Origin of the sequence: Stenotrophomonas maltophilia (genome assembly GCF_001676385.1) — a bacterium.
Lineage (GTDB): Bacteria > Pseudomonadota > Gammaproteobacteria > Xanthomonadales > Xanthomonadaceae > Stenotrophomonas > Stenotrophomonas maltophilia_J.
Genome location: NZ_LYVJ01000008.1, coordinates 56,271 through 168,498 on the forward strand (window position 1 = coordinate 56,271; position 112,228 = coordinate 168,498).

General features: G+C 65.6%; 99 protein-coding genes, 13 tRNA genes, 1 other RNA gene and 8 pseudogenes (2 of these 121 only partly in view). 93 read left to right on the forward strand and 28 right to left on the reverse strand.

The features are described 5' to 3' along the window. The 41 genes and pseudogenes from nusG to A9K58_RS11715 all read left to right on the forward strand — a co-directional run. Positions 1-247: the 3' end of a transcription termination/antitermination protein NusG gene (gene nusG, locus A9K58_RS11515; RefSeq protein ID WP_004154362.1), read on the forward strand. 314 nt of this gene lie to the left of the window's left edge; only the last 247 of its 561 coding nucleotides appear in the window; the start codon falls outside the window, past its left edge; it ends in the stop codon at positions 245-247. Positions 248-547: 300 nt separating this feature from the next. Beyond that, on the forward strand, positions 548-976 hold the full coding sequence (gene rplK, locus A9K58_RS11520) for a 50S ribosomal protein L11 (RefSeq protein ID WP_004145248.1): 429 nt from the start codon (positions 548-550) through the stop codon (positions 974-976). A gap of 4 nt (positions 977-980) precedes the next feature. Further along, positions 981-1,679 carry a 50S ribosomal protein L1 gene (rplA, locus tag A9K58_RS11525; RefSeq protein WP_005415407.1) on the forward strand — a complete coding sequence of 233 codons (699 nt, stop codon included), beginning with the start codon at positions 981-983 and terminating at the stop codon, positions 1,677-1,679. Between the two features lie 387 nt (positions 1,680-2,066). Further along, a complete protein-coding gene (gene rplJ / locus A9K58_RS11530; protein WP_065199499.1) occupies positions 2,067-2,597 on the forward strand; it encodes a 50S ribosomal protein L10 in 531 nt (176 codons plus the stop codon). A gap of 63 nt (positions 2,598-2,660) precedes the next feature. Then, positions 2,661-3,029 (forward strand): 50S ribosomal protein L7/L12, encoded by a 369-nt coding sequence (gene rplL, locus A9K58_RS11535; protein WP_065199500.1) that lies wholly within the window; start codon positions 2,661-2,663, stop codon positions 3,027-3,029. A 329-nt stretch (positions 3,030-3,358) separates the two neighbouring features. Further along, a complete protein-coding gene (rpoB, locus tag A9K58_RS11540; protein WP_065199501.1) occupies positions 3,359-7,513 on the forward strand; it encodes a DNA-directed RNA polymerase subunit beta in 4,155 nt (1,384 codons plus the stop codon). Positions 7,514-7,600: 87 nt separating this feature from the next. Next, positions 7,601-11,824, forward strand: coding sequence for a DNA-directed RNA polymerase subunit beta' (gene rpoC, locus A9K58_RS11545; protein WP_065199502.1), 4,224 nt, complete (start codon positions 7,601-7,603; stop codon positions 11,822-11,824). A gap of 333 nt (positions 11,825-12,157) precedes the next feature. Beyond that, entirely contained in the window at positions 12,158-12,532 is a 375-nt protein-coding gene (gene rpsL / locus A9K58_RS11550; RefSeq protein WP_004145320.1) for a 30S ribosomal protein S12, read from the forward strand. Between the two features lie 12 nt (positions 12,533-12,544). Then, positions 12,545-13,018 (forward strand): 30S ribosomal protein S7, encoded by a 474-nt coding sequence (rpsG, locus tag A9K58_RS11555; RefSeq protein WP_053519957.1) that lies wholly within the window; start codon positions 12,545-12,547, stop codon positions 13,016-13,018. A 141-nt stretch (positions 13,019-13,159) separates the two neighbouring features. Next, the gene (gene fusA, locus A9K58_RS11560; RefSeq protein WP_065199503.1) at positions 13,160-15,301 is read left to right on the forward strand and encodes an elongation factor G; all 2,142 of its coding nucleotides are present in this window, start codon (positions 13,160-13,162) and stop codon (positions 15,299-15,301) included. A gap of 52 nt (positions 15,302-15,353) precedes the next feature. Then, positions 15,354-16,544, forward strand: a complete 1,191-nt coding sequence (gene tuf / locus A9K58_RS11565; RefSeq protein ID WP_065199504.1) for an elongation factor Tu — start codon at positions 15,354-15,356, stop codon at positions 16,542-16,544. A gap of 332 nt (positions 16,545-16,876) precedes the next feature. Further along, the gene (rpsJ, locus tag A9K58_RS11570) at positions 16,877-17,188 is read left to right on the forward strand and encodes a 30S ribosomal protein S10 (protein ID WP_005408208.1); all 312 of its coding nucleotides are present in this window, start codon (positions 16,877-16,879) and stop codon (positions 17,186-17,188) included. Between the two features lie 11 nt (positions 17,189-17,199). Continuing rightward, the gene (rplC, locus tag A9K58_RS11575) at positions 17,200-17,850 is read left to right on the forward strand and encodes a 50S ribosomal protein L3 (RefSeq protein WP_065199505.1); all 651 of its coding nucleotides are present in this window, start codon (positions 17,200-17,202) and stop codon (positions 17,848-17,850) included. A gap of 12 nt (positions 17,851-17,862) precedes the next feature. Then, a complete protein-coding gene (gene rplD / locus A9K58_RS11580; protein WP_065199506.1) occupies positions 17,863-18,468 on the forward strand; it encodes a 50S ribosomal protein L4 in 606 nt (201 codons plus the stop codon). Continuing rightward, positions 18,465-18,764 carry a 50S ribosomal protein L23 gene (gene rplW, locus A9K58_RS11585; protein ID WP_004145338.1) on the forward strand — a complete coding sequence of 100 codons (300 nt, stop codon included), beginning with the start codon at positions 18,465-18,467 and terminating at the stop codon, positions 18,762-18,764. Before rplD ends, rplW begins: the two co-directional genes overlap by 4 nt. A 10-nt stretch (positions 18,765-18,774) precedes the next feature. Beyond that, complete coding sequence (rplB, locus tag A9K58_RS11590; protein WP_053519741.1) at positions 18,775-19,602, forward strand: 50S ribosomal protein L2; 828 nt, start codon at positions 18,775-18,777, stop codon at positions 19,600-19,602. Between the two features lie 6 nt (positions 19,603-19,608). Further along, complete coding sequence (rpsS, locus tag A9K58_RS11595; RefSeq protein WP_005415413.1) at positions 19,609-19,878, forward strand: 30S ribosomal protein S19; 270 nt, start codon at positions 19,609-19,611, stop codon at positions 19,876-19,878. Positions 19,879-19,890: 12 nt separating this feature from the next. Continuing rightward, the gene (rplV, locus tag A9K58_RS11600) at positions 19,891-20,226 is read left to right on the forward strand and encodes a 50S ribosomal protein L22 (protein ID WP_080375339.1); all 336 of its coding nucleotides are present in this window, start codon (positions 19,891-19,893) and stop codon (positions 20,224-20,226) included. A gap of 18 nt (positions 20,227-20,244) precedes the next feature. Beyond that, a complete protein-coding gene (gene rpsC, locus A9K58_RS11605; protein WP_065199507.1) occupies positions 20,245-20,979 on the forward strand; it encodes a 30S ribosomal protein S3 in 735 nt (244 codons plus the stop codon). A gap of 5 nt (positions 20,980-20,984) precedes the next feature. Beyond that, positions 20,985-21,398: a 50S ribosomal protein L16 gene (gene rplP, locus A9K58_RS11610; protein WP_053519743.1), complete on the forward strand. Its 414-nt coding sequence runs from the start codon at positions 20,985-20,987 to the stop codon at positions 21,396-21,398. Beyond that, positions 21,398-21,583 (forward strand): 50S ribosomal protein L29, encoded by a 186-nt coding sequence (gene rpmC / locus A9K58_RS11615; RefSeq protein WP_004154487.1) that lies wholly within the window; start codon positions 21,398-21,400, stop codon positions 21,581-21,583. Before rplP ends, rpmC begins: the two co-directional genes overlap by 1 nt. Before the next feature lie 11 nt (positions 21,584-21,594). Further along, entirely contained in the window at positions 21,595-21,864 is a 270-nt protein-coding gene (gene rpsQ, locus A9K58_RS11620; protein WP_053519744.1) for a 30S ribosomal protein S17, read from the forward strand. A gap of 12 nt (positions 21,865-21,876) precedes the next feature. Continuing rightward, positions 21,877-22,245 carry a 50S ribosomal protein L14 gene (rplN, locus tag A9K58_RS11625; RefSeq protein ID WP_010483978.1) on the forward strand — a complete coding sequence of 123 codons (369 nt, stop codon included), beginning with the start codon at positions 21,877-21,879 and terminating at the stop codon, positions 22,243-22,245. Between the two features lie 16 nt (positions 22,246-22,261). Beyond that, positions 22,262-22,579, forward strand: coding sequence for a 50S ribosomal protein L24 (rplX, locus tag A9K58_RS11630; protein ID WP_053519745.1), 318 nt, complete (start codon positions 22,262-22,264; stop codon positions 22,577-22,579). Between the two features lie 11 nt (positions 22,580-22,590). Then, entirely contained in the window at positions 22,591-23,133 is a 543-nt protein-coding gene (gene rplE, locus A9K58_RS11635) for a 50S ribosomal protein L5 (protein ID WP_065199508.1), read from the forward strand. A gap of 18 nt (positions 23,134-23,151) precedes the next feature. Further along, positions 23,152-23,457, forward strand: a complete 306-nt coding sequence (rpsN, locus tag A9K58_RS11640; RefSeq protein WP_065199509.1) for a 30S ribosomal protein S14 — start codon at positions 23,152-23,154, stop codon at positions 23,455-23,457. A gap of 257 nt (positions 23,458-23,714) precedes the next feature. Continuing rightward, on the forward strand, positions 23,715-24,113 hold the full coding sequence (gene rpsH, locus A9K58_RS11645; RefSeq protein ID WP_065199510.1) for a 30S ribosomal protein S8: 399 nt from the start codon (positions 23,715-23,717) through the stop codon (positions 24,111-24,113). Positions 24,114-24,131: 18 nt separating this feature from the next. Next, the gene (gene rplF, locus A9K58_RS11650; protein ID WP_065199511.1) at positions 24,132-24,656 is read left to right on the forward strand and encodes a 50S ribosomal protein L6; all 525 of its coding nucleotides are present in this window, start codon (positions 24,132-24,134) and stop codon (positions 24,654-24,656) included. An 86-nt stretch (positions 24,657-24,742) separates the two neighbouring features. Continuing rightward, positions 24,743-25,096: a 50S ribosomal protein L18 gene (gene rplR / locus A9K58_RS11655; protein WP_065199512.1), complete on the forward strand. Its 354-nt coding sequence runs from the start codon at positions 24,743-24,745 to the stop codon at positions 25,094-25,096. Between the two features lie 161 nt (positions 25,097-25,257). Continuing rightward, positions 25,258-25,800 carry a 30S ribosomal protein S5 gene (rpsE, locus tag A9K58_RS11660; RefSeq protein WP_004154496.1) on the forward strand — a complete coding sequence of 181 codons (543 nt, stop codon included), beginning with the start codon at positions 25,258-25,260 and terminating at the stop codon, positions 25,798-25,800. Then, positions 25,793-25,984 (forward strand): 50S ribosomal protein L30, encoded by a 192-nt coding sequence (gene rpmD, locus A9K58_RS11665; RefSeq protein ID WP_005408214.1) that lies wholly within the window; start codon positions 25,793-25,795, stop codon positions 25,982-25,984. Before rpsE ends, rpmD begins: the two co-directional genes overlap by 8 nt. A gap of 6 nt (positions 25,985-25,990) precedes the next feature. Continuing rightward, positions 25,991-26,434: a 50S ribosomal protein L15 gene (gene rplO / locus A9K58_RS11670; protein ID WP_004154498.1), complete on the forward strand. Its 444-nt coding sequence runs from the start codon at positions 25,991-25,993 to the stop codon at positions 26,432-26,434. Between the two features lie 7 nt (positions 26,435-26,441). After that, positions 26,442-27,809 carry a preprotein translocase subunit SecY gene (secY, locus tag A9K58_RS11675; RefSeq protein WP_065199513.1) on the forward strand — a complete coding sequence of 456 codons (1,368 nt, stop codon included), beginning with the start codon at positions 26,442-26,444 and terminating at the stop codon, positions 27,807-27,809. A gap of 348 nt (positions 27,810-28,157) precedes the next feature. Then, positions 28,158-28,514 carry a 30S ribosomal protein S13 gene (rpsM, locus tag A9K58_RS11680; protein ID WP_004154500.1) on the forward strand — a complete coding sequence of 119 codons (357 nt, stop codon included), beginning with the start codon at positions 28,158-28,160 and terminating at the stop codon, positions 28,512-28,514. 11 nt (positions 28,515-28,525) lie between these two features. Next, positions 28,526-28,914 (forward strand): annotated as a pseudogene (gene rpsK / locus A9K58_RS11685) (30S ribosomal protein S11). A 15-nt stretch (positions 28,915-28,929) separates the two neighbouring features. After that, a complete protein-coding gene (rpsD, locus tag A9K58_RS11690) occupies positions 28,930-29,559 on the forward strand; it encodes a 30S ribosomal protein S4 (RefSeq protein WP_065199515.1) in 630 nt (209 codons plus the stop codon). Positions 29,560-29,614: 55 nt separating this feature from the next. Beyond that, positions 29,615-30,613 carry a DNA-directed RNA polymerase subunit alpha gene (locus tag A9K58_RS11695; RefSeq protein WP_005408216.1) on the forward strand — a complete coding sequence of 333 codons (999 nt, stop codon included), beginning with the start codon at positions 29,615-29,617 and terminating at the stop codon, positions 30,611-30,613. A gap of 193 nt (positions 30,614-30,806) precedes the next feature. Then, positions 30,807-31,190, forward strand: a complete 384-nt coding sequence (rplQ, locus tag A9K58_RS11700) for a 50S ribosomal protein L17 (RefSeq protein ID WP_053519752.1) — start codon at positions 30,807-30,809, stop codon at positions 31,188-31,190. A gap of 252 nt (positions 31,191-31,442) precedes the next feature. After that, a complete protein-coding gene (locus A9K58_RS11705) occupies positions 31,443-31,949 on the forward strand; it encodes a disulfide bond formation protein B (RefSeq protein WP_065199516.1) in 507 nt (168 codons plus the stop codon). Positions 31,950-32,063: 114 nt separating this feature from the next. Further along, positions 32,064-33,454 (forward strand): annotated as a pseudogene (locus A9K58_RS11710) (class II 3-deoxy-7-phosphoheptulonate synthase). 283 nt (positions 33,455-33,737) lie between these two features. Next, the gene (locus tag A9K58_RS11715) at positions 33,738-34,925 is read left to right on the forward strand and encodes a mechanosensitive ion channel family protein (protein WP_196769190.1); all 1,188 of its coding nucleotides are present in this window, start codon (positions 33,738-33,740) and stop codon (positions 34,923-34,925) included. A 49-nt stretch (positions 34,926-34,974) separates the two neighbouring features. Here A9K58_RS11715 and A9K58_RS11720 read toward each other — a convergent pair whose 3' ends face one another. Genes A9K58_RS11720 through typA form a run of 3 tightly spaced genes read right to left on the reverse strand, consistent with a single transcriptional unit; the run spans position 34,975 to position 38,943 of the window. Then, on the reverse strand, positions 34,975-36,597 hold the full coding sequence (locus A9K58_RS11720; protein ID WP_065199635.1) for an amidase: 1,623 nt from the start codon (positions 36,595-36,597) through the stop codon (positions 34,975-34,977). 40 nt (positions 36,598-36,637) lie between these two features. Then, on the reverse strand, positions 36,638-37,105 hold the full coding sequence (locus tag A9K58_RS11725; RefSeq protein ID WP_065199518.1) for a DUF2127 domain-containing protein: 468 nt from the start codon (positions 37,103-37,105) through the stop codon (positions 36,638-36,640). 8 nt (positions 37,106-37,113) lie between these two features. Further along, positions 37,114-38,943, reverse strand: coding sequence for a translational GTPase TypA (typA, locus tag A9K58_RS11730; RefSeq protein ID WP_065199519.1), 1,830 nt, complete (start codon positions 38,941-38,943; stop codon positions 37,114-37,116). Between the two features lie 268 nt (positions 38,944-39,211). Between typA and A9K58_RS11735 the strand changes: the two genes are divergently transcribed. The 6 genes and pseudogenes from A9K58_RS11735 (at position 39,212) to A9K58_RS11760 (ending at position 45,795) form a co-directional block, all read left to right on the forward strand. After that, positions 39,212-39,703 (forward strand): peptidylprolyl isomerase, encoded by a 492-nt coding sequence (locus tag A9K58_RS11735; protein ID WP_065199520.1) that lies wholly within the window; start codon positions 39,212-39,214, stop codon positions 39,701-39,703. A 118-nt stretch (positions 39,704-39,821) separates the two neighbouring features. After that, positions 39,822-40,806 (forward strand): annotated as a pseudogene (locus A9K58_RS11740) (malate dehydrogenase). Positions 40,807-40,929: 123 nt separating this feature from the next. Further along, positions 40,930-41,544: an RluA family pseudouridine synthase gene (locus tag A9K58_RS11745; protein WP_065199521.1), complete on the forward strand. Its 615-nt coding sequence runs from the start codon at positions 40,930-40,932 to the stop codon at positions 41,542-41,544. A 577-nt stretch (positions 41,545-42,121) separates the two neighbouring features. Continuing rightward, positions 42,122-44,001, forward strand: a pseudogene (gene prpE / locus A9K58_RS11750) (propionate--CoA ligase). 188 nt (positions 44,002-44,189) lie between these two features. Then, positions 44,190-44,693: a hypothetical protein gene (locus A9K58_RS11755; protein WP_065199522.1), complete on the forward strand. Its 504-nt coding sequence runs from the start codon at positions 44,190-44,192 to the stop codon at positions 44,691-44,693. Between the two features lie 46 nt (positions 44,694-44,739). Then, a complete protein-coding gene (locus A9K58_RS11760) occupies positions 44,740-45,795 on the forward strand; it encodes a suppressor of fused domain protein (protein WP_065199523.1) in 1,056 nt (351 codons plus the stop codon). A gap of 116 nt (positions 45,796-45,911) precedes the next feature. On the opposite strand, the gene A9K58_RS11765 is transcribed toward A9K58_RS11760, so the two are convergent. From A9K58_RS11765 to A9K58_RS11785, 5 genes are all read right to left on the reverse strand, one after another. Continuing rightward, entirely contained in the window at positions 45,912-46,523 is a 612-nt protein-coding gene (locus tag A9K58_RS11765) for a glutathione S-transferase N-terminal domain-containing protein (protein ID WP_065199524.1), read from the reverse strand. Positions 46,524-46,606: 83 nt separating this feature from the next. Beyond that, positions 46,607-47,065, reverse strand: coding sequence for a cell wall hydrolase (locus A9K58_RS11770; RefSeq protein WP_065199525.1), 459 nt, complete (start codon positions 47,063-47,065; stop codon positions 46,607-46,609). A 295-nt stretch (positions 47,066-47,360) separates the two neighbouring features. Beyond that, positions 47,361-49,391, reverse strand: a complete 2,031-nt coding sequence (locus tag A9K58_RS11775) for an NADPH-dependent 2,4-dienoyl-CoA reductase (protein WP_065199526.1) — start codon at positions 49,389-49,391, stop codon at positions 47,361-47,363. A 102-nt stretch (positions 49,392-49,493) separates the two neighbouring features. Then, positions 49,494-50,147: a membrane protein YczE gene (gene yczE / locus A9K58_RS11780; protein WP_065199527.1), complete on the reverse strand. Its 654-nt coding sequence runs from the start codon at positions 50,145-50,147 to the stop codon at positions 49,494-49,496. 178 nt (positions 50,148-50,325) lie between these two features. Then, positions 50,326-51,345: a zinc-binding alcohol dehydrogenase family protein gene (locus A9K58_RS11785; protein ID WP_065199528.1), complete on the reverse strand. Its 1,020-nt coding sequence runs from the start codon at positions 51,343-51,345 to the stop codon at positions 50,326-50,328. A gap of 358 nt (positions 51,346-51,703) precedes the next feature. Between A9K58_RS11785 and A9K58_RS11790 the strand changes: the two genes are divergently transcribed. From A9K58_RS11790 to A9K58_RS11805, 4 genes are all read left to right on the forward strand, one after another. Further along, positions 51,704-52,795, forward strand: a complete 1,092-nt coding sequence (locus A9K58_RS11790) for an OmpA family protein (protein ID WP_065199529.1) — start codon at positions 51,704-51,706, stop codon at positions 52,793-52,795. Positions 52,796-53,009: 214 nt separating this feature from the next. Next, positions 53,010-53,516, forward strand: coding sequence for a hypothetical protein (locus A9K58_RS11795; protein ID WP_065199530.1), 507 nt, complete (start codon positions 53,010-53,012; stop codon positions 53,514-53,516). A gap of 19 nt (positions 53,517-53,535) precedes the next feature. Next, positions 53,536-54,345 (forward strand): pseudouridine synthase, encoded by an 810-nt coding sequence (locus A9K58_RS11800; RefSeq protein ID WP_065199531.1) that lies wholly within the window; start codon positions 53,536-53,538, stop codon positions 54,343-54,345. 84 nt (positions 54,346-54,429) lie between these two features. Then, positions 54,430-54,765 carry a hypothetical protein gene (locus A9K58_RS11805; protein ID WP_065199532.1) on the forward strand — a complete coding sequence of 112 codons (336 nt, stop codon included), beginning with the start codon at positions 54,430-54,432 and terminating at the stop codon, positions 54,763-54,765. An 88-nt stretch (positions 54,766-54,853) separates the two neighbouring features. Here A9K58_RS11805 and kbl read toward each other — a convergent pair whose 3' ends face one another. Continuing rightward, a complete protein-coding gene (kbl, locus tag A9K58_RS11810) occupies positions 54,854-56,062 on the reverse strand; it encodes a glycine C-acetyltransferase (protein ID WP_065199533.1) in 1,209 nt (402 codons plus the stop codon). Positions 56,063-56,268: 206 nt separating this feature from the next. Between kbl and A9K58_RS11815 the strand changes: the two genes are divergently transcribed. Then, the gene (locus A9K58_RS11815) at positions 56,269-56,964 is read left to right on the forward strand and encodes a TorF family putative porin (RefSeq protein WP_065199534.1); all 696 of its coding nucleotides are present in this window, start codon (positions 56,269-56,271) and stop codon (positions 56,962-56,964) included. Positions 56,965-57,149: 185 nt separating this feature from the next. On the opposite strand, the gene tdh is transcribed toward A9K58_RS11815, so the two are convergent. Further along, positions 57,150-58,172 carry an L-threonine 3-dehydrogenase gene (tdh, locus tag A9K58_RS11820; protein WP_065199636.1) on the reverse strand — a complete coding sequence of 341 codons (1,023 nt, stop codon included), beginning with the start codon at positions 58,170-58,172 and terminating at the stop codon, positions 57,150-57,152. 432 nt (positions 58,173-58,604) lie between these two features. Between tdh and A9K58_RS11825 the strand changes: the two are divergent. From A9K58_RS11825 to A9K58_RS11855, 7 genes and pseudogenes are all read left to right on the forward strand, one after another. Continuing rightward, positions 58,605-60,769 (forward strand): annotated as a pseudogene (locus A9K58_RS11825) (S46 family peptidase). Positions 60,770-61,019: 250 nt separating this feature from the next. Then, the gene (locus A9K58_RS11830) at positions 61,020-61,664 is read left to right on the forward strand and encodes a histidine phosphatase family protein (RefSeq protein ID WP_065199535.1); all 645 of its coding nucleotides are present in this window, start codon (positions 61,020-61,022) and stop codon (positions 61,662-61,664) included. 40 nt (positions 61,665-61,704) lie between these two features. After that, positions 61,705-62,976, forward strand: a complete 1,272-nt coding sequence (folC, locus tag A9K58_RS11835) for a bifunctional tetrahydrofolate synthase/dihydrofolate synthase (protein WP_065199536.1) — start codon at positions 61,705-61,707, stop codon at positions 62,974-62,976. An 81-nt stretch (positions 62,977-63,057) separates the two neighbouring features. Then, on the forward strand, positions 63,058-64,092 hold the full coding sequence (locus A9K58_RS11840; RefSeq protein WP_065199537.1) for an SPOR domain-containing protein: 1,035 nt from the start codon (positions 63,058-63,060) through the stop codon (positions 64,090-64,092). Between the two features lie 46 nt (positions 64,093-64,138). Then, the gene (locus A9K58_RS11845) at positions 64,139-64,918 is read left to right on the forward strand and encodes a CvpA family protein (RefSeq protein WP_065199538.1); all 780 of its coding nucleotides are present in this window, start codon (positions 64,139-64,141) and stop codon (positions 64,916-64,918) included. Between the two features lie 30 nt (positions 64,919-64,948). Continuing rightward, positions 64,949-66,415, forward strand: a complete 1,467-nt coding sequence (purF, locus tag A9K58_RS11850) for an amidophosphoribosyltransferase (RefSeq protein ID WP_065199539.1) — start codon at positions 64,949-64,951, stop codon at positions 66,413-66,415. An 11-nt stretch (positions 66,416-66,426) separates the two neighbouring features. After that, positions 66,427-67,248, forward strand: a complete 822-nt coding sequence (locus A9K58_RS11855; RefSeq protein ID WP_065199540.1) for a ferritin-like domain-containing protein — start codon at positions 66,427-66,429, stop codon at positions 67,246-67,248. A 68-nt stretch (positions 67,249-67,316) separates the two neighbouring features. On the opposite strand, the gene A9K58_RS11860 is transcribed toward A9K58_RS11855, so the two are convergent. After that, positions 67,317-68,774, reverse strand: a complete 1,458-nt coding sequence (locus tag A9K58_RS11860; protein ID WP_065199541.1) for a phospholipase effector Tle1 domain-containing protein — start codon at positions 68,772-68,774, stop codon at positions 67,317-67,319. A 225-nt stretch (positions 68,775-68,999) separates the two neighbouring features. Between A9K58_RS11860 and A9K58_RS11865 the strand changes: the two genes are divergently transcribed. Continuing rightward, a complete protein-coding gene (locus A9K58_RS11865; protein ID WP_065199542.1) occupies positions 69,000-70,253 on the forward strand; it encodes a zinc-dependent metalloprotease in 1,254 nt (417 codons plus the stop codon). A 53-nt stretch (positions 70,254-70,306) separates the two neighbouring features. On the opposite strand, the gene lpxH is transcribed toward A9K58_RS11865, so the two are convergent. From lpxH to A9K58_RS11910, 9 genes and pseudogenes are all read right to left on the reverse strand, one after another. Beyond that, entirely contained in the window at positions 70,307-71,053 is a 747-nt protein-coding gene (lpxH, locus tag A9K58_RS11870; RefSeq protein WP_065199543.1) for a UDP-2,3-diacylglucosamine diphosphatase, read from the reverse strand. Positions 71,054-71,145: 92 nt separating this feature from the next. Further along, on the reverse strand, positions 71,146-71,685 hold the full coding sequence (locus tag A9K58_RS11875) for a phosphatase PAP2 family protein (protein WP_065199544.1): 540 nt from the start codon (positions 71,683-71,685) through the stop codon (positions 71,146-71,148). Then, positions 71,666-72,811, reverse strand: a complete 1,146-nt coding sequence (locus A9K58_RS11880; protein WP_065199545.1) for a glycosyltransferase family 4 protein — start codon at positions 72,809-72,811, stop codon at positions 71,666-71,668. Before A9K58_RS11880 ends, A9K58_RS11875 begins: the two co-directional genes overlap by 20 nt. Positions 72,812-72,980: 169 nt before the next feature. Next, positions 72,981-75,901, reverse strand: a pseudogene (locus A9K58_RS11885) (TonB-dependent receptor domain-containing protein). 318 nt (positions 75,902-76,219) lie between these two features. Then, complete coding sequence (gene ppx / locus A9K58_RS11890) at positions 76,220-77,746, reverse strand: exopolyphosphatase (protein WP_065199546.1); 1,527 nt, start codon at positions 77,744-77,746, stop codon at positions 76,220-76,222. A 199-nt stretch (positions 77,747-77,945) separates the two neighbouring features. Further along, entirely contained in the window at positions 77,946-80,033 is a 2,088-nt protein-coding gene (gene ppk1, locus A9K58_RS11895) for a polyphosphate kinase 1 (protein ID WP_065199547.1), read from the reverse strand. A gap of 3 nt (positions 80,034-80,036) precedes the next feature. After that, complete coding sequence (phoR, locus tag A9K58_RS11900) at positions 80,037-81,368, reverse strand: phosphate regulon sensor histidine kinase PhoR (protein ID WP_065199548.1); 1,332 nt, start codon at positions 81,366-81,368, stop codon at positions 80,037-80,039. Positions 81,369-81,474: 106 nt separating this feature from the next. Further along, positions 81,475-82,164 carry a phosphate regulon transcriptional regulator PhoB gene (gene phoB / locus A9K58_RS11905; RefSeq protein WP_065199549.1) on the reverse strand — a complete coding sequence of 230 codons (690 nt, stop codon included), beginning with the start codon at positions 82,162-82,164 and terminating at the stop codon, positions 81,475-81,477. 116 nt (positions 82,165-82,280) lie between these two features. Beyond that, positions 82,281-83,927, reverse strand: a complete 1,647-nt coding sequence (locus A9K58_RS11910) for a M48 family metalloprotease (protein WP_065199550.1) — start codon at positions 83,925-83,927, stop codon at positions 82,281-82,283. Positions 83,928-84,069: 142 nt separating this feature from the next. On the opposite strand from A9K58_RS11910, the gene grxC reads away from it, so the two are divergent. The 6 genes from grxC (at position 84,070) to A9K58_RS11940 (ending at position 88,477) form a co-directional block, all read left to right on the forward strand. Next, positions 84,070-84,360 (forward strand): glutaredoxin 3, encoded by a 291-nt coding sequence (gene grxC / locus A9K58_RS11915; protein ID WP_004154541.1) that lies wholly within the window; start codon positions 84,070-84,072, stop codon positions 84,358-84,360. Beyond that, complete coding sequence (locus tag A9K58_RS11920; protein WP_065199551.1) at positions 84,357-84,749, forward strand: carboxymuconolactone decarboxylase family protein; 393 nt, start codon at positions 84,357-84,359, stop codon at positions 84,747-84,749. Before grxC ends, A9K58_RS11920 begins: the two co-directional genes overlap by 4 nt. A 352-nt stretch (positions 84,750-85,101) precedes the next feature. After that, positions 85,102-86,106, forward strand: a complete 1,005-nt coding sequence (locus A9K58_RS11925; RefSeq protein WP_065199552.1) for an isocitrate dehydrogenase — start codon at positions 85,102-85,104, stop codon at positions 86,104-86,106. A 132-nt stretch (positions 86,107-86,238) separates the two neighbouring features. After that, positions 86,239-86,646, forward strand: a complete 408-nt coding sequence (locus A9K58_RS11930) for a hypothetical protein (RefSeq protein ID WP_065199553.1) — start codon at positions 86,239-86,241, stop codon at positions 86,644-86,646. Positions 86,647-86,771: 125 nt separating this feature from the next. After that, positions 86,772-87,515: a cysteine hydrolase family protein gene (locus tag A9K58_RS11935; RefSeq protein ID WP_065199554.1), complete on the forward strand. Its 744-nt coding sequence runs from the start codon at positions 86,772-86,774 to the stop codon at positions 87,513-87,515. A gap of 53 nt (positions 87,516-87,568) precedes the next feature. Continuing rightward, positions 87,569-88,477 carry a LysR family transcriptional regulator gene (locus A9K58_RS11940; protein WP_065199555.1) on the forward strand — a complete coding sequence of 303 codons (909 nt, stop codon included), beginning with the start codon at positions 87,569-87,571 and terminating at the stop codon, positions 88,475-88,477. A 77-nt stretch (positions 88,478-88,554) separates the two neighbouring features. Here A9K58_RS11940 and A9K58_RS11945 read toward each other — a convergent pair whose 3' ends face one another. Further along, positions 88,555-89,313 carry a Bax inhibitor-1/YccA family protein gene (locus A9K58_RS11945; RefSeq protein WP_065199556.1) on the reverse strand — a complete coding sequence of 253 codons (759 nt, stop codon included), beginning with the start codon at positions 89,311-89,313 and terminating at the stop codon, positions 88,555-88,557. A gap of 180 nt (positions 89,314-89,493) precedes the next feature. On the opposite strand from A9K58_RS11945, the gene A9K58_RS11950 reads away from it, so the two are divergent. The 17 genes and pseudogenes from A9K58_RS11950 (at position 89,494) to A9K58_RS12025 (ending at position 100,324) form a co-directional block, all read left to right on the forward strand. Then, a tRNA-Pro gene (locus tag A9K58_RS11950) sits at positions 89,494-89,570 on the forward strand. Between the two features lie 39 nt (positions 89,571-89,609). Continuing rightward, positions 89,610-89,686: transfer RNA gene (locus tag A9K58_RS11955), tRNA-Arg, on the forward strand. A 172-nt stretch (positions 89,687-89,858) separates the two neighbouring features. Next, positions 89,859-89,935: transfer RNA gene (locus tag A9K58_RS11960), tRNA-His, on the forward strand. Positions 89,936-90,013: 78 nt separating this feature from the next. After that, positions 90,014-90,089 (forward strand) — tRNA-Lys (locus tag A9K58_RS11965). Between the two features lie 196 nt (positions 90,090-90,285). Beyond that, a tRNA-Lys gene (locus A9K58_RS11970) sits at positions 90,286-90,361 on the forward strand. 400 nt (positions 90,362-90,761) lie between these two features. Then, a tRNA-Leu gene (locus A9K58_RS11975) sits at positions 90,762-90,845 on the forward strand. A 193-nt stretch (positions 90,846-91,038) separates the two neighbouring features. Further along, complete coding sequence (tig, locus tag A9K58_RS11980; RefSeq protein ID WP_065199557.1) at positions 91,039-92,334, forward strand: trigger factor; 1,296 nt, start codon at positions 91,039-91,041, stop codon at positions 92,332-92,334. Positions 92,335-92,410: 76 nt separating this feature from the next. Further along, positions 92,411-93,037 carry an ATP-dependent Clp endopeptidase proteolytic subunit ClpP gene (clpP, locus tag A9K58_RS11985; protein ID WP_065199558.1) on the forward strand — a complete coding sequence of 209 codons (627 nt, stop codon included), beginning with the start codon at positions 92,411-92,413 and terminating at the stop codon, positions 93,035-93,037. A 126-nt stretch (positions 93,038-93,163) separates the two neighbouring features. Further along, complete coding sequence (gene clpX / locus A9K58_RS11990) at positions 93,164-94,453, forward strand: ATP-dependent Clp protease ATP-binding subunit ClpX (RefSeq protein ID WP_053520352.1); 1,290 nt, start codon at positions 93,164-93,166, stop codon at positions 94,451-94,453. Positions 94,454-94,595: 142 nt separating this feature from the next. Beyond that, positions 94,596-97,046, forward strand: a complete 2,451-nt coding sequence (gene lon, locus A9K58_RS11995; protein WP_065199559.1) for an endopeptidase La — start codon at positions 94,596-94,598, stop codon at positions 97,044-97,046. Positions 97,047-97,263: 217 nt separating this feature from the next. Then, a pseudogene (locus A9K58_RS19140) lies at positions 97,264-97,535 on the forward strand (HU family DNA-binding protein). An 11-nt stretch (positions 97,536-97,546) separates the two neighbouring features. Further along, positions 97,547-97,621, forward strand: a tRNA-Val gene (locus tag A9K58_RS12000). Positions 97,622-97,647: 26 nt separating this feature from the next. Continuing rightward, positions 97,648-97,724 (forward strand) — tRNA-Asp (locus A9K58_RS12005). An 83-nt stretch (positions 97,725-97,807) separates the two neighbouring features. Further along, positions 97,808-97,884: transfer RNA gene (locus A9K58_RS12010), tRNA-Asp, on the forward strand. Positions 97,885-97,972: 88 nt separating this feature from the next. Beyond that, positions 97,973-98,049, forward strand: a tRNA-Asp gene (locus A9K58_RS12015). Positions 98,050-98,155: 106 nt separating this feature from the next. Then, positions 98,156-98,232 (forward strand) — tRNA-Asp (locus A9K58_RS12020). 137 nt (positions 98,233-98,369) lie between these two features. Further along, positions 98,370-100,324, forward strand: a pseudogene (locus A9K58_RS12025) (peptidyl-prolyl cis-trans isomerase). Between the two features lie 158 nt (positions 100,325-100,482). On the opposite strand, the gene A9K58_RS12030 reads toward A9K58_RS12025, so the two are convergent. Together A9K58_RS12030 and gloB are read right to left on the reverse strand one after the other, a co-directional pair. Continuing rightward, positions 100,483-101,682 (reverse strand): lytic transglycosylase domain-containing protein, encoded by a 1,200-nt coding sequence (locus tag A9K58_RS12030; RefSeq protein ID WP_065199560.1) that lies wholly within the window; start codon positions 101,680-101,682, stop codon positions 100,483-100,485. Beyond that, positions 101,679-102,443 (reverse strand): hydroxyacylglutathione hydrolase, encoded by a 765-nt coding sequence (gloB, locus tag A9K58_RS12035; protein ID WP_065199561.1) that lies wholly within the window; start codon positions 102,441-102,443, stop codon positions 101,679-101,681. The genes A9K58_RS12030 and gloB overlap by 4 nt, the downstream gene beginning before the upstream one ends. Before the next feature lie 11 nt (positions 102,444-102,454). Here gloB and A9K58_RS12040 point away from each other — a divergent pair, with 11 nt between their 5' ends. From A9K58_RS12040 to dnaQ, 3 genes are read left to right on the forward strand one after another with little or no spacing between them, the layout of a single operon-like run. Further along, on the forward strand, positions 102,455-103,099 hold the full coding sequence (locus tag A9K58_RS12040; RefSeq protein WP_065199562.1) for a class I SAM-dependent methyltransferase: 645 nt from the start codon (positions 102,455-102,457) through the stop codon (positions 103,097-103,099). A gap of 13 nt (positions 103,100-103,112) precedes the next feature. After that, positions 103,113-103,565, forward strand: coding sequence for a ribonuclease HI (gene rnhA / locus A9K58_RS12045; protein WP_065199563.1), 453 nt, complete (start codon positions 103,113-103,115; stop codon positions 103,563-103,565). Positions 103,566-103,569: 4 nt separating this feature from the next. Beyond that, the gene (dnaQ, locus tag A9K58_RS12050; protein ID WP_065199564.1) at positions 103,570-104,298 is read left to right on the forward strand and encodes a DNA polymerase III subunit epsilon; all 729 of its coding nucleotides are present in this window, start codon (positions 103,570-103,572) and stop codon (positions 104,296-104,298) included. Positions 104,299-104,360: 62 nt separating this feature from the next. Here the strand turns inward: dnaQ and A9K58_RS12055 are convergent, their stop codons facing one another. After that, positions 104,361-105,065, reverse strand: a complete 705-nt coding sequence (locus A9K58_RS12055) for a PP2C family protein-serine/threonine phosphatase (protein ID WP_065199637.1) — start codon at positions 105,063-105,065, stop codon at positions 104,361-104,363. A gap of 165 nt (positions 105,066-105,230) precedes the next feature. Between A9K58_RS12055 and A9K58_RS12060 the strand changes: the two genes are divergently transcribed. Together A9K58_RS12060 and A9K58_RS12065 are read left to right on the forward strand one after the other, a co-directional pair. Beyond that, positions 105,231-105,321: transfer RNA gene (locus A9K58_RS12060), tRNA-Ser, on the forward strand. Between the two features lie 288 nt (positions 105,322-105,609). Continuing rightward, complete coding sequence (locus A9K58_RS12065) at positions 105,610-106,014, forward strand: DUF6165 family protein (RefSeq protein WP_065199565.1); 405 nt, start codon at positions 105,610-105,612, stop codon at positions 106,012-106,014. A gap of 17 nt (positions 106,015-106,031) precedes the next feature. Here A9K58_RS12065 and A9K58_RS12070 read toward each other — a convergent pair whose 3' ends face one another. Continuing rightward, the gene (locus A9K58_RS12070) at positions 106,032-107,078 is read right to left on the reverse strand and encodes a glycosyltransferase family 9 protein (RefSeq protein WP_065199566.1); all 1,047 of its coding nucleotides are present in this window, start codon (positions 107,076-107,078) and stop codon (positions 106,032-106,034) included. A gap of 20 nt (positions 107,079-107,098) precedes the next feature. Between A9K58_RS12070 and A9K58_RS12075 the strand changes: the two genes are divergently transcribed. Both A9K58_RS12075 and A9K58_RS12080 read left to right on the forward strand, forming a co-directional pair. After that, positions 107,099-107,848, forward strand: a complete 750-nt coding sequence (locus A9K58_RS12075; RefSeq protein ID WP_065199567.1) for a 3-deoxy-D-manno-octulosonic acid kinase — start codon at positions 107,099-107,101, stop codon at positions 107,846-107,848. Next, positions 107,848-108,603, forward strand: a complete 756-nt coding sequence (locus A9K58_RS12080) for an MBL fold metallo-hydrolase (protein WP_065199568.1) — start codon at positions 107,848-107,850, stop codon at positions 108,601-108,603. The genes A9K58_RS12075 and A9K58_RS12080 overlap by 1 nt, the downstream gene beginning before the upstream one ends. A gap of 220 nt (positions 108,604-108,823) precedes the next feature. Here the strand turns inward: A9K58_RS12080 and ffs are convergent. Continuing rightward, positions 108,824-108,920, reverse strand: an RNA gene (gene ffs / locus A9K58_RS12085) — signal recognition particle sRNA small type. Between the two features lie 301 nt (positions 108,921-109,221). Between ffs and A9K58_RS12090 the strand changes: the two genes are divergently transcribed. Beyond that, positions 109,222-109,539: a DMT family transporter gene (locus tag A9K58_RS12090; RefSeq protein WP_065199569.1), complete on the forward strand. Its 318-nt coding sequence runs from the start codon at positions 109,222-109,224 to the stop codon at positions 109,537-109,539. Positions 109,540-109,621: 82 nt separating this feature from the next. Next, on the forward strand, positions 109,622-110,053 hold the full coding sequence (locus A9K58_RS12095) for a DUF3592 domain-containing protein (RefSeq protein ID WP_065199570.1): 432 nt from the start codon (positions 109,622-109,624) through the stop codon (positions 110,051-110,053). A 168-nt stretch (positions 110,054-110,221) separates the two neighbouring features. On the opposite strand, the gene A9K58_RS12100 is transcribed toward A9K58_RS12095, so the two are convergent. Continuing rightward, positions 110,222-110,728: a hypothetical protein gene (locus A9K58_RS12100; RefSeq protein ID WP_065199571.1), complete on the reverse strand. Its 507-nt coding sequence runs from the start codon at positions 110,726-110,728 to the stop codon at positions 110,222-110,224. 215 nt (positions 110,729-110,943) lie between these two features. Beyond that, positions 110,944-111,036, reverse strand: a tRNA-Ser gene (locus tag A9K58_RS12105). Positions 111,037-111,178: 142 nt separating this feature from the next. On the opposite strand from A9K58_RS12105, the gene dnaX reads away from it, so the two are divergent. Then, positions 111,179-112,228, forward strand: partial view of a DNA polymerase III subunit gamma/tau gene (gene dnaX, locus A9K58_RS12110; protein WP_065199572.1) — the 5' portion only. Its footprint extends 942 nt past the window's final position; 1,050 of the gene's 1,992 nt are visible here — the first part of the coding sequence; its start codon is at positions 111,179-111,181; the stop codon falls past the right edge of the window.

The window sequence follows — 112,228 nt, forward strand, 5'->3', positions numbered from 1 at the left end:
GCCGATCGCCGATTCCGAGGCCGAAGCTATCCTGAACCGCGTTCAGGAAGGTGTCGAAAAGCCGCGTCCGAAGGTGCTGTTCGAGCCGGGCCAGATGGTCCGCGTCACCGACGGCCCGTTCAACGATTTCAACGGTGTCGTCGAAGAGGTCAACTACGAGAAGAGCCGCCTGCGCGTCTCGGTGCTGATCTTCGGTCGTGCCACGCCGGTCGAACTCGAGTTCGGCCAGGTCGAAAAGGCCGTCTGATCTGTCCTGTAGAGTCGAGCCACACGCCCGACTCCAGGCTCAGGATGGCGGTTCAGTCGAGCATGGCTGGGCTCTACAAAGGAAACCGGGCTTGGCCCGGTTTCCTTCGTTTATATGCCTCTTCAGGCATGTGAAGAAAAAACCTGTTATAGTGCGCGGCTCCCCGCTGGGAAGCCAGCAGGATGAGGCCGCCGCGAGGTGGCCTTCAGCATGATTTCAAAACGCGATGCCGGGACGCGTGATTCCCGGTCCGATGGGGAGCCTGTTGTCGAAAGGCGCTAGCACCCGGAGAGCATTCACATGGCAAAGAAAGTTGTCGGTTACATCAAGCTGCAGGTGAAGGCCGGTCAGGCCAACCCCTCGCCGCCGGTCGGTCCTGCGCTGGGTCAGCGTGGCCTGAACATCATGGAATTCTGCAAGGCGTTCAACGCTGCCACGCAGAAGCTCGAGCCGGGCCTGCCGGTTCCGGTGATCATCACGGCCTACTCGGACCGTACGTTCACCTTCATCACCAAGAGCACCCCGGCCACCACCCTGCTGAAGAAGGCCGCTGGCATCTCGTCGGGCTCCAAGCGCCCGAACACCGAGAAGGTCGGCAAGGTCACCCGTAAGCAGCTGGAAGAGATCGCCAAGGCGAAGGAACCGGATCTGACTGCCGCCGACCTGGACGCCGCCGTGCGTACCATCGCTGGCTCTGCCCGTTCCATGGGCCTCGTGGTGGAGGGTTAATAAGATGGCACAGACCAAGCGTGAGAAGGCCATCAAGGCCGCCGTCGTTCCGGGCAAGGCGTACGCCTTCGAGGACGCGATCAACATCCTGAAGACCGCCACCAAGGCCAAGTTCGTCGAGTCGATCGACGTTGCCGTGCGCCTGGGCGTTGATGCGAAGAAGTCCGACCAGCAGGTCCGTGGCTCCACCGTGCTGCCGGCCGGTACCGGCAAGTCGGTCCGCGTCGCCGTGTTCGCTCCGGCGGGTGCCAAGGCTGACGAAGCCCTGGCCGCTGGCGCCGACGCCGTTGGCATGGACGACCTGGCCGAGAAGATGCAGGCCGGTGACCTGAACTACGACGTCGTCATCGCGACCCCGGACGCCATGCGCGTCGTCGGCAAGCTGGGCACCGTGCTGGGTCCGCGCGGCCTGATGCCGAACCCGAAGGTCGGCACCGTTTCCCCGAACCCGGGCGAAGCCGTGAAGAACGCCAAGTCGGGCCAGGTCCGTTACCGCACCGACAAGGCCGGCATCATCCACTGCACCATCGGCAAGGCCGACTTCGCCGAAGACGCGCTGAAGTCGAACCTGACCGCGCTGCTGCTGGACCTGATCAAGGCCAAGCCGGCCACCTCGAAGGGCACCTACCTGCAGAAGGTCTCGGTCAGCTCGACGATGGGCCCGGGCGTCACCGTCGACCAGTCGTCGCTGACCCTGAAGTAATTGTTTGAAGCGGTCACGGCGCCCCGGGTGCCGTGACCGTGACATTTGAAGGCGTCGCTGGCAGTGCATCGCCCGCGGTAGCCGTCAAAGACCGCAGGCGCGGTCGTGGCAATACCGGCGACGGGCACGGAAGCTCGATCTGGCAGGGAGTCGCCGCCGGAGCAGTCATGAACGCTTAATCGATTCCCCGGAATCACCCTGCGTAGATGGTGCCCTTCTGGAGTTTTTCTGGTTCACGCACGTCTGGGTTTCCCAGGTTGGCCCACTCCAGGTCTAGAACGGCCCACCCCCCGGAACATCATCCCGGTGTTCCCGGCGTCCAGGACGGATGCCGCACAGGACCGCACACGGCAGGAGCCGTAAGCGGAGTTCAATAGGAGGAGTGCAATGGCTCTCAATCTGTCCCAGAAGCAAGAAGTAGTCGCCGAGCTGGCAGACGTCGCCGCCAAGGCCCACTCCTTGATCGCAGCCGAATACGCTGGCACCACGGTCGCCCAGATGACCGCGATGCGCAAGCAGGCTCGTGAAACCGGTGTTTTCTTGAAGGTTGTCAAGAACACCCTGGCTTCGCGCGCCGTTGAAGGCACCGAGTTCGCAGTTGCCCAGGACCAGATGGTTGGTCCGCTGCTGTATGCGTTCTCGCTCGAGGAGCCCGGCGCTGCCGGTCGCCTGATCAAGGAAGCCGCCAAGGGCAACGACAAGCTGAAGGCTAAGGTCGTCGCCATCGGTGGCGAAGTGTTCCCGGCAAGCCACGTCGAAGTGCTGGCCTCGTTGCCGACCCGCGATCAGGCCCTGGCCATGCTGGCCCGCGTCCTGACCGAGCCGGTCACGATGTTCGCCCGCGCCGTCAAGGCCGTTGGCGAGAAGCAGGGTGGTGGCGAAACCGCCGCTGCCGAACCGGCCGCCGAGACCGCCTGAGTTACGACTTACCGTGGTTCCTGACGGAACCCCAACCCAGAAAATCATCCAAAGGTATTTATCATGTCCCTTACCAACGAACAGATCGTCGACGCCATCGCCGAGAAGTCCCTGATGGAAGTGATGGAGCTGGTCAAGGCCATCGAAGAGAAGTTCGGCGTCTCCGCCGCCGCTCCGGTTGCCGTGGCTGCTGCCGCTGGCCCGGCCGCTGCTGTTGAAGAGCAGACCGAGTTCACCGTCACCCTGAAGACCGCCGGCGACAAGAAGGTCGAAGTCATCAAGGCCGTCCGCGCCATCACCGGCCTGGGCCTGAAGGAAGCGAAGGACCTGGCCGAAGCCGGTGGCGTCCTGAAGGAAGGCGCTTCGAAGGAAGACGCCGAGAAGATGAAGAAGGACCTGGAAGCTGCTGGCGCGACTGTCGAAGTCAAGTAAGCACTTCCCTTGCATCGTCATCGATTCGCGGCGATGCAGCCAAGGCTGGGGGCGTAAGCCCCCGGCCTTTGGTCGTTGTAGCGGTAATGTGGATCCACGGTGTGCGTGGATGCACACGCGGTAAAGAAAGCCCAACACGGGCTGCGGTCAGACCCCGGCAGGCAAGGCGCATCGCGCGGCGGCGGGGGAGTGGATGCAGACGAGTTGGCAGTTGGAAGTAGCGGGAGAAGGCGTGCTGGTGCCGGCAATACCAGCGACTTCCAACTGACAATTTCAAGTTCCCTTCAGGGTCGTGGACGCACGGCCCGCACAACAAGGTGGAAGACCTCATGACGTCCTATTCGTTCACCGAAAAAAAGCGTATCCGCAAGGATTTCGGCAAGCAGCGCTCGATCCTCGAAGTGCCGTTCCTGCTCGCCATCCAGGTGGATTCCTATCGTGAATTCCTGCAGGAAAACGTCGATCCGGCCAAGCGCTCGGACCACGGCCTGCACGCTGCGTTGAAGTCGGTCTTCCCGATCGCCAGCTACAGCGGCAATGCCGCCCTGGAATACGTCGGCTACAAGCTGGGCGAGCCGGTCTTCGACGAGCGTGAGTGCCGCCAGCGTGGCATGAGCTACGGCGCCCCGCTGCGCGTGACCGTGCGCCTGGTGATCTACGACCGCGAGTCGTCGACCAAGGCCATCAAGTACGTGAAGGAGCAGGAGGTCTATCTGGGCGAAATCCCGCTGATGACCGAGAACGGCACCTTCATCGTCAACGGCACCGAGCGCGTCATCGTCTCCCAGCTGCACCGCTCGCCGGGCGTGTTCTTCGACCACGACCGCGGCAAGACCCACAGCTCGGGCAAGCTGCTGTACAGCGCCCGCATCATTCCCTACCGCGGCTCCTGGCTGGACTTCGAGTTCGATCCGAAGGACGCGCTGTTCACCCGTATCGACCGTCGCCGCAAGCTGCCGGTGTCGATCCTGCTGCGCGCGCTTGGCTACAGCAACGAAGAGATGCTGGCCGAGTTCTTCGAGATCAACACCTTCCACATCAACCCGGATGAAGGCGTCCAGCTGGAGCTGGTGCCGGAACGCCTGCGTGGCGAAACCCTGGGCTTCGACCTCGCCGACGGCGACAAGGTCATCGTGGAAGCCGGCAAGCGCATCACCGCACGCCACATCAAGCAGCTGGAAGCCTCGGGCATCGCTGCCCTGGCCGTGCCGGACGACTACCTGGTCGGCCGCATCCTGTCGCACGACGTGGTCGACGCCTCGACCGGCGAACTGCTGGCCCAGGCCAACGACGAGATCAGCGACGAACAGCTGCAGAACTTCCGCAAGGCCGGCGTTGACGCGGTCGGTACCCTGTGGGTGAACGACCTGGATCGTGGCCCGTACCTGTCCAACACCCTGCGCATCGACCCGACCAAGACCCAGCTGGAAGCCCTGGTCGAAATCTACCGCATGATGCGCCCGGGCGAGCCGCCGACCAAGGATGCCGCGCAGAACCTGTTCCACAACCTGTTCTTCACCTTCGAGCGCTACGACCTGTCCGCGGTCGGCCGCATGAAGTTCAACCGTCGCGTGGGCCGCAAGGAAACCACCGGCGAAGCCGTGCTGTACGACAGCAAGTACTTCGGCGAGCGCAACGACGAAGAGTCCAAGCGCCTGGTGGCCGCCCATGGCCAGAGCTCGGACATCCTGGACGTGATCAAGGTCCTGACCGAGATCCGCAACGGCCGCGGCGTGGTCGACGATATCGACCACCTGGGCAACCGCCGCGTGCGTTCGGTCGGCGAAATGGCCGAGAACGTGTTCCGCGTGGGCCTGGTGCGCGTCGAGCGCGCGGTCAAGGAGCGCCTGTCGATGGCCGAGTCCGAGGGCCTGACCCCGCAGGAGCTGATCAACGCCAAGCCGGTCGCCGCTGCCATCAAGGAATTCTTCGGTTCCTCGCAGCTGTCGCAGTTCATGGACCAGAACAACCCGCTGTCGGAAGTGACGCACAAGCGTCGCGTCTCGGCGCTGGGCCCGGGCGGCCTGACCCGTGAGCGCGCCGGCTTCGAAGTGCGCGACGTGCACCCGACCCACTACGGCCGCGTCTGCACCATCGAAACCCCGGAAGGCCCGAACATCGGCCTGATCAACTCGCTGGCCGTGTACGCCCGCACCAACCAGTACGGCTTCCTCGAGACCCCGTACCGCAAGGTCGTGGACGGCAAGGTCTCCGACGAGATCGAATTCCTGTCGGCGATCGAAGAAAACGAGTACGTCATTGCGCAGGCCAACGCGCTGACCGACGCCAAGGGCACCCTGACCGAGCAGTTCGTTCCGTGCCGCTTCCAGGGCGAATCGCTGCTGAAGCCGCCGGCGGAAGTGCACTTCATGGACGTCTCGCCGATGCAGACCGTGTCGATCGCGGCCGCGCTGGTTCCGTTCCTGGAGCACGATGACGCCAACCGTGCACTGATGGGCGCCAACATGCAGCGCCAGGCCGTGCCGACCCTGCGTGCGCAGAAGCCGCTGGTCGGTACCGGTATCGAGCGCGCCGTGGCGCGTGACTCCGGCGTGACCGTGAACGCCCGCCGTGGTGGTGAGATCGTGCAGATCGACGCCGCCCGCATCGTGGTCAAGGTCAACGAGGAAGAGATCGTTGGCGCCACCGATGCAGGCGTGGACATCTACAACCTGGTCAAGTACACCCGTTCGAACCAGAACACCTGCATCAACCAGCGCCCGCTGGTCCAGGTGGGTGACGTCATCGCCCGTGGCGACGTGCTGGCCGATGGCCCGTCCACCGACATCGGCGAACTGGCCCTGGGCCAGAACATGCTGATCGCGTTCATGCCGTGGAACGGCTACAACTTCGAAGACTCCATCCTGCTCTCCGAGCGCGTGGTGGAAGAGGATCGCTACACCACGATCCACATCGAAGAGCTGACCTGCGTCGCGCGCGACACCAAGCTGGGACCGGAGGAAATCTCCGCCGACATCCCGAACGTCTCCGAGCAGGCGCTGAACCGCCTGGACGAGAGCGGCGTGGTGTACATCGGTGCGGAAGTCCGCGCCGGCGACATCCTGGTCGGCAAGGTCACCCCGAAGGGCGAAAGCCAGCTGACCCCGGAAGAGAAGCTGCTGCGCGCGATCTTCGGCGAGAAGGCTTCGGACGTTAAGGACAGCTCGCTGCGCGTTCCGCCGGGCATGGACGGCACCGTCATCGACGTGCAGGTCTTCACCCGCGACGGCATCGAGAAGGACAAGCGTGCCCGCCAGATCGAAGAGTCTGAAATCAAGCGCGTCAAGAAGGACTTCGACGACCAGTTCCGCATCCTGGAAGCGGCCATCTACATGCGCCTGCGCTCGCAGATCGTGGGCAAGGTGGTCAACGGTGGTGCCGGCCTGAAGAAGGGTGACGTGATCACCGACGCGTTCCTGGATGGCCTGAAGAAGGCTGACTGGTTCGCCCTGCGCATGAAGGACGAGGACGCTTCGGAGGCCATCGAGCGCGCCCAGAAGCAGATCCAGGCGCACGAGAAGGAGTTCGAGCGTCGCTTCGCCGACAAGCGCGGCAAGATCACCGCCGGTGACGATCTCGCCCCGGGTGTGCTGAAGATGGTCAAGGTATTCCTGGCCGTGAAGCGCCGCATCCAGCCGGGCGACAAGATGGCAGGCCGCCACGGCAACAAGGGCGTGGTGTCCAACGTGGTGCCGGTCGAGGACATGCCGTACATGGCCTCGGGCGAAACCGTGGACATCGTGTTGAACCCGCTGGGCGTGCCGTCGCGCATGAACATCGGCCAGATCCTGGAAGTGCACCTGGGCTGGGCAGCCAAGGGCCTGGGCCGCAAGATCCAGGCAATGCTGGAAGCCCAGGCTGCGGTCGCCGACCTGCGCAAGTTCCTGGACGACATCTACAACCACGACGACACCAACGTGGCCAACCGTGTCGACCTGTCGCAGTTCAGCGACGAGGAACTGCTGCGCTTGGCCCGCAACCTGACCGACGGCGTGCCGATGGCCACCCCGGTGTTCGACGGCGCCACCGAAGCGGAAATCAAGCGCATGCTGGAACTGGCCGACCTGCCGAGCAGTGGCCAGACCCAGCTGTACGACGGCCGCACCGGTGAAGCGTTCGATCGCCACACCACCGTCGGTTACATGCACTACCTGAAGCTGAACCACCTGGTCGACGACAAGATGCACGCCCGTTCGACCGGCCCGTACTCGCTCGTCACCCAGCAGCCGCTGGGCGGCAAGGCGCAGTTCGGCGGCCAGCGCTTCGGTGAAATGGAAGTCTGGGCGCTGGAAGCCTACGGCGCGGCCTACACCCTGCAGGAAATGCTGACGGTGAAGTCCGATGACGTGCAGGGCCGCAACCAGATGTACAAGAACATCGTCGACGGTGAGCACGAGATGGTCGCGGGCATGCCGGAATCCTTCAACGTGCTCGTGAAGGAAATCCGCTCGCTGGCCATCAACATGGAACTGGAAGACAACTGATCCATGCCGGCGCGGCGGCCCGCCGCCGCGCCGCTGGCAGTGACCTGAAAGCCCATCGACACAGCATTCCTCCTTCTGGAGAACACCATGAAAGACCTGCTCAACCTCTTCAACCAGCAGCGCCAGACGCTGGACTTCGACGCGATCAAGATCGCGCTGGCCTCGCCGGACCTGATCCGTTCGTGGTCCTTCGGCGAAGTGAAGAAGCCGGAAACCATCAACTACCGTACCTTCAAGCCGGAACGCGACGGCCTGTTCTGCGCCGCGATCTTCGGCCCGGTGAAGGACTACGAGTGCCTGTGCGGCAAGTACAAGCGCATGAAGCACCGCGGCGTGGTCTGCGAGAAGTGCGGCACCGAAGTGACCCTGGCCAAGGTGCGCCGCGAGCGCATGGGCCACATCGACCTGGCCTCGCCGGTCGCGCACATCTGGTTCCTGAAGTCGCTGCCGTCGCGCATCGGCCTGATGCTGGACATGACCCTGCGTGACATCGAGCGCGTGCTGTACTTCGAAGCGTACGTGGTGACCGAGCCGGGCCTGACGGCCCTGGAGCGCCGCCAGCTGCTGACCGAAGAGCAGTACCTGCAGGCCCGCCAGGAACACGGTGACGACTTCGACGCTGCCATGGGCGCCGAAGCGGTCTACGAGCTGCTGCGCACGATCGACCTGCAGTCGGAAATGACCCGCCTGCGCGAGGAAATCGCCGCCACCGGTTCGGAAACCAAGCTCAAGCGCCTCACCAAGCGCATCAAGCTGATCGAAGCCTTCCTGGAATCGGGCAACCGTCCGGAGTGGATGGTCATGACCGTGCTGCCGGTGCTGCCGCCGGACCTGCGTCCGCTGGTCCCGCTGGACGGCGGCCGTTTCGCGACCTCCGATCTGAACGACCTGTACCGCCGCGTCATCAACCGCAACAACCGCCTGCGCCGCCTGCTCGAACTGAGCGCGCCGGACATCATCGTGCGCAATGAAAAGCGCATGCTGCAGGAATCGGTCGATGCGCTGCTGGACAACGGCCGTCGCGGCCGTGCCATCACCGGCACCAACAAGCGCCCGCTGAAGTCGCTGGCCGACATGATCAAGGGCAAGCAGGGCCGCTTCCGCCAGAACCTGCTCGGCAAGCGCGTCGACTACTCGGGCCGTTCGGTCATCGTGGTCGGCCCGTACCTGCGCCTGCACCAGTGCGGCCTGCCGAAGAAGATGGCGCTGGAGCTGTTCAAGCCGTTCGTCTTCGCCAAGCTGCAGCGCCGTGGCCTGGCCACCACCATCAAGGCCGCCAAGAAGCTGGTCGAGCGCGAAGAAGCCGAAGTCTGGGACATCCTGGAAGAGGTCATCCGCGAGCATCCGGTGATGCTGAACCGTGCGCCGACCCTGCACCGCCTGGGCATCCAGGCGTTCGAGCCGGTGCTGATCGAAGGCAAGGCCATCCAGCTGCACCCGCTGGTCTGCACCGCGTTCAACGCCGACTTCGACGGTGACCAGATGGCCGTCCACGTGCCGCTCTCGCTGGAAGCCCAGCTGGAAGCGCGTGCGCTGATGATGTCGACCAACAACATCCTGTCGCCGGCCAACGGCGAGCCGATCATCGTGCCGTCGCAGGACGTGGTGCTGGGTCTGTACTACATGACCCGCTCGCTGGAAAACAAGAAGGGCGAGGGCATGGCCTTCGCCAACATCGCCGAGGTCAAGCGCGCCTACGACAACCGCGTGGTGGAACTGCACGCCAAGGTCAAGGTCCGCATCACCGAGGTGGTGACCGACGAGGACGGCAACAAGCAGAACAGGACCTCGATCGTGGATACCACGATCGGTCGCGCCCTGCTGGCTGAAATCCTGCCGGAGGGCCTGCCGTTCGCGCTGGCCAATGTCGAGCTGACCAAGAAGAACATCAGCCGCCTGATCAACTCCAGCTACCGCCAGCTCGGCCTGAAGGACACGGTCGTGTTCGCCGACAAGCTGATGTACACCGGCTTCGCCTACGCGACCCGCGCCGGCGTCTCGATCGGCATCGACGACATGCTGATCCCGGACGAGAAGAAGGGCATCCTCACCGAGGCCGAGGCCGAAGTGCTGGAAATCCAGGAACAGTACCAGTCGGGCCTGGTCACCGCCGGCGAGCGCTACAACAAGGTGGTCGACATCTGGTCGCGCACCAATGAGCGCATCGCCAAGGCGATGATGGACACCATCGGTACCGAGAAGGTGGTCAATGCCAAGGGTGAGACCATCGACCAGAAGTCGATGAACTCGCTGTACATCATGGCCGACTCCGGTGCGCGAGGCAGCCAGGCGCAGATCCGCCAGCTGGCTGGCATGCGTGGCCTGATGGCTCGCCCGGACGGCTCGATCATCGAGACGCCCATCAAGGCGAACTTCCGCGAAGGCCTGAACGTGCAGGAGTACTTCAACTCCACCCACGGTGCCCGCAAGGGCCTGGCCGATACCGCGCTGAAGACCGCGAACTCCGGTTACCTGACCCGTCGCCTGGTCGACGTCGCGCAGGACGTGGTGATCACCGAGGTCGACTGCGGGACCACCGACGGCCTGACCATGACCCCGATCGTGGAAGGCGGCGACGTGGTCGAGCCGTTGAAGGATCGCGTGCTGGGCCGCGTCGTGGCCGAGGACGTGTTCCTGCCGGGCAACGACGAAGACCCGATCGTGACCCGCAACACCCTGCTGGATGAACAGTGGGTTGCCAGGCTGGAAGATGCCGGCGTGCAGACCATCAAGGTCCGCTCGACCATCTCCTGCGAATCGGCGTTCGGCGTCTGCTCGCGCTGCTACGGCCGCGATCTGGCCCGTGGCCACCTGGTCAACATCGGTGAAGCGGTCGGCGTGATCGCCGCGCAGTCGATCGGTGAGCCGGGTACCCAGCTGACCATGCGTACGTTCCACATCGGTGGCGCGGCGTCGCGAGCGGCTGCGGTCGACAACATCACCGTCAAGACCACCGGTTCGGTCAAGTTCAACAACCTGAAGTCGGTCGAGCACGCAAATGGCTCGCTGGTGGCAGTGTCGCGCTCGGGCGAAATCTCGGTGCTCGATGCGCACGGTCGCGAGCGTGAGCGTTACAAGCTGCCTTACGGTGCCAACATCACCTCCAAGGACGGTGATGCGGTCAAGGCTGGCCAGACCGTGGCCAACTGGGATCCGCACAACCACCCGATCGTTTCGGAAGTGGCCGGTTTCGTGCGCTTCGTGGACTTCATCGACGGCATCACCGTCATCGAGAAGACCGATGAACTGACCGGCCTGGCGTCGCGTGAAATCACCGACCCGAAGCGTCGTGGCTCGCAGGGCAAGGATCTGCGTCCGCTGGTCCGCATCGTCGATGCCAAGGGCAACGACCTGTCGATCCCGGGCACCGACCTGCCGGCGCAGTACCTGCTGCCGCCGCGTTCGATCGTCAACCTGCAGGACGGCGCCCCGGTGGGCGTGGGCGACGTCGTCGCCAAGATCCCGCAGGAAGCGTCGAAGACCCGCGACATCACCGGTGGTCTGCCGCGCGTGGCCGACCTGTTCGAAGCGCGCAAGCCGAAGGATCCGGCGGTGCTGGCCGAGCGTTCGGGCATCATCAGCTTCGGCAAGGACACCAAGGGCAAGCAGCGCCTGATCATCAAGGACACCGACGGTTCGGAGCACGAAGAGCTGATCCCGAAGTACCGCCAGGTCATCGTGTTCGAAGGCGAGCATGTCACCAAGGGTGAAACCATCGTGGACGGCGAGCCGAGCCCGCAGGACATCCTGCGCCTGCTGGGCGTGGAGCCGCTGGCCGCCTACCTGGTGAAGGAAATCCAGGACGTGTACCGCCTGCAGGGCGTGAAGATCAACGACAAGCACATCGAGGTGATCACCCGCCAGATGCTGCGCAAGGTCGAGATCACCGACCAGGGCAGCAGCAAGTTCCTGAACGGCGAGCAGGTGGAGCGCCAGCGCGTGATCGAGGAGAATGCGCGCCTGTCGGCCCGCAACGAGCTCCCGGCCCGGTTCGATCCGGTGCTGCTGGGCATCACCAAGGCCTCGCTGGCGACCGAGTCGTTCATTTCGGCCGCGTCGTTCCAGGAGACGACCCGCGTGCTGACCGAAGCGGCCGTCCGCGGCACCTCGGACAACCTGCGTGGCCTGAAGGAAAACGTGATCGTCGGCCGCCTGATTCCGGCCGGTACCGGCCTGGCGTATCACAGCCAGCGCCGCCGTGGCGCCACCGGTCTCACCGAGTCGGAGATGCAGACCCTGGCCGGCACCCCGGCTGCGGTCGAGGCTCCGGCCGTTGAAGCCGAGACTGAACAGGCCTCGGGCGAAGAATGAGGTATCCGGTCCGGCCGCAGGGCCGGACCACCTTTGTTGCAGCACCCTGGCCATGCTCGGGTGACGTTTGAAGGGTAGGGTGGCGCAGGCCGCCCTGCCTGGCTGTAACGGCAGGCCGCTTCGCACACGGAAACGCCCGCCGAACCTGAACGGGGTACATGGAGGCCCCCCAGTAACGTCCCGGGATCAGGGACGGGCTTGACAAGGCGCGTTTGACTGCGTTCTTGGCAGGTTGCTACAATCGTCTGTCTCAGCAGGCCAGAATTCCGGCCTGCTTTAACATTTCCGCATCTCTGGTCGGATTTTCCGGCCACCAATCAGAAGAACCTACTGATGGCGACGATCAACCAGCTGGTCCGCAAGCCGCGGCAAGCGACCACCTACAAGAGTGCCTCGCCGGCGCTCGACAAGTGCCCGCAGCGCCGTGGCGTCTGCACCCGTGTCTACACCACCACTCCGAAGAAGCCGAACTCGGCTCTGCGCAAGGTTGCCAAGGTTCGCCTGACCAACCAGGAAGAAGTGATTTCCTACATCGGCGGTGAAGGCCACAACCTGCAGGAGCACTCCGTGGTCCTGATCCGCGGCGGTCGCGTCAAGGACCTGCCGGGTGTGCGTTACCACACTGTTCGTGGCTCGCTCGACGCCGCCGGCGTTGCCAAGCGTCGCCAGGCCCGTTCCAAGTACGGCGCCAAGCGTCCGAAGGCATAAGGAGAGAGCACAATGTCGCGTAAGGGTAATACTCCGCAGCGTTCCGTCCTGCCCGATCCGAAGCACGGAAGCGAAACCATCGCCCGCTTCATCAACATGGTCATGCAGAGCGGCAAGAAGTCCGTCGCCGAGAAGATCGTGTACGGCGCCATGGACGTGATCACCGAGAAGAACAGCAGCGCCAACGCCATCGAACTGGTGCAGAAGGCGCTGGACAACGTCGCTCCGGCGGTCGAGGTCAAGTCGCGTCGCGTCGGCGGTGCCACCTACCAGGTGCCGGTCGAAGTCCGTGCCTCGCGCAAGATGGCCCTGGCCATGCGCTGGCTGATCGACTCCGCGCGCAAGCGTGGCGAGAACACCATGCCGAAGAAGCTGGCGGCTGAACTGATCGATGCCTCGGAAAACCGTGGCGGCGCCATCAAGAAGCGCGAAGAAACCCACCGCATGGCCGAAGCCAACAAGGCATTCGCCCACTACCGCTGGTGAGTTTGACGGCCTTGTAAAACAGGCAGGGCAGCACCACTTCGGTGCGTGCTGCCTCGCGGTCCCAGAAGGACTGCGCCAACCCGAAGGCCGCCGAAAGGCGGCGTTCGGCCATCCGAAATCCAAGAAATCTGAGAGGCTCCCGTGGCCCGTTCCACTCCCATCGAGCGTTACCGTAACTTCGGCATCATGGCTCACATCGATGCCGGCAAGACCACCACGTCCGAGCGCATCCTGTTCTACACCGGCAAGAGCCACAAGATCGGTGAAGTGCACGATGGCGCCGCCACCATGGACTGGATGGAGCAGGAGCAGGAGCGTGGCATCACGATCCAGTCCGCTGCGACCACCGCGTTCTGGAAGGGCATGGACAAGTCCCTGCCGGAGCACCGCTTCAACATCATCGACACCCCCGGGCACGTCGACTTCACCATCGAAGTGGAGCGCTCGCTGCGCGTGCTCGACGGTGCCGTCTTCGTCCTGTGTGCCGTGGGTGGCGTGCAGCCGCAGTCGGAAACCGTGTGGCGCCAGGCCAACAAGTACCACGTGCCGCGCATCGCGTTCGTCAACAAGATGGACCGCACCGGTGCCAACTTCCAGAAGGTCGTCGGCCAGCTGAAGGCCAAGCTGGGCGCGGTCGCCGTGCCGATGCAGCTGCCGATCGGCGCTGAAGACAACTTCAAGGGCGTTGTCGACCTGCTGAAGATGAAGGCCATCCACTGGGATGAAGCCTCGCAGGGCATGAAGTTCGAGTACAGCGACATCCCGGCCGAACTGCAGGCGGCTGCGGAAGAGGCTCGCCAGTTCATGGTCGAGACCGCTGCCGAAGCCAACGAAGAGTTGATGGAAAAGTACCTGGGCGGCGAAGAGCTGGCCGAGTCCGAGATCATCAACGCGCTGCGTACCCGCACCCTGGCCACCGAGATCGTGCCGATGTACTGCGGCTCGGCCTTCAAGAACAAGGGCGTGCAGGCGATGCTGGACGGCGTGATCCAGCTGCTGCCGTCGCCGGTCGACGTGCCGGACGTGAAGGGCGTGGACGTTGACGACGACACCGTCGAAATGACCCGCAAGTCGGACGACAAGGCGCCGTTCTCGTCGCTGGCCTTCAAGATCATCACCGACCCGTTCGTCGGCGCGCTGACCTTCTTCCGTGTCTACTCGGGCACCCTGAACGGTGGCGACACCGTGCTGAACTCGGTGAAGGGCAAGAAGGAGCGCATCGGCCGCATCCTGCAGATGCACTCGAACAACCGCGAGGAAATCAAGGAAGTTCTGGCCGGTGACATCGCTGCCGCCGTGGGCCTGAAGGACACCACCACCGGTGACACCCTGTGCGCCGTGGATGCCCCGATCATCCTGGAGCGCATGACGTTCCCGGAGCCGGTGATCTCGATGGCCGTCGAGCCGAAGACCAAGTCGGACCAGGAAAAGATGGGCCTGGCGCTGGGCCGCCTGGCGCAGGAAGATCCGTCGTTCCGCGTCAAGACCGACGAAGAATCCGGCCAGACCATCATCTCGGGCATGGGCGAGCTGCACCTGGACATCATCGTCGACCGCCTGAAGCGCGAGTTCAACGTTGAAGCCAACGTCGGCGCGCCGCAGGTGGCCTACCGCGAAACCATCACCCTGGCCGACGTCAAGTCGGACTACAAGCACGCCAAGCAGTCCGGTGGTAAGGGCCAGTACGGTCACGTCGTGATCGAGCTGTCGCCGATCACCGCTGAAGACCGTGCCGATCCGAAGATCGCTCCGATGATCAAGGACGACTTCCTGTTCATCAACGACATCACCGGCGGTGTGATCCCGAAGGAATTCATTCCGTCGGTTGAAAAGGGCCTGCGCGAAACCATCACCAGCGGCCCGCTGGCTGGCTTCCCGGTCGTGGACGTCAAGGTGAAGCTGGTGTTCGGTTCGTACCACGACGTCGACTCCTCGGAAATGGCGTTCAAGCTGGCTTCGTCGATGGCCTTCAAGCAGGGCTTCGCCAAGGCCAAGCCGGTGCTGCTGGAGCCGATCATGAAGGTCGAGATCGTGACCCCGGAGGATTACCAGGGTGACGTGATGGGCGACGTCAGCCGTCGTCGCGGCGTGCTGCAGGGTTCCGACACCACCGGTGACGGTTCGGCCAGCATCATCAACGCGATGATCCCGCTGGGTGAAATGTTCGGCTACGCCACTGCGCTGCGTTCGCAGACCCAGGGCCGCGCCACCTTCACCATGGAATTCGATCACTACGAGCCGGCTCCGACCAACATCGCCGAAGCCGTCATGAAGAAGGGCTGAGCCTCGCTCAGCCTCTCTTGAAACCACTTACGAACAATCAAGGTAAAGAAAAATGGCAAAGGGTAAGTTCGAGCGCACCAAGCCGCACGTCAACGTCGGCACCATCGGTCACGTCGACCACGGCAAGACCACGCTGACCGCCGCACTGACCAAGATCGGTGCCGAGCGCTTCGGTGGCGAGTTCAAGGACTACTCCTCGATCGACGCCGCGCCGGAAGAAAAGGCTCGTGGTATCACGATCTCGACCGCGCACGTCGAATACGAATCCCCGATCCGTCACTACGCCCACGTTGACTGCCCGGGCCACGCTGACTACGTCAAGAACATGATCACCGGTGCCGCCCAGATGGACGGTGCGATCCTGGTGTGCTCGGCCGCTGACGGCCCGATGCCGCAGACCCGCGAGCACATCCTGCTGTCGCGCCAGGTCGGCGTGCCGTACATCGTGGTGTTCCTGAACAAGGCCGACATGGTCGACGACGCCGAGCTGCTCGAGCTGGTCGAGATGGAAGTGCGCGAGCTGCTGAGCAAGTACGAGTTCCCGGGCGACGACACCCCGATCATCGCCGGTTCGGCCCGCCTGGCGCTGGAAGGCGACCAGAGCGACATCGGCGTGCCGGCCATCCTGAAGCTGGTCGACGCGCTGGACAGCTGGATTCCGGAGCCGGAGCGTGCGATCGACAAGCCGTTCCTGATGCCGGTGGAAGACGTGTTCTCGATCTCGGGCCGCGGCACCGTGGTGACCGGTCGTATCGAGCGTGGCGTGATCAAGGTCGGTGACGAAATCGAAATCGTCGGTATCCGTCCGACCCAGAAGACCACCGTCACCGGCGTGGAAATGTTCCGCAAGCTGCTGGACCAGGGCCAGGCAGGTGACAACGCCGGTCTGCTGCTGCGCGGCACCAAGCGTGATGACGTCGAGCGCGGCCAGGTTCTGGCCAAGCCGGGCACCATCACCCCGCACACCGAGTTCGAAGGCGAAGTGTACGTGCTGTCGAAGGACGAAGGCGGCCGCCACACCCCGTTCTTCAACGGCTACCGCCCGCAGTTCTACTTCCGCACCACCGACATCACCGGCGCTGCCAAGCTGCCGGAAGGCGTCGAAATGGTGATGCCGGGTGACAACGTCAAGATGACCGTCACCCTGATCAACCCGGTGGCGATGGACGAAGGCCTGCGCTTCGCCATCCGCGAAGGTGGCCGTACCGTCGGCGCCGGCGTGGTCTCGAAGATCATCAAGTAATCTGGTAGTATCTGCGCCCCGATGTTGCCTGGGTAGGGCATCGGGGCGTATCAAATGGGAAAGCAGGCACAGGACGTGCCTTGTGTTCCCCGGACCAGGAAGGGTCAATGCCATTCAGGCGGCGTCAACAGGTGACTGTTGACAGCTGCCTTGTGTGCCATTATGCTTCTTCGTCTGGGCAGGCCGGGAAACTGGTCTGCCTACGTTTTTGAGGTCTACGGATTGACCTTGGCGGCCTGCGGGAGTGCGGGCCGTCCGTATTCAGGAATTTCATGGGGCAAAGCAACCCAGAGGCTTTGTCTGTCGCTCTTTTAACGAAGGAACCTACCGCCATGGCGGACCAAAAGATCCGGATCCGGCTGAAAGCGTTCGATCATCGTCTGATCGACCGTTCGGCCAGCGAGATCGTTGAAACGGCAAAGCGGACCGGCGCGCAAGTGCGTGGCCCAATCCCGCTGCCGACCAAGATCGAGCGCTACACCGTTCTCGTCTCCCCGCACGTCGACAAGGACGCGCGTGACCAGTACGAGACCCGCACGCACAAGCGCGTGCTCGATATCGTTGACCCGAATGACAAGACCGTGGACGCGCTGATGAAGCTCGAACTGGCTGCCGGCGTCGACGTTCAGATCAAGCTGACCTGAGGACTACGACCATGACGAAGAAGTATTCGTTGGGCTTCGTGGGCCGCAAGGCCGGCATGAGCCGCGTGTTCACCGAAGATGGTCGTTCCATCCCGGTGACCCTGATCGAAGCCACCCCGAACCGCATCGCGCAGATCAAGACCGTCGAGACCGACGGCTACAGCGCCGTGCAGGTGACCGTCGGCGCGCGTCGCGCTGCCCTGGTCAACAAGCCGGAAGCCGGCCACTTCGCCAAGGCGAAGGTGGAAGCGGGTCGTGGCCTGTGGGAATTCCGCGTTGAGGACGCGCAGCTCGGCGATTTCGCCGTCGGCGGCGAAATCAAGGCGGACATCTTCGAAGTCGGCCAGATCGTCGACGTCCAGGGTGTCACCAAGGGTAAGGGCTTCCAGGGCACCATCAAGCGCCACAACTTCCGTATGGGCGATGCAACCCACGGTAACTCGCTGTCGCATCGCGCGCCGGGTTCGCTGGGCCAGCGCCAGACCCCGGGTCGCGTTTTCCCGGGCAAGAAGATGTCGGGCCACATGGGCGCGGTGCAGCAGAGCACCCAGAACCTGGAAGTGGTCAAGGTCGACGTCGAGCGCGGTCTGATCGCGGTTCGCGGCGCCGTTCCGGGCGCGGCGGGTGGCGATGTGATCGTCCGTCCGGCGAGCAAGGCATAAGGAGAGATGACGATGGAACTCGTTATCACGGGTAGCAACAACAAGGTCTCGGTCTCCGACGCCGTGTTCGGTCGCGATTTCAGCGAAGATCTGGTCCACCAGGTCGTCGTTGCTTACCGCAACGCCGGTCGCGCCGGCACCAAGGCGCAGAAGACTCGCTCCGAAGTGGCTGGTACCACCAAGAAGTCGAAGAAGCAGAAGGGCGGCGGCGCGCGTCATGGCGCACTGACGGCTCCGATCTTCGTCGGCGGCGGTGTCACCTTCGCGGCCAAGCCGCGCAGCTTCGAGCAGAAGGTCAATCGTAAGCAGTACCGTGCCGCCATGTGCGCGATCCTGTCCGAGCTGAACCGCCAGGGTCGCCTGACCATCGTGGAGGCCTTCGACGTCGAAGCCACCAGCACGAAGGGTCTGGTTGCCAAGCTGGCCGGCCTGGAAGTGGGCAAGCGCCCGCTGATCGTCACCGAAGAGGCCTCCGAGCACCTGTACCTGTCCGCCCGCAATCTGCCGTACGTGCAGGTGCGTGACGTCCAGGGCCTGGACCCGGTGTCGCTGGTCGGTGCCGACACGGTCGTCATCACCGCTGACGCGGTCAAGAAGGTCGAGGAGTGGCTGGCATGAACAGCAACGAAAAAATCTTCAGCGTGCTGCGTGCCCCGCGTGTCTCGGAAAAGACCGCGCGCCTGCAGGAACTCTCCAACCAGTATGTCTTCGAAGTTTCGAACGAAGCCACCAAGGCCGATGTAAAGGCCGCGGTCGAGCAGCTGTTCGACGTCAAGGTCGAAGCCGTCAACGTGGTCAACGTCAAGGGCAAGAACAAGTCCTTCCGTAACCGTGCTGGCCGCCGCGGCGATTGGCGCAAGGCGTACGTTCGCCTGGCCGATGGCCAGTCGATCGATGTAACGGCCAAGGCCTGAGGTACATCCCATGCCATTGATGAAATTCAAGCCCACTTCTCCCGGCCGCCGTTCGGCCGTGCGCGTGGTCACGCCCGACCTGCACAAGGGTGCTCCGCACGCTGCCCTGGTCGAGTCGCAGAGCCGCTCGGGTGGTCGTAACCACCACGGCCGCATCACCACCCGTCACGTGGGTGGTGGCCACAAGCAGCACTACCGCATCATCGACTTCAAGCGCAACAAGCTGGGCATCCCGGCGCGCGTGGAACGCATCGAATACGATCCGAACCGCACCGCCCACATCGCCCTGCTGTGCTACGTCGACGGTGAGCGCCGCTACATCATCGCCCCGAAGGGCCTGAAGGCCGGTGATCAGGTGATCGCTGGTTCGGACGCCCCGATCAAGGCCGGCAACACCCTGCCGCTGCGCAACATCCCGGTCGGTACCACCATCCACTGCATCGAGCTGAAGCCGGGCAAGGGCGCCCAGATCGCTCGCGCCGCCGGTGCGGCCGTGCAGCTGGTGGCTCGTGAAGGCATCTACGCCACCCTGCGCCTGCGCTCGGGTGAAATGCGCAAGGTTCCGGTCGAGTGCTGCGCCACCATCGGCGAAGTCGGCAACGACGAGCACAGCCTGGAAAAGCTGGGCAAGGCCGGTGCCAAGCGCTGGCGCGGCGTCCGCCCGACCGTTCGTGGTGCTGCCATGAACCCGGTTGACCACCCGCACGGTGGTGGTGAGGCGAAGGCCGGCCAGGGTAATCCGCATCCGGTCACCCCGTGGGGTGTCCCGACCAAGGGTTACAAGACGCGCCATAACAAGCGCACTCAGCAGTTCATCGTCCGCGATCGTAGGGGCTAATCGACCATGGCACGTTCACTCAAGAAGGGCCCGTTCGTCGATCACCACCTCGTCAAGAAGGTGGAGGCCGCTGCGGGCAGCAAGAAGCCGATCAAGACCTGGTCGCGCCGTTCGATGATCCTGCCTGACATGGTAGGCATCACCATTGCCGTGCATAACGGCAAGAACCACATCCCGGTTCTCGTCAACGAGAACATGGTCGGCCACAAGCTCGGCGAATTTGCCATCACCCGGACCTTCAAGGGTCACGGTGGTGACAAGAAGTCGGGCAAGTAAGGAGAGATGACAATGGAAGCGAAAGCCATCCTGCGCACTGCGCGCATCTCCCCGCAGAAGGCTCGCCTGGTTGCTGACCAGGTGCGCGGTCTGCCGGCCGAACGTGCGGTCAACCTGCTGAAGTTCTCGGACAAGAAGGCTGCCCACCTGATCAAGAAGGTGGTGGAGTCGGCAATTGCCAACGCCGAGAACAACCAGGGCGCCGACGTCGACGAGCTGAAGGTTCAGACCATCATGGTTGATGAGGGTCCGACCCTGAAGCGTTTCATGGCGCGGGCGAAAGGCCGCGGTACCCGCATCCTCAAGCGCACCAGCCACATCACTGTGGTTGTGGGCGCCGGCAAGTAAGCGGATAAGGAAAAGACCATGGGTCATAAAGTTCATCCGATTGGTATCCGTCTCGGTATTTCCAAGGACTGGAACTCCAAGTGGTACGCCAACAAGGCCGAGTTCGCTGGTTACCTGGCAGCCGACCTGAAAGTGCGCGAAATGCTGCGCAAGAAGCTGGCGCAGGCCGGCATCAGCAAGATCCTGATCGAGCGTCCGGCCAAGACCGCCCGCGTGACGATCCACACCGCCCGTCCGGGCGTGGTGATCGGCAAGCGCGGTGAGGACATCGAGAAGCTGCGCAAGGAAGTGAGCGACATGATGGGCGTCCCGGCGCACATCAACGTCACCGAAGTGCGCAAGCCGGAGCTGGACGCACAGCTGGTTGCCGAGTCGATCGCCCAGCAGCTGGAGCGTCGCATCATGTTCCGCCGCGCCATGAAGCGTGCGGTCGGCAATGCGATGCGCCTGGGTGCCCTGGGCATCAAGGTCAACGTCGGCGGCCGCCTCAACGGTGCGGAAATCGCCCGTTCGGAGTGGTACCGCGAAGGCCGCGTGCCGCTGCACACCCTGCGTGCCGACATCGACTATGGCTTCGCTGAAGCCAAGACGACCTACGGCATCATCGGCATCAAGGTCTGGATCTACAAGGGCGAAGTCTTCGATTTCTCCCAGGTTGGCCAGGAAAAGCAGGACGACGCCCCGTCGCGCAACGATCGTCACGATCGCGGCGACCGTGGTGACCGTCAGCGCCCGGCCCGTGAAGCGAGGTAACGACAATGTTGCAACCCAAGCGAACCAAGTACCGCAAGGTACACAAGGGCCGTAACGAAGGCCTGAGCTGGAGCGCAAACGCTGTCAGCTTCGGCGAATACGGCCTGAAGGCAACCGCACACGGTCAGCTGACCGCGCGCCAGATCGAAGCGGCCCGCCGCTCGATCAGCCGCTATGTCAAGCGCGGTGGCAAGATGTGGATCCGCGTGTTCCCCGACAAGCCCATCACCAAGAAGCCCATCGAAGTCCGAATGGGTTCCGGTAAGGGTAACGTGGAATACTGGGTGGCCCAGATCCAGCCCGGCCGCATGATCTATGAAATCGAGGGTGTTTCCGAGGAAGTGGCTCGCGAGGCGTTCCGCCTGGCCGCCGCCAAGCTCTCGGTCACCACCACTTTCGTGACCCGTACGGTGCGCTGATGGATATCAAAACTCTCCGTGAAAAGTCGGCTGACGAACTGAAGGCCCACCTGATCGACCTGCGTAAGGAACAGTTCTCTGTCCGTATGCAGCAGGTCACCGGCCAGCTGCCGAAGACCCACGACATCCGCCGGGTCCGTCGCGAGATTGCTCGCGTCAAGACCCTGCTCGGCAGCACGAAGTAAGGATGGCCGCTATGAGCGACAATACTGAAAACAAGACGCTGCGCACGGTCGAAGGCCGTGTCGTCAGCAACAAGATGGACAAGACGGTTACCGTCCTGGTTGAGCGTCAGGTCAAGCACGCGCTGTACGGCAAGTACATCAAGCGCTCGACCAAGCTGCACGCCCACGATGCCGACAACGCCTGCAAGGAAGGCGATGTCGTCCGCGTGACCGAGATTGCTCCGATGTCCAAGACCAAGAACTGGCGCGTGGTGGAAGTCATCACGCGTGCGGCTGAATAAGGAGTCTGAATCATGATCCAGATGCAGAGCTACCTTGACGTCGCGGACAATTCGGGTGCCAAGCAGGTGATGTGCTTCAAGGTGCTGGGTGGTTCCAAGCGCCGTTACGCCGGCATCGGCGACATCATCAAGGTCACCGTGAAGGATGCGATTCCGCGCGGCAAGGTCAAGAAGGGTGAAGTGTATGACGCCGTCGTGGTGCGTACCCGCAAGGGTGTGCGTCGCGCCGACGGCTCGCTGATCCGCTTCGACGGCAACGCTGCCGTCCTGCTGAACAACAAGCAGGAGCCGATCGGTACCCGTATCTTCGGGCCGGTGACCCGTGAACTTCGTTCGGAGAAGTTCATGAAGATCGTCTCGCTCGCTCCCGAAGTGCTGTGAGCGACAGGAGATAATCATGGCTAACCGTATCAAGAAGGGCGACCAGGTCGTCGTCAATACCGGCAAGGACAAGGGCAAGCAGGGCGAAGTCGTCCGCGTCGACGGTGACCGCGTGGTCGTCGCCAACGTGAACATCGTCAAGCGCCACACCAAGCCGAACCCGCAGGCAGGCGTTGCCGGCGGCGTGGTCGAGCGTGAAGCTTCGATCCATATCTCCAACGTGAACGTGCTGAACCCGGCTTCGGGCAAGGGCGAACGCGTTGGCTTCAAGGTGCTGGAGGATGGACGCAAACTGCGTGTGTTCCGCTCCAGCGGTGAGGCGCTCGACGCCTGAGGAATGTGAAGATGACTTCCCGTCTCGAAAAGTTCTACAAGGACGAAGTGGTGCCGGCGCTGATGAAGCAGTTCGGCTACACCAATCCGATGGAAGTGCCGAAGCTCGTCAAGGTCACCCTGAACATGGGTGTCGGCGAAGCGGCCACCAACAAGAAGATCCTGGAAAACGCCGTCGCGGACATGACCAAGATTTCCGGCCAGAAGCCGGTTGTCACCAAGTCGCGTATCTCGGTTGCGTCGTTCAAGATCCGTGATGGTTGGCCGATTGGCTGCAAGACCACGCTGCGTCGCCACAAGATGTACGAGTTCCTGGATCGCCTGATCAACATCTCGCTGCCGCGCGTGCGCGACTTCCGTGGTGTTTCCGGTCGTTCCTTCGACGGTCGCGGCAACTTCAACATGGGTGTGAAGGAACAGATCATCTTCCCGGAAATCGACTTCGACGCCGTCGACGCGATCCGTGGCATGGATATCGCCATCACCACCACTGCGAAGACCGACGCGGAAGCGAAGGCGCTGCTGGCAGCGTTCAAGTTCCCGTTCCGTAACTGATCCGTCGAGGAAACCGAAATGGCAAAGACCTCCATGGTCAACCGCGACATCAAGCGGGAAAAGCTGGCCAAGAAGTACGCGGACAAGCGTGCGGCTCTGAAGAAGATCGTGTCCTCGGTGGACGCGAGCTACGAAGAGAAGATCGAAGCCGCGGCCAAGCTGTCCAAGCTGCCGCGCGATTCGTCGCCCTCCCGCCAGCGCAACCGTTGCGAGCTGTCCGGCCGTCCGCGTGGCGTCTACGGCAAGTTCGGCCTCGGCCGCAACAAGCTGCGTGAAGCCACCATGCGTGGCGACGTCCCGGGCCTGCGCAAGGCCAGCTGGTAATCCCAGCCGGCCCTGCGATCGGGTGCCCTTCGGGGCTCCTGAACAGGGGAGGGGAGGCATTCAGCTTTCCCTCTGCGAAAAAACCCGAAGAGCCCGACGCAAGTCGGGCTCTTTTGGCGTATACTCCCGCGTCTTGCCCTGTGCAGACGGGGTTGTAGGGGCAGGCCGCTGGCCTGCCGCATCAAGGGACCTGGCCCGTTTCCAGGAGACAACAGATTTTCGCGAAAGCGGATATCGGTGCACTCAAAGGTACTCATATGAGCATGACTGATCCCATCGCCGACCTGCTGGTCCGCATCAAGAATGCGGCTGCGGTTGGCAAGCAGACGGTGAAGGCCCCGTCGTCCAAGATCAAGGTTGCGATCGCCCAGGTCCTGAAGGACGAGGGCTACATCAGCGACCTGCGCGTGACCCAGCTGGAAAACAACAAGGCCGAGCTGGAAATCGTGCTGAAGTATTTCGAAGGCAAGCCGGTCATCGCGACCCTGAAGCGCTTCTCGCGTTCGGGCCTGCGCCAGTACCGCGGCAAGAGCGAGCTGCCGAAGGTCATGAATGGCCTGGGCATCTCCATCATTTCCACCTCCAAGGGCATCATGACTGATGCGCAGGCGCGCCAGCTGGGCGTCGGCGGCGAAGTCCTGTGCTTCGTGGCCTAAGGCGAAAGGAGTAGAACTATGTCCCGCGTAGCCAAGAAGCCGATCAGCCTGGGCAAGGTTGAACTGAACGTCCAGTCGGACAGCGTCACCGCCAAGGGCCCGAAGGGCACCCTGTCGCTGGCCAAGCCGGCCGGCATTGCCATCAACGTCGACAACGGCGTTGCCACCCTGAGCACCGAGAACGCCGAGCTGGTCGCACTGACCGGCACCGTGCGTGCGATCCTGTCCAACATGGTCAAGGGCGTGTCCGAAGGCTTCGAGCGCAAGCTGGAGCTGGTCGGCGTGGGTTACCGCGCTGCCATGCAGGGCAAGGACCTGAGCCTGTCGCTGGGCTTCTCGCACCCGGTCGTGTTCGTGGCGCCGGAAGGCATCACCCTGTCGACCCCGACCCAGACCGAGATCCTGGTCCAGGGCGCTGACAAGCAGGTCGTCGGTGAAGTTGCCGCCAAGATCCGTGCGTTCCGCAAGCCGGAACCGTACAAGGGCAAGGGCGTGAAGTACTCCGACGAAGTCATCATCCGTAAGGAAGCCAAGAAGGCATAAGCGCGAGTCCCCCGCAAGAACCCGCGCATCCATGTGCGGGCTTCCCAGGGAAACGCCCAACCTTCAGCTTTCAAGGAAAAAACATCATGAACAAGAACATCGCCCGCCTGCGTCGCGCCAAGTCGACCCGCGCCCACATCCGTGAGCTCGGCGTTGCCCGCCTGTCGGTGCTGCGCACCGGCCAGCACCTGTACGCGCAGGTCTTCACCGCCGACGGCTCCAAGGTCCTGGCCGCTGCCAACACCACCCAGGCCGACGTCAAGGAAGGCCTGAAGAACGGCAAGAACGCCGACGCCGCTGCCAAGGTCGGCCGCATCGTTGCCGAGCGCGCCAAGGCTGCCGGCATCGAGAAGGTTGCCTTCGATCGTTCGGGCTACCGCTACCACGGCCGCATCAAGGCCCTGGCAGAAGCGGCCCGCGAAGCCGGCCTGCAGTTCTAAGGAACCAGGGCAGGGGGCCGATGGTCTCCTGCCCGCCTGCTCGCCAGCCTGAGCGAGGCTGGACGGCGCCGCTCTTCTGTAGCGGCCAACCGGAACGACGCGTCACTCCACAACCATAAGCGGCCTCGAGCCGTACATACCCAAACAACCAAGGAATCAACATGGCAGAAGAGCGTCAGCAGCGGGGTCGCGATCGCGACCGTAACCGCGAAGAGAAGATCGACGACGGCATGATCGAAAAGCTGGTCGCGGTCAACCGCGTCAGCAAGACCGTCAAGGGTGGCCGCCAGTTCACCTTCACCGCCCTGACCGTCGTCGGCGACGGCGAAGGCAAGGTCGGTTTCGGCTATGGCAAGGCCCGCGAAGTGCCGGTCGCCATCCAGAAGTCGATGGAACAGGCCCGCAAGAACCTGGTCAGCGTTGACCTGAACAACGGTACCCTGTGGCACACCATCAAGGATGGTCACGGCGCTGCCCGCGTGTTCATGCAGCCGGCTTCGGAAGGTACCGGTGTCATCGCCGGTGGTGCCATGCGCGCCGTGCTGGAAGCCGTTGGCGTGAAGAACGTGCTGGCCAAGGCCACCGGTTCGCGCAACCCGATCAACCTGGTGCGTGCCACCGTGAAGGGCCTGGCTGCTGCGCAGTCGCCGGCCCGTATCGCGGCCAAGCGCGGCAAGAAGGTGGAGGAACTCAACCATGGCTAATGAGTCCAACAAGACTGTCAAGGTCCGCCTGGTGCGTGGCCTGCGTGGCACCCAGTCGCGTCACCGCCTGTCGGTGCGTGCCCTGGGCCTGAACAAGCTCAACGATGTGCGTGAACTGAAGGACAGCCCGCAGGTGCGCGGCCTGATCAACAAGGTTCAGTACCTCGTCCAGGTTGAGGAGTAATCGACCATGACTCTGCGTCTCAATGAACTGAGCCCGGCACCGGGCGCCCGCACCGAACGCACCCGCGTCGGCCGCGGTATCGGCTCGGGCCTGGGCAAGACTGCCGGCCGCGGCCACAAGGGTTCGTTCGCCCGCAAGGGTGGCGGCAAGATCAAGGCTGGCTTCGAAGGCGGCCAGACCCCCATGCAGCGTCGTCTGCCGAAGATCGGCTTCCGTTCGCCGATCGCCAAGGACACCGCTGAAGTGCTGCTGTACGCGCTGGACAAGCTGCCGGCCGGTGAGATCGACTTCGCCGCCCTGCGTGCTGCCAAGCTGGTCCCGAGCACTGCCAAGAAGGCCAAGGTCGTCGTCAAGGGCGAAGTGACCAAGGCGTTCACCCTGAAGGGTATTGCTGCCACGGCGGGTGCCAAGGCTGCGATCGAAGCTGCCGGCGGCAGCGTAACGGAGTAAGAAAATCATGGCGCAAGCTGGCATCGGTAACCTCGCGGGCGGAATGGGCAAGTTCACCGAACTTCGCCAACGTTTGCTGTTCGTCGTCGGGGCTTTGATCGTCTATCGCATCGGCTGCTACGTGCCGGTGCCGGGCGTCAATCCCGATGCCATGCTTGCCATGATGCAACAGCAGGGCGGCGGCATCGTGGACATGTTCAACATGTTCTCGGGCGGCGCCCTGCACCGTCTCAGCATCTTCGCGCTGAACGTGATGCCGTACATCTCGGCATCGATCGTGATGCAGCTGGCCGTGCACATCTTCCCCGCGCTGAAGGCGATGCAGAAGGAGGGTGAGTCCGGCCGCCGCAAGATCACCCAGTATTCGCGCATCGGCGCCGTGCTGCTGGCAGTGGTGCAGGGCGGCTCGATCGCGCTGGCCCTGCAGAACCAGGTCTCGCCGTCGGGCGCTCCGGTCGTGTACGCGCCGGGCATGGGCTTCGTGCTCACCGCCGTGGTCGCGCTGACTGCCGGCACCATGTTCCTGATGTGGGTCGGTGAGCAGGTCACCGAGCGTGGCATCGGCAACGGCGTGTCGCTGATCATCTTCGCCGGTATCGTGGCCGGCCTGCCGGGTGCGGTCATCCATACCTTCGATGCCTACCGCGACGGCAACATCCAGTTCATCCAGCTGCTGCTGATCGCCATCGTCGTGCTCGCCTTCACCTTCTTCGTGGTGTTCGTGGAGCGTGGCCAGCGCCGGATCACGGTCAACTACGCGCGCCGCCAGGGCGGTCGCAATGCGTACATGAACCAGACCTCGTTCCTGCCGCTGAAGCTCAACATGGCCGGCGTCATTCCGGCGATCTTCGCCTCGAGCCTGCTGGCCTTCCCGGCCACCCTGGCCATGTGGTCCGGCCAGGCCGCCAACCAGAGCAGCTTCGGCCAGGCGCTGCAGAAGGTCGCCAATGCGCTGGGCCCGGGCGAGCCGCTGCACATGATCGTGTTCGCCGCGCTGATCACCGGCTTTGCGTTCTTCTATACCGCGCTGGTGTTCAACTCGCAGGAAACCGCCGACAACCTGAAGAAGTCGGGCGCGCTGATTCCGGGCATCCGTCCGGGCAAGGCCACCGCCGACTACATCGATGGCGTGCTGACCCGCCTGACCGCGGCCGGCTCGGCCTACCTGGTGATCGTCTGCCTGCTGCCGGAACTGATGCGCACGCAGCTGAACGCCTCGTTCTACTTCGGCGGCACCTCGCTGTTGATCGTGGTGGTGGTGGTGATGGACTTCATTGCCCAGGTGCAGGCGCACCTGATGTCCCACCAGTACGAGAGCCTGCTGAAGAAGGCCAACCTGAAGGGTGGCAACCGCGGCGGTTTTGCCCGCGGCTGATCAGCCTGTTATACTTTCGTCTTCCTGACGTGATGGTCCCTCCGCTTCGCGGACACCGGCCACACAAACGAAGGGCGGCCCCCGCAGCGGTTCCGGGTGGGGGTGTGATGAGGTGGTCCCGCGCTGGAGTAGCGCGGGCGGCCCCGGGGGGTAACCCCAGGTCCAACCCCATCCGGCGCCGGAGCCTGGGCACACTCCCCAGGCCGGGTCCATGAAACCTCTGGTTTCACGGGCTTCCATGTAAACCGGAACCTTGTTAGTATCACTAGTTCACTTTTTTGATCCATCCTGCCGGATTGGCGTGCCCGAGGCGCGCTGTCGGCCATCACTCAGCTGGAGAACCGCGTCATGGCGCGTATTGCAGGCGTCAACCTGCCAGCCCAGAAGCATGTCTGGGTCGGGTTGCAAAGCATCTACGGCATCGGCCGTACCCGTTCGAAGAAGGTCTGCGAAGTCGCAGGCGTTGCTTCGACCACCAAGATCCGCGATCTGTCGGAGCCGGAAATCGAGCGCCTGCGCGCCGAAGTCGGCAAGTACATCGTGGAAGGCGATCTGCGCCGTGAGATCGGCATCGCGATCAAGCGCCTGATGGACCTGGGCTGCTACCGCGGCCTGCGTCACCGTCGTGGTCTCCCGCTGCGTGGCCAGCGCACCCGTACCAACGCCCGCACCCGCAAGGGTCCGCGCAAGGCGATCAAGAAGTAAGGGACTGAGAAATGGCTAAGCCCGCTGCTAAGACCAAGAAGAAGATCAAGCGCGTCGTCACCGACGGCGTCGCCCACGTCCACGCTTCGTTCAACAACACCATCGTCACCATCACCGACCGCCAGGGCAACGCTCTGTCGTGGGCAACCTCCGGTGGCGCTGGCTTCCGCGGTTCGCGCAAGTCGACCCCGTTCGCTGCCCAGGTGGCGGCTGAAAAGGCCGGTCGTGCTGCGCTGACTACGGCGTGAAGTCGCTGGAAGTCCGCATCAAGGGCCCGGGTCCGGGCCGTGAGTCGGCCGTGCGTTCGTTGAACAACGTCGGCTACAAGATCACCAACATCATCGACGTGACGCCCATCCCGCACAACGGGTGCCGTCCGCCGAAGAAGCGTCGCGTCTAAAGGGAGCGATAAGAAATGGCTCGTTATATCGGTCCTACCTGCAAGCTCGCCCGCCGCGAAGGCGCCGACCTGTCCCTGAAGAGCCCGGCGCGTGCGCTGGACTCCAAGTGCAAGCTGGAGCAGAAGCCCGGCCAGCACGGCGCCACTGCCCGCAAGGGCAAGCTGTCCGACTACGCCACCCAGCTGCGTGAAAAGCAGAAGGTCAAGCGTATCTACGGCCTGCTGGAGCGTCAGTTCCGCAACTACTACAAGAAGGCCTCGACCAAGAAGGGCAACACCGGCGAGAACCTGCTGCAGCTGCTGGAAACCCGCCTGGACAACGTCGTCTACCGCATGGGCTTCGCCGTGACCCGTCCGGCTGCGCGCCAGCTGGTGTCGCACCGCGGCGTCACCGTGAACGGCAAGTCGGTCAACCTGGCTTCTTACCAGGTCAAGGCCGGCGACACCGTCGCTCTGTCCGAGAAGGCTGCCAAGCAGCTGCGCGTCCAGGAAGCCCTGACCGTCGCCGCCCAGCATGACCTGAGCCCGTCGTGGGTTGAAGTGGATTCCGGCAAGTTCACCGGTATCTTCAAGGCTGTTCCGGATCGTTCGGATCTGCCTGCGGACATCAACGAAGCGCTGATCGTCGAGCTGTATTCGAAGTAATTCACATTGGAGAGCCCCCGGCGACGGCCGGGGGTTCACTAGGAGAACCCGCAACATGACGGTTACCGCCAACCAGGTTCTGCGTCCTCGCGGTCCGCAGATCGAACGCCTTACCGACACCCGTGCAAAGGTCGTTATCGAACCTTTGGAGCGGGGTTACGGGCATACGCTGGGCAACGCCCTGCGTCGCGTGCTGCTGTCGTCCATCCCGGGCTTCGCCATCACGGAAGTCGAAATCGACGGCGTGTTGCATGAGTACACCACGGTCGAAGGCCTGCAGGAGGACGTGCTTGAAGTCCTGCTCAACCTGAAGGACGTGGCCATCCGTATGCACTCCGGCGACAGCGCCACCCTGTCCCTGTCCAAGCAGGGCCCGGGCGTTGTCACCGCTGCCGACATCAAGGTCGACCACAATGTGGAGATCCTGAACGGCGACCATGTGATCTGCCACCTGACCAAGGACACGGCGATCAACATGCGTCTGAAGATCGAACGTGGTTTCGGCTACCAGCCGGCTGCCGCGCGTCGTCGTCCGGACGAAGAGACCCGTGCCATCGGCCGCCTGGTCCTGGATGCCTCGTTCTCGCCGGTCCGCCGTGTCGCCTACGCCGTGGAAGCGGCGCGTGTCGAACAGCGTACCGACCTGGACAAGCTGGTCATCGATATCGAGACCAACGGCACCATCGATGCCGAGGAAGCCGTGCGCACCGCCGCCGACATCCTCAGCGACCAGCTGTCGGTGTTCGGTGACTTCACCCACCGCGACCGCGGTGCGGCCAAGCCGGCCAACAACGGCGTGGATCCGGTGCTGCTGCGCCCGATCGACGATCTGGAGCTGACCGTGCGTTCGGCCAACTGCCTGAAGGCCGAGAGCATCTACTACATCGGCGATCTGATCCAGAAGACCGAAGTGGAACTGCTGAAGACCCCGAACCTGGGCAAGAAGTCGCTCACCGAGATCAAGGAAGTGCTGGCTCAGCGCGGCCTGTCGCTCGGCATGAAGCTGGAGAACTGGCCGCCGGCCGGCGTCGCCAGCCACGGCATGCTGGGCTGATATCGGTAATGCCTGGAGGCTCCACCGTTCGCGGTGGGGCCTTCAACCGGTTTACGAAACATGCCACGACGAACCGCAGGTTCGCGGGCAGGTCGTCCAGGACGGGCGGCCAGGACCATCCGCAGTCCGCGCAGCAACGCCAGGATGGCGACAACGATCCACACAGCCTCATCATTAACCAAGGAATATCACCATGCGTCACCAGAAGTCCGGCCGTAAGTTCAGCCGCACCAGCGCCCACCGCGAAGCGATGTTCAAGAACATGGCGGCCTCGCTGTTCAAGCACGAGCTGATCAAGACCACCCTGCCGAAGGCCAAGGAACTGCGCCGCGTCGCCGAGCCGCTGATCACCCTGGCCAAGGTCGACTCCGTCGCCAACCGTCGTCTGGCCTTCGCTCGCCTGCGCGACAACGAAGCCGTGGGCAACCTGTTCACCATCCTGGGCCCGCGCTACGCGAACCGTCCGGGCGGCTACCTGCGGCTGCTGAAGTGCGGCTTCCGTGCCGGCGACAACGCGCCGATGGCCTACGTCGAGCTGGTGGACCGTCCGGCCGTGGCCGAGGAAGTGGCCGAGTAATCGGGCCGTTCCAGCGCGACACAGCGGAAGCCCGGCTCCTGCCGGGCTTTTGCGTTTCCAGGGATCAGATCCGGGGTCGGATCCCGTGGCGCAGGTACGGGCTCTGACCCCATGCTTCATGAGCCGCGGGTCAGAGTCCTTTGCGTGCGCAACGGGATCTGACCACACCGTTCCGACAGGCGTCACCTGCGGCGGTTCGAATGGCACGCACTCTCGGTTACGCTTGGCGCCTGATCCATTCGAGCGTTCACGATGAATCCACTGCGCTGGCCCTTCCGCGCCCAGTTCTTCCTGGGCTTCCTGATCTGCGCGGGCCTGCTCGGCTACGCCATCTTCCTGCAGCTGAAGATGGGCCTGGAGCCGTGCCCGTTGTGCATCTTCCAGCGCCTGGCCTTCGCCGCGCTGGGCCTGCTGTTCCTGATCGGTGCACTGCATGGGCCGTCCAACCGGCCGGGCCGGGCGACCTACGGCGTGCTCGCCTTCATTGCCGCCGCAGTCGGTACGGGCATCGCCGCACGCCACGTCTATGTGCAGATGCTGCCGCCGGAAATGGGCGCAACCTGTGGCCCGCCGCTGAGCTTCCTGCGCGAGACCATGGGGCCGCTGGAAGTGTTCCGCACGGTGCTGACCGGTACCGGCAACTGCGGCAACATCGATTGGACCTTCCTGGGGCTGACCATGCCGATGTGGTCGGGCGTCTGGTTCGTGCTGCTGGCGCTGTGGGCGCTGGTGGTGTCGCTGCGCCGGATCAAGCGCTGAGCCGGCACCGGCGTCGGTTCCTGCGCCGCGGAGGGCATCCGGACCGGCAATCCGGCCCTTTGCTCCGGGAGCCGGCTCTGCGACCATGGGGATTCCCCACCCCGGAAGTCCGCAATGAGCCTGTCCGCCGTTCCGCCCGTCTCCGATCCCGCCGCGACCGCCGCTGGCGCTGCCTGGTCGCCGGAGAGCTGGCGTGGCAAGACCGCGCTGCAGATGCCGACCTATCCCGATCCGGTTGCGCTGGACGCTGCCCTGCACGAACTGAAGCGGCTGCCGCCACTGGTCACCTCGTGGGAGATCCTGGCGCTGAAGCAGCAGCTGGCCGAAGCGCAGGAAGGCAAGCGCTTCCTGCTGCAGGGTGGTGATTGCGCCGAGAACTTCAGCGACTGCGAATCGAGCACCATCTCCAACCGGTTGAAGGTGCTGCTGCAGATGAGCCTGGTGCTGGTGCACGGCCTGCGCCAGCCGGTGATCCGCGTTGGACGCTTTGCCGGCCAGTACGCCAAGCCGCGTTCGGCCGATACCGAGACCCGTGATGGGGCAACCCTGCCCAGCTACCGCGGCGATGTGATCAATGCGCGGCCTTCACCGAGGCCGCGCGCCTGCCGGACCCGAAGCGGATGCTGCAGGCGCACGCACATTCGGCGATGACCATGAACTTCGTGCGGGCGCTGATCGACGGCGGCTTCGCCGATCTGCACCATCCCGAGTATTGGAACCTGGAGTGGGTTTCGCATTCACCGCTGGCGGCGGAGTACCAGAAGATGGTCGCCTCGATCGGCGATGCGGTGCATTTCATGGAAACCCTGGCCGGGGCCCGTGTGCACAACCTCAACCGCATTGATTTCTACACGTCGCACGAAGCACTGCTGCTGCCCTACGAGCAGGCGCTGACCCGCCAGGTGCCACGCCAGCAGGGCTGGTTGAACCTGAGCACGCATTACCCGTGGATCGGCATGCGCACCGCCGCGCTTGACGGTGCGCATGTGGAGTACCTGCGTGGCGTGCGCAATCCGATCGCGATCAAGGTTGGCCCATCGGTCACGCCGGATCAGTTGCTTCGCCTGATCGATGTGCTCAATCCGCATGACGAGCCGGGCCGGTTGAGTTTCATCCACCGCATGGGCGCTGCGCAGATTGCCGAAAAGCTGCCGCCGCTGCTGGATGCGGTGAAGCGCGATGGGCGCCGGGTGCTGTGGGTGTGCGATGCGATGCATGGCAATACCGAAAGCACAGCCAACGGGTTCAAGACGCGTCGTTTCGACAATGTCCGCCGCGAGGTGGAGTTGTCCTTCGACCTGCATGCGGCGGCCGGAACGCGACTGGGGGGCGTGCATCTGGAGCTGACCGGCGAGGATGTGACCGAGTGCACCGGGGGCGCGCGCGAACTGACCGAGCGCGACCTGGAGCGGGCGTATCGTTCGACGGTGGATCCGCGCTTGAACTACGAGCAGTCGCTGGAGATCGCGATGGCGATCGTGCGCAAGCAGGAACAGGTGCGGTAAGGCTTTTCGGCAGGGCGTGCAGCCCTGCACCTGCGGACGCAACGGCGACGGCCGAAGCGACGGCAACTGCATGCATCCCGCGGGAGGGCGGGGCGGTGTTGGGGGCAGATCCGTTTTCCCGCGGAAAACGGATCTGACCCCAATGGCCGTTCCGGCAGATCGCGGAAATCCACAGGAAACCCGCTTCTGCTTCGGCTGTTGCTGTTGCTCGCAGCGGTGCAGGGCTGCAAGCCCTGCCGATCAACACCCTCCTTACAAACGACTGACGTGACACTCATGCGCCATGCGCGAGGCTGTGTGTTCGCGTCCTCACGTAGAGGTGGCAAGGGTGCATTGGGAGCACATGCAGGCCTATGCATGGCCGTTGGGTCTTGCCGTGGTGGCAGGTGGTATCGGTGCGTGGCTGATCCTGTGGATCTACCGTCGCCTGAAAGGGCGTGATCGCCGGCGCGCCCGCATCGGCCGCGTGCTTGGGCTCCCGTTGGCAACGGCATGGCCGCTGCTGCTGCTGATCCCTGCGTTGCAGGCTACGCCGCTGCAGGATCCACTGCTCGGCAACCTGCAGCGCGTGCTGCACATCAGCCTGGTGGCCTGCTTCGTCTGGTTGCTGGTGCGGGGCGTGGGCGCCATCGAGCGGGCGATCCTGCGCAGCCATCCCATCGATGTGGCCGACAACCTGGAAGCGCGCCAGATCCAGACCCAGACTCGTGTGCTCAGCAGGGTGGTCATGGGGGGCGTCATCGTGCTGGGCGCGTCGCTGGTGCTGCTGCAGTTCGACATGGTGGCCAGGATCGGCTCGGCCCTGCTGGCTTCGGCGGGGCTGATCGGGCTGGTTGCGGGCATCGCTGCCAAGCCGGTGTTCGGCAACCTGATCGCCGGCCTCCAGATCGCGCTGACGCAGCCGATCCGGCTGGACGACGTGGTGATCGTCGAAGGCGAGTGGGGCCGCATCGAGGAGATCGGCAGCAGCTACGTCGTGGTGCGCGTCTGGGACGAGCGCCGGATGGTGGTGCCGCTGACCTGGTTCATCGAAAACCCGTTCCAGAACTGGACGCGGCGCAGTGCCGACCTGCTCGGCACGGCATTCCTGTGGCTGGACTACCGCGCGCCGATCGCCGCCATCCGCAGCGAGCTGGAGCGCATCTGCCGTGGCGAAGCGCTATGGGACGGCCGGGTCTGCGTGACACAGGTGACCGAGACCAGCGAGCGCGCGATCCAGGTGCGGTTGCTGGTCAGCGCGCGCAGCTCGGGGGATGCTTTTGACCTGCGCTGCCTGGTGCGCGAGCGCATGCTCGATTTCCTGGCGCGCGAGCATCCGTACTCGCTGCCGCAGGTGCGTGCGCGGCTGCAGCAGGAAGACGAGCAGGACATGCCACGGGCGCCTCGCGCGCGTGCCGCCGACGTGCGTTCACCCGGTGCCGAAGATGGCGAGGCGGCGATCATTCCGGATGATCCGGAACCCGGACGGTAGCGCCGGTCGGCGACCCTGGACCTGCCGGCCAGCGGCCGGCACTACCGGGTCAAGGCTCGCCGGTATCGATCAGTGCGTCGGTACCGAAGCGGGGCGGCCGCCGTGCACGGGTGCGTTGTTCATAGGCGTAGGCCATCTCGATCAGTTTCGGCTCGCTCCAGGCGGTCCCCATGAACAACAAGCCGACCGGCAGACCGTCGATCTGGCCCATCGGCACGGTGAGGCTGGGATAGCCGGCCACGGCGGCGGCACTGTAGCTTTCGCCGGGGAAATCATCGCCCTGGCTGCGGATCGGCCAGGCCACGCCGGTGGTCGGTGCAACCAGCGCATCAAGGTCATGGGTGGCGAGGGCGGCGTCGATTCCCTCCGGGCCGGCCAGCCGGCGCGCGTCGCTGCGCGCGCGGATGTAGGCCGGATCTGCCAGGCTGCTGGTTGCATTGGCTTCCAGCAGCAGCTCCTGGCCAAACAGGCCCAGTTCCTGCTTGCCGTGCGCCTGGTTGAAGGCGATCAGTTCGGCCAGGCTGCGCAGCGGCGCACGGTGGGTGCTGAAGTAGCGCTCCAGCCCCGCCTTGAATTCGTACAGCAGCACCGTGCGCTCGGCCTCGGCCCAGGCGCCCTGGTTGGGCAATTCCACCGGCACCACGACGGCGCCCGCGCGACGCAGCTCCGCGGACGCCTGTTCGATCAGCGGCGGCATGCCGCGGTATTTCAGCAGGGGCGTCTGCAGCAGCCCGACCCGCTTGCCGCGCAGGCCCTGCGGGTCCAGGCGCGCGGTGTAGTCATAGACCGCACGGCCCGGCATGGTCGCAGTGGCCGGGTCAGCATCATCGCGTCCGGCGATCGCGGTGAGCACGGTGGCGGCATCCGCCACGCTGCGCGCCATCGGCCCGGCGGTGTCCTGGCTGAACGAAATCGGGATGATGCCGGCACGGCTGACCAGGCCGACGGTCGGCTTCAGGCCGACCACGCCGTTGATCGCCGCTGGGCAGACGATGCTGCCGTCGGTCTCGGTGCCGATCGCCACGCTGGCCAGGTTGGCCGCCACCGCCACCGCGCTGCCACTGCTGGAGCCGCAGGGCGAGTGGCTGAGGCGGTAGGGGTTGCGGGTCTGGCCCCCGCGCGCGCTCCAGCCCGAGATCGAGTCCTTGCCGCGGAAGTTGGCCCACTCGCTGAGGTTGGTCTTGCCCAGCACGACGGCGCCGGCCTCGCGCAGGCGGCGGACCAGATAGGCGTCGTCCGGGCGGAAGCCCTGCAGGGCCAGCGAGCCGGCGCTGGTGCTCATCGGAGCGGCGTTGATGTTGTCCTTCAGCAGCAGCGGGATGCCATGCAGCGGGCCGCGCAGGTGGCCATCCCGGCGCTCTCGGTCGCGTGCTGCAGCTTCCCGCAGTGCATCGGCGTTGAGTTCGATGACAGCGCGCAGGCGGGGGCCGGCACGATCAAGCGTGGCGATACGGTGCAGGTAGGCCTGGGTCAGGGTGGTACTGTCCAGCTGGCCTGCGGCCATCTGTGCCTGCAGGTCGGCGATATCGGCTTCGGCGTAGGGAAACGGCACGTTGCGGCTCGCGGGTTCTGCCGCATGCGCGTGGGGCGTGGCCGGGCTGCAGCCAGCCGAGAGCAGCGCAGGCAGCGCCGCCATCAGGCAGGTCAGCAGAGGCGGCAAGGTCGGACGCATGGGCGGCTTGGTCGGCTCCAATGCCCAGTGTAGCCGGTGCTCAATGGTGGCGCTTGCGCAGGTCGCGGCCGAGGACGTAGACCACGATCAGGTTGATCGCCAGGATCGTCCAGGATGGCCAGCCCGGATGACGGATGATTGCGAAGATGTCGAAGGGCAGGTACAGGGCGGCCGTCAGGCAACCCAGCCACGACGCCCACGCTTTGGCCCGCCACAGGCCCCAGGCTTCGACCAGGTGCAGGAGGCCATAGGCGATCATCCCCGCCGCGGCCAGGTGCACCGCGTCGGGGCTGATCATGTGCAGCAGCGAGGGCAGGGTGCCGTGATCCGGATCCAGGCTGAAGCGCCGGATCAGGGCATTGATGCCATCACGCAGCGGCTGCGGGCCAAGTACTTCCAGGCCGGTTGCCGCCAGCAGCGCCAGCATCGCCTTGCTCGCTTCGAGCAGGGCGATGACATGGAGGCCCGGATGCCGGTGAGGATCCGGGTTGTAGCCGTTCTGGCTCACGGTTCGGCTCAGCCGGCGCGCGAGGCCCGCTTGCGGTCGCTTTCGGTCAGCTGCTTCTTGCGCAGGCGGATTTCCTTCGGGGTCACTTCCACCAGTTCATCATCCTCGATGAAATCCAGTGCCTGCTCCAGCGAGAACTTCAGGGCCGGAGTCAGCTTGATCGCATCGTCCTTGCCCGAAGCGCGCATGTTGGTCAGCGGCTTGGTCTTGATCGCGTTGACCGTCAGGTCGTTGTCCTTGGAGTGGATGCCGATCAGCTGGCCTTCGTAGACGTTGTCGCCTTCAGCGGCAAACAGGCGGCCACGCTCTTCCAGCGGGCCCAGTGCGTAGGCCGGGGTGGCGCCCGGAGCGTTGGCGATCATCACGCCATTGTTGCGCTTGGCGATCGCGCCCTGCTCCTTCGGGCCGTAGTGGTCGAATACGTGGAACAGCAGGCCCGAGCCCTGGGTGAGGGTCTTGAACTCGTTCTGGAAGCCGATCAGGCCGCGGGCCGGGATCTTGAAGTCCAGGCGGACCCGGCCCTTGCCGTCCGGCTCCATGTTCTCCAGCAGCGCCTTGCGGGTGCCCAGCTTCTCCATCACGCCGCCCTGGTGCTGCTCTTCGATGTCGATCACCAGCTGCTCGATCGGTTCCATCAGCTGGCCATCGATCTCCTTGATGATCACTTCCGGGCGCGACACGGCCAGTTCGTAGCCTTCACGACGCATGTTCTCGATCAGCACCGACAGGTGCAGTTCGCCACGGCCGGAGACCAGGAACTTGTCGGCGTCTTCGAGCTGCTCCACCTTCAGGGCCACGTTGTGGACCATTTCGCGTTCCAGGCGCTCCTTCAGCTGGCGGCTGGTCAGGAACTTGCCGCCGGACAGGTCCTTGTTGCCGGCGAACGGCGAGTTGTTGACCTGGAAGGTCATCGAGATGGTCGGCTCGTCGACGGTCAGGACCGGCAGCTGTTCCGGGTGGTCCAGCGCGCAGACGGTGTCGGAGATGGTCAGCTCCTGGATGCCGGAGATGGCCACGATGTCACCCGCCTGGGCCTCTTCGACCTCGATGCGCTCCAGGCCCATGAAACCGAGCACCTGCAGTACCTTGCCCTGGCGCTTCTTGCCTTCACGGTCGATGATCGTGACCGCCTGGTTCTTCTTGATCTTGCCGCGCTGGATGCGGCCGATGCCGATCACGCCGACGAAATTGTTGTAGTCCAGCTGGCTGATGCGCATCTGGAACGGGCCATCGGCCTCGACCTGCGGCGCCGGCACGTACTTCATGATCGCTTCGTACAGCGGGGTCATGTCGCCGTCGCGCACGGTGTCTTCCAGGCCGGCGTAGCCGTTCAGGCCGGAGGCATAGACGATCGGGAAGTCCAGCTGCTCGTTGGTGGCACCCAGCTTGTCGAACAGGTCGAACACCTGGTCGATCACCCACTCCGGACGGGCGCCCGGGCGGTCAACCTTGTTGACCACCACGATCGGCTTGAAGCCCATGGCGAACGCCTTCTGGGTCACGAAGCGGGTCTGCGGCATCGGGCCGTCCATCGCGTCGACCAGGATCAGCACCGAATCGACCATCGACAGCACGCGCTCGACTTCGCCGCCGAAGTCGGCGTGGCCGGGGGTGTCGACGATGTTGATGCGGTTGCCCTGCCAGGTGATGGCGGTGTTCTTGGCCAGGATGGTGATGCCGCGTTCCTTTTCCTGGTCGTTGCTGTCCATCACGCGCTCGGCGAGGACGGTGCGCTCGGACAGGGTGCCGGACTGCTTCAGCAGCTGGTCGACCAGGGTGGTCTTGCCATGGTCGACGTGGGCGACGATGGCGATGTTGCGAAGATTTTCGATGGACATACGAAAGGGGGCCAGTCGGCGCCGGATTTGGAAAAAGAAGTCCAACATTATACGTCGAACTTGACGATTCGCGAAAAGGAGGATTTCACGCGGCCACCAGGCCCATTCAGCTGGCCGTGCTCCGCCGTGGTCGAGGTCGCCAGGCCGGGCGCAGGCTTCCCCTCCCGCGGCTGAAGCCCGGTTCTCCACCGATGGTCGAAGCCGCCGCCGCCGCAAGGCGGGTGTAAACTAGGTGGCTAGACGCATTCCCTCTGCATCAAGGATCTTCATGTCCCTCACCGCCACTTTCGACACCACCCAGGGCCCGATCAAGGTCGAGCTGTTCGCCGACAAGGCGCCGCTGACCGTGGCCAACTTCGTGAACCTGGTCAAGCACGGCTTCTATGACGGGCTGATCTTCCACCGGGTGATCGCCGACTTCATGATCCAGGGCGGCTGCCCGCAGGGGCGCGGCACCGGCGGGCCGGGCTACAAGTTCGAAGACGAGAAGAATGGCGTGAAGCACGAAGTCGGCTCGCTGTCGATGGCCAACGCCGGCCCGAACACCAACGGCAGCCAGTTCTTCATCACCCACATCAAGACCGACTGGCTGGATGGCCGCCATACCGTTTTCGGCAAGGTCCTGGAAGGCCAGGCCATCGTCGATTCGGTCAAGCAGGGTGACGTGATCCATTCGATCACCCTGGAAGGCGATGTCGACGCCGCGCTGGCCGCACAGGCCGACCGCGTCGCCGAGTGGAACAAGATCCTCGCCGCCTGATTCCCCTTCGAAACGGCCACCCACAGGTGGCCGTTTCCCTGTTCCCCGCCGCCTGCCCGGCCTGCTTGGCCACGCCCGCGGCGTCCCACCAAACGCTTGCAAGCAAGAGGAAACCCCCATGAAAGCACCCGTTCGTGTTGCCGTGACCGGCGCCGCCGGCCAGATCGGTTATGCCCTGCTGTTCCGCATCGCCTCTGGCGAAATGCTGGGCAAGGACCAGCCGGTCATCCTGCAGCTGCTGGAGCTGCCGGTCGACAAGGCCCAGGCGGCCCTGAAGGGCGTGATGATGGAGCTGGAAGACTGCGCCTTCCCGCTGCTGGCCGGCATGGTCGGCACCGACATGCCGAAGTCGCCTTCAAGGACGCGGACATCGCCCTGCTGGTCGGCGCGCGTCCGCGTGGCCCGGGCATGGAGCGCAAGGACCTGCTGCTGGAAAACGCCAAGATCTTCACCGCCCAGGGCGCGGCACTGAACAAGGTCGCCAGCCGTGACGTGAAGGTGCTGGTGGTGGGCAACCCGGCCAACACCAACGCCTACATCGCCATGAAGTCGGCCCCGGACCTGAAGCCGGAGAACTTCACCGCCATGCTGCGCCTGGACCACAACCGCGCGCTGAGCCAGCTGTCGGCCAAGCTTGGCAAGCCGGTCGGTGGCATGGAGAAGCTGTCGTGTGGGGCAACCACAGCCCGACCATGTACCCGGACTACCGTTTCGCCACCGCCAACGGTGCGTCGATCGCCGATGCGATCAACGACCAGGAGTGGAATGCCAACACCTTCATCCCGACCGTTGGCAAGCGCGGCGCGGCGATCATTGAAGCCCGCGGCTCGTCCTCGGCGGCTTCGGCAGCGAACGCCGCCATCGACCACGTGCGTGACTGGGTGCTGGGCAGCAACGGCAAGTGGGTCACCATGGGCGTGCCGTCCGACGGTTCCTACGGCATTCCGGAAGGCGTGATCTTCGGCTTCCCGGTGACCACCGAGAACGGCAAGTACACCCTGGTCAAGGACCTGCCGATCGACGACTTCAGCCAGAAGTACATCGACAAGACCCTGGCCGAGCTGGAAGAAGAGCGCGCCGGCGTCGCCCACCTGCTGGGCTGATGCAGGCGGTACCGGCTCCGGTCGGTACGTTTTCCATCAAGGCAGGTACCGACCGTTGGCCGGTACGCAGAAAACGGGGAAGCTTCGGCTTCCCCGTTTTTGTTGGGACGGACACGGAGCCGCATGATCCATCTGCACTACATCGACGACGCGCTGCTGGTGGCCGAGAAGCCCGCCGGCCTGCTGTCCGTGCCCGGCCGCAGTGCCGAGAACCAGGACTGCGTGGTCGCGCGCCTGCAGGCGCTGTACCCGGACGCGCTGACCGTGCACCGCCTGGACCAGGTAACCTCCGGCCTGCTGCTGCACGCGCGCGGGAAGGCAATGCAGGCGGCGTTATCGATGCAGTTCGAGCAGCGCCAGGTCGGAAAGCGGTATGAGGCGGTGGTGCAGGGACTGTTGGCAGGCGATGCCGGTGAAGTGGACCTGCCGTTGATCGTTGACTGGCCGAACCGCCCGAAGCAGCGGGTCGACCACGAGCGCGGCAAACCGGCGCTGACCCGCTGGCGCGTGCTGGCCCGCGAGGATGAAGCGCAGCGCACCCGCGTGGCGCTGGAGCCGGTCACCGGCCGTAGCCATCAGCTGCGCCTGCACATGGCCAGCCTCGGCCATCCCATTGTCGGTGACGTGCTGTATGGCGCCGCACCGGCGCAGCGCGTGCACCTGCATGCGCGCAGCCTGCAGTTCACCCACCCGGTGACGGGCGAGGCGCTCGCGTTCGAGTCAGCGACTCCGTTCTAGGGGTTCGGCAGGGCTTGCAGCCCTGCACCTGCAGAATCAACGTCAAAAGGTGGCTTACTGGGGGATGACGGGCGGGTCCGGTTGCGGGGGCGCCGTGAATCCGTCCATGGAGGCTCGGTCGCCGCATCCATGCGGCTCACGCCCCCGCAACCGGACCCACCCCGCCTCTGACAGTTTGCTGCGGTCTGTTGGACATGCCGATGGGGTCAGATCCGTTTTCCTCCAGAAAACGGATCTGACCCCAGATTGATTTCGATATCTGACAGAAGTGTCGACCAAGGTCGACACCTACCGACAGCCGCAGGAATCTGTCAGAGGTGGGGCGGTGTCGGAGTGCGGGGTGTCCGCGGCATGGATGCCGCGGCCAAGCCTACAGGGACGTACTTGCGGCGTCCCCGCACTCCGACACCGCCCCGCCACCCCACGGATAGCCCGTCTTTGACGTTGCTCTGGCTCGTAGCAGGTGCAGGGCTGCAAGCCCTGCAGAACAAAACCCACCCCCTACCAAGGTAGGGCGGCCCGCGCGCCAGCGCCGGACTATCCTCGAACCCATGACTTTGTCTGGGAGGGCTGCGTCATGAACTACGAGGAAACCTACCGTCGCTCGATCGACGAGCCGGAGGCGTTCTGGGGCGAGGAAGCCAAGCGCATCCATTGGCACAAACCACCCCGGCAGGTGCTCGACTACAGCAACCCGCCGTTCCGGCGCTGGTTCGTCGGCGGTGAAACCAATCTCTGCTACAACGCCGTCGACCGTCATCTGGCCGAGCGTGCCGACCAGCTCGCGCTGGTCGCGATCTCCACCGAAACCAACAGTACCCGCGAGATCACCTATCGCCAGCTGTATCGCGAAGTGAACGACTTCGCCGCCGTGCTCAAGCACCTCGGCGTCGGTCACGGCGACCGCGTGGTGATCTACATGCCGAACATGGCCGAGGCCGTGTTCGCGATGCTCGCCTGCGCGCGCATCGGTGCGGTGCACTCGGTGGTGTTTGGTGGTTTCGCCGCGCACAACCTGGCGCTGCGCATCGACGACGCCAGGCCGAAGCTGCTGATCGCGGCCGATGCCGGCATGCGCGGTGGCAAGCTGATCCCATACAAGCCAATGGTCGATGCAGCCTGCGCCGAAGCCACGTCGCCACCGCCGCACGTGCTGATCGTGTCGCGCGGGCTGGATGCCGCCGAACCTCGCGTGCCGGGACGTGATGTGGAATACGCCACGTTGCGCGCGCAGATCGGCGAGGTCGATGTGCCAGTGCAGTGGCTGGAAGCGAGCGAACCGAGCTATCTGCTGTATACCTCCGGCACCACCGGCAAGCCGAAGGGCGTGCAGCGCGATGTGGGCGGCTACGCGGTGGCGATGGCACAGTCGATGGAGACTGTGTTCGACTGCAAGCCGGGCCAGGTGATGTTCTCCACCTCCGATGTCGGCTGGGCCGTGGGCCATTCCTACAATGTGTACGGCCCGTTGATCGGCGGCTGCACGTCACTGCTGTACGAAGGGTTGCCGACGAATCCGGACCCGGGCATCTGGTGGGCGCTGTGCGAGCAGTACAACGTGCGCACCATGTTCTCCTCGCCCACCGCCATCCGCGTGCTGAAGAAGCACGATGTGGATTTCATCCATCGCCACGACCTGCGCGCGCTGAAGTACCTGTTCCTGGCCGGTGAGCCATTGGATGAACCGACCGCGCACTGGATCAGCGAAGCGCTTGGCAAGCCGATCATCGACAACTACTGGCAGACCGAAACCGGCTGGCCGGCGCTGACCCTGCTGCCGGGCCTGGAGATGAAGCCGGTGCGCTTCGGCTCGCCGGGCTTCCCCAACCTCGGTTACCGGATGAAGGTGATCGATGAGAACACCGGAGAGGAGGTCGCACCGGGACAGAAGGGCGTGCTGGTGGTGTCGCCGCCGTTGCCGCCGGGCTGCATGAGCACGGTGTGGAACGACGACAACCGTTTCCTGCAGAGCTACTTCAGCCACTTCAAGGAACTGCTGTACAGCTCGCTGGACTGGGCGATCCGCGACAACGATGGCTACACCTTCATCCTCGGTCGCACCGATGACGTGATCAACGTGGCGGGCATCGGCTGGGCACGCGCGAGATCGAGGAGGCCATTTCCAGTCATCCGCGTGTAGCCGAGGCGGCCGTGATCGGGGTCAAGGACGAGCTGAAGGGGCAGGTGCCGCTGGTGTTCGTCACCCTCAAGCAGGGTCTGGAGGGTGAGGATCCGGCGCCGGTGGTGGCCGAGATGATGGCCACGGTGACCACCTCGCTCGGGGCGGTCGCGCGCCCGGCACATGTGCACGTGGTCAATGCGCTGCCCAAGACCCGCTCAGGCAAGCTGCTGCGGCGCTCGTTGCAGGCGCTGGCCGAGCAGCGCGACCCGGGCGACCTGTCGACGCTGGATGACCCCGGTGCGCTGGAGGAGATCCGGCGCGCGCTGGGACGCTGACCTGCTCCTGTAGTGCCGGGCCCATGCCCGGCTCCGCTCGTCCGCGCAGCCGAGTGTGGGGCCGGCGCTACGGAGGACCAGCGGTGCTGCACCGCAGCTTCCACCGTGCGACCGGTGCGCTAAGCTCGGCCCGGGGGAGCGCGCCCTTCGGGCGCGCTGCATGGCGCTTCAAGCAAGGGGGGGATGCAATGGCATTGCTGCACGCCAAGACGGCCGCTGGCCGCCAGGAGATAGAGGACCGTGCCCGGCGATTGCCGGCCGCGTTGCGCTCGATCCTGCTGATGGTGGATGGCCACCGCGACGACACCGAACTGCGGGGACTGCTGGCGGGCCTGCGCGCCCCCCCGGACGCACTGGAGCAGCTGGCCGCGCAGGGCCTGATCGAAGTGGTGGGCGGCAGCGTCGAGGCGGCTCCGGCGCGCGGCATCAGCACTGGCCGCGAACAGGATCCGGCGTTGTACCAGCAGTTGTACGATGCAATGAGCGAAGCGGTGCGTCGCCACCTTGGCCTGAAGGGCTACTTCATGCAGCTGAAGATCGAACGCTGTGCTGATGCCGTGGCGCTCGAGCGGCTGTGCCCCGAGTTGCTGGCAGCGGTGGGCAAGGCACGCAGCCCGGCACTGGCGCAGCGCTGGTGGCAGGAAACCCAGGCGGCCCTGGTGAAGGGCAACGGCGAGGTCGTGCAGGCCTGATCCACCGCGTAAAGTGATCGGTTCACTTCCCCACAAGGAGTCCCGCGTGCAGGACGACCACGATGACACCGACACCCCCGGCTGGGATGCGATCAACGCCGCGCTGGCGCCGCTGTATGCCGGGCAGGAACCCCGCCATTACGGCACGGCGCTGCCGTACACGCTTGGTGGCCAGGATCCACTGGATGGCATCAGCGTGTACTGGGCGGACACGCCGGTACCGCACTGGCATTACATCACCTATGGGTTTTCCGAGCTCTATGACAAGCAGAGCAGTGATGCCGCAAGCAGCGGCTACGGTTTCGAGCTGACCTTCCGCCTCGCGGCCGGGAACGGTGAGAGCGCCGACAGCACGCCGCCGGTGTGGCCGATGAACCTGCTGCAGAATCTGGCGCGCTATGTATTCGGCAGCGGCAACGTGTTCGAGGATGGCCACCACCTCAATGCCAACGGACCGATTGCGCTGGAGACCGATACGCGGCTGTGCCACCTGGCCTTCGTCGCCGACCCGCAGTTGCCCGAACGCGAAACCGCCAATGGCCGCCTGCAGTTCCTGCAGCTGGTCGGGTTGACCGATGAGGAGATGGAGGCGGTCAAGCGCTGGTCCGCGCGCGGCGTGCTGCAGGCCCTGCAGCCGGTCATGCCGCTGTGGATCAGTGACCTGCATCGCGACAACCTGCTGCGTGATCCGGCCTTGGCCGCGCAGGTGCAGGCGGGCAGCGAGCGCGAAGGTTCCAGCACCGGCATGTTGTTCGTCGAGACCCTGGACTGGCGCCAGGACATGGACCGGACCACGCTGGTGCTTGGGGCCGGCCAGGTCGCCAGTGTGGTCGAGCTGCTGCCGCTGCGCCTGCACCACGGCAGATCGCTGGAACTGGCCAGCCGGGAGCGGCAATGGGAGTTCACGCCGGCGGCGGGCGAAGAGGCGCGCGACGTGGGTGTGGACAGCGCGCGTTGGGCGCTGGACGCTGCCGCGTTGCAGGCATTGTCGAGCGTGCGTGCCGAACGCGGGATCTACCCGCTGGGCGATGGCTTGCACATCGAAGTGGTGCCGACCTTCCTGCGCGACGCCAAGGGCGAAGTGATCCGCCAGATCGGCTGACCACACCTGTCGGACCGGTCAGAGCCGCCCGCTGCGCAGACGGATCCGACCCCGTTTCCGGAACCGATGGGGTCGGACACGTTCGCCACGCGAACGGCTCCGACCCCGGGTCAGGGTCAGGCCAGGCCTTCGGCCTTCAGCGCGGCCTGCACGCCGGCATCGGCGTCCATGCGGGCCTTGTAGGCGGCCAGGTTGTCCAGGCCGGACAGGTCGACCTTGGTACCGTGGGCCCAGCGCAGGGTGATATAGAAGTACGGATCGGCAAAGCTGCGGAAACCGGCCAGCCAGGGCTTGTCGGCCAGCTGCCTGTCGGCGGTCTCGAACAGGCCACGCAGGCGCTTGCGCGCGGCAGCGCGGATTGCGTCGTACTGGCTTTCTTCGGCGATGAATTTGCCCGGCGCGAACAGCGGCGAGAATGCGGGATGCAGATCGGAATTGACGAACGCCAGCCAGCGGGTGGCTTCGGCGCGCTGGCGCGGGCTGCCATCACCGGCGAGGCCGGCCTGCGGGAAGCTGTCAGCGATATAGCCCATGATCGCCGCATTCTGCAGCAGCACGAAGTCGCCATCGACCAATGCGGGAACGGCGCCAGCCGGATTGACCTTGAGGAATTCCGGACCCTTCAGGGTGTCCTTGTCCAGCAGTTCAACCTCGAACGGCTGCCCGGTCCATTGCAGGGCGATGTGGTCGGCGGTGGAACAGGCACCGGGCTTGCTGTACAGCTTCATGGAAACTCCAGGTGAGGCGGGCGGAAAACGCCCACTATCCCAGAGCCTGGCGGCGGGCAGCAACGCTGCCGCCAGCACGATCGTTACGACTGGCGCGGCTTGAGATTCTGCACCTTGTAGAAGGTGTGGTCGCCGATCGTGGCTACCTGGTAAGCGTTGCGCCAGCTCGGGCTGGCGATCGACAGCGCGGCGAAGTGACTGGCACCGGGCACGATCTCGCGGCGTTCGCCGGCCGGCAGTGCCCAGTTGCGCTCGGCGTCGAAGGCCACGTTCATCGCCTCGCGCCAGGCGGCATCGTTGCCCAGCTGGGTGCCGGGGGAGACGATGGTGGGCGCGAACTGCTTGCGCGCGGTGACCACCTGGCACATGGAGTCGCCCCACAGGCCGCTGTCAAGGCGACGCAGGGCGACCTCGGCGACGGCCTGCTGGCCGCGCAGGGTCTGGTCGCGGGCTTCCAGGTACACGGTGGTGCTCAAGCACAACGAATCAGCGGCCGGCTGCGGCAGCAACTGCGACAGCCAGAGGATCCAGGCCAGTTTCATATCACTCCTTGCTCCGTATGGGCCGCACCTGCGGGGTCCTGCCGCGGAGGCGGCAGGAGCGCAGTACGACTTGGCGTCATGGGGAGGCGGCCATCGGGGCCGCCCCGTGGGCAGCCCCAAGGAAACGATCAGTACTGATCGAGGGGCCGCACCGGCTCACCGGAAACTGGCTGGTGAGCAGAAAGTTGGCGCAAGGTAGGGGGGCATGGCCGAACGCATCATGAACCGCGCGGCTTGACATTCAGGTTCAACAGGGGCGACGAAAATCACATTCCGGCCCCCATTCATGCGCTCATCAGAGCGCTGCAGCGACCCGGCTCCCCTGGTCGATGGCGCGTTTTGCATCGAGTTCGGCCGCCACATCGGCACCACCGATCAGCCGTGCGTTGATGCCGGCCGCCTGGAGTTCGGCATGCAGCGCGCGATTCGGTTCCTGCCCCGCGCAGATCACCACATGGTCGACCGGCAGCAGCTGTTCGCTGCCGTTCACGCGGATGCGCAGGCCTTCGTCGTCCACGCCGAGGTACTCGACGCCGCCGAGCATGCGCACGCCCTTGGCCTTCAGCGTGGCGCGATGGATCCAGCCGGTGGTCTTGCCCAGCCGCGCGCCGGGCTTGCCCGGGCTGCGCTGCAGCAGCCACAGGCGGCGCGGCGAGGCCTCGGTCTGCGGCCGGGCCAGCGAGCCCCGGGCCTCGAACGTGCCGTCCACGCCCCATTCGGCCATCCAGCGCTGCGGATCAAGTGCGGGTGACCCGCCCTCGTGGCTGAGGAACTCGCCGACGTCGAAGCCGATCCCGCCGGCGCCGATGATCGCCGCATTGGCACCCACTTCGACCCGGCCCAGCAGCACGTCCAGGTAGCTGACCACCTTGGCGTGGTCGGCACCCGGGAAGTCGACCTTGCGCGGGGTGATGCCGGTGGCCAGCACCACTTCGTCGAAGCCGGCCAGGTGGCTGGCATCGGCGCGGGTGCCCAGGCGCAGCTGCACGCCGGTTTCCTGCAGCGTGTGGCGGAAGTAGCGCAGGGTCTCGTGGAACTCTTCCTTGCCGGGGATGCGCTTGGCCACGTTGAACTGGCCACCGATCTCGTCGCTGGCGTCGAACAGGGTGACCTGGTGCCCGCGCTGGGCCGCGACGGTGGCGCAGGCCAGGCCGGCCGGGCCGGCACCGACCACGGCGACCTTCTTCGGCGCGGCGGTGGGGTGATAGACCAGCTCGGTCTCGTGTGCGGCGCGTGGATTGACCAGGCAGCTGGCCAGCTTGTTCTCGAACACGTGATCCAGGCACGCCTGGTTGCAGGCGATGCAGGTGTTGATCGCATCGGCCCGGCCGGCCCGTGCCTTGTTCGGCCACTGCGGGTCGGCCAGCAATGGGCGTGCCAGCGACACCATGTCGGCACCGCCGCCCGCAAGGATGCGCTCGGCGACATCGGGCATGTTGATGCGGTTGGTCGCCACCAGCGGCAGCTTCACATGCGGCTTGAGCTTGGCAGTGACGCCGGCAAAGGCTGCACGCGGCACCGAGGTGGCAATGGTCGGAATGCGCGCCTCATGCCAGCCGATACCGGAATTGATGATCGTCGCGCCGGCGGCCTCGATGGCCTGCGCCTGTTGCACGATCTCTTCCCAGTTGCTGCCGTCTTCCACCAGGTCGACCAGCGACAGGCGGTAGATGATGATGAAATCCGGTCCGCAGGCCTCGCGGATGCGTCGCACGATCTCGACCGCGAAGCGCATGCGCTGGCGCGCGTCGCCGCCCCAGGCGTCGGTACGCTTGTTGGTGCGCGGGGCGATGAACTCATTGATGAGGTAGCCCTCCGAGCCCATCACTTCCACGCCGTCGTAGCCGGCTTGGCGGGCCAGTTTCGCACTGCGTGCGTAGTCGGCGATATGGCGTTCGACGCCACTGGCCGACAGCGCGCGCGGGGTGAACGGGTTGATCGGCGCCTTCAGCTTCGACGGTGCCACCGACAGCGGGTGGTAGGCATAGCGGCCGGCATGCAGCAGCTGCAGGCAGATCTTCGCGCCGTGCTGGTGCGCGGCGGCGGTGAGCTGGCGGTGCGGCCGCACTTCCCACGGCCACGACAGCTTGCCGCCGAACGGCTTCAGCCAACCGACCACATTCGGCGCGAAGCCGCCGGTGACGATCAGGCCGACGCCGCCTTCGGCGCGCTCGGCGAAGTAGGCCGCCAGCCGCGGGAAATCACGGGCGCGATCCTCCAGGCCCGTGTGCATCGAGCCCATCAGCACCCGGTTGCGCAGCTGGGTGAAACCCAGGTCCAGTGGGCTGAACAGGTGGGGGTAGGCGCTTTCGTTGGCTGGCGACATGATCGATACGCTTGCGTACGGAAGCGCGAAGCGTGCCGTGAAACGGCGGCCGGAGCAAGCGCCGCTTCGCTGGATGGCGCCGGGCCGTGCCCGGCGACGCGATCACCCCCGGGCGCGCTGGGCGCTCTCCGGGCGTCGCCCAGCGCTATCGGGCGCGTGCGGCTGCGCTGCCTTGCCGATCCCGAACCAGCCCAGCGTGATCCCGCACAGCGGCCCGATCAGCAGGGCGAAGGCCAGGGTGCCGAGGCCCACGTTGCCACCCAGCCACCAGCCCAGCAGCAGCACACTGCCCTCGATCAGGCTGCGTACCTTCCAGATCGGCCACCCGGTACGCGCATGCAGGCCGGTCATCAGGCCGTCGCGTGGGCCGGGGCCGAGGCGGGCGCCGATGTACAGGCCGGTGGCCAGCGCCACCAGGAGCAGGCCGGCCGTGAACATCGCCAACTGCCACGGAAGGCCGGAAGCCGGCGGCAGCAGCCACAGGCCGAACTGCGCGGAGGGCCCGATCAGCAGCACGTTGAGCACCGTGCCGACTCCTGGCTTCTGCCGCAGCGGCCACCACAACAGCAGCACCAATGCACCAATCACATTGGTGGCCAGCCCGAACGACAGCGGTGTCTGTGCCGCAATGCCCTGGGACAGCACGTCCCAAGGAGCGATGCCGATCGCTGCGCGGATCATCAACGAGGCGCCGAAGCCGTACAGGAACAGGCCGGTGATCAGTTGCAGGAGGCGCAGGGGCAGGGCGGAGGGCATGGCGGTCTCGGGGGAGGGGATCTGTTTCCACCGTAGCCATGATTCGTTTCTGCCAATAGATACAGATACCCGCCAATCCGCCCGCACAGGCGGAATGCGTAGAGCCGAGCCCATGCTCGGCTGCTTTGCTCCACCAGCCGAGCGTGGGCTCGGCTCTGCATCTACATCAGCAGGGCGCTCACTCGTCCCAGCCCGCAAGGGCCAGCTTGCCCAGCGTGCGTCCGCTGGCCAGGCGCTGATGCGCGATGTCCAGATTCGCTGCGTTGATCGTGCCCAGTGTTTCGCTGAGGGTACCGCGCAGCTGGCCGGCATCGATCATGCTGGCGGCGCGGCTGAGGATGCGGTGTTGCTCGATGCGGTCCGCGGTGGCGAACCGAGACCGCGCGAACATGAATTCCCAGTGGATGCCGATGCACTTGGCCTTGTACGGATCACCGATGCGCAGCGCACCGCGAGGCTCGACGATCAGGCCGACGTGGCCCTGCGGCGCCAGCACCTGGCCCAGCTCATCCCAGTAGTGATCGGTGTCGGCGAGATTGAGTGCGACCTGTACTGTCTCGATGCCCAGCGCCCGTAGCTGCGGCATCAGCGGCTGGCGGTGATCGACGACGTGCTGCGCGCCCATCGTCCGGCACCAGTCCGCCGATGCCTCGCGTGATGCGGTGGCGATCACCTCGAAGCCGGCATGCCGGGCCAGCTGGACTGCGATCGATCCGACGCCGCCCGCACCGCCGATCACCAGCAGGTGCTGGCCCGCGTGGCGCCGATCATCCAGCTGCAAGGGCATGCGCTCGAACAACAGCTCCCAGGCGGTGAGGGTGGTCAGCGGCAGCGCAGCGGCTTCAGCGAAGTCGAGGGTGGTCGGCTTGCGCGCGACCAGACGCTCGTCGACCAGCTGGTATTGCGCATTGCAGCCCGGGCGCGTCACATCGCCGGCGTAGTAGACCTCATCGCCCGAGGCGAACAGGCTGGCCTCATCGCCGATGGCTTCAACCACCCCCGCAGCATCCCAGCCAAGTACGCGCGGCACATCAAGCGTGGCCGCAGCAGTCGCGGCACGCTGCTTGCCATCGACGGGGTTGACCGAGACCGCTTCGACCCGGACCAGCAGGTCACGGCCCTGCGGCGGCAGCGGCGGCGGCAGGTGGATGTCCTGCAGGGCAGGGGCGGACTCACGACTCAGGGCGACGGCTTTCATTACGGCTCCGGCTGGGTTCGTGTTTCCATCATAAGGTTCCTCACCTTTGCGGAAATGCGCTGAACCATGCCGGGCGGCCGCCGGTGCAGAATGTCGTTTCCGACGCCTAAACCCCGCCAAACCCTTGCAGGGTGCAGGTCTTGCGGATTTTCATCATCCTGTATAGGGTTTCAACGTCGGACCGGTGGCCGGTCGGGCGCAACACTTCACATGTTACGGGACTGTTAACATGGCCTTCACCCGCCTGAGCATAATGTTCGCGGCGGTGGCGTGCTGAATCGGCTGTCTGAACATCGACGCAGTAGTGCTGGCCCATGCCTCTACCGGTTTCATACCCCCGAAATAGGAGCTGTACTCAATGAACAAGAAGATCCTTACTGCCGCGCTGCTCGGTGGTCTGGCTTTCGCCCAGGCTGCTTCCGCGCAGGAGTTCGATGACCGCTGGTACCTGACCGGTTCGGCCGGCTTCAACTTCCAGGACAGCGACCGTCTGACCAACGACGCTCCGTTCGTGACCCTGGGCCTGGGCAAGTTCATCAGCCCGAACTGGTCGCTGGACGGTGAGCTGAACTACCAGAACCCGAACTTCGACGGCAACCAGGACCTGAACTGGTCGCAGTACGGTGTCTCGCTGGATCTGCGCCGCCACTTCATCAAGGAAGGCCGCGGCTGGAACCCGTACCTGCTGGCCGGCCTGGGCTACCAGAAGTCGGAGGAAGAGTACCCCGCACTGGACAACAACGGTCCGCGTGAGCGCAAGGACGGCAACTTCGCCGCCAAGGTCGGCGTCGGCCTGCAGACCACCTTCGAGAAGCGCGTTGCCGTGCGCGCCGAAGTGGCTTACCGCGCTGACTTCGACGACCAGAGCGTTGCCGCTCCGAAGGAAGACTGGTTCGGTGACGTGCTGGCTTCGGTCGGTGTCGTGATCCCGCTGGGCCCGGCTCCGGTCGCGGCTGCTCCGGCTCAGGCTCCGGTTGCTCCGAGCTGCGCCGACCTGGACGACGATGGTGACGGCGTCAACAACTGCGACGACAAGTGCCCGAACTCGCAGCCGGGCCAGACCATCGGTCCGGACGGTTGCCCGGTGCCGGTCTCCATCGACCTGAAGGGCGTCAACTTCGACTTCGACAAGTCGAACCTGCGTCCGGACGCCGTGGCGATCCTGAGCGAAGCGACCGAGATCCTGAAGCGCTACCCGGATCTGCGTGTTGAAGTCGCCGGTCACACCGACTCGAAGGGTACCGACGCCTACAACCAGAAGCTGTCGGAGCGTCGTGCCACCGCGGTGTACAACTACCTGACCCAGAACGGCGTTGATGCTTCGCGTCTGGTTGGCCCGATCGGCTACGGCGAGAGCCGCCCGATTGCTCCGAACACCAACCCGGATGGTTCGGACAACCCGGAAGGCCGCGCCAAGAACCGTCGTACCGAGCTGAACGTCCAGAACTAAGTTCTGGCGATCTCCCGCAAGACACAGCAGGACCCGGCTTCGGCCGGGTCTTGTTGTTTGTGCGGGAGGAAACGGCGAAGCTGCGGCGAGGATGACCGTTTGTCGGCTTTTTGTCCGTGAAACAATGGGTTGCCGTATTCATTGAAGGTGGCGCTTGAAAGCTGACGCGGCATTGCTAAACTCGCCGCGTCACTTCCTTTCGTGGATGCCCTTCATGCTGCGCTCTGCATCGGCCGCCGTCCTGGCGCTGGCCCTGGTTCCCGCCGCCCACGCCGCCGTCGATTGCTCGGCCAACACCAGCGCTTCGCCGCTGCCGTTGCCGGCCACGACCATCGCGCCGGTGGCCGATGAGCTGTACATCCGCGGCAACCAGCTGGGCATGCCTGCAGGCGTCCTCAGCACCAATTACGACCCTTCGCAATCGCTGGACCAGGTGCTGCAGCGGCTGCGCATCGATGGCTGCCAGAACATCGCCAAGGCCATTCCGAGCGCGCCGGCGGTGAAACCGAATGATCCGGCGGCCTACAAGCCGCAGACCGAATTCGACAACACGCCCTGGCGCTTCGACATGAGCCAGAACGGCAAGCGCATGACGGCCGAAGAGTTCGACGCCTGGATGAAGGCGCGCGGCGTACGCGTGGTCAAGGCCCGTCCGGCACCGGCCGCCACCCCGGCTGCGGCCGAAGCACCGGCCGAAACCAGGCCGGTCGACAAGAAGTAACCCTGCGGGGAGCAGTGGCTTGCGCACGCGCCGCCCACCTGCCGTCCCCGCCGCCCGCTCCCACGCATCGCGTGGGCGTGCGAACTCCGCTGCCGCATCCTCCGGCGTCCGCCATGGTCTGGCGCGCGTGCTGTCCAAGGCGGGCGTCTGCTCGCGCAGCGAGGCCGCGCGCTGGATCGCCGAAGGCCGTGTGCGCGTTTCCGGCCGTGTCATCCGTGACCCCGAGTTTCCGATTGCCCAGCCGGCGCCGCCGATCGAAGTCGATGGCCAACCGATGGGCGCGCCGCAGCGCCTGTACCTGATGCTCAACAAGCCGCGTGGAGTGGTGACCACCACCCAGGACGAGCGTGGCCGTGACACCGTGTATCGCTGTTTTGACGGCGCCGGCCTGCCCTGGATCGCCCCGGTCGGGCGGCTGGACAAGGCCAGTGAAGGGTTGTTGCTGTTCAGCAACGATCCGCAGTGGGCCGCACGCCTGACCGATCCGGACACCGGGCCACAGAAGACCTATCACGTGCAGGTCGATCACCTGCCCGATGACGCCACGCTGGTGGCATTGCAGGCCGGGGTGGAGGACGAGGGGGAATTCCTCGTCGCCCAGGCCGTGCGCGTGCTGCGCAGTGGCGACAAGACCGCGTGGCTGGAAGTGGTCCTCGATGAGGGCCGCAACCGCCACATCCGCCGCCTGTTGGCGGCCTTCGACCTGCAGGTGCTGCGCCTGGTCCGGGTCGCGATCGGCGGGCTGCTGCTCGGCGATCTCGGCAAGGGGCAGTGGCGGGTGCTGGAGGTCAGTGACCAGCAGCGGCTGGGGGCCGCTGCACCGGGCTGATCATCGCCCGCAGCCGGCGATTGCCGGCCACCGTGCCAGGCGTAAGGGGCGCCTGGTGTTGAATTTCCCGAACGGAGCCTGCCCATGTATCACCCGACCCTCAACCAAACCCTGCGCTGTGCAGGCCTGCTGCTGCCGATAATGCTGCTGACCGCCTGTGGCGGACACAAGAAGGCGGCCAAGGCGGAAACACCCGCCGAGACCCCGGTGGTCGAAGTGAAGGCCCCGGAGCTGGATGGCCGTGGCAGTTACCGCTTCCTGATGAGCAATGGCGACAGGAAGATGACCGCCGACGAATTTGATGCCTGGATGAAGGCCAACGGCATCCGCGTCGCCAAGGGCAATGGCCAGGCCGCTGCCGGCAAAGCGGTGGTGGTGGCCAGCAAGGACGAGCCGAAGGGCAAGAAGAAAAAGAAGTGACGTCTGTGGGTGCCGACCTTGGTCGGCACGCTTTGGCCGGTGGGGTCAGGGCCCCTTTCCGCAGGAAAGGGAACCGACCCCGGCGTGATCAGCCCTTGATCACGCCCAGCTCGATACCGATGCGGGTGAACGCATCGATCGCACGATCCAGATGCTCGCGGCTGTGTGCGGCGCTCATCTGCGTGCGGATGCGCGCCTGCCCCTTCGGCACCACGGGGAAGAAGAAGCCGATCGCGTAGATGCCTTCTTCCAGCAGGCGCTCGGCGAACTTCTGCGCCAGCGGGGCGTCGTACAGCATCACCGGGCTGATCGGATGCACGCCCGGCTTCACGTCGAAACCGGCTGCGATCATCTTCTCGCGGAAGTAGGCAGTGTTGCCGGCCAGCTTTTCACGCAGGTCGCCGGCCGCCGCCAGCATCTCGAACGCCTTGATGCCTGCGGCCACGACGTGCGGCGGCAGCGAGTTGGAGAACAGGTAGGGGCGTGAGCGCTGGCGCAGCAGTTCGATCACCTCGGCGCTGGCGCAGGTGAAGCCGCCCAGGGCGCCGCCCATGGCCTTGCCCAGGGTGCCGGTGATGATGTCGATCCTGTCCAGGACGCCCTTGACCTCGGCCGAGCCGCGGCCGGTGGCACCGAGGAAGCCGGTGGCGTGGCATTCGTCGATGTGGACCAGCGCGTTGTACTTCCTTGCCAGTGCGGTGATCTCATCCAGCGGGGCAATGAAGCCGTCCATCGAGAACACGCCGTCGGTGGTGATCAGCTTGGTCCTGCAACCGGCGGCATCGGCGGCCTGCAGCTGCGCTTCCAGGTCGGCCATGTCGCAGTTGGCATAACGGAAGCGCTTGGCCTTGCACAGGCGCACGCCGTCGATGATCGAAGCATGGTTGAGCGCATCGGAAATGATCGCGTCGTTCTCGCCGAGCAGGGGCTCGAACAGGCCACCGTTGGCATCGAAGCAGGCCGCGTACAGGATGGTGTCCTGCTTGCCGAAGAAGTCGGCGATCTGCTTCTCCAGCTGCTTGTGCAGATCCTGGGTGCCGCAGATGAAGCGCACCGAGGCCATGCCGAAGCCGTGGGTGTCCAGCGCGTCCTTGGCGGCCTGGATCAGGTCCGGATGGTCGGCCAGGCCCAGATAGTTGTTGGCACAGAAGTTCAGCACCTTGCGGCCGTCGTCGAGGGTGATCTCGGCCGACTGCGGGCTGGTGATGATCCGCTCGGACTTGAACAGGCCCTGGGCGCGGATGGCGTCCAGTTCCTCGGCGTAGTGGCGGGTCAGGGCGGAGGAGGCGTCGGTCATGGCGTGGGCACGGCTCTGCACGGGAAACCGCTGATTCTACCGGGCAATGCTGCTTGCCGACTGGCCAGGACCGGGCACCGCCAGGGGCGGCACATGTTGCATCGCAATAGCAAACGGATTAAAAATCCGTGAACCGGGGCTGTCCCGTTCCGGCCGATACGCCCGCTTCCCGCCTTCCACGCCACCGCCCCCCACCGGAGACGCTCATGAAGCACGCCCGTGCCTGCCTCGCCATTGCCGCTGCCCTGACCCTGGCCGCCCCGTTCGCCGCCAGCGCCCAGGACGCAGAGTCGCCTTACAGCTGGAACGTCACTGCCGTGTCGGATTATCTGTTCCGTGGTGTGTCGCAGACCGATGAGGATCCGACCCTGCAGGCCGGTTTCACCTACACCAGCCCGGTTGGCCTGTATGCCGGCGTGTGGGGTTCGGGCGTCGACTTCGGTCCGGGTGATCCGAGCACCGAAGTGGATTACCAGATCGGCTACGGCGTGGACGTCACGCCCCGCGTCAATTTCGATGCGCTGCTGAACCGCTACACCTACCTCGGTGCCAGCGAGCTGAACTACAACGAGCTGATCACCACCACCACGCTGGATGAAACCTACAAGCTGACGGTGGCCTACACCAACGACGTCTGGAACAGCAGCACCGATGGCTGGTACTTCGGCCTGGGCGGCAGCTGGGGCCTGCCGAAGGACTTCACCCTGAATGCCAACGTCGGCCGCAGCACCTTCGAGGACGGTATCGCCAAGGACTACACCGACTGGAACGTAGGCGTCGAACGCCAGTTCGGCCTGTTCAACGTCGGCCTCGGCTACTACGGCACCGACGGCAACGGCCGCGACAACTCCGGCAAGCTGGCCCACAGCCGCGTGCTGCTGACCGTGGCCGTCGGCAAGTAACGCCGCAGGCGTTACGGTAGGTGCCAAGCTTGCCTGGCACGCATTGCGAAAAAGGCGCCCATCGGGCGCCTTTTTCAGTTCCGCGGTGTTCTTGATCCCATCTGGGGAAGAGCCCCCTTGTTGTTCAAGGGGGCGCGCCAAAGGCGCGGGGATAAGGAAACATGCGGGGGAATTGACCCTTCGGGTCAATTCCAGCTGAGGACGACCTTGCCGGCCTTGCCTTGTTCCATCAGGTCGAAGCCCTTCTGGAAGTCGTCGATCGGCAACTGGTGGGTCATCACCTTGCCGAGCGGGAAACCGGACAGCACCAGCTGGGTCATCTTGTACCAGGTCTCGTACATCTTGCGGCCGTAGATGCCCTGCACGGTCAGGCCCTTGAAGATGATCTTGTCCCAGTCGCAGCCGGCGCCCTTGGGCATGATGCCGAGCATGGCGATCTTGCCGCCGTGGTACATGCAGTCGAGCATGTCGTTGAACGCACGCGGGTTGCCGCTCATTTCCAGGCCTACGTCGAAGCCTTCCATGTGCAGTTCCTTCATCACGTCCTTCAGCGACTGGTTGGCTACGTTGACCACGCGGGTGGCGCCCATGTCGGCGGCCAGCTTCAGGCGGAAGTCGTTGACGTCGGTCACCACCACGTTGCGCGCACCGATGTGCTTGCAGATGCCGGCGGCGATGATGCCGATCGGGCCGGCACCGGTGATCAGCACGTCCTCGCCGATCACGTCGAATTCCAGCGCGCAGTGCGCGGCGTTGCCGTAGGGGTCGAAGAACGCGGCCAGCTCCGACGGGATCTGGTCAGGGATCGGCCACAGGTTGCTGGCCGGCATCACCATGTATTCGGCGAAGGCGCCGTTGACGTTGACGCCGATGCCGACGGTGTTAGGGCACAGGTGCGGGCGGCCGCCACGGCAGTTGCGGCAATGGCCGCAGACGATATGGCCTTCGGCCGAGACGCGCTGGCCGATCTCATAGCCGGTCACTGCCGAGCCGAGCGCGGCGATGCGGCCGACGAACTCGTGGCCAATGGTCAGGCCCGGCTTGATGGTGCGCTGGCTCCACTCGTCCCACAGGTAGATGTGCAGGTCGGTACCGCAGATCGCGGTCTTCTCCAGCTTGATCAGGACCTCGTTCGGGCCCGGGGTCGGAACCGGAACTTCTTCCAGCCAGATGCCCTTGGCCGCTTCGCGCTTGACCAGGGCCTTCATCGTTTGCTGCGCCATCGGGGTGGAACTCATCAGGGGGAAAGCGCGGATTATAGGACGCCGCGTGGATTTCCAATGTTGCGCTGCGGGTGCAGTGGCGGAACGAAAGGCGTGCGCCGACGGGCGTTTCGAACGTGCTGCAAACAGCAGCGCCGCTTCGCTCGCCGGGCATGGCTCGGCGCTACCGTCCGAGGCCAGGGGACTGTGGGGAGGCGAGAGGCCAGGCCGATGCAGGACCGTGAGCGCCATGGATGGCGCGACCGAGCCCCCATGGATGGGTTTACGGCGTGTCCTGCATCGGCCTGGCCTCTCCCCTCTGACCGATCGCAATGGAAACGCTGAACGGTGGAAGCACCTGATTGCATGACTTCCGGGGTTCGGGCCGGGGCAGGGCGGCGGGCTACAATCGAGGGTTCCACTACCAGGGGCCGCTCCATGCGCTCGAACCTGCTTGCATTCTCCATCGTCGCCAGCCTCGGGCTGGCCCAGGCCGCCCATGCCGCTGAAGGCATGTGGGTGCCACAGCAGCTGCCGGAAATCGCCGGCCCGCTGCAGAAGGCCGGCCTGAAGCTGTCGCCGGAGCAGCTGTCCAATCTCACCGGCGACCCGATGGGCGCCGTCGTCGCCCTCGGCGGCTGCACCGCCAGCTTCGTTTCGCCGCAGGGCCTGGTGGTCACCAACCACCACTGCGCGTATGGCGCCATCCAGCTGAATTCGACCGCGGAGAAGAACCTGATCAAGGACGGCTTCAACGCCCCGAAGCCCAGCGATGAACTGAGCGCCGGGCCGAATGCCCGCGTCTTCGTGCTCGACCAGATCACCGACGTCACCGCCCAGGCCAAGGCCGCCATCGCCGCAGCTGGCAACGACCCACTGGCGCGCAGCCGCGCGCTGGACGCCTTCGACAAGGCCCAGGTCGCCGCCTGTGAAGCCGAGGAAGGCTTCCGCTGCCGCCTGTACACCTTCTCCGGCGGCAATACCTACCGCCTGTTCCGCAACATGGAAATCAAGGACGTGCGCCTGGTCTACGCGCCCCCGGGCAGCGTCGGCAAGTACGGTGGCGACGTCGACAACTGGATGTGGCCGCGCCACACCGGCGACTTCTCGTTCTACCGCGCCTACGTCGGCAAGGATGGCAAGCCGGCTGCATTCTCGGCCGACAACGTGCCGTACCAGCCCAGGCATTTCCTGAAATTCACCGACCAGCCGCTGGGCGCGGGTGACTTCGTGATGGTGGCCGGCTACCCGGGCCGCACCAACCGCTACGCACTGGCCGGCGAATTCAATGAAACCGCCAGCTGGACCTATCCAACCATCGCCAGGCACTACAACGCGGTGCTGAAGATGATCGACGAGGCCGGCAAGGCCGACGCCGACATCAAGGTAAAGTACGCCGCCACTGCCGCCAGCATGAACAACGTGGCCAAGAACTACGCCGGCCAGCTGGAGGGCTTCAAGCGCATCGACGCGGCGGGCCAGAAGCAGGCTGAAGAAGCCGCCGTACTGGCCTGGCTGAAGAAGCAGGGCGCCGCTGGCAAGCCGGCGCTGGCCGCGCACGCACAGCTGGTCAAGCATCTGGACGCCAGCAAGGCCACCCGCGAGCGCGACCTGTTCGTCGGCCAGTTCAACAACACCGCAACGGTCGGTGCGGCCATCGCCCTGTACCGCCTGTCGATCGAGCGCACCAAGCCGGATGCCGAGCGCGAGGTGGGCTACCAGGACCGCGACCTGCCGACCATCGAAGGCAGCGTGCGGCAGATGGAGCGTCGCTACGTGCCCAGGATGGACCAGCAGTTCCAGGCCTACTGGCTGGACCAGTACGTGGCCCTGCCGGCCGCGCAGCGCAACAATGAAGTGCTCAACACCTGGCTGGGCGGCAGCGATGCCAATGCGGTCAAGGCGCTGGTGAGCAAGCTGTCGGGCACCGAGCTGGGCAGCCTGGATGCGCGCCTGAAGTGGTTCAAGGCGGACCGCGCGGCATTCGAAGCCAGCACCGACCCGGCCATCCAGTACGCAGTGGCGATCATGCCGTCGCTGCTGAAGCAGGAAGAGCAGAAGAAGATCCGCGAAGGCGAATCGCTGACGGCTCGCCCGCTGTACCTGCAGGCACTGGCCGACTACAAGAAGAGCCAGGGCGAATTCGTGTATCCGGATGCCAACCTGTCGCTGCGCATCACCTTCGGCAACGTGATGGGCTATGAGCCCAAGGACGGCGTGGCCTACACCCCGTTCACCACGCTGGAGGGCATCGTCGCCAAGGACACCGGCGTCGATCCGTTCGACGCGCCCAAGGCCCTGCTCGATGCAGTCAAGGCCAAGCGTTACGGTGGCCTGGAGGACAAGCGCATTGGTTCGGTGCCGGTGAACTTCCTGTCCAACCTGGACATCACCGGCGGCAACTCGGGTTCGCCGGTACTGGACGCCAACGGCAAGCTGGTCGGGCTGGCATTCGATGGCAACTGGGAATCGGTCAGCTCCAACTGGGTGTTCGATCCGGTGATGACCCGCATATCGCGGTCGACAGCCGCTACATGCAGTGGGTCATGCAGGAAGTGGCGCCGGCCCCGGAGCTGCTGAAGGAACTGAATCTGGCCAACTGAGGGTCGCTGTCCCGGGCGGTTCATCCACGCATGGCGTGGTCTACTGCTTGTAGCGGACACGGTGGTGCCGGCCGCTGGCCGGCAACCTTGACCCAATGGCCGGAAAACCTGAAACCCCGCGACGCAGGTCGCGGGGTTTTTTCATGGCCGCCCGGCCGGGTGCGCCGAACAGGTATCATCCCTGTTCCGCGGACTTCACAGGATGTGAACGAAACGCGGAGACCTCCTCCCCCCAGGACCCCTTGCACGCATGCGCATCCTGCTTGCCCGTCACGGCGAAACGCCGTGGAACGCCGAAGGCCGCTACCAGGGCCAGATCGACATCCCGCTTTCGCCGATTGGCGAAGCCCAGGCCCAGGCCCTTGGCGCCCGCCTGGCTTCGGTGGACATTACCCGTGCCGTTGCTTCGCCGCTGTCGCGCGCGCAGCGCACCGCGCAGCTGGCGCTCGGCGCCGCCCGTGCCGGGATGCTGCTGACCGAACCGGAGTTGCAGGAGATCGCCCACGGAGAGTGGGAAGGACTGCTGGCCAGCGAGATCCATGAGAAGGATCCGTCGCGCCTGCAGGCCTGGCGCGAGGAGCCGGATACCGTACTGATGCCCGGCGGCGAATCGCTGCGCCTGGTGCTGGAGCGCAGCTGGCGGGGTTTGGCGCGCGCCGCCGAGGGCCTCGGCGAGCACGACACCCTGCTGGTGGTCGCCCACGATGCGGTCAACCGCGTGATCCTGTGCAGGGTGCTGGGCCTGCCACTGTCGCGGCTGTGGACCTTCCGGCAGGCACCGACCACGCTCAACCTGCTCGAAGGCGGCGACCTGGACAGCCTGGAAGTGGTGCGCCTGAACGACTGCGCCCACCACACGCCGTTCTTCGGCGAAGCCAAGCACCGCGCGCTCTGAACCATTCCTTCGCATCAACTGCTTCTGCTGGAACCCCGCCGTGACGAACACCCCGACCACTCTGGCCGACTGGCTGGACTACATCGAACGCCAGCACCCGGCGACCATCGACATGGGCCTGGAGCGCGTGCGCACCGTGGCCACGGCGATGGGCCTGGGTGCCCCGGCCAGGCGCACCATCGTGGTCGGTGGCACCAACGGCAAGGGTTCCACGGTGGCGTTCATCGAGGCCATCGCACGCGCCGCCGGCTGGAAGGTGGGCGCCTATACCTCACCGCACCTGCTGCGCTACAACGAGCGCGTGCGCATTGATGGCCAGGAGGCGGACGATGCCGCGCTGGTGGCGGCGTTCAACGCCGTCGAGGCCGCGCGTGGCGGGATCACCCTGACCTATTTCGAGTACGGCACGCTGGCCGCGCTGCAGCTGTTCGCCGGCGCCGGGCTGGACCTGGCGGTGCTGGAAGTGGGCCTGGGCGGCCGCCTGGATGCAGTCAACATCGTCGACGCGGACGTGGCGGTGATCACCACCGTGGACGTCGACCACGCCGAGTGGCTGGGCGAGGACCGCGAAGCAATCGGTGCCGAGAAGGCCGGCATCATCCGCGGCTGGAAGCCGGTGATCCTGGGCGAGACCGATCCGCCCTCGAGCGTGCTGCGCCGTGCCTACCTGGTCGGTGCGAACGCGATCCGTGGCGGCAGCGACTATTTCTACGAGCCGATCGATGCCCAGCGCTGGCGCTGGCGGGATGTCGGCCTGCGCATGGAACTGCCGACCCCGGCCCTGGCCGGCCCGATCCAGCTGGCCAACGCCGGTGCCGCCATTGCCGCGCTGCGCGCACTGGACAGGCCGGTTCCCCGCGCGGCGTGGGCGGCCGGTATCGCGGCCGCCCGTATCGCCGGCCGCCTGCAGGCGTTCGAGCGCAACGGTGTGCAGATCCGCGTCGATGTCGGCCATAACCCGCAGGCGGCCGCCCAGCTGGCGCGCTCGCTGAAGGCCGAGGTGTCTCCGGGCCGCACGCTGGCGGTGTACGCCGCGTTGCAGGACAAGGACGCAGTGGGGGTGGTGCAGGCACTGCAGGACGTGGTGGGCGAGTGGACCCTGGCCGGGCTGGACGGCCCGCGCGGGCAGAGCGCCGCCCAGCTGCAGGCGCGCCTGGCCGGCACTGCTGCCGCTACGGCGCAGCTGGCCGACGGCGTCGAGCAGGCGCTGACGCAGGTGCTGGCGCAGGCCGAGCGGGGCGACCGGGTGCTGGTGTTCGGCTCCTTCCATACCGCGGCCGCGGCCCTGCGCTGGCTGCAGGATGGCCCCTGATCCGCGTTCAGCCAATGCCGACGCCGGCCGGTCCGGCACCCGTATAATCGACGGCAATCTCCGGACAGTTGCCTGCCTCACGTGGATACGCCCCTGAAACAGCGTCTGATTGGTGCCATCGTGCTGGTGGCACTGGCCGTGATTTTCCTGCCGATGCTGGTCAAGGGCCCCGCCCCGGACAGTGGTGTCGCCGACGTGCCGATCGCGGCCCCGCAGGCTCCGGCCAACGGCCAGTTCGAAACCCGTGAACTGCCGCTGGTCGCGCCGGCCGGTGGTGCCACCGGCCTGCAGGCCGGCCAGGTCAAGCCGGTGCAGGACGCCGCTGCGCCGGCCACGCCCCCGGCGGTGGATACCTCCCCGGCAGTAGCCGCCGGCAATTACGCAGTCACGTTCGGCGCCTATGGCAGCAAGGCCGATGCCGATGCAGTGATCGCCTACCTGCAGCGATCGCAGCTGCCGGGCTTTGCCGAGGCCACCACCCTCAACGGTCGCCAGGCATGGCGCGTGCGCGTGGGACCCTATGCCGATCGGGCCCTGGCCGAGGCGGCGCGGCTGCAGGCGGTGAAGATCCGTTCTGACGTGAAGGCCGAAGTGATCACCCTGGACGCGGCCACGGGCGGCGCTGCCCCGGTTGCCGCCGCGCCAACGCCGGCGGTGCCGGGCGCGAGTACTGCGTCTGCGGCCACCGCACCGTCGGCCAATGGCAATCCGGTGCGCAGTGAAAGCCTGCCGCCGAGCGCGCCAACGGCCGCTGCGGCGCCGGCAACCAAGCCGGAACCGCCGAAGCCGGCGCCCAGGCCCGAGGCTCCGAAGCCTCAGCCGAGGCCGGATGCGACCGCCAGCAAGCCGGCGACGGCCCCGGCGGCCCCGGCGGCCAGCGGCGTCGGCTTTGCGGTGCAGCTGGGCGCATTCGGCCAGGCCAGTGATGCCGCTGCCCTGCGCGACAAGGTCCGCGCGGCCGGATTCAGCGCCTTCGTCGAGCAGGTGCGTACCGACAAGGGCACTCTGCATCGTGTCCGCGTCGGGCCGGTCGCCAACCGTGCCGATGCCGAGCAGTTGAAGGCGCAGGTCGCGGCCAAGGTCGGCGTGGCCGGCATGGTCCGCCCCCACCCATGACCCACGCGCAGGCCCGTTGCCAGCGCTGCCCAAGGAGCAGGGCACCATGATCGACGTGGTATTGCTGATTGTGATCGCTGCCTCGACCCTGCTGGGGATGCTGCGCGGCTTCGTGGGGATCGTCATCGGCACCCTGTCGTGGTTGCTGGCGGCATGGGCGTCTTTCGCCTTTGGCAACGATGCTGCCCGTTGGTGGGCGGCCCCGGCGGCCCCCGGCGGCGAGCACTTTGTCGGCGGCTACCTGGGCGTTGGCATCGGCGTGATGATCGTGGTCGCCGTGATCGGCATGATCATCAAGGCGATGGTCCATCGCAGCATGCTGACCAGCCTGGACCGCCTGCTGGGCGGAGTGCTGGGCGTTGTGCGCGGTGGCCTGATCGCGGCGATCCTGCTGCTGCTGGCAGGCTTCACCCCGCTGACCGCCGAGCCTTCCTGGCAGCGTTCGGCGGTCCGTCCGGTGCTGAACCCGGCCGTGGCCTGGATGAACAGCAAACTGCCGCACTGGCGGATGCCCGGCGCCGACATGCTGCCCAAGGCCTTGCCGACAGACGCACTGTCCCCATCTTTGCTGGGAGACCTGGGAAAGAGCGCCGGTGCCGGGTTGGGCAAGCCGCGTGAGGCAGGCGATAATGGGATCCTCAACCAGGTAGTGGCAGGCAGCGGATGGCTGCGGCCTGCGAAAGCGGAACAGGGCGACGCCTACGATCCGGCCGAAGTTCGCCCGGATGCCCCTGCACTACCAGGCAGTATCGAGCCGGGTGACCCGGCCAATGTCGACCGCAGCCGCGGCGACCCTCGCGGCCAGGTACGGCCACCTTCCTTGTAACTGGGCACAGCCCAGCGGAGACCTCGCACCATGTGTGGCATCGTCGGAATCGTCGGCAACCAGAACGTCGCCGGGCAGTTGTATGACGGCTTGACCGTTCTCCAGCACCGCGGCCAGGACGCGGCGGGTATCGCCACCGCCAGTGGCAGCCGCCTGCGCGTGCAGAAGGCCACCGGGCTGGTCCGCGACGTATTCGATGCCCGCACCATGTCCACCCTGGAAGGCAGCGTCGGCATCGCGCACGTGCGTTACCCGACCGCCGGTTCGGAAGGCATGGACGAGGCCCAGCCGTTCTACGTGAATTCGCCCTACGGCATCGCATTGGCCCACAACGGCAACCTGATCAACACCGAGGCGCTGCGCCAGCAGGTGTTCGAGCAGGACCGCCGCAACGTCAACACCGACTCAGACAGCGAAGTGCTGCTGAACGTCTTTGCCTTCGAACTGGACGCGCAACGCCAGCTCAGCCCGGAGGCCGCGATCCGCGCGGTGGCCGGCGTGCATCGCCGTTGCAAGGGGGGCTATGCCGTGGTCAGCGTGGTGCTGGGGCTTGGCCTGGTCGCGTTCCGCGATCCGCACGGCATCCGCCCGCTGGTGCTGGGCAAGCGCACTCATGTGGAGGGTGACGAGTACATCGTCGCCTCCGAGTCCGCGGCGCTGGATGTGCTGGGTTTCCAGCGCGTGCGCGACGTGCAGCCTGGCGAAGCGCTGGTGATCACCGCGCGTGGCGAACTGTTCTCGGAGATCTGCGCCGAGCCGGCCGAGCACACCCCGTGCATCTTCGAATATGTGTACTTCGCGCGCCCCGATTCGATGATCGACAACGTCTCGGTGCACAAGGCGCGCATGCGCATGGGCATCAAGCTCGGCGAGAAGATCCTGCGCCTGCGCCCGGACCATGACATCGACACCATCATTCCGATCCCGGATACCTCGCGCGACGCCGCGCTGGAGATCTCCAACGTGCTCGGGGTGAAGTACCGCGAAGGCTTCATCAAGAACCGCTACATCGGTCGCACCTTCATCATGCCGGGCCAGGGCGAGCGGGTGAAGTCGGTGCGCCGCAAGCTCAATCCGATCCACCTGGAGTTCCGTAACCGGGTGGTGCTGCTGGTGGACGACTCGATCGTGCGCGGCACGACCAGCCAGCAGATCGTGCAGATGGCCCGCGATGCGGGCGCGCGCAAGGTGTACCTGGCCAGTGCCGCGCCGCCGGTGCGTTTCCCGAACATCTACGGCATCGACATGCCGGCGGCCGAAGAACTGGTCGCGCATAACCGCACCGTGGAAGAGATCGAAGCCCATCTGGGCTGCGACTGGCTGATCTACCAGGATCTGGAGGACATGGAAGCCGCGGTGAGCGAGGGCAATCCGGCGCTGCGCAGCTTCGATTCGTCCTGCTTCAACGGCCACTACCCGACCGGCATCGAGCCGGGCTACTTCGAGCGCATCCAGCAGCTGCGTTCGGATGACGCCAAGCACAAGCGCCGCGCCTGAGGTCCACCGGGGTGGATGTGCCTGACGTTGGTGGCGACCTGCTGCGCGCAGCGCAGCAGTGCCTGGCCGAGGCCGATCCGTTGCGCAAGGTTGCGCTGACCCAGGCCCATGCCGCTGCCTTCCGCGCGGGTCGCCTGAAGGTTGCGGCCGACGCGCCACCGCCGCAGCCGATCCGCATGCCGGGGCGGCCGGCACGACTGGCGCTTGTGCATCCGCGCGACGTCCCGCGGCGTGGACTGGGCGGCGAGGAAGGACGCGCCGCTTTCATCCACGCCATCGCCCATATCGAGCTCAACGCGATCGACCTGGCCTGGGATGCGGTGTACCGCTTCCGCGGGTTGCCGCCAGCCTTCCACGCCGATTGGGTCAGCTGTGCCGACGACGAATCCCGGCACTTCATGCTGCTGCGGGCGCGACTGCAGGCGCACGGCCATGATTACGCCGATTTCCCCGCGCACAACGGCCTGTGGGAGATGTGCGAGAGAACCGCGCATGATGGCTTGGCACGGATGGCGCTGGTTCCACGCGTGCTGGAAGCCCGCGGCCTGGATGTGACCCCGGGCATGATCGAGAAGCTGCGCAATGTCGGCGATGATGAGACCGCCGACGTGCTGGACGTGATCCTGCGCGAGGAAGTGGCGCATGTGGCCGCCGGCTCGCGCTGGTACCGCTGGTACTGTGACCGTGCCGGCGTAGAGCCGCGCGCGCGGTTCAAGGAGCTGCTGGTGGAGTACGCCGGAGGCTATCTGCACGGCCCGTTCAACATTGAAGCGCGCCTGCTGGCCGGCTTCGATGCGGATGAGCTCGCCAGCCTGGTCGAGCAGGCCGGCTGAGAAAAAGGGGACGGAGGGGATTAAGTCGTTTGTGCCACAAGCGACTTAATCCCCTCCGTCCCCTTTTTTCATGCGTTCGGGAGCACCACGCGCCTGCCATCCGCCGTTGGCCGGTTGATGTAGAACAGCCCGGGGCCTGGTCGATACGGCAGCTCGCTGACGCCGGCGTCGGCGGCATAGGTCAGCGCGGTGTCGCCCAGCGCGTCGAAATTCCAATGCGCCGACTGCATCAGGTAGCGCCGCCGCAACAGCGCCTCCTGCGACTGGGTCAGCGCCTGTCCCGCCACCAGCCGCCGGGCGATCGGCTGCAGGGCCGATGGCAGTTCCCAGCCCGGTACATCGGCGGCATGGGCGCGCCAGCGCACGCCGGCGTTGATCGCATGCTGCTGCATCACCTGCAGCGGGATCAACTGGTAACGCCAGTCGATGTGCCGCCGCAGTACCACGGCGGCCGTCACGTACAGCACCGGCGACAGCAGCACGCTGCGGCTGCCGGCACGGCGCTGCTGTTGCCATTGATGCCAGACGTCCACCCAGATTTCCTTTTCATCCGCGCCCAGCTGCTGCCGCCAGCGCTCGGCATCGGCCCGAGTTTCAGCGTAGGCGGTGGTGGCCTGGAGCATCGCCAGCGGTGGCACCCCGTAGTCGGCGATGGCCGGGCGGCGCAGCTGCTGCCGCCGCGGGCGGCTGAGCAGCTTGGGACCTTCCTCCAACTGGTTGTAGCCGCCGCCGATGTTGGCGTGCACGCCGGGCAGTGCGATTTCGGTGAACGGCGGCGCCACGCTGGTCAGCGGATAGTGCTCGCGGTGCTCGTCGCGCGCGACCAGCTGCACGACGTGCCCGGCGATGCCACGGCGCATGGCCAGCTGTGGCTGCTCATCGGCGCGCCCGCCACTGATCGAGACCACGGTGTCGAACAGGCCGATGAAGCGCACCAGCGGCAGGGCAGGGGCAAAGTCCGCCGTGCAGGCCAGGCCGGATGCCAGCAGCAGCTGTCGCCATCGCGTGCTGTCCCAGCCCTGCAGCTGGTTGGCGATATCCCTTGCGGCCGCAGCGCCGCGCGAATAGCCGAACAGATCCAGCTGCACGCTGCGCAGCGGTTGCCGCCAGCGCGTGGCCAGTTCGGCCAGCGCGGCCGGCAGCAGTACCTGCAGCGCGCGTTGCACCTTCGCGTGCACACCGCTGGCACCGATGCCGAAGGCCAGTCCGATCAGATCATCATCGGCACCGTCACGGGTGCCCACGCCTTCCACGTAGATCGACAGTGCGGGCGTGGCCATCGTATCGCGGCGGCTGTCTGCATACGCCTGCTGCAGGCGCGCGATGTTGGTCAGGCCATTGTCATAGCTGCTGGTCAACCGGCTCTGGTAGGTCGAATCATCATCGGCGCGCAGCAGGGCCGGGCGCGGCTGCGGCGGTTGCGGGCGACCGCGGGCCAGGTTGTGTGCGTTGTTGCGGGTGCCGTCGAAGAACAGGCCGATCCGCAGCAAGCCGACATCTTCGTCCGTGTCCTGCGGTGGTGCCATGTGCATTCCCCGTCGTTGCCGCGTCAGGATGACGCGAAAGCGGTGTGTTGGCGAAGTGTAATGACGCTTTTTACCTGACTGAACGTAGCTGCGGTCGATCACAAATCCCAACTTTCATTCTGATCGCCTATTGAATTCACACGACCTGCGCAGGCCATATTGCCAAACCCGGCAAACCGGGTCGTGCTGCATCAACGCTGTTCACATCATTCAAGGAGCGACGCAATGTTGTCCAGATCGATTGGCAAAGCGGCAGGTGGCCTGGTGTTGGGTTTGTCGGTGGCAACCGCCGCGCAGGCGGCACCGTTGTTTGAACCTGTGACGATCATCAGCCGCGCCTCTGCAGGCAGTGAGCCGGCGTTGGGCAGGCTGCTGGCGGCACCGTCCACTGCGGCAGTGCAGGAAGTGCGTGTCGATGCGGCAGCCACTGCACAGCCGCAGCTGGAATTCGAGCTGCTCGGCCGGCGGGTGCAGGCAGTGCGCAGCAGGGTCGAGGCGCTGCCTGATGGTGGCAGCATCTGGTACGGCCAGTTCCGCTCGCCCTCGGACAGGCTGACCGCCACCACCTCCAGTGGCCAGGATGATCCGGCCAATTCGTTGATCCTGGTGCGGTCGGGCAACACCCTCACCGGTTCGATCCGCAAGGACGGCAAGCTCTACCGGCTACGCCCGCTCGGCAACCGCCACGTGCTGGTCGAGGTGGACGAATCACGGATGCCGGCCGACCATCCTGCCGACTACAACCAGCTGCCGAAGATCCCGGTGGCGGGAGACGATCGCATCGGAACCGCCCAGGCGTCTTCCGGCACGCCCGCTACCATCCGAGTACTGGTGGTCGCAACCAATGCCGCGGTGACGGCCTACGGCGGCAACATGCAGTCGCTGGTGCAGCTGGCGGTGGCCGAGTCCAACCAGGGCTACACCAACAGCAATGTTGGCCTGACGCTGCAGCTGGCCGGTTACGAGACCACCAGCTACAGCGAATCGGGCAATTTCAGTACCGATCTGTCGCGTTTCCGGGGCACCAGCGACGGCTACATGGACAGCATCCACACCAGCCGCAACAGCACCGCAGCCGATGTCGGCGTGCTCCTGATCAACAACAGCGGCTACTGTGGCCTGGCTTCGGGCATCGGCTCAACGGCCTCCACGGCGTTCGCGGCGGTCTACTGGGACTGCGCGACCGGGTACTACTCCTTCGCCCACGAGATCGGCCACCTGCAGAGTGCGCGGCATGACATCGCCACCGACTCGAGCACCTCGCCCTATGCGTACGGCCATGGCTACCGTTATGAACCGGCCAGCGGCACTGGATGGCGCACGATCATGGCCTACAACTGCACCCGCAGTTGCCCGCGCCTGAACTACTGGTCCAATCCCAACATCAGCTACAACGGCATCCCGATGGGGAATGCCAGTACCGCTGACAACCAGCGCGTGCTGGTCAACACCAAGCACACGATCGCCGCGTTCCGTTGATCCCGCGGCATCCGCGGCCGCGATGCGCGGCCGCGGATCTCAACCCGGCATCATCACGCGCGGGGAAGCGTTTCCAGCGACCAGCCGTTGGCGTCGACTCGCAGCACGGACCCCTGTTCGTACCAGTCGCCCAGCACGATGCGGGTACAGCCGCGGCCACCGGCCTGCAGGGTGTGGATCGCCGGGCGGTGGGTATGGCCGTGGATCATGGTATCCACGCCGTGGCGCACGAAGGTCGCATCGACTTCGGCCGGGGCCACGTCGGTGACGGTCTCGAACTGGGCCCGGTCGCCCTGTTTCATTTCCGACTGGCGGGCCTGGCTGGCTTCGCGCGCCTTCTGCGCGAACGCGATGCGTGCGGCCAGCGGCTGCGACAGGAACTGCGCCTGGAACGCCGGGTCGCGTGTCTGCGCGCGGAACTGCTGGTAGGGAATGTCGTCGGTGCACAACAGGTCGCCGTGCTGCAGCAGCACCGGGCGGCCATACAGTTCGATCACGCAGGGGTCAGGCAGGATGCGCAGCCCGGCGCGGCGCGCATAGTCTTCACCGAGGAGGAAGTCGCGGTTGCCGCGGATGAAGTACACCGGCACGCCGCTGCCGGACAGTACCTTCAGCGCATCGGCCACTGCATCGGCGGCGGGCGACGGGGTATCGTCACCGATCCAGGCCTCGAACAGGTCGCCGAGGATGTACAGCGCATCGGCGCCGGGCGCCTGCTCGCGCAGGAAGCGCAGGAACAGGTCGGTGATCTCCGGACGGCTGGGGTCCAGGTGCAGGTCTGAAATGAACAGCGTGGTCATGGCCGCATTCTAGGCCATCAACGATGGCGGTAGCGCCGTCGGCATGATGGGGTCAGATCCCTTTCCCGAAGGAAAGGATCTTGGCCCCGGGGCTACACCGGCAGCGGCAGCCAGGCCAGGCTCGCCGACGCCAGCAGGGCGGCGATGCCGGTGGCGGCCAGTACATCGCTGGGATAATGCAGGCCGAGCACGACACGCGACAGCGCGACGCCCAGCGTGAAAGGCACCAGCAGCGGTGCCAGCCACGGATAGTAGGCCAGCGCCACGATGGTGAACGACACCGCGTGCAACGTGTGGCCGGAGGGGAAGCTGAACTCGTCCAGCGGTGCGACCCAGGCGCGGATGCGCAGATCGGCTGCATACGGCCGCGGCCGCCGGGTCCAGCGCTTGAGGCCCTTGTACAGCAGCAGGGCCGCAAGGCCGGTAGCCGCCATGTGCACCGAGGCGCGCAGGCCATCAAAGCCGTCGAGCACGACCAGGGCACCCATCAGTACGTACCAGAGCACGCCATCACCCAGCCGGCTGATGGCCGCGAACACGCGGCGCACGCGACGGCGGCGGCAGTAGTGATTCGCGCGGCGGCACAACCGGGCTTCGCGCCCGGACAGCAGTTCAAGCGGCGTGGTGCGCATGGCCGCTCCTCCGCGACTGCGCCAGTTCGGCCAGCAGCGCATCGAACTCAGCCACCACCTGCTGTGGATGCAGGCGCTTCATTGCTCGAGCGGCATTGCTGCCCAGTGCGCGGCGCTGCGCGTCATCGGCGGCCAGCTGCACGGCCGCTTCGATGAACTGCTCGTCGCTGTCCACCGCCGCGCCGTTCTCGCCATTGCGGAGGTACTCGCGGGCCGCGCCGTAATCGAAGGCGACGGTGGCCACGCCGCTGGCCATGCTTTCCAGGGTCACGTTGCCGAAGGTCTCGCTGCGGCTGGGGAACAGGAACAGGTCGCCGCTGGCGAAGTGCCGGGCAAGCGCATCGCCGCGCTGGATGCCGCAGAAAATGAAATCGGGATTTTCGTGGGCCAGCTTGTCACGAGCCGGGCCATCGCCGACCCAGACGAAGCGTGCCTTCGGCCGGATCTGCTGCAACCGGCGGAACGCCTTCACTGCCAGCCCAAGGTTCTTTTCCGCAGCGATGCGGCCAACGTAGATCGCCACCAGTCCGTTGCCATCCACGCCCCATTCCTCGCGCAGCACCGGATCGCGCCGGCCCGGGTCGAACTGCTGGCTGTCAACGGCCCGCGCCAGCAGGCGCACGCGTTCGAATCCCTGGTCGCCAAGGAACTGCTGCAGCTCGCGGGTTGGCACCAGGGTTGCATCGGCCTGGTTGTGGAAGCGGCGCATCCAGCGCATCGCGGCCGCCTGCAGCCAGGCCACGCCGTAGTCGGGCAGGTATTCGTCGAAGCGGGTGTGGAAGCCGCTTGCCACCGGGATGCCAAGGCGGTGCGCGGTGCGTAGCGCCGACCAGCCCAGCGGGCCTTCGGTAGCGACGTAAACCGCATCCGGGCGCTGCTGTTGCCAGTGGCGGCCGAGCCGGATCGGAGCGGGCAGGCCGAAGCGCAGGCCGGGATAACGTGGCAACGCGGCGCCCGGAACCAGCAGGGTCCCTTGGCCCGGATCCAGTCCTTCGCTGGCCTGGCGTGGCCGGATGAGGTCGACGTCATGGCCGCACGCACGCAGTCCCTGTTCCAACCCCTGCACAGTGAGGGCGACGCCGTTCACTTCCGGCGGATAGGTCTCGGTGACGATGGCATAGCGCATGGCGGGCCTCCCGGTTTCCGGCATGCTCGGGTTTGGCGATGTAGCCGATATGACCGCTTTGCGACCGTCACATGACGGTGGCGGCGGCCGCCCCATGGGCGCTGCGGCCAGGAAAAACCACGGCCCCGAAGGGCCGTGGTGGGGGTGCCTCAAATCACAGCGTGATGGATCAGAAGCGCTGCTGGTACTTCATGTAGACGAAGCGGCCGATGTCGTAGCCACCGTAGTACGAGAAGGCCGAGTTCGGCTTGCTGTACATGACCGGGCCGTACTTCTCGAACACGTTGTTGGCACCGACCGAGACGGTTGCATCCCACGGCAGCGAGTAACGGACCTGCACGTCGTGGAAGGTGACCGCGCCGCGCTCGTTGTAGTTGCGCGATCCCTTGTACCACGGTGCATATACGCCCGGATCCGAGCACTCGTCCGGGTACAGCGCGATGTTCGAGCAGGTTTCCTTCACGCCCGAATAGTAACGCGCGGTCCAGCTCGCGCCGAAGTTGCCCCGCTCGTAGCCCAGCACCAGGTTGGAACGGACACGGAAGGCGCTGCCGATGCCGTTGGTGACGATCGGGACGATCGAGCTGTCGTTGGAAGTGCGGTAGGTCGCACTGGACACATAGGTGGTGGCCGAGTTCACGTTGAACTTGCCGAACCGGGTGTCCAGACGGTAGCTCACATCCAGGTCGTAGCCTTCGGTTTCCATGAAGCCCGCATTGCGGTTGCCGAACTTCAGGTTGGTCACGATGCCGGTCACCGGGTCACGCTGGAAGCGCGAGCAGCGCGCCTCGATGCCCGACTCGTAGCAGTCCTGCAGGATCTGGGTCGGCGTATCAGCGATGATCGTGTTGTCGATGCGGATCTTCCACCAGTCCAGCGAGGCGTTGAACCCCTGGATGAAGCTCGGGCTCCAGACCAGGCCCAGGGTCTTGCTGGTCGAGGTTTCCGGCGTCAGCAGCGGATTCGATCCGGAGGTGAACGGCACCGGAGTCGCGTCGGTTGCCGTGTTCACCGGGGTGCCGCCCTGGCGCAGCTGGCGGAAGGTATCCGCATTGGCGATGTCACGCGCGCAACGTGCACGGACTTCCGCGCTGGAGGCCGAGGAACCGAAACGGGTATCGCACGGATCGCTGAACTGCGCGAAGGTCTCCGAACCACCACCGAACAGGTCGCTGATGGTCGGTGCGCGGAAGCCCTCGGCCCAGGTGCCACGCACCATCAGCGAGTCGATCGGCTTCCACTTGAAGCCGAACTTGCTGTTGAGCGTGTTGCCGAAGGTGTTGTAGTCCGAGAAGCGGGTGGCGCCATTGAAGCTCAGTTCCTTCGCGCCCGGGAGGTCGGCCAGCACGGGAACGTTCACTTCCAGGTAGGCTTCGTTGACGGTGTAGTCGCCGCCGGTCGGGCCAGCGGCCAGGTTGGTGGTAGCGCCGGTCCGGGCCAGGGCATCCGGGGTGTACTTGCCTTCTTCCTTGCGGCTTTCCACGCCGAAGGCGAAGCCGAGGTCGCCGGCCGGCAGGGTCACGATGCTGCCGGCGATGTTGGCGAAGAAGTTCTTGGAAGTCGTGCGGCCCTTGGTGACCTCTTCCGGGAACAGCCACGCCTGCAGTTCTTCGTTGCCGTACAGGCCATCGGCAGCCGTCGTGCCATAGGGGACCAGCGGGTTCCACGGCTTGCAGACGTCGTAGGAGATCGGGGCAGCGGCGGTGCCGCACTGTACCTTCCCGGTGGCGGCGTTGTAGAAGGACGGGCCTACGCCGGCCGCGACGCGTGCCTTGTGCAGGTTGCCGGTTGCCACCGACTCCAGTTCATTGCGGTTGTACTGGTAGCCCACTTCCCAGTCGAAGTAGCGTTCGCCGATCTCGAACGAACCATCGAACGACGCCACCGCGCGGTAGGTCTTCAGCTCGCTGGTGGTCACGCGCGGCACTTCCCAGGTACGGCGGTTCCAGGCCACGGCGGTCGGGTTGGCATAACCGTGCTGGCGGCCGAATGGGTTGAAGTAGCTGTCGATCGACATCGAGCCGACACCGGCGGTGCTCGACTGCAGCGGGTAGCCCGCGATCTGGCGGGTGGACTCACGCTGGTTGTAGCCCAGCTCGGTGCGGAAGTTGACGTTGTCGGTGATCTTGAACCGGCCGTCGAAGTAGACCGAGTCGCGCTTGACCGGGTACATCACGTGCATCTGGTCGTTGGCGTTGCTCACGTCACCGGTGAAGGGCGTGGTATTGGTGAGGTGGTAGTTGGCCGGGTTGGTCGGGTCCGTGCCGCGGTTGAGGGAGTAGCCGCAGCCAGCAGTGGCGGTACAGCCCGGGCCGCGCAGGCCCGTGAACTGGCCGTACTGGCTGATCGTGGTCCAGTTGCTGGTGTCGTTCGGATGGCGATCGGTCATGCCGTACTGGCTGAAGCCGCGATCACGCGCCCACACGCCCTTCTCTTCGGCATGCTCGGCCGACAGGGTCAGCGACACGCGCTCGTTGCTCCAGCCGGCGACCACATCGAAGCGGTCGCGTGCACCGTCGCCCTGGCTGTACTGGCCGTGGTAGACGTTGGCGGTCACACCGGTGACATTGGAACGGGTGATGATGTTCACCACGCCGGCCATGGCGTCGGAGCCGTAGATCGCAGAGGCGCCGTCCTTCAGCACCTCGATGCGCTCCACGGCAGACACCGGCAGCGAGGAGATGTCCTGGTAGCCGGACGTGCTGATGCCCAGGCGCTTGCCGTTGACCAGCACCAGCGTGCGCTGCGTGCCCAGGTTGCGCATGTCGATGTACGTACCGCCTGCGTTTTCACCCGCGGTCAGCGCATTGGCGCGGCTGATGGCCGGGCTGCCCATCGCGGTGACGTTCTGCAGGATGTCCGCAACCGAGCTGAAGCCCTGCTTTTCAATGTCATTGCGGCTGATCGCGAACACCGGCTGGGCGGTTTCCACTCTACCTGGCGGATGCGCGAGCCGGTGATCTCGATGCGGTCGAGGTTGGTGGGAGTGGTGCTGCTGCCGTCCTGGGCAAACGCGGGCAGCGCGGCCAGCGCTGCGGTGGTAGCAAGGGCGTAGCGGATGGCCTGCCCCAGGTTGGTGCGTGAAGTCATGGCGAGCTCTCTCTCTCTCGGGTCGTGCAGAAGACGCCAAAGGGGGCGTCGAACGGGCCAGCAGGGTCAATGACCGAGCCAGCGACCCGATAGTAGTCTCGTTGGTTAATTCCCTGTAAAGAGCTCGTATCAATTCATGTCACAAGGCATCGCGAATCTTCACAAAATGTGAACAGAAGCAGAGGCTTACGGTTCGGTCGCGATCAAGTTGGCGGCTTTTTATGCTGCAATGCAGCACGAAAAGCCGCCAAACTGCGCAAAGTGGCCACGCGAAATGCGTCACGTTGAGGCTGCATTGCGCAGCGCGGAGGCGCGTATTCAGGCCACGAACGGCCGGAACTGGATACCCAGCCCGGCGATGCCGTCGGTCTCGCCGATCAGGTCGGCACGCAGCAACGGCCGGGCGTCGATGAAGGCCTGCGGGACGATCAGCGACAGGCGGTTGTCATCGGCGGTCAGTTCCAGTGCCGGTAACGGGGCGTCCTCATGGGCACGATTGAGCAGCACGGCCAGGCGCAGCAGGGCGGCCAGCCGGCGCGCGGTCAGCAACAGGCGCTCGGGCAGGGCGTCGAAGGCCGTCTTGGGCACGTTGCGGCGGTGGCTGCGTACCAGCGCGGCCAGCATCTGCTGCTCCTGCCGCGAAAAGCCGGAGATGTCCGAATGCTCCAGCACGTAGCTGCCATGCACGTGGTAACCGCTGTGCGCGATCATCAGGCCCAGTTCGTGCAGGCGCGCGGCCCAGCCGAGCATGCGCGCGTCGTCGGCATCGAGCTTCCATTGCTCCTGCACCTGTTCCAGCAGCGACAGCGCTGTCTCCTGCACGCGGTCAGCCTGTACGGTATCAATGCCGTAGCGCTGGGTCAGCGCGGCCACCGATTCGTCACGCGGATCGTTCTCGCCGGCGCGGCCGAGGATGTCGTAGAGGATGCCTTCACGCATCGCCGCCTTGCTGACCAGCAGCTTCTGCAGGCCCAGCGCCTGGAACGCGGCCTCCAGCACCAGGATGCCGCCGGCGATGATCGGGCGGCGGTCACTGGACAGGCCCGGCAACTGGATATCGTCGATCTTCTTCGCCTTCAGCAGTTCGTCGCGCAACTGGGGCAGGGCCTCGGCAGTGATCGCGCCCTTGCTCAGTTTCATCGTCGCGCAGATCTCACTGATCGCCTTGTGCGTGCCCGACGAACCCAGCGCCTCCTGCCAGCCCAGCGCGCGGTACTTGCTGGCGAAGGGCTGGAACTCGCGACCGATCTCGGCCAGTGCGTCCTTCCAGCGCTTCTTGCTCAGCTTGCCGCCCGGGAAGAAGCGGCGGGTACTGGCGATGCACCCGGCCTGCAGGCTCTCGCGCTCCAGTGTCTGCATGCCCATGCCGATGATGAATTCGGTCGAGCCGCCCCCGATGTCGATCACCAGGCGCCGCTGGCCGGGCTTGGGCGGCTGCGCATGGGCAACGCCGAGGTAGATCAGGCGGGCTTCTTCGCGGCCGCTGACCACCTCGATGGCATGGCCGAGCGCGGTTTCGGCCGGGACCAGGAACGACTGAGGGGAACGCAGCTGGCGCACGGTGTTGGTGGCCAGCGCGCGTACCCGGTGCGCCGGTACGTTGCGGATACGCTGGCCGAAGCGTGCCAGGCACTCCAGCGCGCGTTGCCGGGCTGCGGAGGAGAGGCCGCCCTTTCCATCCAGGCCATCGGCCATCCGCACCGTTTCGCGCAGCCGGTCGATCACCCGCAGCTGGCCGAGCGTATAGCGCGCGATGACCATGTGGAAACTGTTGGAGCCAAGGTCGATGGCGGCCAGCAGGTCGCCATCCTGCAATGCGGGCGGAGTCGTGGTGGTATGCGGCATGGGCGAATGTTAGCCGAAGGGGCGGTGTGCTCGTCACCGCGCGGCCTTCAGATTTTGGAAGGGGCGTGCAGCAGGATTGCAGGGGGTCAGATCCCCTTCCCGCAGGAAAGGGATCTGACCCCGGGCGATCCGACCGTTGGTCGGCACTGATCGACTCCCGATCAACGGTCGCGATCCACCGGGGCAGCAGGTCGTTGGCTTACAGCCCCTGCATCAACGCCATCTGCGCCGAATGCGGGGCTTCATCGTGGGCGGGCGCGCGCTTGTGGTACCCGCCTTCGGCATCCAGTTCCCAGGCGTTGAGATTGTCGTCCAGGTAGTTCTGCAGCACTTCGCGGTACACCCGCCTGGCCAGCTCCGGGTCCAGGATCGGGAAACAGGTCTCGACCCGGCGCAGCAGGTTGCGTTCCAGCCAGTCGGCGCTGGCGCAGTACATCTCCGGTGCGCCGTCGTTGCCGAACCAGTACACCCGGCTGTGCTCGAGGAAGCGGCCGACGATGGAGCGCACGCGGATGTTGTCCGAGATGCCGGGCACGCCCGGGCGCAGGGTGCAGGCACCGCGGATGATCAGGTCGATCTGCACGCCGGCCTGCGAAGCGGCATACAGCGCGCGAACCACCTGCGGTTCGTTCAACGCATTCATCTTGGCGATGATCCGCGCCGGGCGGCCCGCGGTGGCGATGCGTGTCTCGCGTTCGATACGGCCGAGGATGCCGGTGTGCAGGGTGAACGGCGACTGCAGCAGGCGCTTGAGCTTCATTTTCGAGGCCAGCCCGGACAGCTGCTGGAACAGCAGGTGCACATCGTTGCCGATATCCGGGTCGGCGGTGATCAGGCTGATGTCGGTGTACGCGCGCGCGGTGCCGCTGTGATAGTTGCCGGTACCCAGGTGCACATAGCGGCGCAGCTTGCGGCCCTCGCGGCGGACGATCAGCAGCATCTTGGCGTGGGTCTTGTAGCCCACCACGCCGTACACCACCTGCACGCCGGCTTCCTGCAGGCGATCGGCCAGGCCAAGGTTGGCCTCCTCGTCGAAGCGCGCGCGCAGTTCCACCACCACGGTCACGTCCTTGCCGTTGCGCGCAGCCTGGATCAGGGCGTCGACGATCAGGGAATCCTTGCCGGTGCGGTACAGGGTCTGCTTGATCGCCAGTACCTGCGGGTCGGTCGCGGCCTGCCGGATCAGGTCCAGCACGGCGGTGAACGCGTCGAACGGATGATGCAGCAACAGGTCCTTGCGCGCGACGATGTCGAAGATGCCGTCGCTGTCGCGCAGCGTGCGCGGGTTCATCGGCGGGTACTTCAGGTCCGGCCGCCCGATCAGGTCGTACAGCTGGATGATGCGGTTGAGGTTGACCGGGCCATCGATGCGGTACACCGCGTTTTCGGTCAGGCCGAAGTTCTGCAGCAGGGTGCGCACGATCTCGCGCGGCATGTCGTGGGCGATCTCCAGCCGCACCGCCGGGCGGTAGCCACGGTCGACCAGTTCGTCGCGCAGGGCCAGTGCCAGGTTTTCCACTTCCTCCTCGTCCACCACCAGCTCGGAGTTGCGGGTGACGCGGAACTGGTAGGCCCCCTGGACTTCCATGCCCGGGAACAGCTCGTCGACGAAGGTCGACAGCACCGATGACAGGAACACGAAGTTCTGCGCGCCGCCGAGTTTTTCCGGCAGCTGGATGATGCGGGGCAGCGAGCGCGGCGCGCGCACGATGGCGAGGTGGCCGGCGCGGCCGAAGGCGTCGGTGCCCTTCAGCACCACCACGATGTTCAGCGACTTGTTGAGGATCTTCGGGAACGGGTGCGCCGGATCCAGGCCCAGGGGCGACAGCACCGGCATGATCTCGTTGCGGAAATAGGCGCGCAGCCAGCGCTTCTGGCGATCATTCCAGGAATGGCGGCCGAGTACCCCGATGCCGGCCTCCATCAACGCCGGGCGCAGCGTCTCGTTCCAGCAGCGGTACTGCTGGTCCACCAGCTCGGCGGCGCGTTCGTGGATGGCATTGAGGATGGCCTGTGGCCCCATGCCGTCGGGCGCCGGGGGCAGGCCGAACTCCTGCGCATGGCGCACGGCGGCGGCGCGGATTTCGAAGAATTCATCCAGGTTGGTGCAGGAGATGCACATGAAGCGCAGCCGCTCCAGCAGCGGTACCTGCGGGTCCATGGCCTGGGCCAGCACGCGGAAGTTGAAATCCAGCTGTGACAGCTCGCGGTTGATGTACAGCGCCGGATCGCGCAGTGGATCATTATCCGGGCTCACGGGGAGGGGAAGGGATCCGAGGCTGCTCATGGTTTATTCCTCGACGGAAACAAGGGGGGCGGAATCACGCGGGCGCACGTGGTCGGCATCGAAATGGCAGGAGAACACCGAGCCCTTGCCAACTTCGCTTTCGATCTCCAGCCGCGCGTGGTGCAGGCCGAGGATGTGCTTGACGATGGACAGTCCCAGGCCGGTCCCGCCGCTCTCGCGCGAACGGCTGCTGGAAACACGGTAGAAACGTTCGGTCAGGCGCGGCAGGTGGGCGGCCGGGATGCCGTATCCGGAATCGCGCACGGCCAGCACCGCGCCGTCGCCTTCGCGGCGGAATTCCACCGCGATGCGGCCTCCAGCCGGCGTATAGCGCACCGCATTGGTGACCAGGTTGGAAAATGCGCTGTGCAGCTCCTTGGTCGAACCCTGCAGGTCGACGCCGGCCAGATCGTCGATGCTGATCTGGTGGCGGCCCTGGCTGTGTGCCTCCGCCTCCCGGCGCAGGGTGGCCAGCATCGGCTGCATCGCCACGGCCTCTTCCTCGCTGTGCTCCTGCGATTCCAGCCGCGACAGGGTCAGCAGGTCTTCCACCAGCTGCGCCATGCGCTGGCTCTGCTTGCGCATTTCTTCCAGCATGGGGCCGGTCCCCGGGAAGTCTTCCGGGTCCATCATGTCCAGGTAGCCGTGGACCACGGTGAGTGGCGTACGCAATTCGTGTGAAACGTTGGCCACGAAGTCGCGGCGTACCTGCTCCAGGCGCAGCAGCTTGCTGACGTCCCGGGCGATCAGCAGCCAGTAGTCCGATGAATACGGAATCAGGCGCAGGTTCAGGCGGATCGCCGGATCGACCGGCGAGGGCACATCAAGGATCGGTTCGGCATTGCGGCCACCGGCCAGCCAGTGGGCCAGCGGCATGGGCTGCAGGCGCTCGACCAGGGCCTCGCCGAGGTCGCCGGGGTGGTGCAGGCCGAGCAGGGCCGTGGCAGCTTCGTTGAACCACTGCACGCGCTGGCTGTTGCGATCGAGCACCACCACGGCATCGGGCAGCGCGGCGGCGGCGGCGCGGTAGCTGCGCAGCATGTCCAGCAGGCGGCGCTTGCGCACGCGCATTTCCACCTGGTTGCGGTAGAGCAGGCGGTCCAGCTCGTTCCAGACGCCGCTGCCTTCCTCGGCGGTGTCCCAGCGCTGGCGCGCGGTCAGCCGGCGCAATACGCGGCGCAGGCGCCAGTAATGCCAGGCCAGGGTCGCCAGTGCGCCCACCGCGATGCACATCCACAGGTGGCCCGTGAACCATCCCACCAGTCCGGAGAACAGCAGCACCGCGGCGACGGTGGCCAGGGTCTTCAACCAGGCAGAGCGGATGTGGCGGGGCATTGCAGTCTCGTCGGTGAGGTGCGGCGGTTCACAGGAATGAACCGAGGGTTATAGCAGAGTTGCCGGCACCGGCACCCGCAGGTGCGCGGCGCCGGCACGACGAGGCTCAGGTCGCAGTGGAAAAGCGGTAACCGGCGCCGCGCACGGTCTGCACCATGTTCTCGGCGTTGAACGGTTCCAGGGTCTTGCGCAGGCGGCGGATATGCACGTCGATGGTGCGTTCCTCCACGTACACGCTGCCGCCCCATACATGGTCGAGCAACTGGGCACGGGTATAGACGCGCTCGGGGTGGGTCATGAAGAAGTGCAGCAGGCGGTACTCGGTCGGGCCGATCGGTACCGGCTGGTCGCTGGCGAACACGCGATGGGCGGCGCCATCGATGCGGATGGGCCCCACCGCCACGCTGCCGTCCTCGTCATCTTCGCGCGCGCGGCGCATGACCGCGCGGATGCGCGCCAGCAGTTCACGTGCCGAGAACGGCTTCACCACGTAGTCGTCCACGCCCGCTTCAAGGCCACCGACGCGGTCGTTCTCCTCACCGCGAGCGGTCAGCATGATGATCGGCACCTCGCGGGTCAGCGTCTCCTTGCGCCAACGGCGCGCCAGGTCCAGGCCGCTGGTGCCGGGCAGCATCCAGTCCAGCAGGATCAGGTCGGGGACGCGGTCGGCGATCGCGGTCTGGGCCTCGCGGGCGTCGCCGGCGTGGACCGGCTCGTAGTCGCCCTTGCGCAGGGCGAAGGCGACCATTTCACGGATCGCGGGCTCGTCGTCGACGATCAGGATGCGTTTCTGCACGAGAACACCGTAGGGCTTGGTTACTGGAGTGGTGCCAGTAGACTACGGTTTGATGACATGTTTGTGACTGCCTGGCCGGAACCATCCTTGGTTGCCATCGGCGGGTCATCCGGCGCTCAGCGGCGGTCCAGGTCAGGGTCCTGAACGCCCTGGCGGCGCAGTTCCAGCACGGTCGGGGTGATCGCCTCGATGCGCGCATCCACCCGTGCCCTGCCGATGTAGTCCAGCGCCGGGTTGCGCTTGAGCGCCTGCAGCTGCAGCAGCGCCTGTTCGGGCCGGCCACTGAGGAAGGCGGCTTCGGCATAGGCCTCACTGGCCCGCACGCTGTCGCCCGCCAGTTCGCTGGCGCGGGCGTAACGCTGCTGGAAGACCGGATCATTACCACTTTGCGACAGCAACGGCCGCAGCATGGCCTGTGCGCGCTGGCCGGCCTCGCGGGTGCCCTGTTCGTTCAGGATCTCGGCATAGGTCAGGGCGACCGGGCGGCTGTTGGGGTGCTCACGCAGCAACTGTTCAAAACGGCTGTTGGCCTGCGCGGCCTGGCCTGCGCGTGATTCGGCCTCACCCAGCCCCAGCGCCAGCCACAGGTTGCCCGGGCGGGTCTGCAGCAGCGCGGCCAGGGTCTGCCGCGCCTGTGCGGCACCGCTGCGGCCACCGCGCATCACCGCCAGCGCCTGGCCATAGCGCTGGGCGTCATTGAGCCCATCCTTCTGGCGCTTGGCCAGGTCGGCGTACTCGCGCTCCAGCTCAGCGGTGGAATCGGCGCTGAGCACGCGCAGGCGCTCACGTGCCCAGTCGAAATCGCCGCTGGCGCCGCGGTTGAGCTGGCCGATCGGCAGCCGCAGCACGCTGCCGGGCAGCAGCGGGTTGTTGCCGCGCAACAGCGGCTCGCCCAGGCTCGGGTCGGCCGGGTCCACCCGTTCCTTGCGCTCGCCGCTGGGGGTGCTGGTGGTCAGCAGCACCGTATCCTTCTTCATCTGCTCGGCGCGGGCCTTGGCCTCGCTGATGCGGGTGATGTTGACCGGGTGGGTGCGCAGGAAGTCGGGCACGCTGTAGCCACCCTCGTTGCCGCGCATCGCCGCCGACATCCGCTCGAAGAAGCCGGCCATGGCGTCCACGTCGTAACCGCTGCGCGCCAGGGTGCGGATGCCGAGGCGGTCGGCTTCGGACTCGTTGGAGCGGGTGTAGTTGATCTGGCGCTGCTGCATCAGGCCCATGCCGGAACTGATCGCGGCCATGGTCGCATTGCCGGACGAGGTGCTGTTGCTGGCCTGGGCGGCTACCACCGCTGCGAGCATGCCCAGCAGGATCGGGATCTGGTCACGCTGGGCGCGCTCGACGCCGCGCAGCACGTGCTGCTGGGTGACGTGGGCAATTTCGTGCGACAGCACCGCAGCGACCTCGTCCTCGCGCTCGGCGGTCAGCACCAGGCCGGCGTTGACCCCGATGTAGCCGCCCAGCGTGGCGAACGCGTTGATCTGGCGATCCTTCATCACGAAGAACGTGTACGGCTGCCGCGGCTGGTCGCTGTTGGAACCCAGGCGGGTGCCCATGGTCTGCAGCCAGTCGTTGACCAGCGGATCGTCCAGCAGGTAGCCGTAGTTGCGCAGCTCGCGCAGCATCATCGCGCCGTACTCGGCCTGGCGGGCAGGGGTCAGCAGCTCGCCGGCCGAGGAGCCGATGTCGGGCAGTTTTTCCTGGGCGCGGGCCAGTGGCATGGCCAGGGACAGGGTCACGGCGGTCGTCAGCAGCAGGGCTCGCAAGCGGAAGGTCCTTGGGTGGGGCGCGCCAAGCGTGGCAGGGCAGGGGGCAACCATTCGTTAACCCACAGTGTTGCGGTGGTGGCGTGGAAATTCCAGCGCACCGGTACCATATGTAGACCGTCGATCCCTCGTGGAGTTTCCCGTGACAGCCCAGACCGCCGGCGGTGCCCCCGCCATCACCATCTATTCCACCGCCGTCTGCCCGTACTGCGTGGCCGCAAAGAACTTCCTGAAGAGCAAGGGCCAGCAGTGGACCGAAGTCCGCATCGACCTGGACCCGGCCGAGCGCGAGAAGATGATGGCACTGACCCGCCGCACCAGCGTGCCGCAGATTTTCGTCGGCGACGTCCACGTCGGCGGCTACGACGACATGATGGCGCTGCACCGTGAAGGCAAGCTCGAGCCGCTGCTGGCCGGGCAGGGCCAGGCATGAGCGCGGCCGACGACGGCAGCAAGGACCGCATCGCCGAGTTCACCGCGTTCCGCAAGCGCATGAACGAGCGCATCCTGGGCGAACCGAATCAGGTGGTGCGCCGCTTCTTCGCGCTGGACACGCAGACCTACCAGGCCGGTGCGCTGGACGTGAAGACCAAGGAACTGCTGGGCCTGGTGGCCTCGATGGTGCTGCGCTGCGACGACTGCATCAGCTACCACGTGGCCCAGTGCAAGGACGCTGGCGTCACCCGCGAGGAGTTCTTCGAGACCTTCTCGGTCGGCCTGGTGGTCGGCGGCTCGATCGTGATCCCGCACCTGCGCCGCGCGGTCGACTTCCTCGACCAGCTCGAAGGCGGCGCCGCCGCGCCAGCCGCGCACGAGCACTGAGCCTGTCGGGAACCGGCCCATTGCGGACCCTGGTAGTGCCGGCCGCTGGCCGGCATCGCCTGAACCCGGCATCGCCGGGGTTGCCGGCCAGGGACCGGCACTACCGCACCCGCAAGGGGCCTCCCCGCGATCCAACAGCCCAGGAGCCCCCTTGTTGTTCAAGGGGGCGCACCGACAGGCGCGGGGATAAGGTGGGATGCGCGGGCAATTCTGCCTGAGCCGGGGACTGGGACCATGGTCTATTTGGGACCTCGGCCCCGGCTAAGGCATAATTGCCGGTGAAACTTCCTTTGCGCCGGCGTTTCCGGGCACGTCCGGACGGCGTTTTTCCCCCTGTTCGGAACATCGATCAATGACGCAGAAAATTACGGTCATCCGCGGCGACGGCATTGGCCCGGAAATCATGGACGCCACCCTGTTCGTGCTCGACCAGCTCAACGCTGGCCTGGAGTATGAAGAGGCCGACGCCGGCCTGGTGGCGCTGGAGAAGCACGGCGACCTGATGCCGGCGGTGACCCTGGAATCGATCGCGCGCAACAAGGTCGCGCTGAAGAGCCCGCTCACCACCCCGGTCGGTGGTGGCTTCACCTCGATCAACGTCAGCCTGCGCCGCCACTTCGACCTGTACGCCAACGTGCGTCCGGCCCACACCTTCCCGAACACCAAGTCGCGTTTCGACAACGTCGACCTGATCACCGTTCGTGAGAACACCGAAGGTGCCTACCTGGCCGAAGGCCAGGAAGTGTCGGCCGACGGCGAAACCGCCTTCTCCGGCACCCGCATCACCCGCAAGGGTTCCGAGCGCATCGTGCGCTACGCCTTCGAGCTGGCAAAGAGCACCGGCCGCAAGAAGGTCACCGCCGTGCACAAGGCCAACATCATCAAGTCGACCTCGGGCCTGTTCCTGAACGTCGCCCGTGAAGTGGCCGCGCAGTACCCGGAGATCGAGTTCCAGGAAATGATCGTCGACAACTGCTGCATGCAGCTGGTGATGCGTCCGGAACAGTTCGATGTGATCGTCACCACCAACTTGTTCGGCGACATCATCTCCGACCTGTGCGCCGGCCTGGTCGGCGGCCTGGGCCTGGCCCCGGGCGCCAACATCGGCAAGGATGCGGCGATCTTCGAAGCCGTGCACGGCACCGCGCCGGACATCGCCGGCCAGGGCAAGGCCAATCCGTGCGCGCTGCTGCTGGCGGCCGCGCAGATGCTGGACCATATCGGCCAGCCGGAAAATGCCGAGCGCCTGCGCAAGGCCATCGTGGCCACCATGGAAGCCAAGGACTCGCTGACCGGCGACCTCGGCGGCACCGGTACCACCATGAGCTTCGCCAAGGCCATCGCCAGCCGCCTGTAAGCGACTGGCATTCCGGCTGGAGATCGCCTCGGGCGACGTCCAGTCGGGGCCGCGGAGCGTTGAAGACGGGCCGTCCTTGTACGGCCCGTCTACGTTTTCAATCGCGGGATTTGACCAACAGGATGTTTCCAGATGCCTGAGGCGGCCGTGTGGGTCGTGGCGGCCGTTGCGGTCTATGCCATCGGCGTGGCGATCTACGCCACCTTCTACTGGCCGTGGTCCCGTGCCCAGCGTGCGCTGCGCCGCTTGAGCAGGCATGGGGTGCCCCTCCGCAGCCTGCGGGAGAGCGAGGCGCGCATCCTGCGGTTGGTCGAATTTCCGGCAGGATTGCCTGTGTATCTGCTCGAAGGCAGCTGCGCGGCGTTCGTGATCAGGAGCAGGATCTCTCCGGCCCAGCATGTGCAGACGCTGGCCGGCATCCCAGTGAAGTATCCGGCGGGCCTTGCACGTGCCGTGCGTGTGGGCAGCAATACCGCCGAAGTGGTGCTGGGTCGTGACCACGCGATGATCGTGCGACTCAATGGGGTCAAGCTGGCCTAGTAGAGCTCGACTCTACATGAGCCATCTGTGCATAAATCGCACAGATCATGTACCGATACGTGGCTGGTTTGTGCGCCATCCGCTCCGCATCCTGTGCCCACTTTCCACTGCACAGGAGTCGCTCCATGAACCTCACCGCCTTCGGCCTGGCCAGCCTGATCGGCATGGCCGCCACCACCCCGGTCGCTGCTGCCGAACCGGCCCATCCCACCATCCGCCACATGGCTGGCGCGCCTGTTGTCACTTCGCTGGATGCGGCGAAGACCGCCGTGCTGGTGATCGACTTCCAGAACGAGTACTTCGATGCCGAGGCCGCACCGGGCTTTGCCGGTGGCCGCATGGTGATCCCCGAGGGCGTGGCCGCGCTGCACCAGGCCCAGCGGGTGGTGCGGTTCGCTGATACCCACGGCATCCGCGTGATCCATGTGCAGCACGTGCTGCCTGCCGGTGCACCGCTGTTCGCGCAGGGCAGCGTCAATGCGGCCTTCCATCGCGACCTGCAGCCGCGCCAAGGGGAGACCGTGGTGCAGAAGGACAACGTCAGCGTATTCGCCGGCGCGTCTGCCGCCGTGCTCGACCAGGTGCTGAAGAGCGCTGGCATCGACACCCTGATCGTCACCGGCCTGCAGACCCATGCCTGCGTGGCAGGTGCCGCGCGCGATGCTGCTGCCGCACCGCGCGGTTACCGGGTGATCGTGGCGTCCGATGCCAGTGCCAGCCGCGACCTTGATCTGGCCGGCGGCCGTCGCATCGATCATCGCGCGCTGCACGAGGCTTCGCTGGCGCAGATCGAAGACGCTTTCGGTGATGTCATGAATACCGACGCGATCCTGGCGTTGCCGGTGCGCAGGGCAGGCGACGGCGCTTGATAAGCTGGCGGGGCCCGCGCGCCGCGGGTCCCGCCATGTGGAGCCACCCGCCGATGGATCATTTCGCCGCCCTGCGTGCGTTGCGCGCCATCGTCGACGCGGGCAGCTTCACTGCTGCTGCGGAACGACTGGGGACGACCCATTCGGCGATGTCGCGCCAGTTGCGGCAGCTCGAGGAGCACCTGCAGGTGCGCCTGCTTGATCGCAACAGTCGCCGTCTTTCATTGACCGAAGCCGGACGCGACTATTACCGCGACGCCACGTCGCTGCTGGATCGGCTGCAGGAGGCGGATGACCGCGCGCGTGCCGCGCAGGCACAGCCCAGCGGCACCGTGCGGATCAGCGTGCCGCAGGTGGTGGCCAGCCAGGAGCTGCCGCAGTGGCTGCCCACGTTCCTCGAGCGCTGCCCGCTGGTATCGCTGGACCTGTCCGCCGACGATCAACAGGTCGACCTGGTCGGAGGCGGCTTCGACCTGGTCCTGCGCATTGCGTCGTCATTGCCGGACAGCCGGTTGGTCGCGCGCGAGCTGGCCCAATGCCCGCGCATCCTGGTGGCGGCACCGGCCTACCTGGCCCGGCATGGCCTGCCGCGGCAGGCGTCGGACCTGCAGCATCACAACCTGATCGGTTTCAGTCCCGGCCCGGGGATGGTGTCCTGGCGGCTGCAGGGGCCGCGCGGCGCAACCGCAAGCGTCGACGCCGGGCAGCGCCTGCGCGTGGACGCCACTCCGGCGCTGTACGCCGCTGCGTTGGCCGGCATGGGTATCGGCCTGTTCACTGCGCTCACCGTGCAGGAGGACTTGCGTACCGGCCGCCTGATCCGCGTGCTGCCGGCCTGGCATGCCGGCCAGCGTCGCTATTTCGCGTTGTATCCGCATGCGCGCGCGTTGGCTCCCAAAGTGCGCGCGTTGGTCGAGCACCTTGCCGCGCACTACGCTGCACAGGCCGGCGTCGCCGGCTAGCCGGGCAATGCCGCCACGCGTCACAAGAGAAAAGGGCGCCCCGAAGGCGCCCTTTGTCGTTTATGGCCCTGCCCGGTTCAGCGCTGCTGAATCTTCGACAACAGGCGCAGGAACTCCACGTACAACCAGACCAGGGTCACCATCAGGCCGAAGGCGCCATACCACTCCATGTACTTCGGCGCACGCTGGGCCACGCCGGTTTCGATGAAGTCAAAGTCCAGCACCAGGTTCAGTGCGGCCACGACCACCACGAACAGGCTGAAGGCGATGCCCAGCCAGCTGGCATCGTGGATCACCGGCACGTTGATGTTGAAGAAGCCAAGCACGAACGAGGCCAGGTAGAGCAGGGCGATGCCACCGGTCGCTGCGACTACGCCAAGCTTGAAGTTCTCGGTGGCCTTGATCACGCCGCTGCGGTACGCCACCAGCAGCGCGGCCAGCGTGCCGAAGGTCAGCAGCACGGCCTGGAACACGATGCCCGGGTACTTCATGTTGAACAGTGCCGAGACGGCGCCCAGGAACAGGCCTTCGACCAGCGCGTACATCGGTGCGGTAACCGGCGACCATTCCTTCTTGAAGATGGTGATCAGCGCCAGCACCAGGCCGCCGATCGCACCGCCCATGGCGAACAGGCTTGCGCTGCCGGAAATCTGGCCGTACTCGTCCACCGACTGGTTCCAGGCGAAGGCCGCGGTCAACACGGTCAACAGCAGCAGGATGCCGGTCTTGTTGGCGGTGCCGTTGAGGGTCATCACCTGGTCGGGGCTGGTCACCACCGAGCCGCTGGCGAGGTCGAGGAAGGTCGACTCGGAAAGAGCCGGGTTGCCGCTGCGCATGCGTGTTCTCCGTGCGAATGAGGGTCGGGACGGCCATCCGGCCGATGGATGCGAGCATAGCCGATGACCACGTACGGTGCTGTGGCGGGCTTCAGGTTCCAGTCGTCCGCGTTGACAGTTCGCGACCGGCTTGGCGACAATGGCCAACTCCCCGGGCTTGGCCCGAGGGGATTGCAGCACCGGGGTATAGCGCAGTCTGGTAGCGCGCCTGCTTTGGGAGCAGGATGTCGGGGGTTCGAATCCCTCTACCCCGACCAATCCCACGCCACGTCGGATTGGACACCGTTCCGGTTCGGGCGCCCGTAGCTCAACTGGATAGAGCACCGGCCTTCTAAGCCGGCGGTTACAGGTTCGATTCCTGTCGGGCGCGCCATTGGCGGACACCGGAATCGCATCGACGATGTGAAGAAGTGCTTGCAAAAGTGCAGGGACTCCACCAGAATATCGGACTCGCTTCGGCGGATCGGAACTTCGGTGACAGTCCCCTGGCAATGATCTGCAGTTCCAGTGCCAGCCGTGCTGGTGCCGGAACGAAAGTTTCAGTGGTGGCTGTAGCTCAGTTGGTTAGAGTACCGGATTGTGATTCCGGTGGTCGGGGGTTCGAATCCCCTCAGCCACCCCACTGATTCAACCGCGCCGGCGCAACCGGAACGGTATTGCAATAAACAGAATGCACGCTACAATGTGCGTCTGAGTTTCAGGGCCGTTAGCTCAGTTGGTAGAGCAGTTGACTCTTAATCAATAGGTCCAAGGTTCGAATCCTTGACGGCCCACCAAGACAGAAGCCACCTGGTACGCCAGGTGGCTTTTTTCTTATGGGCGTGACTCCTTCGCTCCGATGGATCGCGCGCTGCAACCCCCCCTCGGCGTGGATCTGCAACGGCAGCGGGATCGAAGTGCCGGTTTCAACGATGTTGAATAAAGTGCTTGCATCCGCCGAGCGGATCGGGTCATAATTCGCGCCCCGATTTCGGGCTGTTAGCTCAGTTGGTAGAGCAGTTGACTCTTAATCAATAGGTCCAAGGTTCGAATCCTTGACAGCCCACCAGACGAAAGCCACTTGGTTCGCCAAGTGGCTTTTTTCTTGCTTGTGCGCCGGGTCGCATTTCATCCGCGCAGGGCGTGGATCCACTGATGCGGTGTTGAAATCAGGGGGGCATGCGCTCATCAGTGCTGTCAACGCTGTGCGCTGCTTCTCGCCACGCTGCGCGCAGTCGCGCAGCCGGCGGAGGATGGGACCGCCCCTGAAGCTGTATCCGCGTCGCACCGACGACGGTGGCGTAGACCTCCGCAAGATGGATGTGGCGGCCGGCCAAGGCGCTGACGCAGGTCGCACGACCGTCGGGGCGGCCTTTGGCGCGGGCACTGTGCGCGGCGGCCATATTCAGTTTTGTGCAGGCTTCCGCTTCCTGCCCCCGCCTGCGACAATGGGCGCCTGCGCCGGCCACGCGAAAGTGGCGGAATTGGTAGACGCCCTGGATTTAGGTTCCAGTGCCCAAGGCGTGCGGGTTCGAGTCCCGCCTTTCGCACCAGTGCCGGCCTGTCCCCCCGCCCTGATTGGGGCCATCCACGCGCTCTTGACCGGCACGCGCTGGCAGTGCAGGCCGAATTGGGCGAAACTAAAGGGCTGCGGCAAGCAGGCGCGTCCGAGACGCCGCGTCCTTAACAACCGTTTCATCCCAATCATCGAGCCGGGGGCCTGGGCCACCGGTGGCAGGAGTCAACATGCAAGCTTCGATCGAATCCACCGGCAACCTGGAACGCCGCCTGAGCTTCTCGCTGCCGGAAGACCGTCTGCAGAGCCACATTGCCGGCCGCCTGGGCGAAATCGCCCGTACCACCCGCATCAAGGGCTTCCGTCCGGGCAAGGTGCCGGCCAAGGTGATCGAGCAGCGCTTCGGCGCGCAGGTCCGTGGCGAGGCGCTGGACGGCCTGCTGCGCGAAACCTTCGACGCGGCCGTGCGCCAGCACGACCTGCGCGTCGTCGGCAGCCCGCGCATCGACAAGGGCGACGAGGGTGAGTTCTCCTTCGTGGCCACCGTGGAAGTGGTGCCGGACTTCGGCGACATTGACGTCAGCAAGCTGACCGTCGTGCGCCACACTGCCGAAATCACCGACGCCGACATCGACCAGATGATCGAAAACCTGCAGAACCAGCGCCGCACCTGGGCCCCGGTCAGCCGCGGTGCGCAGGACGGTGACCTGGTGGCGGTGGAAACCTGGTCGCAGGCCGGCGAAGAGCGCCTGCCGGCCGAGGGCACCGAGAAGGGTTCGATCGTGCTGGGCCAGGGCATGATGTTCGAGGCCATCGAAAAGGGCCTGGTGGGCCTGGCCAAAGGTGAAGAGAAGACGCTGGACGTCGACTTCCCGGCCGATTGGCGCGTGCCGGTACTGGCCGGCAAGACCGTGCAGGTCACCGTCAAGGTCGCCGAAGTGTCCGAGCCGGTCGTGCCGGTGGTCGACGAAGCCTTCATCAAGAGCTTCGGCGTGAAGGGCGGCGACCTGGAACAGTTCCGCAGCGACATCCGTGCCAACCTGGAGCGCGAGCTCAAGGGGGCGCTGATGAATCGCCTGCGCCGCGAAGTCGGCGAGCAGCTGATCGCGGCCTACTCGTCGGTGGAAATGCCGCCGCGCCTGGTCGAGAACGAAGCCCGCGCCATGCTGGCCCAGCAGATCGAGCAGCTGCGCCGCAACGGCCAGAACGTCGGTGAGGTCCCGGCCGACGCCCACGAAGGCTTCAAGGAGGCCGCCGCCAAGCGCGTGCTGGTCGGCCTGCTGGTCGGCGAAGTGGCCCGCGTCAACGACCTGCGCCTGGACCCCAAGCGCCTGAACGAAACGATGCGCCTGATTGCTTCGACCTACGAAGAGCCGGAGCAGGTCATTGAGATGTACCGCAACGACCCCCAGCTGATGTCTGGCCTGCAGAACCGCGTGATGGAAGAGCAGGTGATCGACTGGATCGCCGAGCGTGCCCAGCACACCGAAGAGAAGCTGTCGTTCCAGGACGCGATCCGCCAGTAACGCCGGGCGGATCACCGCATGCCCCGCGCCGCCAGCGGCGCGGGGTTGTTTCCCCCCAAGATAGGTACCTCACGTAATGGACAACCGAACCAAAGCCCTGAACCTGGTTCCGATGGTGGTCGAGCAGACCAGCCGCGGCGAGCGTGCCTACGACATCTATTCGCGCCTGTTGAAGGAGCGCCTGATCTTCCTCGTGGGCCCGATCGACGATCACATGGCCAACGTGGTGGTGGCGCAGTTGCTGTTCCTGGAATCGGAAAACCCGGAAAAGGACATCAACATCTACATCAACTCGCCGGGTGGCGTAGTCACCGCCGGCATGGCGATCTACGACACCATGCAGTACATCCGGCCGAATGTGAGCACCACCTGCATCGGCCAGGCCGCCTCGATGGGCGCCCTGCTGCTGGCCGCGGGCGAAGCCGGCAAGCGTTACGCGCTGCCGAACTCGCGAGTGATGATCCACCAGCCGCTGGGCGGGTTCCAGGGCCAGGCCACCGACATCGACATCCACGCGCGTGAGATCCTGACGCTGCGGTCGCGCCTGAACGAGGTGCTGGCCAAGCATACCGGCCAGTCGCTGGAGACGATCGCCCGCGACACCGAGCGCGACAACTTCAAGAGCGCCTTCGAAGCGCAGGCCTACGGCCTGGTCGACCAGGTCCTGGAGCGTCGTCCGGAAGAGTCCATCCAGGCCGGCTGACCGGCCTTCACGGGGCCAGGGAGGCCCCGTTCCTGCAGGGTCGGGCGGGACTGGTGTCCCTCCGGCCCTGTGCTATTCTCGAATCGAACCCCCGTTCAGCGGGTGGGGTAACTGGGTAAGCGAAGCATGAGCGAAGACCGCCAAGGTCGTTCCACGGACACCGGCAAGATCCTCTACTGCTCTTTCTGCGGCAAGAGCCAGCATGAAGTGCGCAAGCTGATTGCGGGTCCGAGCGTATTCATCTGTGACGAATGCGTGGAGCTGTGCAACGACATCATCCGTGAGGAGCTTGAAGAGAAGGCGCAGTCGGCACGCAGCTCGCTGCCCAAGCCGCGCGAGATCCTCGAGGTCCTTGACCAGTACGTGATCGGCCAGAACCGTGCCAAGCGCACCTTGGCCGTGGCCGTCTACAACCACTACAAGCGCATCGAGAGCCGGCAGAAGAACGACGACGTCGAACTGGCGAAGTCGAACATCCTGCTGGTCGGCCCGACCGGTTCGGGCAAGACGCTGCTGGCCGAAACCCTGGCCCGCCTGCTCAACGTGCCGTTCACCATGGCCGACGCCACCACGCTGACCGAGGCCGGTTACGTGGGCGAGGACGTGGAGAACATCATCCAGAAGCTGCTGCAGAAGTGCGACTACGACGTCGAAAAGGCGCAGCAGGGCATCGTCTACATCGATGAAATCGACAAGATCTCGCGCAAGAGCGAGAACCCGTCGATCACCCGCGATGTGTCCGGCGAAGGCGTGCAGCAGGCCCTGCTGAAGCTGATCGAAGGTACCGTGGCCAGCGTCCCGCCGCAGGGCGGGCGCAAGCACCCGCAGCAGGAATTCCTGCAGGTGGACACCAAGAACATCCTGTTCATCTGTGGCGGCGCGTTCGCCGGGCTGGACAAGGTGATCCAGGCCCGGTCCACCGACGTCGGCAGCATCGGCTTCGGCGCCAAGGTGAAAAGCGCCGAGCGCAAGCAGGAAGTGGGCAAGCTGCTGGCCGAGGTCGAGCCGGAAGACCTGATCAAGTTCGGCCTGATCCCCGAGTTCGTCGGCCGCCTGCCGGTGGTCGCGACCCTGGAGGAGCTGGACGAGCCGGCCCTGATCAAGATCCTGACCGAGCCGAAGAACGCCATCACCAAGCAGTTCAAGAAGCTGTTCGAGATGGAAAACGTGGAGCTGGAGTTCCGTCCGGACGCGCTGTCGGCCATCGCCAGGAAGGCGCTCAAGCGCAAGACCGGCGCCCGTGGCCTGCGCACCATCGTCGAATCGGTCCTGCTGGACACCATGTACGACCTGCCGTCGCAGGAAAACGTCAGCAAGGTGGTGGTGGACGAATCGGTGATCGAGCACAAGTCCGAGCCGTACCTGATCTACCAGACCCCGGCGGCCCCTGAACAGAAGGCCGCAGGCGCCGAGTGATCCTTCCAGGTTGTTGATTTTGAAGGATTTTCAAGGAATGCCTTGCATCTGAAAGCCGATGGCCCCATAACGGGGCCATCGGCTTTTTTGGTCTCCGGAAGATGTCCTCCCGGAGGCGGTTTTCCCCTTCCCTGGAGCCCCCATGGCCCGTTCCCCAAGTGAAACCCTCGACCTGCCGGTCCTGCCGCTGCGCGACGTAGTGGTGTTCCCGCACATGGTCATCCCGCTGTTCGTCGGCCGTGACAAGTCCATGCACGCGCTCGAGCAGGCAATGGAAGCGGACAAGCGCATCCTGCTGCTGGCGCAGAAGTCGGCCGAGACCGATGACCCGCATGCAGCCGACCTCTACCAGATCGGTACGCTGGCGCAGGTGCTGCAGTTGCTGAAGCTGCCCGACGGCACGATCAAAGTGCTGGTCGAAGGCCTGTCGCGCGTGCAGGTGACCCATGTCGACGAGCGCAACGGCTCGCTGCACGGCCAAGCCGTGGAGATCGCTGCCGGCGACGATCGCGAGCCACGCGAGGTCGAGGCGATCGCCCGTTCGCTGATGTCGCTGTTCGAGCAGTACGTGAAGACCAATCGCAAGCTGCCGCCGGAACTGCTGCAGACGCTGTCCGGCATTGATGAACCGGCGCGCCTGGCCGACACCATCGCCGCGCACATCAGCGTGCGGCTGGCTGACAAGCAGCGCCTGCTGGAAACGCTGGCCGTTGGCGACCGCCTGGAGATGCTGGTCGGCCTGGTCGATGGCGAGATCGATGTGCAGCAGATGGAGAAGCGCATCCGCGGCCGCGTGAAGTCGCAGATGGAGAAAAGCCAGCGCGAGTATTACCTCAACGAGCAGATGAAGGCCATCCAGAAGGAACTGGGTGATCTGGATGATGCGCCGGGCGAGCTGGAGGAGCTGGCACGCAAGATCGCCGAAGCCGGCATGCCGAAGGCGGTCGAAGCGAAGGCCCGCAACGAACTGAACAAGCTCAAGCAGATGTCGCCGATGTCCGCCGAGGCCGCGGTCGTGCGCAACTACCTGGAGTGGCTGCTGGGCGTGCCGTGGAAGAAGCGCACGAAGGTGCGCAAGGATCTGAAGGCGGCGCAGGACACCCTCGACGCCGATCACTACGGCCTGGAGAAGGTCAAGGAGCGCATCCTTGAATACCTGGCCGTGCAGTCGCGCGTGAAGCAGATGAAGGGCCCGATCCTGTGCCTGGTCGGGCCGCCGGGCGTGGGCAAGACCTCGCTGGGCCAGTCCATCGCCAAGGCCACCAACCGCAAGTTCGTGCGCATGTCGCTGGGCGGCGTGCGTGACGAGGCCGAGATCCGGGGCCACCGCCGGACCTACGTCGGTTCGATGCCGGGCCGTATCGTGCAGAACCTCAACAAGGTCGGCAGCAGGAACCCGCTGTTCGTGCTCGACGAGATCGACAAGATGTCGATGGACTTCCGTGGCGATCCGTCGTCGGCGCTGCTGGAAGTGCTTGATCCCGAGCAGAACAACGCATTCAACGACCACTACCTGGAAGTGGACCTGGACCTGTCCGAAGTGATGTTCGTGGCGACCTCGAATTCGCTCAACATTCCGGGCCCGCTGCTGGACCGCATGGAAGTGATCCGCATCCCCGGCTACACCGAGGACGAGAAGCTCAACATCGCCACCCGTTACCTGGTGCCGAAGCAGGTCAGGGCCAACGGCCTGCAGCCGGAAGAACTGGAGATCGGCAGCGATGCCATCCAGGACATCGTGCGCTACTACACGCGCGAGTCTGGCGTGCGCAACCTGGAACGCGAGATCGCCAAGATCTGCCGCAAGGTGGTGAAGGAGATCGCGCTGGCCGGCCCGCAGCCGGTGAAGGCGAAGAAGGGCGCGAAGAAGGCCAAGGCCCTGGTCCATGTCACCAGCAAGAACCTGGACAAGTACCTGGGCGTGCGTCGCTTCGATTTCGGCCGTGCCGAGGAAGCCAATGAGATCGGCCTGGTCACCGGCCTGGCCTGGACCGAAGTCGGTGGCGACCTGCTGCAGATCGAATCGACACTGGTGCCGGGCAAGGGCCAGCTGATCCTGACCGGCCAGCTGGGCAACGTGATGAAGGAATCGGCGTCGGCGGCGCTGTCGGTGGTGCGTTCGCGCGCCGACGGCTTCGGCATCGATGTCGACTTCCTGCAGAAGCACGACGTGCACCTGCATGTACCCGATGGTGCCACGCCGAAGGACGGTCCCAGCGCCGGCGCGGCGATGGTGACTTCGCTGGTATCGATGCTGACCAAGGTGCCGGTGCGTGCCGATGTGGCCATGACCGGCGAGATCACCCTGCGGGGCCGTGTCACTGCCATCGGTGGCCTGAAGGAGAAATTGCTGGCGGCCCTGCGCGGAGGCATCCGCACTGTCATCATTCCCGAAGAGAACCGCAAGGACCTGGCGGACATCCCGGCAAACGTCACCCGCGATCTGCAGATCGTTCCGGTGAAGTACATCGAAGAAGTCCTGGACCTGGCGCTGGAACGTCCGCTGGCACCCAAGAAGGCCCGCAGGAATGCGCAACGTGTCACGGTGCGCAGCAAGGCCAAACCGAGCGGCAGTGCGCGCGTCAAGCATTGACGCGCGCTGTCCAATGGCCCGAAACCCGCGTCGTTGCTGGCTTTCCAGCTTGCGTGGGGGTAGGGCCACTGGTATAAAAGCAGCACTCGCGAATGAGTGATCGCTGCCAGCGGTGACTGAATCGGCGAACCGTTTCCACATGGCGGCCGCATGCAGAAGGCGTGCGGTTGCTTCCCTGTCGAATCCGCGGAACCCACCGCCAAAGGAGTTGTAGAGAATGAACAAGACCGAATTGATCGATGCCGTTGCTGAAGCTGCCGACCTGACCAAGGCCGATTCCAGCCGCGCTGTCGATGCCGTCGTTGCTGCCATCACCAAGGCGCTGAAGGACGGCGATGCGGTCACTCTGGTGGCTTCGGTACCTTCCAGGTCCGCGACCGTGCTGCCCGCACCGGCCGCAACCCGAAGACCGGCGACACCATCAAGATCGCTGCTTCGAAGAATCCGTCGTTCAAGGCTGGCAAGGCCCTGAAGGATGCTGTAAACTAAGCGGCTCGCTGGGGTGCTTAGCTCAGCGGTAGAGCGTCTCCTTTACACGGAGAGGGTCGGGGGTTCGAAACCCTCAGCACCCACCACAGCACCGCGGTAAAAGTTTGAGTGTGGAGCGGTAGTTCAGCTGGTTAGAATGCTGGCCTGTCACGCCGGAGGTCGCGGGTTCGAGTCCCGTCCGCTCCGCCACTTCAACGAGGCCTCCGGCCAAAAGCTGGAGGCTTTGTTTTCTTCCCGGTCCAGGCTGGTGGAAAACAAGCAGGCAACAATGCGGAGCGGTAGTTCAGCTGGTTAGAATGCTGGCCTGTCACGCCGGAGGTCGCGGGTTCGAGTCCCGTCCGCTCCGCCATTACATCGAGGCCCCCGGCCCAAAGCTGGGGGCCTTGTCTTCTCACCGACAGGTTCGGTAGGGGAGACGAAGAGGTTCTTGCAAGAACGGAGCGGTAGTTCAGCTGGTTAGAATGCTGGCCTGTCACGCCGGAGGTCGCGGGTTCGAGTCCCGTCCGCTCCGCCATTGCAGACTTCTTAAGTCCCTGTGAAAAAACTTTGAAAAAAGTGTTCACCGGGCTGGGTTTCCAGGAAGTCTTCGGATATACTGCGGGCCTGCAAAGTTTCAGCGCGGAGCGGTAGTTCAGCTGGTTAGAATGCTGGCCTGTCACGCCGGAGGTCGCGGGTTCGAGTCCCGTCCGCTCCGCCAACTTCAAAAGCCCCCGGCGCAGGCCGGGGGCTTTTTCTTTGCGGCCCTGCACGGACCGCGTCGGCGCTGCTTTTGGTCCCGGCGGCGAAGCGGGTTACACTGCCGGGCTCGCCAATCAGGCCTTGTGATTCCTCACCATGCTGCAGAAACTCCGCGACAAGACCTCAGGCTGGATCGTCACTGTGATCCTGGGGCTGCTGTGATTCCGTTCCTGTTCGTGATCGACAACAGCTACCTCGGTGGCGTCGGCGCGCAGAACGTGGCCAAGGTTTCCGCGCCGCCAACCTGGTGGCGTTCGGCGCCGTCGTGGTGGCCGGTGCGCATGCTGTGGCAGCACCATGAGATCAGTGCGCAGGATTTCCGCACCCGCTTCGAACAGGAGCGCATGCGTGAACGCCAGCAGCAGGGCGACAACTTCGACCCGCGCGCGTTCGAAAGCACCGAAAACAAACTGGCCGTGCTCGACCAGCTGATCGACGAGCAGGTCGTGCGCCTGGTTGGTGAGCAGGCCGGCGTGGTGATCGGTGATGGCGCGGTGCGCGAGTACATCGCTACCATCCCGGCCTTCCTTGATTCGAACGGCAAGTTCAACGAGAACAATTACCGCCTGGCACTGGCCGGTGGCAATCCGCCGCGTACCCCCACGCAGTTCCAGGAACTGGTGCGCGAGAGCCTGCAGCAGTCAGTGATTCCTTCGGGCCTGCAGAATTCCGGTTTCGTCACCCAGGCCGAGACCGAGCGCCTGCTGAAGCTGCTCGGGGAAACCCGTGATGTCGAGCTGGCCGCGCTGCCGGAAGTGCCGGCCGATACCGCTCCGGTCACCGATGCACAGATCAAGCAGTGGTACGACAGCCACGGCAAGGACTTCCGCCAGGCGGAGAGCGTGTCGCTGGAGTATGTCGAAATCAACGGTGCCAACCTGCCTGCGCCGGCTCCGGCCGATGAAGCGACGCTGCGCAAGCGCTATGAAGACGAGAAGGCGAAGTTCACTTCGCCGGAACAGCGCCAGGCCGCGCACATCCTGGTGACCGGTGAGGGTGCCGAGGCCAAGGCAAACAGGATCGCTGCCGAAGCCAAGGCTGCCGGCGCCGATTTCGCCGCACTGGCCAAGGCCAATTCGGAAGATCCGGGCTCCAAGGACCAGGGCGGTGACCTGGGCTGGGTCGAGCGTGGCGCCATGGTCAAGCCGTTTGAAGATGCACTGTTTGCCGCCCAGGCGGGTGACGTGATCGGCCCGGTGAAGACCGAGTTCGGCTACCACATCATCAAGGTCGCCGCTGTGCGCGGTGGCCAGGGCAAGCCGTTCGAGGAAGTGCGCGACACCCTGGCCGCCGAGCAGCTGAAGGCCGATGGCGAGCGCGGCTTCAACGAGCTGGCGGGTCGCCTGGTCGACGCCATCAACAAGAGCCCGAGCGACCTGGCTGCCGCAGCCAAGGAAGTCGGCCTGCCGCTGCAGACCCTGGGCCCGATCACGCGTGCAACCGCCGGCGGTATCGCCGCCGACCCGGCCGTGCTGCGCGCTGCGTTCTCCGACGTACTGGTGCAGGACGGTACCGCCAGCGATCCGATCGCGCTGGGCGGCGCCACCAACCACAGCGTGGTGATCCGCGTGGCCGCGCACACTCCGGAACAGGCGCTGCCGCTGGACAAGGCGCGTGAGCAGGTGATCGCCGCGATCCGTGCCGACCGCCAGCGCCAAGCCAGCGACAAGGCCGCCGATGCCATTCTGGCCAAGCTGAAGGGAGGGGCCACCCTGCAGTCGCTGGCGGCCAGCGAGAAGCTGCAGCTGAGCCCGATGCCGGGCCTGCCGCGCAGCCAGCCGGTGCCGACCCCGGAAATCAACCGCGCGATCTTCAGCGCGCCGGTGCCGGCCGAAGGCAAGCCGAGCTACGGCAAGGTGGATGTCAACGGCCACGCGCTGCTGTTCGCGGTGACCAAGGTCAACCCGGGCGACATCAAGGAAGTGACCGCCGAGCAGCAGAAGCAGCTGAAGGACCAGCTGAGCCAGATCGACGGCATGGCCGCTGCGAAGGGCTACATCGAGACGATGCGCAAGAAGTTCGTGATCCAGACCACCGAAGCGAACCTGTAAGCGCCGCGTCATCCGTGAACGAGAAAGGCCCGGCATTGCCGGGCCTTTTTTGTGGGTATGCGCAGCGTCGAACTTGCTCGACCCTATGGGCGGTGTTTCGAGGCCAAGAAAAAAGCCGAGCGTGGGCCCGGCTCTACAGGGAGTGCCTGGCGGGCGCGTCAGTCTTCGACGCGCAGTACCGCGCCGGGCTTCAGCACGCTGCTTCCGCTCAGGCCATTCAACGACAGCAGGGCCTTCACCGGCATGCCGTAGCGGCGGGCAATGGTCCAGGCCGATTCGCCATTCCGCACGGTGTGGCGACGGTTGCGCGGACGATCGACGGCCGCAGCGACCGTCCTGGCCACCTGCGCTGCTGGCGTCGCCACCGCCGTCGACGCTGTGCTGGCGACCAAAGCCGGCGCGCCTTCAGGCACCGTGGCCTGGGCTGCCGAGACGGGGGCCAGGACGCGCGTGGTGCCCGAGGGGCGGCCGCCCGCGGCCAGCGCCGGGTTCAGCCGGGCGATCCGGGCCGGATCCAGCGCGCGCTGGGCAGCCCATTGCTGCACGCTGGTACCGGCGGGCAGGGCGTGGTCCTTCAGTACCGGCACGGTGCGGTCCAGCGATGCCATCACGCCGGGCTGGTCTTCCACGTCTTCCAGCACGCAGGCCAGGGCATGCAGCTTCTCGACATAGGCGTAGGTGACCGGCGACAGGCCGGGCAGGGCCGACGGCCTGGCATTCTGCGCGTTCATGCCGGCCTTGCGCAGCGACTGCAGCACGCGGTACTCGCCGGCGTTGTAGGCCATCGTCGCCAGGCGCCAGTCTCCACCGAACATCCCGTGCAGGGTCTTGAGGTAGCGTACCGCCGCCTGGGTCGAATCGACCGCTGACAGGCGCCCATCGTAGCCATTGGTCATCGGGACGCGATGGTTGCGCGCCGTGGTGGCGATGAACTGCCACAGCCCGGTGGGGCCGTTGCCGTTGCGGGCGTTGGGCCGGTAGCCGCTTTCCACGAACGGTATCAGCGCAAACTCGGTGGGGAGGTTGGCCTTGCGCAGTTCTTCGACCACATAGCCGAACAGTACCAGCGCGTCGTCATCCTGGTTGGCCAGTCGCGAAGGGGCGTGGGCGAACTGCTTCCGCCAGCGCGGGCTGGTGGCCTCCGTGTTGCAGCTGGGCTCGGCCAAGCCGTCGCGGAAGCTGCTGAAGATCTCCTGGCCGTTGCGCACGGACGCGGCCGGCAGCGCCGCCGGATCCAGTGGCAGGGCGGCGGCAGCGGTCAGGTTCTGGCCGATGCCGGCGCCCAGCGATTGCGCACCGGCGGTTCCAGCCAGCCCCAGGACCAGCCCCAGGGCCAGCGGCAGACTTCGGCGCATCATGCGCGGAAGCCGTCTTTCCAGTGCCGGAGGCCGGCCATCACGTCGACGTCGGCAACGACGTCGCGACCCAGGTGCGCCGACACGGCCGCGCGGATGGCGGCGGTGTGCACGCGCAGGAACGGATTGCAGTCCAGTTCGTTGGCCAGGGTTACCGGCAGGGTGGAACGGTCATCGCGGCGCATGGCCAAAGCCTCCTCTTGGCGCTGCAACAGGGCAGCGTTGGCGGGGTCGACATGCCGCGCGAAGACGGCATTTGACACGGTGTACTCATGGGCGCAACACAGCAGCAGTTGCGCCGGCAGGGCGCCCAGCTTGCGCATCGATGCCAGCAGCTGGGACGGCGTACCTTCGAACAGGCGTCCACAGCCCAGGCTGAACAACGAATCTCCGCTGAAAAGATGTTCAGCGGTGTGAAACGCGATGTGGCTGCGGGTATGCCCGGGCACGGATAGTACGTGGAACGTCCGGCCCAGTGCCTGAACGCGTTCACCTTCACCGACCCGCTCGGTCGCCATGGGAATGCGCTCCTCCACCGGTGCCACCACCCGCACGCCGGGGAAATGCGCCTGCAGTGCAGGCACGCCGCCGATGTGGTCGTCGTGATGATGGGTGAGCAGGATCGTGTCCACGCGCAGGCCCTGGGCAGCCAGTGCGAGTACCGGCGCGGCATCGCCGGGATCGACGACCACGGCAGCACCGTCGTCGCCGATCAACGTCCAGATGTAATTGTCCGCAAATGCGGGCAGGGCAGTCAGTCGCATAGAATTGGACCATGCCCGCGCTGCAGAGCACCCGTCAAGCGAGCCAGGCCCCGTGGTTCGACAGCGAGCCGGCGGCAGCCCTGCGTGTGCTGGAAAGGCAACTGCTGCTGCCGCAGCTGTCGTTGCTGCCGGCACAGCCCTGGTTGTGGATCGCACCGAGTGTGGCCTGGCTGGAGGATGCGCGACTGGGTGGGCGTGGGCTGCGCCTGTACCGGCATGGGCAGGGCTATGCCGGTGATACCCGCTGCGGGCTGCCCCTGCCGCTGGCCAACGAGAGCGTCAACGCGATCGTGCTGCAGCATGTCACCGCCGCCGATGCCGCCCTGCTGCTGGATGAGTGCGAGCGCGTGCTGATGCAGGGCGGCCACCTTTGGCTGAGCAGCCTCAATCCGTTCAGTCCCTACCGCACGCGCTGGCGCCGCCACGGGCTGGTGGTGCGCACGCCGCAGCGGATCCGCCTGCTGCTTGGTCGGCATGGCCTGGAGTGCGACGATGTGCGCTACCTCGGCCCGCTCTGGGACGGGGATGGCAGTCGCCGTCATGGCGGCTGGGCGCCGCTGCGCGCCGCCTGCCTGTTCCATGCGGAGAAACGTACGCTGGCCCTGCCGGGGCCGACACCGCTGCCGGTGCGCTGGCATGGCACCGTGGCTACCTGATCCTGGAGTTGTATTGAAAACCATCGAAATCCACACCGACGGATCCTGCCTCGGCAACCCGGGGCCCGGCGGCTGGGCCGCGTTGCTGCGCTACAAGGGCCATGAGCGTGAGCTCAGTGGCGGTGAAGCGCACACCACCAACAACCGGATGGAGCTGATGGCGGCCATCAGCGGCCTGGAAGCGCTCACCGAACCCTGCAGCATCGTGCTCTACACCGATTCGCAATATGTGCGGCAGGGCCTGACCCAATGGATGGCCGGCTGGATCCGCAAGAACTGGAAGACCGCTGGTGGTGATCCGGTAAAGAACCGCGAGCTGTGGGAGCGGTTGCATGCCGCTACGCTGAGGCACCAGATCGATTGGCGATGGGTGAAGGGTCATTCCGGCGACCCGGACAACGAACGGGTGGATACCCTGGCCCGCGACGCGGCAATCCGGATCCGCGACTCCAGCCCGGTAAACTGAGCGCATGCGTCAGATCATCCTTGATACCGAAACCACGGGCCTGGAGTGGAAGAAGGGCAACCGCATCGTCGAAATCGGCTGTGTGGAACTGTTCAAGCGCCGCCCGACCGGCAACCACTACCACCAGTACATCAAACCGGACTGCGAGTTCGAACAGGGCGCGCAGGAAGTCACTGGCCTGAGCCTGGAGTTCCTCGATGACAAGCCGGAGTTCGCGCAGATCGTCGAGGAGTTCCTGGCATTCATCGATGGCGCCGAGCTGATCATCCACAACGCGGCGTTCGACCTGGGTTTCCTGGATTACGAACTGTCATTGCTTGGCCCGCAGTACGGCAGGATCACCGACCGCTGCACGGTGATCGATACGCTGGCGCTGGCACGCGAGCGCTTCCCGGGCCAGCGCAATTCGCTGGATGCGCTGTGCAAGCGATTGGGCGTGGACAACTCGCACCGCGCGCTGCATGGCGGCCTGCTCGATGCGCAGATTCTCGGTGACGTCTATATCGCACTGACATCGGGCCAGGAAGAGATCGGCTTCGGGCTGGGGGATGAGGAGGGCGGCGGCGGCGCCGTGCTGCAGGCCTTCGATCCTGGCAAGCTGCTGCCGCGCCCGCGCGTGGTGGCGACGCCATCCGAGCTGGAGGCGCATGCCGCACGCCTGGAGCGGCTGCGCAAAAAGGCCGGCCATGCCTTGTGGGATGGCCCGAAGGTGGAAGAACCCGCCACCGCCTGATCATCCACGCATGGCGTGGATCTACTGTAGAGCCGAGCCGATGCTCGGCTCATGCGCAGGGCTCAGTGGCAGCGCACCAGGATCACGCTGATGTTGTCGCGGCCGCCGCCGTCGAGTGCGGCCGCGACCAGCGTATCCACGCATTCCTGCGCGCTGGCGTCCTCGAACGCCAGGATGCGGGCGATGCTGCGATCGTCCACGTCCTCGGTGAGGCCGTCGCTGCACAACAGCAACTGCATCCCCGGCCGCAGCTCGCCCTGGGTGGTAGCCACGTTCAGGTGGGCTGGGTCGGTTACGCCCAGAGCCTGGGTGACCACGTTGCGATGCGGATGCGCTCGCGCCTGCTCGGCTGTCAGGTTGCCCTGTGCCACCAGCTCCTGTACCACGCTGTGGTCCTGGCTGAGCTGTGCCAGTTGCCCACCGCGCCACAGGTAGGCGCGGCTATCGCCGACCCAGGCTACCTCGTAGCGATTGCCCAGCACGCGCGCGGCGACCACGGTGGTGCCCATCGGAAGGGTGTCATTCCGCCGCCGCGAGGCGCGGATGATTTCTTCGTCGGCGGTGCGGATGGCCTGTGCCAGCGGTGCCCCCCGCCGGATCTCGCGGACGATCGTTTCGCGCGCGAGCGCGCTGGCGACCTCGCCACAGGCGTGGCCGCCCATGCCGTCGGCCACCAGCCACAGGCCCAGCTCGCTGTCACCATAGTAGGTGTCCTCGTTGAGCTCGCGGCGCAGGCCGGGATGGGTGAGGTGTCCGAATTCGATCATGGCGGGCAGCGGCGGGGGCATTGCGGGGAGACAGGCATCATCGGGTGGCTGCAGGCATCCGGCAAGGCATGGACCCGGAAAATTTTCACATCTTTGACCGGAATGACTTGTCGGCGCCCGCGCTTCCTCGTATCATGCGCGTCCCCGGTTCGCCGGGGACCACCCGGAGAGGTGGCAGAGTGGTTGAATGTACCTGACTCGAAATCAGGCAGGCGTTTATAGCGCCTCGGGGGTTCGAATCCCCCCCTCTCCGCCAGATAAAGAAAAAGGGCTGCCGAAGGGCAGCCCTTTTTCTTTATCTGGCGCGGGACGCGACGCGCGTTGCCGTGCAACGCGTGGGGCCCTCCCTTTGCCGGCCTCTCCCCGCCCCTGCCGGGGCAGCCCCTCAACAGAGGGGCCTGTTCCTCCAGATGCGTCAGTAGGTCCACGCCAGGCGTGGATGCTCTTGCTGCCGGGCTGGACCATTCACGCGTGGCGTGGCTCTACCTGTCCCGTCGCGAGCCGCGGGTTAAACTGCACGCATCACCTGCTGGAGCTTTTCCCCATGACCGCTGAAATCCTCGTTCCCGTGTCGTTCGGCGAGCTGCTGGACAAGATCTCGATCCTGCAGATCAAGTCCGAGCGCATCAGCGACGAGGGCAAGCTGGCCAATGTGCGCAGGGAACTGTCGGCGCTGGAGCAGACCTGGATGGCACATCCGGCGGCGGTGAAGGACATCGCCAAGCTGCGTGCCGAGCTGAAGGCGGTCAACGAGCAGCTGTGGGAGATCGAAGACGACATCCGGCTGAAGGAGAAGGCGCAGGCGTTCGACCAGGGTTTCGTCGACCTGGCGCGCAGCGTCTACCTGCGCAATGACGAACGCGCGCGCATCAAGAAGGCGATCAACCTGGCGCTGGGTTCGGTGTACGTGGAAGAGAAGTCCTACCAGGATTACGCGCAGCGCACGTAATCCGGGCGGGCCGCCGCTCACCCCAGGTGATCGGCCACATAGCGCTCGAAGGCGGCGATACCGTCGTCGACGGTGATCAGTTCCATCACGTCATCGAACTCGATCTTGGTGCCCCACTTCAGGTCGGTTGCCTGCTTGCCCAGGTACTTGCGTGCTGCGTCGTCGTAGCGGTCCACGCAGTAACGGCGATCGGAATATGGTCCGCTGCGGTGCGGGTTGCTGGCCGCATGCAGGCCCAGCACCTTGGCGCCCATTGCGTTGGCGATGTGCATCGGGCCCGAATCCGGGGTCATCACCAGGTCGGCGCGGGCCAGCAGGGCGGGCAGCTGCTTGAGCGTGTCCTTGCCGACCAGGTCCAATGCGGGAGTATCCAGCTGTGCCTGGATGGCATCGGCCATGCTGCGTTCCAGCTCGCTGCGGCCACCGCACAGCACTACCCGCCAGCCCCGCTGGGCCGCATGGTTGGCCACGGCGGCGTATCGGTCGGCATACCAGTTGCGGCGCACATGGCTGGAGCAGGGCGAGATCATCAGGACCGGGCGCCCATCGTCCTGCCACTGGGCGGCGGCCCACTCAACGGCGGATTGCGGTACGGCCAGGTCCCAGCTGACCTCGGTCTGGCGCAGGCCCAGCGGTTCGCAGAAGCTGCCGATGGCATCGAGCACATGGATGCCCGGGCGATCGGGAATGCGCTCGTTGATGAAGAGCCCATGCAGGTCTTTGGAGCGGCTGCGGTCATAGCCGATGCGGCGCTCAGCCGGAATGAAGGCCGACAGCAGGTTGGCGCGGAACGCGACCTGCATCTGCAGCAGCGCCTCGAACCGCCCCGGTGGCAGTTGCCTGCGCAGTTCCTTGACGCCGGCCATGCCGCTCTTCTTGTCATAGGCGTGGAAGGTCACCCCGGGCAGGCCATCAAGCAGCTTGTGGCCAGCCTTGTCGATGATCCAGTGGATCGGCGTATCCGGGCGTGCCGCCTGCAGGGTGCGTACCAGGGGCACCACGTGGGTGACATCGCCCAGGGCGGACAGCCGCAGGAGGCACAGGGAGGAGGACGCTGGTGCCATGTGTTGTTAGACTCAAAGGAATGGTCGCATTCGACGCCAATGAAGCGCTGACGCCATGCCGCGAGGGTCGCGGCATCGGGGCCATTCTGTTCGACCGCGAGCGGCTGCGGCAAGCCGAGATCGGCCTGTTCTCGCCCCAGCATTGGGGCAGCCGGGCCAGGCCGGTGGGCGAGGGGGGGCGCGGCAGCGCCTGGTTCGTCGATGCGCCGTTCGGTGCCTGCGTGCTGCGCCATTACCTGCGAGGGGGGCTGGCGGCAAGGATCAGCCATGACCAGTACCTCTGGCGCGGCTCGGACCAGACCCGCAGCTTCGCCGAGTTTCGGCTGATGCGCGCGTTGCGCGAGAAGAAGCTGCCCGTGCCGAGGCCGATCGCCGCGTTCTACATGCGTGAAGGCCTGCGTTACCGGGCCGCGATCCTGATGGAGCGGATCGAGGGCGTGCGCTCGCTGGCCGATCGCGCGCTGGTCGCTGGCCGGGGCGCTCCCTGGGAAGAGGCCGGCCGGCTGATCGCCCGTTTCCACCGGGCCGGCCTCGATCATGCCGACCTCAACGCGCACAATATCCTGTTCGACGGCAACGGCCATGGCTGGCTGATCGACTTCGACCGTGGGGTGTTCCGCATTCCCGCCACTGCCTGGCGCGAGCGCAATCTCAAGCGCCTTCTGCGCTCGCTGGTCAAGCTGCGCGGCGAGCGCAGCGTGGAAGACGTGCAGAAGGACTTCGCGCGGCTGCGCCGCGCTTATGACATGGCCTGGAACCGGGGCACCTGATGGGCTGGTCGTTGCGTTTCCTCGGCGTCGGCAATGCGTCGGCGGTCGAGCTGGGCTCGCCGATGTCGGTGATCGAACACGATGGGCAGCCGTGGCTGACCATCGACTGCGGCGGTGAGGGCCTGACCGCGTTCAAGGCGCACTATGGGCACATGCCGCAGGCGCTGTTCGTTACCCATGTGCATCTGGACCACGTGGCCGGCTTCGAACGGCTGTTCGTGGATACCTTCTTCAATGCGCAGCGGCGCGGCAAAGTGCGCCTGTACGTGCCCGCCACGGTGGTGCCGCTGCTGCACAAGCGAATCGCGGATTACCCGAACGTGCTGGCCGAGGGCGGTGCGAACTTCTGGGATGCCTTCCAGCTGATCGTGGTGGGTGAGGCGTTCTGGCATGAAGGCGTCCGCCTGGAGGTATTCCCGGTGCGCCATCACTGGCCGGAGACGGCCTATGGCCTTCGCCTGCAGGGCGCGCTGACCTGGAGCGGCGATACCCGCCCGATCCCCGAGATGCTGGCTCGCTACGCCGGTGACAACGAGCTGATCGCCCACGACTGCGGCCTGCACGGCAACCCGTCACATACCGGCGTGGACGACCTGGAGCGCGAGTACAGCGCTGAGCTGCAGGCGCGGATGATGCTGTACCACTATGCCAGCGCGGCCGATGGCGCGGCCCTGGCCGCACGCGGGCATCGCGTGGCGAAGCCCGGCCAGTGCGTGCCGCTGGCGACCCCGACGGCGCCCCGGGCCGTGGCCTGAGCGCGCTACGGCAGTGCCACGGATGCCGGTGAGGCCCGCTGTTTCGCCTGATCTCCCAGGGAACGCGTGCAGCACGGAGATGGAACCAGAGCGGCTCGCCAACGCGTGAATCGTCTGCCGGCTGGCGCGCGCGCAATGCGGGTCTTCTGCGTTCCCGCGGAAGGGGGGCCGGACACGCGCGCGGGCTGCTGGGCTTTTCGGGGGAGCTGAAAAGGCGGTAGCCCCGCCGGCTGACCTCGGCGCCCGCGTCGATCGATACCGTTGCTGCCTTCCGGCCCTGGCGGGGTTTTCGACCTAGCGTCGCGAGGGGCCGACGGGGCCACCATGGAGACGTTGGCCGCCATGGCGGCGGCCCGTTCACGGAGCGGGGGAAGCAGCGCGCGTCGCGCCGGAGACCACAACCGGACTGCGCATCGCTTGTGTCGATGGCAGGCCGGCATTCTAGCGCATGCATGCATGCCTATGCCAGCTTCACGCACTGAACCGGCTGTAACCCGTTGCCAGCATTGGCGACCTCGAGCGACCCGCGTTGCTAGAATCATCGCCAGGAGGAACGACCTCCCCCGCAACGGGAATCAATGACCAGGACGGCCTGGCCCTGCCAAGAGGAGGGCCGCCATGGCCTGGATCCATCTGTTGTTCGCCGGCCTGCTGGAAATTGTCTGGGCCGTGTCCATGAAGCAGTCCGAAGGTTTCACCCGGCTCACCCCGACCCTGGTGACGATCGCCGGCATGGCCGCCAGTTTCTGGTTGCTGGCCTTGGCCATGCGCAGCCTGCCGCTGGGGACCGCCTATACGATCTGGACAGGTATCGGTGCGGTCGGTGCATTCGTGTTCGGTGTCGTCTTCCTCGGTGAACAGGTCAGCCCGATGCGAATCGGCGCGGCAGTGTTGATCGTCAGTGGGCTGGTGCTGATGAAGCTGTCCAGCAGTTGATGACCGCGCACAGCATCATCGCCGGTGGAGGTTTGCGATATTCTCATGGGAATGCACGCCCCGAGGCGAGGAGTCCGGTTACATGGAAGTTGATTCGGCACCGCGAACCGTCGAGCTCCTCGGAGGAGCATTGTTCGTGGCCCTCGGCCTGTTGCTTCTCGCAGGCTCCGCGGTTCTGGCCGCCAATACCCATGATTTCCTGCGTATCGCCGAGCGTGCGCCGGGCAGGGTGGAGAAGCTCAACGCGGGCAGGTTCCATCTGGAGGTCGCATTCACGACGGTCGCGGGAGAACGGGTCTCCTATTCCCAGAATGGATTCATTGCCGGGCACGTGCCCGGCCAGGCCGTTACCGTGTTGTATCAACGGGACCGCCCGCGCCAGAGCGCCAGGCTCGACGAGTTTGGTGCGAAATGGGGCGAGTCCCTGTTTGTCGCCGCGATGGGCCTGGGATTTGCTGTGCTGGGGGCGGGGGAGCTGCGCAGCTATCGCCGGGCCCGCAGGCGACTGCGGTAGATGTCAGGCCCAGGCGGGATCGCCTGGCCACGTCGCGCGCTCCATGGTGTTTTGAACGACGGCCGCGCAGGCTGCCAGATACTCCGCACCGGGGACCACCCCCGCGTTCGCACAGGCGCCCCGCAGCGTATCGCGCATGCGCTCACCGGCTGCCAACGGAGCGGCTTCCTAATCCGGAATCCGGTGCCCGAAAAAGTAGCGCACACCACTTTCGAACCCACCGGCATCGGAGTCTTCGAGAAAGGCCTCCAGCAGCGCTGATGCGTGCATCGGTCTGAACACCCGTTCCTGGTAGAAGCAAGAGCAGTCGATACCGGTGGCGCACTCGAAGCGTCGTCGCAGCTCAAACGGGAAGCACGGTTCGCGCAGGCGCCGCAGTCGTGCTGCGATGGCATCGACAGTCGCAGCCGGTCCCGCGTCGCCAAGCAACTCAGCGCAGAGTCGTCGGTTTACCGGATGGGTGTCGCCGCTGCCCAACTCGACGAGCCCTGGCATCTGGCTGAAGTCGCCAAGCTTTGCCCGCTTCAGGGCTTCCATCCACTGAAAGTAATCACCTTCCTGCGGCGCCTGCCGGTCTTTCCTTCTGGAAGGCCGGGTCGCGGCGCCTGGGTAGGCAAAATATCCCCGCCCTTGCCAGTCGACCATTTCGGGGTTGCCGTAATGACTCCAGTCCATTGTCACTCCTCATAGTCGGTGGTGGGACTTCTGGGACAACGCAGCTGGCCTGCGTTGCGGCATGACGGTCCTGGAGCCCTCTTTCAGAAAAGGCCTGCGGGAGAGCGGGTAAGGTGATGGGGGATGCGCATCGAGAGATGTGTTCCGATTTGCGTCCCGCCGAAAGTCACCCCAGAAAAGCAAAAACCCCTGCGTGAACAGGGGTTTGCGTAATCTGGCGGAGAGAGGGGGATTCGAACCCCCGAAGCGCGGTTTAGACGCTTACACACTTTCCAGGCGTGCTCCTTCAACCACTCGGACACCTCTCCGGATCCCTGCCATCGGCAAACGCCTCGGCAGGGGCGCAGATTTTAGCGGGCAGCGCGGCTTGGCACAAGCGCCACGTCGAGGGTCGCGCGTGCGCCTTCATCGGCGAGGGGGCTGGACAGGCGTGGCACAATGGAGCATCCGATGGAAAACGGTGGCCCGATGTCCTATCTCGTCCTTGCCCGCAAGTGGCGCCCGAAGCGTTTTGCCGAGCTGGTGGGCCAGGAACACGTGGTCCGAGCGCTCAGCAACGCGCTGGACAGCGGCCGGGTCCACCACGCCTTCCTGTTCACCGGTACCCGGGGCGTCGGCAAGACCACCATCGCGCGCATCTTTGCCAAGTCGCTGAACTGCGAGCAGGGCACCAGCGCAGACCCGTGCGGCCAGTGCGCGGCCTGCCTGGACATCGACGCTGGCCGCTACATCGACCTGCTGGAGATCGACGCGGCGTCCAACACGGGTGTGGACGACGTGCGCGAGGTGATCGAGAACGCCCAGTACATGCCCTCGCGCGGCAAGTACAAGGTGTACCTGATCGACGAAGTGCACATGCTGTCCAAGGCGGCATTCAATGCGCTGCTGAAGACGCTGGAAGAACCGCCGGAGCACGTGAAGTTCCTGCTGGCCACCACCGATCCGCAGAAGCTGCCGGTTACCGTGCTCAGCCGCTGCCTGCAGTTCAATCTCAAGCGCCTGGACGAGGAACAGATCCAGGGCCAGATGACCCGCATCCTTGCTGCCGAGGAAATCGAAGCCGATGGCAGCGCCATCGTGCAGTTGGCCAAGGCCGCCGACGGCAGCCTTCGCGACGGGTTGTCGCTTCTCGACCAGGCGATCGCCTATGCGGGGGGAGCGCTGCGCGAGGACGTGGTGCGGACCATGCTGGGCACCGTCGACCGCACCCAGGTGGCAGCGATGCTTGATGCGCTGGCCGAAGGCGATGGCCAGCGCCTGCTGCAGGTCGTGGCCGCGCTGGCCGAATTCTCGCCGGACTGGAATGGTGTGCTGGAAGCGCTGGCCGAAGGCCTGCATCGCATCCAGGTACAGCAGCTGGTACCGGGTGCCGCGGCGGCTGCCGAAGGCCTGGACGCAGCGGCGTTCGCCCAGCGCCTGCGTCCGGAAGTGGTGCAGCTCTGGTACCAGATGGCGGTGAACGGCCGCCGCGACCTGCCCTTGGCGCCGAGCCCGCGCGCC

Excerpts from the sequence above, each read along its gene's own strand:
- A9K58_RS12055 (WP_065199637.1), bottom strand. The coding sequence starts at position 105,065 with ATGATCGAATTCGGACACCTCACCCATCCCGGCCTGCGCCGCGAGCTC.
- A9K58_RS11940 (WP_065199555.1), top strand. The coding sequence starts at position 87,569 with ATGGATCATTTCGCCGCCCTGCGTGCGTTGCGCGCCATCGTCGACGCG.
- A9K58_RS11860 (WP_065199541.1), bottom strand. The coding sequence starts at position 68,774 with ATGGCACCACCGCAGGACACGGACGAAGATGTCGGCTTGCTGCGGATC.
- rplP (WP_053519743.1), top strand. The coding sequence starts at position 20,985 with ATGTTGCAACCCAAGCGAACCAAGTACCGCAAGGTACACAAGGGCCGT.
- rplO (WP_004154498.1), top strand. The coding sequence starts at position 25,991 with ATGACTCTGCGTCTCAATGAACTGAGCCCGGCACCGGGCGCCCGCACC.
- rplW (WP_004145338.1), top strand. The coding sequence starts at position 18,465 with ATGAACAGCAACGAAAAAATCTTCAGCGTGCTGCGTGCCCCGCGTGTC.
- A9K58_RS11695 (WP_005408216.1), top strand. The coding sequence starts at position 29,615 with ATGACGGTTACCGCCAACCAGGTTCTGCGTCCTCGCGGTCCGCAGATC.
- A9K58_RS12095 (WP_065199570.1), top strand. The coding sequence starts at position 109,622 with ATGGAAGTTGATTCGGCACCGCGAACCGTCGAGCTCCTCGGAGGAGCA.
- rpsJ (WP_005408208.1), top strand. The coding sequence starts at position 16,877 with ATGGCGGACCAAAAGATCCGGATCCGGCTGAAAGCGTTCGATCATCGT.
- A9K58_RS11875 (WP_065199544.1), bottom strand. The coding sequence starts at position 71,685 with ATGCGCACCACGCCGCTTGAACTGCTGTCCGGGCGCGAAGCCCGGTTG.
- A9K58_RS11815 (WP_065199534.1), top strand. The coding sequence starts at position 56,269 with ATGAAGCACGCCCGTGCCTGCCTCGCCATTGCCGCTGCCCTGACCCTG.
- rplN (WP_010483978.1), top strand. The coding sequence starts at position 21,877 with ATGATCCAGATGCAGAGCTACCTTGACGTCGCGGACAATTCGGGTGCC.
- rpsG (WP_053519957.1), top strand. The coding sequence starts at position 12,545 with ATGTCGCGTAAGGGTAATACTCCGCAGCGTTCCGTCCTGCCCGATCCG.
- secY (WP_065199513.1), top strand. The coding sequence starts at position 26,442 with ATGGCGCAAGCTGGCATCGGTAACCTCGCGGGCGGAATGGGCAAGTTC.
- lon (WP_065199559.1), top strand. The coding sequence starts at position 94,596 with ATGGCCCGTTCCCCAAGTGAAACCCTCGACCTGCCGGTCCTGCCGCTG.
- rpsL (WP_004145320.1), top strand. The coding sequence starts at position 12,158 with ATGGCGACGATCAACCAGCTGGTCCGCAAGCCGCGGCAAGCGACCACC.
- rpsH (WP_065199510.1), top strand. The coding sequence starts at position 23,715 with ATGAGCATGACTGATCCCATCGCCGACCTGCTGGTCCGCATCAAGAAT.
- rplF (WP_065199511.1), top strand. The coding sequence starts at position 24,132 with ATGTCCCGCGTAGCCAAGAAGCCGATCAGCCTGGGCAAGGTTGAACTG.
- rpoC (WP_065199502.1), top strand. The coding sequence starts at position 7,601 with ATGAAAGACCTGCTCAACCTCTTCAACCAGCAGCGCCAGACGCTGGAC.
- rpsD (WP_065199515.1), top strand. The coding sequence starts at position 28,930 with ATGGCTCGTTATATCGGTCCTACCTGCAAGCTCGCCCGCCGCGAAGGC.
- A9K58_RS11785 (WP_065199528.1), bottom strand. The coding sequence starts at position 51,345 with ATGAAAGCCGTCGCCCTGAGTCGTGAGTCCGCCCCTGCCCTGCAGGAC.
- A9K58_RS11920 (WP_065199551.1), top strand. The coding sequence starts at position 84,357 with ATGAGCGCGGCCGACGACGGCAGCAAGGACCGCATCGCCGAGTTCACC.
- tuf (WP_065199504.1), top strand. The coding sequence starts at position 15,354 with ATGGCAAAGGGTAAGTTCGAGCGCACCAAGCCGCACGTCAACGTCGGC.
- rplD (WP_065199506.1), top strand. The coding sequence starts at position 17,863 with ATGGAACTCGTTATCACGGGTAGCAACAACAAGGTCTCGGTCTCCGAC.
- tig (WP_065199557.1), top strand. The coding sequence starts at position 91,039 with ATGCAAGCTTCGATCGAATCCACCGGCAACCTGGAACGCCGCCTGAGC.
- A9K58_RS11770 (WP_065199525.1), bottom strand. The coding sequence starts at position 47,065 with ATGAAACTGGCCTGGATCCTCTGGCTGTCGCAGTTGCTGCCGCAGCCG.
- A9K58_RS12065 (WP_065199565.1), top strand. The coding sequence starts at position 105,610 with ATGACCGCTGAAATCCTCGTTCCCGTGTCGTTCGGCGAGCTGCTGGAC.
- rplB (WP_053519741.1), top strand. The coding sequence starts at position 18,775 with ATGCCATTGATGAAATTCAAGCCCACTTCTCCCGGCCGCCGTTCGGCC.
- rplR (WP_065199512.1), top strand. The coding sequence starts at position 24,743 with ATGAACAAGAACATCGCCCGCCTGCGTCGCGCCAAGTCGACCCGCGCC.
- A9K58_RS11755 (WP_065199522.1), top strand. The coding sequence starts at position 44,190 with ATGGCATTGCTGCACGCCAAGACGGCCGCTGGCCGCCAGGAGATAGAG.
- A9K58_RS11845 (WP_065199538.1), top strand. The coding sequence starts at position 64,139 with ATGATCGACGTGGTATTGCTGATTGTGATCGCTGCCTCGACCCTGCTG.
- rplC (WP_065199505.1), top strand. The coding sequence starts at position 17,200 with ATGACGAAGAAGTATTCGTTGGGCTTCGTGGGCCGCAAGGCCGGCATG.
- rplX (WP_053519745.1), top strand. The coding sequence starts at position 22,262 with ATGGCTAACCGTATCAAGAAGGGCGACCAGGTCGTCGTCAATACCGGC.
- A9K58_RS11945 (WP_065199556.1), bottom strand. The coding sequence starts at position 89,313 with ATGCGCAGCGGCAACCCGGCTCTTTCCGAGTCGACCTTCCTCGACCTC.
- clpP (WP_065199558.1), top strand. The coding sequence starts at position 92,411 with ATGGACAACCGAACCAAAGCCCTGAACCTGGTTCCGATGGTGGTCGAG.
- typA (WP_065199519.1), bottom strand. The coding sequence starts at position 38,943 with ATGTCCATCGAAAATCTTCGCAACATCGCCATCGTCGCCCACGTCGAC.
- A9K58_RS11705 (WP_065199516.1), top strand. The coding sequence starts at position 31,443 with ATGAATCCACTGCGCTGGCCCTTCCGCGCCCAGTTCTTCCTGGGCTTC.
- purF (WP_065199539.1), top strand. The coding sequence starts at position 64,949 with ATGTGTGGCATCGTCGGAATCGTCGGCAACCAGAACGTCGCCGGGCAG.
- rplJ (WP_065199499.1), top strand. The coding sequence starts at position 2,067 with ATGGCTCTCAATCTGTCCCAGAAGCAAGAAGTAGTCGCCGAGCTGGCA.
- A9K58_RS11925 (WP_065199552.1), top strand. The coding sequence starts at position 85,102 with ATGACGCAGAAAATTACGGTCATCCGCGGCGACGGCATTGGCCCGGAA.
- A9K58_RS12080 (WP_065199568.1), top strand. The coding sequence starts at position 107,848 with ATGGGCTGGTCGTTGCGTTTCCTCGGCGTCGGCAATGCGTCGGCGGTC.
- A9K58_RS11935 (WP_065199554.1), top strand. The coding sequence starts at position 86,772 with ATGAACCTCACCGCCTTCGGCCTGGCCAGCCTGATCGGCATGGCCGCC.
- A9K58_RS11745 (WP_065199521.1), top strand. The coding sequence starts at position 40,930 with ATGATCCATCTGCACTACATCGACGACGCGCTGCTGGTGGCCGAGAAG.
- rplQ (WP_053519752.1), top strand. The coding sequence starts at position 30,807 with ATGCGTCACCAGAAGTCCGGCCGTAAGTTCAGCCGCACCAGCGCCCAC.
- A9K58_RS11735 (WP_065199520.1), top strand. The coding sequence starts at position 39,212 with ATGTCCCTCACCGCCACTTTCGACACCACCCAGGGCCCGATCAAGGTC.
- A9K58_RS11790 (WP_065199529.1), top strand. The coding sequence starts at position 51,704 with ATGAACAAGAAGATCCTTACTGCCGCGCTGCTCGGTGGTCTGGCTTTC.
- phoR (WP_065199548.1), bottom strand. The coding sequence starts at position 81,368 with ATGCCCCGCCACATCCGCTCTGCCTGGTTGAAGACCCTGGCCACCGTC.
- rpsN (WP_065199509.1), top strand. The coding sequence starts at position 23,152 with ATGGCAAAGACCTCCATGGTCAACCGCGACATCAAGCGGGAAAAGCTG.
- A9K58_RS12075 (WP_065199567.1), top strand. The coding sequence starts at position 107,099 with ATGGTCGCATTCGACGCCAATGAAGCGCTGACGCCATGCCGCGAGGGT.
- A9K58_RS11775 (WP_065199526.1), bottom strand. The coding sequence starts at position 49,391 with ATGTCGCCAGCCAACGAAAGCGCCTACCCCCACCTGTTCAGCCCACTG.
- rplL (WP_065199500.1), top strand. The coding sequence starts at position 2,661 with ATGTCCCTTACCAACGAACAGATCGTCGACGCCATCGCCGAGAAGTCC.
- rpsQ (WP_053519744.1), top strand. The coding sequence starts at position 21,595 with ATGAGCGACAATACTGAAAACAAGACGCTGCGCACGGTCGAAGGCCGT.
- A9K58_RS11880 (WP_065199545.1), bottom strand. The coding sequence starts at position 72,811 with ATGCGCTATGCCATCGTCACCGAGACCTATCCGCCGGAAGTGAACGGC.
- A9K58_RS11720 (WP_065199635.1), bottom strand. The coding sequence starts at position 36,597 with ATGCGTCCGACCTTGCCGCCTCTGCTGACCTGCCTGATGGCGGCGCTG.
- A9K58_RS11865 (WP_065199542.1), top strand. The coding sequence starts at position 69,000 with ATGTTGTCCAGATCGATTGGCAAAGCGGCAGGTGGCCTGGTGTTGGGT.
- A9K58_RS11715 (WP_196769190.1), top strand. The coding sequence starts at position 33,738 with ATGCGCGAGGCTGTGTGTTCGCGTCCTCACGTAGAGGTGGCAAGGGTG.
- A9K58_RS12090 (WP_065199569.1), top strand. The coding sequence starts at position 109,222 with ATGGCCTGGATCCATCTGTTGTTCGCCGGCCTGCTGGAAATTGTCTGG.
- A9K58_RS12100 (WP_065199571.1), bottom strand. The coding sequence starts at position 110,728 with ATGGACTGGAGTCATTACGGCAACCCCGAAATGGTCGACTGGCAAGGG.
- A9K58_RS11795 (WP_065199530.1), top strand. The coding sequence starts at position 53,010 with ATGCTGCGCTCTGCATCGGCCGCCGTCCTGGCGCTGGCCCTGGTTCCC.
- A9K58_RS12030 (WP_065199560.1), bottom strand. The coding sequence starts at position 101,682 with ATGATGCGCCGAAGTCTGCCGCTGGCCCTGGGGCTGGTCCTGGGGCTG.
- tdh (WP_065199636.1), bottom strand. The coding sequence starts at position 58,172 with ATGAAGGCCCTGGTCAAGCGCGAAGCGGCCAAGGGCATCTGGCTGGAA.
- ppk1 (WP_065199547.1), bottom strand. The coding sequence starts at position 80,033 with ATGAGCAGCCTCGGATCCCTTCCCCTCCCCGTGAGCCCGGATAATGAT.
- rpoB (WP_065199501.1), top strand. The coding sequence starts at position 3,359 with ATGACGTCCTATTCGTTCACCGAAAAAAAGCGTATCCGCAAGGATTTC.
- lpxH (WP_065199543.1), bottom strand. The coding sequence starts at position 71,053 with ATGACCACGCTGTTCATTTCAGACCTGCACCTGGACCCCAGCCGTCCG.
- clpX (WP_053520352.1), top strand. The coding sequence starts at position 93,164 with ATGAGCGAAGACCGCCAAGGTCGTTCCACGGACACCGGCAAGATCCTC.
- A9K58_RS12070 (WP_065199566.1), bottom strand. The coding sequence starts at position 107,078 with ATGGCACCAGCGTCCTCCTCCCTGTGCCTCCTGCGGCTGTCCGCCCTG.
- rpsS (WP_005415413.1), top strand. The coding sequence starts at position 19,609 with ATGGCACGTTCACTCAAGAAGGGCCCGTTCGTCGATCACCACCTCGTC.
- rpsC (WP_065199507.1), top strand. The coding sequence starts at position 20,245 with ATGGGTCATAAAGTTCATCCGATTGGTATCCGTCTCGGTATTTCCAAG.
- rplK (WP_004145248.1), top strand. The coding sequence starts at position 548 with ATGGCAAAGAAAGTTGTCGGTTACATCAAGCTGCAGGTGAAGGCCGGT.
- rplE (WP_065199508.1), top strand. The coding sequence starts at position 22,591 with ATGACTTCCCGTCTCGAAAAGTTCTACAAGGACGAAGTGGTGCCGGCG.
- rplV (WP_080375339.1), top strand. The coding sequence starts at position 19,891 with ATGGAAGCGAAAGCCATCCTGCGCACTGCGCGCATCTCCCCGCAGAAG.
- A9K58_RS11930 (WP_065199553.1), top strand. The coding sequence starts at position 86,239 with ATGCCTGAGGCGGCCGTGTGGGTCGTGGCGGCCGTTGCGGTCTATGCC.
- A9K58_RS11830 (WP_065199535.1), top strand. The coding sequence starts at position 61,020 with ATGCGCATCCTGCTTGCCCGTCACGGCGAAACGCCGTGGAACGCCGAA.
- dnaQ (WP_065199564.1), top strand. The coding sequence starts at position 103,570 with ATGCGTCAGATCATCCTTGATACCGAAACCACGGGCCTGGAGTGGAAG.
- ppx (WP_065199546.1), bottom strand. The coding sequence starts at position 77,746 with ATGCCGCATACCACCACGACTCCGCCCGCATTGCAGGATGGCGACCTG.
- A9K58_RS11765 (WP_065199524.1), bottom strand. The coding sequence starts at position 46,523 with ATGAAGCTGTACAGCAAGCCCGGTGCCTGTTCCACCGCCGACCACATC.
- gloB (WP_065199561.1), bottom strand. The coding sequence starts at position 102,443 with ATGCGACTGACTGCCCTGCCCGCATTTGCGGACAATTACATCTGGACG.
- rpmD (WP_005408214.1), top strand. The coding sequence starts at position 25,793 with ATGGCTAATGAGTCCAACAAGACTGTCAAGGTCCGCCTGGTGCGTGGC.
- kbl (WP_065199533.1), bottom strand. The coding sequence starts at position 56,062 with ATGACCGACGCCTCCTCCGCCCTGACCCGCCACTACGCCGAGGAACTG.
- rpmC (WP_004154487.1), top strand. The coding sequence starts at position 21,398 with ATGGATATCAAAACTCTCCGTGAAAAGTCGGCTGACGAACTGAAGGCC.
- A9K58_RS11805 (WP_065199532.1), top strand. The coding sequence starts at position 54,430 with ATGTATCACCCGACCCTCAACCAAACCCTGCGCTGTGCAGGCCTGCTG.
- rpsM (WP_004154500.1), top strand. The coding sequence starts at position 28,158 with ATGGCGCGTATTGCAGGCGTCAACCTGCCAGCCCAGAAGCATGTCTGG.
- rpsE (WP_004154496.1), top strand. The coding sequence starts at position 25,258 with ATGGCAGAAGAGCGTCAGCAGCGGGGTCGCGATCGCGACCGTAACCGC.
- rplA (WP_005415407.1), top strand. The coding sequence starts at position 981 with ATGGCACAGACCAAGCGTGAGAAGGCCATCAAGGCCGCCGTCGTTCCG.
- A9K58_RS12040 (WP_065199562.1), top strand. The coding sequence starts at position 102,455 with ATGCCCGCGCTGCAGAGCACCCGTCAAGCGAGCCAGGCCCCGTGGTTC.
- yczE (WP_065199527.1), bottom strand. The coding sequence starts at position 50,147 with ATGCCCTCCGCCCTGCCCCTGCGCCTCCTGCAACTGATCACCGGCCTG.